General features: G+C 53.1%; 100 protein-coding genes and 2 other RNA genes (1 of these 102 running past the window's edge). 54 read left to right on the top strand and 48 right to left on the bottom strand.

What is annotated here, in order from left to right; genetic code table 11:
• Together RIC29_09885 and RIC29_09880 are read right to left on the bottom strand one after the other, a co-directional pair.
• On the bottom strand, nucleotides 1-315 hold the 5' end (the start) of the coding sequence (locus RIC29_09885) for a hypothetical protein (protein ID MEQ8735223.1). It extends 399 nt beyond the left edge of the window; only the first 315 of its 714 coding nucleotides appear in the window; it begins with the start codon at nucleotides 313-315; its stop codon lies beyond the left edge, outside the window.
• On the bottom strand, nucleotides 308-646 hold the full coding sequence (locus RIC29_09880) for a PadR family transcriptional regulator (protein MEQ8735222.1): 339 nt from the start codon (nucleotides 644-646) through the stop codon (nucleotides 308-310). Before RIC29_09880 ends, RIC29_09885 begins: the two co-directional genes overlap by 8 nt.
• A 129-nt stretch (nucleotides 647-775) precedes the next feature.
• On the opposite strand from RIC29_09880, the gene RIC29_09875 reads away from it, so the two are divergent.
• The 5 genes from RIC29_09875 (at nucleotide 776) to RIC29_09855 (ending at nucleotide 4,688) form a co-directional block, all read left to right on the top strand.
• Entirely contained in the window at nucleotides 776-1,432 is a 657-nt protein-coding gene (locus RIC29_09875; protein MEQ8735221.1) for a DUF1330 domain-containing protein, read from the top strand.
• 58 nt (nucleotides 1,433-1,490) lie between these two features.
• Nucleotides 1,491-2,555 carry a chromophore lyase CpcT/CpeT gene (locus RIC29_09870; protein MEQ8735220.1) on the top strand — a complete coding sequence of 355 codons (1,065 nt, stop codon included), beginning with the start codon at nucleotides 1,491-1,493 and terminating at the stop codon, nucleotides 2,553-2,555.
• A 5-nt stretch (nucleotides 2,556-2,560) separates the two neighbouring features.
• Nucleotides 2,561-3,466, top strand: a complete 906-nt coding sequence (locus tag RIC29_09865; protein MEQ8735219.1) for a PhzF family phenazine biosynthesis protein — start codon at nucleotides 2,561-2,563, stop codon at nucleotides 3,464-3,466.
• 84 nt (nucleotides 3,467-3,550) lie between these two features.
• On the top strand, nucleotides 3,551-4,054 hold the full coding sequence (locus RIC29_09860) for a tetratricopeptide repeat protein (GenBank protein MEQ8735218.1): 504 nt from the start codon (nucleotides 3,551-3,553) through the stop codon (nucleotides 4,052-4,054).
• 37 nt (nucleotides 4,055-4,091) lie between these two features.
• The gene (locus tag RIC29_09855; GenBank protein MEQ8735217.1) at nucleotides 4,092-4,688 is read left to right on the top strand and encodes an SOS response-associated peptidase; all 597 of its coding nucleotides are present in this window, start codon (nucleotides 4,092-4,094) and stop codon (nucleotides 4,686-4,688) included.
• On the opposite strand, the gene RIC29_09850 is transcribed toward RIC29_09855, so the two are convergent.
• The 3 genes from RIC29_09850 to pdxH form a co-directional block, all read right to left on the bottom strand.
• Nucleotides 4,685-5,560 carry a universal stress protein gene (locus RIC29_09850; GenBank protein MEQ8735216.1) on the bottom strand — a complete coding sequence of 292 codons (876 nt, stop codon included), beginning with the start codon at nucleotides 5,558-5,560 and terminating at the stop codon, nucleotides 4,685-4,687. The genes RIC29_09855 and RIC29_09850 overlap by 4 nt on opposite strands.
• A gap of 93 nt (nucleotides 5,561-5,653) precedes the next feature.
• Complete coding sequence (locus tag RIC29_09845) at nucleotides 5,654-6,673, bottom strand: cation diffusion facilitator family transporter (GenBank protein ID MEQ8735215.1); 1,020 nt, start codon at nucleotides 6,671-6,673, stop codon at nucleotides 5,654-5,656.
• Entirely contained in the window at nucleotides 6,612-7,214 is a 603-nt protein-coding gene (gene pdxH / locus RIC29_09840; protein MEQ8735214.1) for a pyridoxamine 5'-phosphate oxidase, read from the bottom strand. Before pdxH ends, RIC29_09845 begins: the two co-directional genes overlap by 62 nt.
• A 184-nt stretch (nucleotides 7,215-7,398) precedes the next feature.
• Between pdxH and RIC29_09835 the strand changes: the two genes are divergently transcribed.
• Nucleotides 7,399-7,890, top strand: coding sequence for an RT0821/Lpp0805 family surface protein (locus tag RIC29_09835; GenBank protein ID MEQ8735213.1), 492 nt, complete (start codon nucleotides 7,399-7,401; stop codon nucleotides 7,888-7,890).
• 52 nt (nucleotides 7,891-7,942) lie between these two features.
• Here the strand turns inward: RIC29_09835 and RIC29_09830 are convergent, their stop codons facing one another.
• On the bottom strand, nucleotides 7,943-9,250 hold the full coding sequence (locus RIC29_09830; GenBank protein ID MEQ8735212.1) for a YihY family inner membrane protein: 1,308 nt from the start codon (nucleotides 9,248-9,250) through the stop codon (nucleotides 7,943-7,945).
• Nucleotides 9,251-9,354: 104 nt separating this feature from the next.
• Between RIC29_09830 and fabI the strand changes: the two genes are divergently transcribed.
• From fabI to sppA, 3 genes are read left to right on the top strand one after another with little or no spacing between them, the layout of a single operon-like run.
• Nucleotides 9,355-10,194, top strand: coding sequence for an enoyl-ACP reductase FabI (fabI, locus tag RIC29_09825; GenBank protein ID MEQ8735211.1), 840 nt, complete (start codon nucleotides 9,355-9,357; stop codon nucleotides 10,192-10,194).
• 8 nt (nucleotides 10,195-10,202) lie between these two features.
• Complete coding sequence (aroC, locus tag RIC29_09820; GenBank protein ID MEQ8735210.1) at nucleotides 10,203-11,288, top strand: chorismate synthase; 1,086 nt, start codon at nucleotides 10,203-10,205, stop codon at nucleotides 11,286-11,288.
• Between the two features lie 32 nt (nucleotides 11,289-11,320).
• A complete protein-coding gene (gene sppA / locus RIC29_09815) occupies nucleotides 11,321-13,108 on the top strand; it encodes a signal peptide peptidase SppA (GenBank protein ID MEQ8735209.1) in 1,788 nt (595 codons plus the stop codon).
• Here the strand turns inward: sppA and RIC29_09810 are convergent.
• Genes RIC29_09810 through RIC29_09790 form a run of 5 tightly spaced genes read right to left on the bottom strand, consistent with a single transcriptional unit; the run spans nucleotide 13,105 to nucleotide 17,966 of the window.
• Nucleotides 13,105-13,863 carry a TlyA family RNA methyltransferase gene (locus tag RIC29_09810; protein ID MEQ8735208.1) on the bottom strand — a complete coding sequence of 253 codons (759 nt, stop codon included), beginning with the start codon at nucleotides 13,861-13,863 and terminating at the stop codon, nucleotides 13,105-13,107. The two genes, sppA and RIC29_09810, sit on opposite strands and share 4 nt — an antisense overlap.
• A gap of 15 nt (nucleotides 13,864-13,878) precedes the next feature.
• On the bottom strand, nucleotides 13,879-15,804 hold the full coding sequence (gene dxs, locus RIC29_09805; protein MEQ8735207.1) for a 1-deoxy-D-xylulose-5-phosphate synthase: 1,926 nt from the start codon (nucleotides 15,802-15,804) through the stop codon (nucleotides 13,879-13,881).
• Between the two features lie 36 nt (nucleotides 15,805-15,840).
• Nucleotides 15,841-16,764 (bottom strand): polyprenyl synthetase family protein, encoded by a 924-nt coding sequence (locus RIC29_09800; GenBank protein MEQ8735206.1) that lies wholly within the window; start codon nucleotides 16,762-16,764, stop codon nucleotides 15,841-15,843.
• Nucleotides 16,761-17,009 (bottom strand): exodeoxyribonuclease VII small subunit, encoded by a 249-nt coding sequence (locus tag RIC29_09795; GenBank protein ID MEQ8735205.1) that lies wholly within the window; start codon nucleotides 17,007-17,009, stop codon nucleotides 16,761-16,763. Before RIC29_09795 ends, RIC29_09800 begins: the two co-directional genes overlap by 4 nt.
• A gap of 27 nt (nucleotides 17,010-17,036) precedes the next feature.
• Nucleotides 17,037-17,966, bottom strand: a complete 930-nt coding sequence (locus tag RIC29_09790) for a histone deacetylase family protein (protein MEQ8735204.1) — start codon at nucleotides 17,964-17,966, stop codon at nucleotides 17,037-17,039.
• 123 nt (nucleotides 17,967-18,089) lie between these two features.
• On the opposite strand from RIC29_09790, the gene RIC29_09785 reads away from it, so the two are divergent.
• A complete protein-coding gene (locus RIC29_09785) occupies nucleotides 18,090-18,395 on the top strand; it encodes a metalloregulator ArsR/SmtB family transcription factor (GenBank protein ID MEQ8735203.1) in 306 nt (101 codons plus the stop codon).
• 52 nt (nucleotides 18,396-18,447) lie between these two features.
• Here the strand turns inward: RIC29_09785 and RIC29_09780 are convergent, their stop codons facing one another.
• On the bottom strand, nucleotides 18,448-19,320 hold the full coding sequence (locus tag RIC29_09780; GenBank protein ID MEQ8735202.1) for an MBL fold metallo-hydrolase: 873 nt from the start codon (nucleotides 19,318-19,320) through the stop codon (nucleotides 18,448-18,450).
• Nucleotides 19,321-19,429: 109 nt separating this feature from the next.
• Between RIC29_09780 and RIC29_09775 the strand changes: the two genes are divergently transcribed.
• Nucleotides 19,430-20,365 carry an ROK family protein gene (locus RIC29_09775; protein MEQ8735201.1) on the top strand — a complete coding sequence of 312 codons (936 nt, stop codon included), beginning with the start codon at nucleotides 19,430-19,432 and terminating at the stop codon, nucleotides 20,363-20,365.
• Between the two features lie 4 nt (nucleotides 20,366-20,369).
• Here RIC29_09775 and RIC29_09770 read toward each other — a convergent pair whose 3' ends face one another.
• Nucleotides 20,370-21,197: a DUF1849 family protein gene (locus tag RIC29_09770; protein MEQ8735200.1), complete on the bottom strand. Its 828-nt coding sequence runs from the start codon at nucleotides 21,195-21,197 to the stop codon at nucleotides 20,370-20,372.
• A gap of 322 nt (nucleotides 21,198-21,519) precedes the next feature.
• Here RIC29_09770 and RIC29_09765 point away from each other — a divergent pair, with 322 nt between their 5' ends.
• Together RIC29_09765 and RIC29_09760 are read left to right on the top strand one after the other, a co-directional pair.
• Nucleotides 21,520-22,242 (top strand): GGDEF domain-containing protein, encoded by a 723-nt coding sequence (locus RIC29_09765; GenBank protein MEQ8735199.1) that lies wholly within the window; start codon nucleotides 21,520-21,522, stop codon nucleotides 22,240-22,242.
• 100 nt (nucleotides 22,243-22,342) lie between these two features.
• On the top strand, nucleotides 22,343-22,951 hold the full coding sequence (locus RIC29_09760) for a hypothetical protein (GenBank protein ID MEQ8735198.1): 609 nt from the start codon (nucleotides 22,343-22,345) through the stop codon (nucleotides 22,949-22,951).
• Nucleotides 22,952-22,973: 22 nt separating this feature from the next.
• Here the strand turns inward: RIC29_09760 and aspS are convergent, their stop codons facing one another.
• A complete protein-coding gene (gene aspS, locus RIC29_09755) occupies nucleotides 22,974-24,785 on the bottom strand; it encodes an aspartate--tRNA ligase (GenBank protein MEQ8735197.1) in 1,812 nt (603 codons plus the stop codon).
• A gap of 172 nt (nucleotides 24,786-24,957) precedes the next feature.
• Between aspS and rnd the strand changes: the two genes are divergently transcribed.
• Nucleotides 24,958-26,109 carry a ribonuclease D gene (gene rnd, locus RIC29_09750; GenBank protein ID MEQ8735196.1) on the top strand — a complete coding sequence of 384 codons (1,152 nt, stop codon included), beginning with the start codon at nucleotides 24,958-24,960 and terminating at the stop codon, nucleotides 26,107-26,109.
• A 5-nt stretch (nucleotides 26,110-26,114) separates the two neighbouring features.
• Here the strand turns inward: rnd and RIC29_09745 are convergent, their stop codons facing one another.
• The gene (locus tag RIC29_09745) at nucleotides 26,115-27,623 is read right to left on the bottom strand and encodes a Ppx/GppA family phosphatase (GenBank protein MEQ8735195.1); all 1,509 of its coding nucleotides are present in this window, start codon (nucleotides 27,621-27,623) and stop codon (nucleotides 26,115-26,117) included.
• Between the two features lie 31 nt (nucleotides 27,624-27,654).
• Entirely contained in the window at nucleotides 27,655-29,793 is a 2,139-nt protein-coding gene (locus RIC29_09740; protein MEQ8735194.1) for an RNA degradosome polyphosphate kinase, read from the bottom strand.
• Nucleotides 29,794-29,992: 199 nt separating this feature from the next.
• Between RIC29_09740 and RIC29_09735 the strand changes: the two genes are divergently transcribed.
• Entirely contained in the window at nucleotides 29,993-30,529 is a 537-nt protein-coding gene (locus RIC29_09735) for a histidine phosphatase family protein (GenBank protein ID MEQ8735193.1), read from the top strand.
• 10 nt (nucleotides 30,530-30,539) lie between these two features.
• Here the strand turns inward: RIC29_09735 and RIC29_09730 are convergent, their stop codons facing one another.
• Together RIC29_09730 and RIC29_09725 are read right to left on the bottom strand one after the other, a co-directional pair.
• Nucleotides 30,540-31,226 (bottom strand): DnaA/Hda family protein, encoded by a 687-nt coding sequence (locus RIC29_09730; GenBank protein MEQ8735192.1) that lies wholly within the window; start codon nucleotides 31,224-31,226, stop codon nucleotides 30,540-30,542.
• A 23-nt stretch (nucleotides 31,227-31,249) separates the two neighbouring features.
• Nucleotides 31,250-32,575 (bottom strand): DUF2066 domain-containing protein, encoded by a 1,326-nt coding sequence (locus RIC29_09725; GenBank protein MEQ8735191.1) that lies wholly within the window; start codon nucleotides 32,573-32,575, stop codon nucleotides 31,250-31,252.
• On the opposite strand from RIC29_09725, the gene purM reads away from it, so the two are divergent.
• Nucleotides 32,535-33,668: a phosphoribosylformylglycinamidine cyclo-ligase gene (gene purM, locus RIC29_09720; GenBank protein MEQ8735190.1), complete on the top strand. Its 1,134-nt coding sequence runs from the start codon at nucleotides 32,535-32,537 to the stop codon at nucleotides 33,666-33,668. The genes RIC29_09725 and purM overlap by 41 nt on opposite strands.
• Before the next feature lie 56 nt (nucleotides 33,669-33,724).
• Here purM and purN read toward each other — a convergent pair whose 3' ends face one another.
• The 6 genes from purN to hflK form a co-directional block, all read right to left on the bottom strand.
• On the bottom strand, nucleotides 33,725-34,348 hold the full coding sequence (gene purN, locus RIC29_09715; GenBank protein ID MEQ8735189.1) for a phosphoribosylglycinamide formyltransferase: 624 nt from the start codon (nucleotides 34,346-34,348) through the stop codon (nucleotides 33,725-33,727).
• 32 nt (nucleotides 34,349-34,380) lie between these two features.
• The gene (ndk, locus tag RIC29_09710; protein ID MEQ8735188.1) at nucleotides 34,381-34,803 is read right to left on the bottom strand and encodes a nucleoside-diphosphate kinase; all 423 of its coding nucleotides are present in this window, start codon (nucleotides 34,801-34,803) and stop codon (nucleotides 34,381-34,383) included.
• Nucleotides 34,804-34,941: 138 nt separating this feature from the next.
• The gene (locus tag RIC29_09705) at nucleotides 34,942-35,394 is read right to left on the bottom strand and encodes a DNA polymerase III subunit chi (protein MEQ8735187.1); all 453 of its coding nucleotides are present in this window, start codon (nucleotides 35,392-35,394) and stop codon (nucleotides 34,942-34,944) included.
• 30 nt (nucleotides 35,395-35,424) lie between these two features.
• On the bottom strand, nucleotides 35,425-36,975 hold the full coding sequence (locus RIC29_09700) for a DegQ family serine endoprotease (GenBank protein MEQ8735186.1): 1,551 nt from the start codon (nucleotides 36,973-36,975) through the stop codon (nucleotides 35,425-35,427).
• Between the two features lie 191 nt (nucleotides 36,976-37,166).
• Nucleotides 37,167-38,039, bottom strand: a complete 873-nt coding sequence (locus RIC29_09695; protein ID MEQ8735185.1) for a protease modulator HflC — start codon at nucleotides 38,037-38,039, stop codon at nucleotides 37,167-37,169.
• Nucleotides 38,039-39,184 carry an FtsH protease activity modulator HflK gene (gene hflK, locus RIC29_09690; protein MEQ8735184.1) on the bottom strand — a complete coding sequence of 382 codons (1,146 nt, stop codon included), beginning with the start codon at nucleotides 39,182-39,184 and terminating at the stop codon, nucleotides 38,039-38,041. Before hflK ends, RIC29_09695 begins: the two co-directional genes overlap by 1 nt.
• A gap of 168 nt (nucleotides 39,185-39,352) precedes the next feature.
• Here hflK and RIC29_09685 point away from each other — a divergent pair, with 168 nt between their 5' ends.
• The gene (locus tag RIC29_09685) at nucleotides 39,353-40,450 is read left to right on the top strand and encodes an Mrp/NBP35 family ATP-binding protein (GenBank protein ID MEQ8735183.1); all 1,098 of its coding nucleotides are present in this window, start codon (nucleotides 39,353-39,355) and stop codon (nucleotides 40,448-40,450) included.
• A 15-nt stretch (nucleotides 40,451-40,465) separates the two neighbouring features.
• On the opposite strand, the gene RIC29_09680 is transcribed toward RIC29_09685, so the two are convergent.
• Both RIC29_09680 and RIC29_09675 read right to left on the bottom strand, forming a co-directional pair.
• Complete coding sequence (locus RIC29_09680; GenBank protein ID MEQ8735182.1) at nucleotides 40,466-40,993, bottom strand: dihydrofolate reductase; 528 nt, start codon at nucleotides 40,991-40,993, stop codon at nucleotides 40,466-40,468.
• An 11-nt stretch (nucleotides 40,994-41,004) separates the two neighbouring features.
• Nucleotides 41,005-41,799 (bottom strand): thymidylate synthase, encoded by a 795-nt coding sequence (locus RIC29_09675; GenBank protein ID MEQ8735181.1) that lies wholly within the window; start codon nucleotides 41,797-41,799, stop codon nucleotides 41,005-41,007.
• A gap of 58 nt (nucleotides 41,800-41,857) precedes the next feature.
• Here RIC29_09675 and ssrA point away from each other — a divergent pair.
• The 6 genes from ssrA to RIC29_09645 all read left to right on the top strand — a co-directional run bounded on the left by ssrA (nucleotide 41,858) and on the right by RIC29_09645 (nucleotide 46,861).
• Nucleotides 41,858-42,181: a transfer-messenger RNA gene (ssrA, locus tag RIC29_09670) on the top strand.
• A gap of 130 nt (nucleotides 42,182-42,311) precedes the next feature.
• Entirely contained in the window at nucleotides 42,312-42,899 is a 588-nt protein-coding gene (locus tag RIC29_09665) for a ClpXP protease specificity-enhancing factor SspB (GenBank protein MEQ8735180.1), read from the top strand.
• A gap of 57 nt (nucleotides 42,900-42,956) precedes the next feature.
• The gene (locus RIC29_09660) at nucleotides 42,957-44,567 is read left to right on the top strand and encodes a fumarate hydratase (GenBank protein ID MEQ8735179.1); all 1,611 of its coding nucleotides are present in this window, start codon (nucleotides 42,957-42,959) and stop codon (nucleotides 44,565-44,567) included.
• Nucleotides 44,568-44,570: 3 nt separating this feature from the next.
• Nucleotides 44,571-45,194: an alpha/beta hydrolase gene (locus RIC29_09655; protein MEQ8735178.1), complete on the top strand. Its 624-nt coding sequence runs from the start codon at nucleotides 44,571-44,573 to the stop codon at nucleotides 45,192-45,194.
• A gap of 15 nt (nucleotides 45,195-45,209) precedes the next feature.
• On the top strand, nucleotides 45,210-46,613 hold the full coding sequence (fumC, locus tag RIC29_09650; protein MEQ8735177.1) for a class II fumarate hydratase: 1,404 nt from the start codon (nucleotides 45,210-45,212) through the stop codon (nucleotides 46,611-46,613).
• Nucleotides 46,610-46,861, top strand: a complete 252-nt coding sequence (locus tag RIC29_09645; protein MEQ8735176.1) for a ribbon-helix-helix domain-containing protein — start codon at nucleotides 46,610-46,612, stop codon at nucleotides 46,859-46,861. The genes fumC and RIC29_09645 overlap by 4 nt, the downstream gene beginning before the upstream one ends.
• Here RIC29_09645 and RIC29_09640 read toward each other — a convergent pair.
• Complete coding sequence (locus RIC29_09640; protein ID MEQ8735175.1) at nucleotides 46,847-50,083, bottom strand: AsmA family protein; 3,237 nt, start codon at nucleotides 50,081-50,083, stop codon at nucleotides 46,847-46,849. The genes RIC29_09645 and RIC29_09640 overlap by 15 nt on opposite strands.
• 18 nt (nucleotides 50,084-50,101) lie before the next feature.
• Nucleotides 50,102-51,886 carry an acyl-CoA dehydrogenase C-terminal domain-containing protein gene (locus RIC29_09635; GenBank protein MEQ8735174.1) on the bottom strand — a complete coding sequence of 595 codons (1,785 nt, stop codon included), beginning with the start codon at nucleotides 51,884-51,886 and terminating at the stop codon, nucleotides 50,102-50,104.
• Between the two features lie 293 nt (nucleotides 51,887-52,179).
• Here RIC29_09635 and RIC29_09630 point away from each other — a divergent pair, with 293 nt between their 5' ends.
• From RIC29_09630 to ligA, 24 genes are all read left to right on the top strand, one after another.
• Nucleotides 52,180-53,082: an RNA polymerase factor sigma-32 gene (locus RIC29_09630; GenBank protein ID MEQ8735173.1), complete on the top strand. Its 903-nt coding sequence runs from the start codon at nucleotides 52,180-52,182 to the stop codon at nucleotides 53,080-53,082.
• Nucleotides 53,083-53,198: 116 nt separating this feature from the next.
• A complete protein-coding gene (locus RIC29_09625) occupies nucleotides 53,199-54,077 on the top strand; it encodes an EamA family transporter (GenBank protein MEQ8735172.1) in 879 nt (292 codons plus the stop codon).
• On the top strand, nucleotides 54,067-54,798 hold the full coding sequence (locus RIC29_09620) for an N-acetylmuramoyl-L-alanine amidase (protein MEQ8735171.1): 732 nt from the start codon (nucleotides 54,067-54,069) through the stop codon (nucleotides 54,796-54,798). Before RIC29_09625 ends, RIC29_09620 begins: the two co-directional genes overlap by 11 nt.
• Before the next feature lie 40 nt (nucleotides 54,799-54,838).
• Nucleotides 54,839-55,223, top strand: an RNA gene (gene rnpB, locus RIC29_09615) — RNase P RNA component class A.
• Between the two features lie 218 nt (nucleotides 55,224-55,441).
• The gene (locus RIC29_09610; GenBank protein ID MEQ8735170.1) at nucleotides 55,442-55,924 is read left to right on the top strand and encodes a division/cell wall cluster transcriptional repressor MraZ; all 483 of its coding nucleotides are present in this window, start codon (nucleotides 55,442-55,444) and stop codon (nucleotides 55,922-55,924) included.
• The gene (gene rsmH / locus RIC29_09605; GenBank protein ID MEQ8735169.1) at nucleotides 55,921-56,925 is read left to right on the top strand and encodes a 16S rRNA (cytosine(1402)-N(4))-methyltransferase RsmH; all 1,005 of its coding nucleotides are present in this window, start codon (nucleotides 55,921-55,923) and stop codon (nucleotides 56,923-56,925) included. The genes RIC29_09610 and rsmH overlap by 4 nt, the downstream gene beginning before the upstream one ends.
• Nucleotides 56,922-57,245, top strand: coding sequence for a hypothetical protein (locus tag RIC29_09600; protein MEQ8735168.1), 324 nt, complete (start codon nucleotides 56,922-56,924; stop codon nucleotides 57,243-57,245). Before rsmH ends, RIC29_09600 begins: the two co-directional genes overlap by 4 nt.
• Nucleotides 57,245-59,047 carry a penicillin-binding protein 2 gene (locus RIC29_09595; GenBank protein ID MEQ8735167.1) on the top strand — a complete coding sequence of 601 codons (1,803 nt, stop codon included), beginning with the start codon at nucleotides 57,245-57,247 and terminating at the stop codon, nucleotides 59,045-59,047. Before RIC29_09600 ends, RIC29_09595 begins: the two co-directional genes overlap by 1 nt.
• Before the next feature lie 25 nt (nucleotides 59,048-59,072).
• The gene (locus tag RIC29_09590) at nucleotides 59,073-60,494 is read left to right on the top strand and encodes a UDP-N-acetylmuramoyl-L-alanyl-D-glutamate--2,6-diaminopimelate ligase (protein MEQ8735166.1); all 1,422 of its coding nucleotides are present in this window, start codon (nucleotides 59,073-59,075) and stop codon (nucleotides 60,492-60,494) included.
• Nucleotides 60,491-61,918 (top strand): UDP-N-acetylmuramoylalanyl-D-glutamyl-2,6-diaminopimelate--D-alanyl-D-alanine ligase, encoded by a 1,428-nt coding sequence (locus RIC29_09585; GenBank protein ID MEQ8735165.1) that lies wholly within the window; start codon nucleotides 60,491-60,493, stop codon nucleotides 61,916-61,918. The genes RIC29_09590 and RIC29_09585 overlap by 4 nt, the downstream gene beginning before the upstream one ends.
• A 16-nt stretch (nucleotides 61,919-61,934) precedes the next feature.
• The gene (gene mraY / locus RIC29_09580; protein ID MEQ8735164.1) at nucleotides 61,935-63,020 is read left to right on the top strand and encodes a phospho-N-acetylmuramoyl-pentapeptide-transferase; all 1,086 of its coding nucleotides are present in this window, start codon (nucleotides 61,935-61,937) and stop codon (nucleotides 63,018-63,020) included.
• A gap of 7 nt (nucleotides 63,021-63,027) precedes the next feature.
• Nucleotides 63,028-64,416, top strand: a complete 1,389-nt coding sequence (gene murD / locus RIC29_09575) for a UDP-N-acetylmuramoyl-L-alanine--D-glutamate ligase (protein MEQ8735163.1) — start codon at nucleotides 63,028-63,030, stop codon at nucleotides 64,414-64,416.
• Nucleotides 64,413-65,543: a putative peptidoglycan glycosyltransferase FtsW gene (locus RIC29_09570; GenBank protein ID MEQ8735162.1), complete on the top strand. Its 1,131-nt coding sequence runs from the start codon at nucleotides 64,413-64,415 to the stop codon at nucleotides 65,541-65,543. Before murD ends, RIC29_09570 begins: the two co-directional genes overlap by 4 nt.
• Nucleotides 65,540-66,697 (top strand): undecaprenyldiphospho-muramoylpentapeptide beta-N-acetylglucosaminyltransferase, encoded by a 1,158-nt coding sequence (murG, locus tag RIC29_09565; protein MEQ8735161.1) that lies wholly within the window; start codon nucleotides 65,540-65,542, stop codon nucleotides 66,695-66,697. The genes RIC29_09570 and murG overlap by 4 nt, the downstream gene beginning before the upstream one ends.
• Nucleotides 66,697-68,130, top strand: coding sequence for a UDP-N-acetylmuramate--L-alanine ligase (gene murC / locus RIC29_09560; protein ID MEQ8735160.1), 1,434 nt, complete (start codon nucleotides 66,697-66,699; stop codon nucleotides 68,128-68,130). The genes murG and murC overlap by 1 nt, the downstream gene beginning before the upstream one ends.
• Entirely contained in the window at nucleotides 68,127-69,089 is a 963-nt protein-coding gene (murB, locus tag RIC29_09555; protein ID MEQ8735159.1) for a UDP-N-acetylmuramate dehydrogenase, read from the top strand. Before murC ends, murB begins: the two co-directional genes overlap by 4 nt.
• Nucleotides 69,086-70,015: a D-alanine--D-alanine ligase gene (locus RIC29_09550; GenBank protein ID MEQ8735158.1), complete on the top strand. Its 930-nt coding sequence runs from the start codon at nucleotides 69,086-69,088 to the stop codon at nucleotides 70,013-70,015. Before murB ends, RIC29_09550 begins: the two co-directional genes overlap by 4 nt.
• Nucleotides 70,003-70,869 carry an FtsQ-type POTRA domain-containing protein gene (locus RIC29_09545; GenBank protein MEQ8735157.1) on the top strand — a complete coding sequence of 289 codons (867 nt, stop codon included), beginning with the start codon at nucleotides 70,003-70,005 and terminating at the stop codon, nucleotides 70,867-70,869. Before RIC29_09550 ends, RIC29_09545 begins: the two co-directional genes overlap by 13 nt.
• Nucleotides 70,862-72,112, top strand: a complete 1,251-nt coding sequence (gene ftsA, locus RIC29_09540; GenBank protein ID MEQ8735156.1) for a cell division protein FtsA — start codon at nucleotides 70,862-70,864, stop codon at nucleotides 72,110-72,112. The genes RIC29_09545 and ftsA overlap by 8 nt, the downstream gene beginning before the upstream one ends.
• A gap of 127 nt (nucleotides 72,113-72,239) precedes the next feature.
• Complete coding sequence (ftsZ, locus tag RIC29_09535) at nucleotides 72,240-74,033, top strand: cell division protein FtsZ (GenBank protein MEQ8735155.1); 1,794 nt, start codon at nucleotides 72,240-72,242, stop codon at nucleotides 74,031-74,033.
• A 325-nt stretch (nucleotides 74,034-74,358) separates the two neighbouring features.
• Nucleotides 74,359-75,369 carry a UDP-3-O-acyl-N-acetylglucosamine deacetylase gene (gene lpxC, locus RIC29_09530; GenBank protein MEQ8735154.1) on the top strand — a complete coding sequence of 337 codons (1,011 nt, stop codon included), beginning with the start codon at nucleotides 74,359-74,361 and terminating at the stop codon, nucleotides 75,367-75,369.
• Nucleotides 75,370-75,479: 110 nt separating this feature from the next.
• Nucleotides 75,480-76,319 carry an outer membrane protein assembly factor BamD gene (locus RIC29_09525; protein ID MEQ8735153.1) on the top strand — a complete coding sequence of 280 codons (840 nt, stop codon included), beginning with the start codon at nucleotides 75,480-75,482 and terminating at the stop codon, nucleotides 76,317-76,319.
• A 12-nt stretch (nucleotides 76,320-76,331) separates the two neighbouring features.
• Nucleotides 76,332-78,008, top strand: coding sequence for a DNA repair protein RecN (gene recN, locus RIC29_09520; protein MEQ8735152.1), 1,677 nt, complete (start codon nucleotides 76,332-76,334; stop codon nucleotides 78,006-78,008).
• 22 nt (nucleotides 78,009-78,030) lie between these two features.
• Complete coding sequence (ligA, locus tag RIC29_09515) at nucleotides 78,031-80,130, top strand: NAD-dependent DNA ligase LigA (protein ID MEQ8735151.1); 2,100 nt, start codon at nucleotides 78,031-78,033, stop codon at nucleotides 80,128-80,130.
• Between the two features lie 174 nt (nucleotides 80,131-80,304).
• Here the strand turns inward: ligA and RIC29_09510 are convergent, their stop codons facing one another.
• A complete protein-coding gene (locus tag RIC29_09510) occupies nucleotides 80,305-81,198 on the bottom strand; it encodes a LysR family transcriptional regulator (protein ID MEQ8735150.1) in 894 nt (297 codons plus the stop codon).
• A 137-nt stretch (nucleotides 81,199-81,335) separates the two neighbouring features.
• Here RIC29_09510 and RIC29_09505 point away from each other — a divergent pair, with 137 nt between their 5' ends.
• The 3 genes from RIC29_09505 to RIC29_09495 all read left to right on the top strand — a co-directional run bounded on the left by RIC29_09505 (nucleotide 81,336) and on the right by RIC29_09495 (nucleotide 83,547).
• A complete protein-coding gene (locus RIC29_09505; protein ID MEQ8735149.1) occupies nucleotides 81,336-81,950 on the top strand; it encodes a glutathione S-transferase in 615 nt (204 codons plus the stop codon).
• A gap of 69 nt (nucleotides 81,951-82,019) precedes the next feature.
• Nucleotides 82,020-82,628, top strand: coding sequence for a pyridoxamine 5'-phosphate oxidase family protein (locus tag RIC29_09500; GenBank protein ID MEQ8735148.1), 609 nt, complete (start codon nucleotides 82,020-82,022; stop codon nucleotides 82,626-82,628).
• 259 nt (nucleotides 82,629-82,887) lie between these two features.
• Nucleotides 82,888-83,547 (top strand): response regulator, encoded by a 660-nt coding sequence (locus RIC29_09495; GenBank protein MEQ8735147.1) that lies wholly within the window; start codon nucleotides 82,888-82,890, stop codon nucleotides 83,545-83,547.
• A 39-nt stretch (nucleotides 83,548-83,586) separates the two neighbouring features.
• Here the strand turns inward: RIC29_09495 and RIC29_09490 are convergent, their stop codons facing one another.
• The 12 genes from RIC29_09490 to metF form a co-directional block, all read right to left on the bottom strand.
• On the bottom strand, nucleotides 83,587-85,026 hold the full coding sequence (locus RIC29_09490; protein ID MEQ8735146.1) for a M24 family metallopeptidase: 1,440 nt from the start codon (nucleotides 85,024-85,026) through the stop codon (nucleotides 83,587-83,589).
• A 23-nt stretch (nucleotides 85,027-85,049) separates the two neighbouring features.
• The gene (locus tag RIC29_09485) at nucleotides 85,050-85,583 is read right to left on the bottom strand and encodes a VOC family protein (GenBank protein ID MEQ8735145.1); all 534 of its coding nucleotides are present in this window, start codon (nucleotides 85,581-85,583) and stop codon (nucleotides 85,050-85,052) included.
• Between the two features lie 59 nt (nucleotides 85,584-85,642).
• Nucleotides 85,643-86,314, bottom strand: coding sequence for a VOC family protein (locus RIC29_09480; protein MEQ8735144.1), 672 nt, complete (start codon nucleotides 86,312-86,314; stop codon nucleotides 85,643-85,645).
• A 3-nt stretch (nucleotides 86,315-86,317) separates the two neighbouring features.
• A complete protein-coding gene (locus RIC29_09475; GenBank protein MEQ8735143.1) occupies nucleotides 86,318-88,696 on the bottom strand; it encodes a TonB-dependent receptor in 2,379 nt (792 codons plus the stop codon).
• Nucleotides 88,697-88,925: 229 nt separating this feature from the next.
• Nucleotides 88,926-89,069: a hypothetical protein gene (locus RIC29_09470; protein ID MEQ8735142.1), complete on the bottom strand. Its 144-nt coding sequence runs from the start codon at nucleotides 89,067-89,069 to the stop codon at nucleotides 88,926-88,928.
• 130 nt (nucleotides 89,070-89,199) lie between these two features.
• A complete protein-coding gene (locus tag RIC29_09465; protein ID MEQ8735141.1) occupies nucleotides 89,200-90,288 on the bottom strand; it encodes a M48 family metallopeptidase in 1,089 nt (362 codons plus the stop codon).
• Nucleotides 90,289-90,290: 2 nt separating this feature from the next.
• Entirely contained in the window at nucleotides 90,291-91,289 is a 999-nt protein-coding gene (locus tag RIC29_09460) for a DUF898 family protein (protein MEQ8735140.1), read from the bottom strand.
• 243 nt (nucleotides 91,290-91,532) lie between these two features.
• On the bottom strand, nucleotides 91,533-93,338 hold the full coding sequence (locus RIC29_09455) for an aminopeptidase P family protein (GenBank protein ID MEQ8735139.1): 1,806 nt from the start codon (nucleotides 93,336-93,338) through the stop codon (nucleotides 91,533-91,535).
• A gap of 121 nt (nucleotides 93,339-93,459) precedes the next feature.
• Nucleotides 93,460-94,398, bottom strand: coding sequence for a 50S ribosomal protein L11 methyltransferase (locus tag RIC29_09450; protein ID MEQ8735138.1), 939 nt, complete (start codon nucleotides 94,396-94,398; stop codon nucleotides 93,460-93,462).
• 486 nt (nucleotides 94,399-94,884) lie between these two features.
• Nucleotides 94,885-97,227 (bottom strand): UvrD-helicase domain-containing protein, encoded by a 2,343-nt coding sequence (locus RIC29_09445; GenBank protein MEQ8735137.1) that lies wholly within the window; start codon nucleotides 97,225-97,227, stop codon nucleotides 94,885-94,887.
• 79 nt (nucleotides 97,228-97,306) lie between these two features.
• Nucleotides 97,307-99,076, bottom strand: a complete 1,770-nt coding sequence (locus RIC29_09440; protein MEQ8735136.1) for a chloride channel protein — start codon at nucleotides 99,074-99,076, stop codon at nucleotides 97,307-97,309.
• Nucleotides 99,077-99,096: 20 nt separating this feature from the next.
• Nucleotides 99,097-99,987, bottom strand: a complete 891-nt coding sequence (gene metF / locus RIC29_09435; protein ID MEQ8735135.1) for a methylenetetrahydrofolate reductase — start codon at nucleotides 99,985-99,987, stop codon at nucleotides 99,097-99,099.
• 281 nt (nucleotides 99,988-100,268) lie between these two features.
• Here metF and RIC29_09430 point away from each other — a divergent pair, with 281 nt between their 5' ends.
• Together RIC29_09430 and RIC29_09425 are read left to right on the top strand one after the other, a co-directional pair.
• Nucleotides 100,269-101,129, top strand: a complete 861-nt coding sequence (locus RIC29_09430; GenBank protein ID MEQ8735134.1) for a VacJ family lipoprotein — start codon at nucleotides 100,269-100,271, stop codon at nucleotides 101,127-101,129.
• Entirely contained in the window at nucleotides 101,129-101,728 is a 600-nt protein-coding gene (locus tag RIC29_09425) for an ABC transporter substrate-binding protein (GenBank protein MEQ8735133.1), read from the top strand. Before RIC29_09430 ends, RIC29_09425 begins: the two co-directional genes overlap by 1 nt.
• Nucleotides 101,729-101,763: 35 nt before the next feature.
• On the opposite strand, the gene RIC29_09420 is transcribed toward RIC29_09425, so the two are convergent.
• From RIC29_09420 to RIC29_09395, 6 genes are all read right to left on the bottom strand, one after another.
• Nucleotides 101,764-103,947, bottom strand: coding sequence for a TonB-dependent receptor (locus RIC29_09420; protein ID MEQ8735132.1), 2,184 nt, complete (start codon nucleotides 103,945-103,947; stop codon nucleotides 101,764-101,766).
• Between the two features lie 143 nt (nucleotides 103,948-104,090).
• Nucleotides 104,091-106,556: a TonB-dependent receptor gene (locus RIC29_09415; GenBank protein ID MEQ8735131.1), complete on the bottom strand. Its 2,466-nt coding sequence runs from the start codon at nucleotides 106,554-106,556 to the stop codon at nucleotides 104,091-104,093.
• Between the two features lie 370 nt (nucleotides 106,557-106,926).
• The gene (gene ettA, locus RIC29_09410; GenBank protein ID MEQ8735130.1) at nucleotides 106,927-108,606 is read right to left on the bottom strand and encodes an energy-dependent translational throttle protein EttA; all 1,680 of its coding nucleotides are present in this window, start codon (nucleotides 108,604-108,606) and stop codon (nucleotides 106,927-106,929) included.
• Between the two features lie 225 nt (nucleotides 108,607-108,831).
• Nucleotides 108,832-109,725, bottom strand: a complete 894-nt coding sequence (locus tag RIC29_09405; GenBank protein MEQ8735129.1) for a DUF1838 family protein — start codon at nucleotides 109,723-109,725, stop codon at nucleotides 108,832-108,834.
• Between the two features lie 142 nt (nucleotides 109,726-109,867).
• A complete protein-coding gene (locus tag RIC29_09400) occupies nucleotides 109,868-110,647 on the bottom strand; it encodes a hypothetical protein (GenBank protein ID MEQ8735128.1) in 780 nt (259 codons plus the stop codon).
• A gap of 79 nt (nucleotides 110,648-110,726) precedes the next feature.
• On the bottom strand, nucleotides 110,727-110,990 hold the full coding sequence (locus tag RIC29_09395) for a hypothetical protein (protein ID MEQ8735127.1): 264 nt from the start codon (nucleotides 110,988-110,990) through the stop codon (nucleotides 110,727-110,729).
• A 156-nt stretch (nucleotides 110,991-111,146) separates the two neighbouring features.
• Here RIC29_09395 and cysD point away from each other — a divergent pair, with 156 nt between their 5' ends.
• A complete protein-coding gene (cysD, locus tag RIC29_09390; protein MEQ8735126.1) occupies nucleotides 111,147-111,941 on the top strand; it encodes a sulfate adenylyltransferase subunit CysD in 795 nt (264 codons plus the stop codon).
• An 11-nt stretch (nucleotides 111,942-111,952) separates the two neighbouring features.
• Nucleotides 111,953-113,797, top strand: coding sequence for an adenylyl-sulfate kinase (gene cysC, locus RIC29_09385; protein ID MEQ8735125.1), 1,845 nt, complete (start codon nucleotides 111,953-111,955; stop codon nucleotides 113,795-113,797).
• A gap of 15 nt (nucleotides 113,798-113,812) precedes the next feature.
• Here cysC and RIC29_09380 read toward each other — a convergent pair whose 3' ends face one another.
• Complete coding sequence (locus RIC29_09380; GenBank protein MEQ8735124.1) at nucleotides 113,813-115,330, bottom strand: tannase/feruloyl esterase family alpha/beta hydrolase; 1,518 nt, start codon at nucleotides 115,328-115,330, stop codon at nucleotides 113,813-113,815.
• Nucleotides 115,331-115,343: the final 13 nt, after the last annotated feature.

Here is a 115,343-nt window from a genome sequence, read left to right as displayed (position 1 = left end):
TGACGAGACCACAGCCACACTCATCACAAGCATCGGCCCGAATCCATAGATCAACCATGGCCAGCGTGACGCCCAAGACCTGAGTTCAGGTTTATTCAAAACCTCTTGCACCAGATCATCTTCTTTGCCCAATCGAGACCGCGCATCAGCTTCAGCTTCCACAGCACTTAAACCGCGTCCCATGGCTTCCGTATGTAGATCAACAAAGTGGTCTTGCAACTCAGCGATGGTCCGCCTCACATGACGCGGGGCAACGCCGCCGCGAAGGAGACGGTCTGTCATCGCCGAAAAACTAATTAAGCTAGCATCAAGCATATGTTGTCTCCATTAAAGCAGATTCAATTCCGTTTCTGATGCGATGCCAGTTCTCGGTTAGAGTCTCAAGCCGACGGCGGCCTTTAGCCGTTACTGCGTAATACACACGCGTGCGGCCATTCACAGGACGCCGTGTCGATTTTAAAGCGCCGGATTTTTCAAGGCTGTGGAGCGCGGGGTAGACGACCCCTTCTCCCAAAGAAATTGTTTCACCTGTCACCGTGCGAATGGCTTTGACCAATTCGTATCCATACATGTCCTGACGCGCTAACTGCTGCAGTATAAGCAGTTCTGGCACACCACTCATAAACGGGGGATTTGACTGAGTCATGCCGAGTTAGTCCTTCACTTTATGTAATACATTGTAGTTCTAGGTAATAATGCATAGTGGTTCAAGGCATGTCAATGCACATCGCTTTCACCTGTTGAAAACTAAGCACAGCAAAGGCATTGTGCTGCCATGATAAGACGCCATGGTTACCTGCTTGTCCTCGGCACGCCGCTTGAACGTACTGGGATGGACAAATACCAAAGTTTGTTGCCGCCCATTTATAAGCAGCACAGCGGTTACCGCCTGGTCATGGGCGGGCAAACCGGTGGTGTGTCGTTTTTATCTGGCGGCCTCAAAAACCTGTCCGTGATGCTGGCCCGGTTCCCCTCGCCTGAGGACGTGTCAGGCTTTTGGTGGTCAGACGACTACCGTGACGCCTATACGGTGCGCAAAAAGGCTGGGCGCTTTGCTGCCGTTGGGCTCGCGGGGGTCGATAAAGTGGAAGACCCTATCCCCGGCGCACGTGGGTATCTGGTTGCCATGGCTGCAGCAAAAACACCAGGCTGCTGGCGACGGTTTGCCGACCCCTTCCTTGAGGGTATTGAGCGGCACAAGGGCACTGTACTTGCTGATTCTGGCCCGGAAGGCATTGAACGGCTCGAAAACCTGATGCCGGGCAGTCACATCATTGTCGCGATGTTTTCTGATGAACAGGCTGCGCAAGATGCCTGGGCAGCGCTTGCACCAACCTTGCAAATTGAGATGCAAGACTGCGAGCCGGTTACAATTATCGCCTTATCGGGCCTGGAAAACGATCATCCCTGGCGGCTGACAGATACGCTGTAACGTATTCCCCTACTCGGTTTGGGTGCTAAAGTGGACCCAGCAAGAAAGGGAGAACGCCATGAATCACAACCGCATAACCGCTACTGTATTCACGCTTGCTGTCATTGCGCTTACGCCATTGTGGGCTGTCTCAGCCCTGGCCCAGGGTCAGGACGGCACACCCGCAGAGCGGGATCTGACGATTATCGCAGAGATGTTGCCAGGAACTTACGACAACCGTGAGCAACAATACTTTGATGGCCGTTTGGGCGTTCGTGAAGAAGCGCGCCATGAAAGACTGACGTCGACATTCATGCGCGTGGATCTGCCGGCCTTTGGCGAATACGTGTTTTTTGTGCGGGACCATCGTGACAATGACTCGGACAACCCCTACCGCCTGCGCCTCTATTCTCTGAGCGCAGACAACGCAGAAGCTGCCGTGCGGATGAAGATATACTATCTCGAAGGCGAGGACATGATCGCCACCTATAAAGATGCTCATCTGGAACCAGACTTGCTTCAAGATCGTACACCGGAAAACACCATGATTCTGCCCGGATGTGACGTATTTTGGCGGCGTGAGGCCGGACAGTTTCATGGCGCCATGAAAGAGGGTGAATGCCGCTGGGACTGGCCCGGCAAGGGCATGGCCATTACCGATTATCACATGATGCTGGCAGAAAATGCCTTGTGGCTCCGCGACGGCACTTACCTGGAGGACGGAACACAAATCACCGGCAATCCGGACAAGGTGTATCATAAGCTGAACCGGGCCCGGAACTTCACCTGCTACGCCGATATGCCGGGTGTGTCGGGCGGCGCCGATATTCCGTTCACCCGTTACGGCGACCTTAAAATCACCGACCAAGGGGGCATGGCGCGGTTTACATCCAACGAAGATACCCCACGTACCATTGAGATCAATCTCAGAAATGTGGATTGGCCGATGAACAATGAGGTCGGTGCCTACACCCGGGACAGCCTGGTGATGTACATTTTTGAGCGCAATACGGACGGTACGCCGGGAGCGTTTTTCGGCTACACCTTCACCCAACCCGACGCCGAACGGCTTGGCCTGAATCTTGGCTTCATCCTGGTGAATTGCCATATGCTGTCTAACAGAGACGCCGCGCCAGAGTTTTAAAAAGTATGGAATGTGCGTTCGTCACGCTCGACGTGTTCACGGACAGAGTGTTTGGGGGGAACCCACTCGCTGTTGTGCTCGATGGGCAGTTGCTCAGCGATGCACAGATGCAGTCGGTCGCCCGCGAGTTTAACTTGTCTGAAACCACATTTGTACTGCCGCCAAAAGATGGGCGGAGCACGCACTGCGTTCGCATATTCACGCCGATGACAGAGCTGAAATTTGCAGGTCACCCAACATTAGGAACAGCCGTTGCCCTGGCCTTGAGGGATGAAGCCACCCAAGACCAATACCACTACACATTCGAGGAAGGTATTGGGGTCGTGCCGGTATCGGTTTTCAGGTCTGGTAGCGCTGCTCTATCGGCAAAGTTAAGTGTCGCGCAACTGCCAATCCAGCTGGAACAGCACATATCACAATCAGCTTGGGCTGAGATTTTGAGTTTGGATATAAGTTCTTTCGATCCAGACAACGATTCAAAAGGGCTCTGGAGTTGTGGGGCCCCCTTCTCGTTTATTGCCCTGAAGACCCTGACCGATTTGCGCCGCGCATCAGTCAACATGTCGGCTTGGCAGCACTACCTGTCTGATCGCCAAACAAGCGGCGTTTTTGTCTTCACCACCGAGACAGAGGAGCAAGGTATTGATGTCCGTGCGCGTATGTTTGCTCCAGCACATGGCATACCTGAAGACCCTGCAACGGGGTCTGCTGTCGCAGCGCTCGCAGGCTGGCTTGTTGATCAGGAGCCTGCGGCAGATGGGGAGAAGACCTGGACGGTTGCACAAGGCGTGGAAATGGGGCGGCCCAGTCTGCTCAGACTTGAAGCAGACATCAGGAGTGGCAGTATTGCTACGGTCCGCGTGGGTGGCTGTGCGGTGCCGGTCAGCCGAGGGATTATCACGGTTTCTTGACGGCCCCATCACGCCGGTTCCTTTTGAGGTCAACGTCCAGGCTGTGGTATAGTCGAGTTTCAGTATCGAACCTTAGGGAGACTGATGATGCGCTTTTTTATAACCGGTGCGGTGGCCTTTGGCTTAAGCGTTGCGTTTTTGGTGCCCGCATCTGATGCTCAAATGTTCAGCCGTGGCAACGGCCTGGTGAACGATTCCGCCTATGCCTTAGACCGGAGCAAGTGGGACAAAGGAGTCAGCCTGGCCCGGGAAGCTCTCAGATCTGGGGAACTCACACCGAACAATGTGCCAGCAGCCCTTAATAACTTGTGCATTGGCCTGACAGGACAAGGCAACTACGACGAAGCGATGGAGACCTGTGACAAAGCCATCAGCAAACGACCACGGGAATGGAGCTTTTATAACAATCGCGCCAACATTCATTTCTATCGCGAGCAATACGACCGGGCGTTATCTGATTACTATAAAGCCCTAACCTTTAGCCCGGGCGATGACGTGCTCATCACAAACATCAGCTTAACCTTGAGTGCACGCAAAAAGGCGGCGGAACGTATTGGGGCCGAAGGCACAGTTGAGCGTCAAAGCTAATACCAGTTCCATCAGAGTCTGATTGGACTGTTAGCACGTGTGTTCCCGCTATAGATTACTCGCTCCTCCGGAGGACATTCTCGCGCGCTTTGGTTTAAGCCTCACCGCGCATGAAGTCCTGACCCGTATCGCCGCCAACGATATTCGACCGACCGACCTCGCGTTGACTGTCGCTCAAGACAACACGCCCGCGATCCTGCCCTGGGGGTTGAAGGTGTCTTGGCAACCTGCTCCGGTGATCAATGCCCGATCTGAGACAGCGCCCAACAAGCCAACCTTCGCGCCCTTATTAAATCGCCGGGTACTTGTTCCGGCCAGCGGCTACTACGAGTGGCGCAAAACAGATCTTGCAAAGATAAAAACACATATTGGGTTTGCAGATCAGCCGCTGTTTGCGATGGCGGGGCTTCAGTCAGAAGACCGGTTTGTCATTTTGACCTGCGCGCCAGACACTGCGGTCGCGCATATTCACAATCGTATGCCCGTCATTTTGAACCCGGACAGCGAGGAAGAATGGCTAAACCCTGACCTTGATTTTCGACAACTAGCAGCTTTGCTTAAGCCCTATAAAGGCCCATTTAAAATTTCTGAACAACAGCCTCAACCACCCGCGCAACACAGCCTTTTTGATTAGTGACTCATAAGAACGGGCAAGATGGCTTCTTCCATCACGTAGCCGGTCACACTGCCGAGCATCAGTTGTCGCAATTTCGACCGGGTATACGCGCCCATCACCATCATGTCGGCCCCACAGTCTTTGGCCGCAAACAACAGAGACCGGCCTGTTCTGACTTCCCGCGGCAACACCTTAGAGATTACGGTTTTAACGCCATGACGGGTGAGATGGACGTCTAAGTCTTCGGTGCCCGCGTACCACTCTTCTTCTTCGACCCGCAATACCGTCACTTCTTTGGCTGAAGCGAGAAGCGGTACAGCCGCTTGCACCGCGCGCGTGGCTTCGGTGCTGCCATTCCAGAACACAGCAATGCGCTCGATCGGGCCAGACGGAGGCGCCCCCTCGTCCGGCAGCGGTGGAGCTGCAACCACGGCTCGCCCGCTCTGCATCAATGCCGCATTCAAGGTCATCAAGGCGGAGGTTTCATTATCTACTTTTGGCCGGTCCACAACAATCAGGTCAGCCCGGCATCCACGCAAAGCGACAACTTGCTCTTCGACACCCGCCTCTTGCATCCAACTGACGCCAAAGCGGTCGATTGGACCAATTGTATCGGTCACCGGCATGCCTTGAGTCATGTCATCAAACATCGCGCGGGTTTGTTTGGCACGGTGGCCAGCTTCACGCTCTGCAACGCCCATCATTTCATCCACCATGGCACCGGACATAGCTTCACCAACGAGGGGAAGAGCGGTTGTTGGATCAGCCAGCACGTGCAAAGCATCAACATGGCAGTTGAGTTGTTGCCCGAGACGCAAAGCTGTATGCAAACATGCACGCCCAGAGTCTGGGTCAGCAATGGCAGCAAGAATACTTTTGACAGCAGACATGAGACCTAATCCCCTTATCGGACTCAATTCAGATGCGAGAGGTTAGCAGTAGGCACGCTATCAGGCTACAGGCGTGATTGGTGTTTAAAGTGATCAAACCAGCGTAGAGCCAACGGGAGGATGGTACTCCTCAACCCCCTCAGGATCTTGGTGAATAATGATATCGGCGCCCGGGTAATCCGCCATCAATGCCATTTCAACTTCGTCGGCAATACGATGCGCTTCCAGCAATGACAGTTTTGGATCTAAAACCATATGCATCTGGATAAAGGTTTGCAAACCCGAGGAGCGCGTTCGCAATTCATGGACATCGCGCACTTTGGGATGCTTAAGCGCGATGGCTTTAATGGCTTGGCGTTTCTCTTCTGGCAGCTCGTGATCCATCAGAACAGCAATGGAACGGCGCGCAATCTTCGACGAATTCCAAAGCAGGAACATCGCAATGCCAATAGCGAACACGGGGTCAGCCCAAGTCATATCGCCGTACGTCGTTAGCACCAATGCGATGATGACACTCAGGTTCAAGAGAAGATCACCCGTATAGTGCATAGAGTCCGCTGAAATTGCGACCGAGCCTGTACGCTTAACAACATACTTTTGAAACATGACTAAAACCAGCGTGACGATGATGGTAAAGACCATCACGCCTATCCCTATTTCTCCCGCGACAACCTGATTGTCTTTGTTGATGCGGGAGGCCGCTTCGACCAATAGTAAAACGGCAGAGCCCGCGACAAAAGCAGATTGCGCCAAACCAGAAAGCGGCTCGGCTTTACCGTGTCCGAATCGGTGCTCTTTATCAGCCGGAGTCAGCGCATGTCCAACGGCCCATAAATTGACCAAAGACGCGATGAGATCAAGCAGAGAGTCCATCAGACTCGACAGCAGTGCGACGGAATTGGTCAGTAAGAAAGCCGCCGTTTTCACGACTATGAGCATGAGCGCCGTAGCAACAGCCGCATAGGTCGCGAAACGCATCAGCCTGGAGGGCGGCGTTATGAGGGCTGCAGCAGTCAGAGAGTCGTGTGGCATAGCTGTTGTGAGCAGAGCTTTACGGGTATTGGCGTTCCGTTCTCCACCCTTGTCCTTCTTTGAAATAAACAAGTCGGTCATGCATGCGATGTGGCTGATCGAGCCAGAATTCGATCATAACAGGACTGAGCTGAAATCCCGACCAATGAGGTGGCCTCGGAACGTCTATATTATTAAAACGTTGAGACTCACTCTCAACTCGATCCATAAACGTCTCGCGGTCTTCTAAGGGGCGAGACTGATCAGACGCCCAAGCCCCAATCTGGCTTTCACGGGAGCGACTGGCAAAATAGGCATCTGCTTTCCCGGCACTGACTTCGGTGAGCATGCCTTCAACCCTAACCTGACGGCGCAGCGACTTCCAGTGGAAGCAAAGCGCCGCGTTGGCGTTCACCGCGATTTGCTGCCCCTTACGGCTTTCCTTATTGGTATAAAAAGAAAACCCCTCAGGCTCCAACCCCTTCAAAAGAACCATGCGCAGGGATGGCACTCCATCCGGGGACGCCGTTGCCAAAGCCATTGCATCTGCGTCATTCAATTCAGTGCCTTGAGCCTCCTTAAACCATGCCTCAAACAAGGCTATGGGGTTATCAACCTTCGGGATAAGCGCTGCGTTTGGCATCTTTTCCAACCTATTATTTGAGCCAAATATGGGAAATCTGGTGTGGTCTGTGATCACGGAGATGTCAACTCCAACCAACGTGAATGCCCTTATTTTGCCACCTTTTCTCATTGAAATGCGTTTATAGAATGTGAGCCAATTATTGCACTCAATTGGAACTTATAGAAATTAACAGGATATCGCCATGACCAGAGCCACTCCTAAAACCTACATATCAGCAGCCATCATCGCCGCTTCACTTGCCGTGACCGGTTGCGCGGCAGATGGGAGCAATCAAAACGAAACCTTAGGCACTCTGCTTGGCGCAGCTGCGGGGGCCTGGGCTGGATCATCCATTGGATCCGGTGATGGGCAAATCATTGCAACAGCGGCTGGCACCATGCTTGGTGCAGCGGTTGGCAACAAGGTTGGGCGGAGCATGGATGAGCTTGACCGCATAAAGGCCGCCGATGCGCAACGGAATGCTTATAGCGCCCCGATTGGAGAAACCATCGTATGGAACAATGTGGACAGTGGCAATTATGGCAATGTGACACCTGTCCGGGATGGGTACACCGACTCAGGCCGGTATTGCCGGGAATTCCAAACTGAAGTGACTGTCGACGGCGAACAGCAAAAAGGTTACGGCACAGCTTGTCGTCAAGAAGATGGCAGTTGGCAAATCGTCAGCCAATAACCAAGCTCGATAAGTTTACTATTCACAACGGCGACATAACTGGGTCGACGTTTTAGGTTTCCGGCGCAGCTGAGTCATTAGACTCAGATGCGGCTGGCTCCTCAAACAAAGAGGCGATGGATTGACTGAGAATATCGTTTTCCGTCTTTTGCGCTTCAGCCATTAAAGTGCTCAAACGTGATACAGCCGCAGACTTACCGATAAGCTTTGGTGTCACAGGCACCCCATAACCAAGCAGATGCACCAGATCGGAAACTGCTGTGCGGTTGAGATCGCGGCCAAGACGCCAAACACTATCATCCCCGAACACAATGAAGCCGCCTGCGCGCAATTCTTCTAAGACCGGTATTAACGCTGCTTCTTTGACTTCCACATCGCCTCGCAGCGCACTTTGAACAACACCCGTTCCTGACCCGGCGATATCATACAACGCGGACAGCACATCAACAGCCAAGGCCAAACGACCGCCAGGACCGGTCGCGCGCGCGTGTTCGGCGCGGCGCCAATCAGGCAAAGCGGCAGATATAACGGCTCCAGCGAGAATGACGTTCCAGGACAGGAACAACCAAATCAGAAAAACCGGCACGGCAGCGACAGCGCCATAGATGGCCTGGTAAGTTGGCATACCTGCGACAAACGATGAAAAACCATACCGCAAAAGCGCAAATAGCAAAGCGGCCATAACACCGCCAATGACAGCATCGGCCAAACGAACCCGACGGTTGGGCACCATGGTATAAATCAGGGTAAATGCAACCGCAGACAACACCGTCGGCATCGCTGCTCCAAGAAGGACGGATACAGCGCCCGGTTCTTCCCCTCCAAACATCGTGCGTAAGGTTAAGAAATAACCGGACAAGGAAAAACTGAGGCCGACGAGCAACGGGCTAATCGTGATGAGCGTCCAAAATACAATAATCCGGGCCATAAATGGCCTTGGCCGTATCACCCGAAAGATACGGTTAAAAGCACTTTCAATTGTCAGGAGGAGGAGCACAGACGTGACAATCAGCCCTACAATACCAATGGTTGTTAGCTCTGCGGCAGCAGAGATAAACGTTTCTAAAGCCTCGTTCATCCGCATGCCGGTGTCCGGAATGAAGTTGCGCAACACCAAATCAAGGACTGAGTCTCGCAAGCCTTCAAAAGCCGGAAAGGCCGCTAAAATCGCCAGAGCCAAAGAGAGAGCCGGCACCAGAGCCAAAGTAGACGTATAGCTGAGTGACGCTGCAACGCGATTGACCTGATCCTCTTTCATGCGCCCAACAACGAAACGTGTGAAACGTACCACCCGACGAGCAGCATTAAGAAGATGTTCAGGAATCTGGCTTGGATCAGCAGAAATACGAGCCTCCCTCATAGCGTCAGTCTCTTGCCCTTGGTGGTCAGTGGTGTAGGATGCCCTAAACCTGCGCAAGTAGGCGAAATCTAACACGTTTTTGACTACGGAACATAGGACGTCATATGAGCGGGCAGGCCGGGATTCTCTCTGGTAAGCGCGGCTTGGTGATGGGAGTGGCCAACGAGCGATCCATTGCATGGGGGATCGCACGGCAAGCTTCAGAACAAGGCGCAGAACTAGCATTTACATTTCAAGGCGATGCGTTGGAAAAGCGCGTTAGACCGTTGGCGGACAGCGTTGATGCCAAACTCGTCGCACCCTGTGACGTCACCGACCCAAACTCTATGGACGCTCTGTTTGAGCAACTGGGTAACACCTGGGATAAAATCGACTTTGTTGTTCATGCGGTCGCGTTTTCAGACAAGTCACAGCTGCAAGGCCGTTATGCTGATACTACGCGTGAGAATTTCCTGCGAACAATGGATATATCCTGTTTTTCATTCACAGACGTCTCACGACGTGCGGCCGCTTTAATGCCCGATGGCGGGTCTTTGCTCACCCTTAGTTACTATGGTGCAGAGCGGGTCGTGCCTCATTACAACGTGATGGGCGTGGCCAAAGCGGCCTTGGAAGCGAGTGTGCGTTACCTGGCTACAGACCTGGGACGCGACAAAATACGTGTGAACGCGATGTCGGCTGGCCCAATGAAAACCCTTGCCGCGTCCGGCATTGGCGACTTCCGGTACATTCTGAAGTGGAACGAATTAAACGCGCCCATGCATCGCAATGTGACGATGGATGATGTTGGTGGCGCTGGTATTTACCTCCTCAGTGACCTCTCGAGCGGCGTAACTGGCGAAGTCCATCACGTGGACTGTGGATATCACGTGGTTGGCATGATGGCCCCAGAATCATCCCAAGACATAGCCGATCTGTTAGACGGCGCGAATCTCACTGATTAGCGCCGAAGATGTCAGCAAACACTTTTGGAACGCTGTTTCGCTTTACGACCTTTGGTGAAAGCCATGGCCCTGCCATTGGCTGTGTGATTGACGGGACGCCACCACGACTGCCTCTGACTGAAGATGACATTCAGGTCTGGCTGGAAAAGCGGAAACCCGGAACCTCGCGATTTACAACGCAACGTAAAGAACCGGATCAGGTGAAAATTCTGTCCGGTGTTTTTGATGGGGTCACCACGGGGACTTCAATTGGCCTGCTGATTGAAAATGTTGATGCCCGCTCTAAAGACTACGGTGATATTGCTGAGAAATTTCGGCCAGGCCACGCCGATTACACTTATTGGAAAAAGTATGGTATCCGCGATTATCGTGGCGGCGGCCGGTCATCCGCGCGGGAGACAGCCATGCGCGTTGCCGCAGGGGCTGTGGCCCGCAAAATCCTAAGCGCTGCGCTTGGAGATCAAGTCTCCATTCGTGGGGCACTCGTGCAAATCGGCCCCCACAAGATCAATCACGACAACTGGGATTGGGCGGAAGTCGATAACAATCCGTTTTTCTGCCCGGATGCTAAAGTGGTCAAAGCTTGGGAAGATTATCTGGACGGTGTGCGAAAAAGTGGCTCGTCGACCGGGGCTGTTATCGAAGTTATCGCAGACGGTATTCCCGCAGGGTTGGGTGCCCCCATATACGGTAAGCTCGATGCCGATTTAACATCCGCCCTTATGAGCATTAACGCCACCAAAGGCGTGGAGATCGGTGCCGGTTTCGAGTCTGCGGCCTTGTCTGGCGAAGAGAATGCTGATGAGATGCGCATGACAGATTCCGGTGATGTTGAATTCCTGAGCAACAAAGCCGGGGGCATCCTCGGCGGCATCTCCTCTGGTCAACCTATTGTGGCGCGTCTTGCGATTAAACCGACCAGTTCTATTTTATCGCCGCGTAAGACGGTCGATATTCATGGCAACAACGTCGACATTCAAACCAAGGGTCGGCATGACCCTTGTGTCGGCATACGGGGCGTGCCCGTGGCCGAAGCCATGATGGCTGTGGTTCTGGCGGATCATTGGCTCAGACATAAAGCCCAAAACGGGTAACGCACTCTGCCCCTCTAACGGACATATATTCTATGCGCACCATCGGTAAGTTTTTTGTAGGAATACTGGCCAGCCTTGGCTTCGTTGTCTTGTTGTCGATCGGCGTGCTGATTTATCTTTTTCTCAATGCAGATGGATTTTCGCAGAAAGCACAACAAGCGCCTGATAAAATTATCCTAAGCCTCAACTTGGACGCTGGATTTTCAGAAGGCCGGAGTGGTGCCGACTTCAGCACCTTTGGGGTCTCCACACAGACCTCTTTGCAAGACGCCGTTATCGCCCTGCGGCGCGCGGCGGATGATGACAGAGTAAAAGCTGTCGTCGCAACCATCAGCGGACAAAGCTTAGGACTCGCGCAGACGCAAGAGATCAGAGATGCACTGGCTAAGTTTCGAACCAGCGGCAAACAGACCTTGGTGTACTCCGACACGCTTGGAGAACTGAGTAATGCGACAGTCGCTTATTATCTGGCCAGCGCCTTTGATGAGATTTGGCTACAACCTTCTGGCGGTGTCGGCCTCACGGGTTTGGCTATTGAACAGCCCTACCTCAAAGATTTTTTAGATAACCTTGGTATTCGTGCCAATGCGTTACAGCGTTATGAATATAAATCCGCTGCTGAAAACCTGACCGACAACGAGATGTCTGCGCCAAACAAAGAAGCGCTTGACGCTTTGTTTGGCTCCATCTTCGAGCAACTGGTGACAGGAATTGCAACGTCGCGTGGCGTCACCCCAGATCAGATTGAACAACTGATGGCGAATGGACCGCTCACTGCGACAGAAGCACTGGGTGGGAATTTAGTGGACCGCCTCGCCTACCGGGATGAGTTCGAACAAAAACTTGAAGACGATTACGAAGACGGTAAACGCGTCTCAATAAGCAGCTACCTTAGTTTTGCCAACCCAAGCGACAGTCGCGTCGCAGAACGCAGCGTTGCTGTGATCCATGCGGTTGGAGCGATACAGCGCGGTAAAGCCGATGAAAATCCGTTCAGCGGAGCGTCTAGCGTTGGTGCGGAGACCTTAGCAAAAGCCATTCGTGATGCGGCAGAGGATGAGGACATCAATGCCATTCTTCTTCGTGTGGATAGCCCGGGTGGGTCTTACGTGGCGTCGGATACGATTTGGCGCGAAGTGATCCGTGCAAAAGAGCGGGGTAAACCCTTTATTGTCTCTATGGGCAATACGGCCGCGTCTGGCGGCTACTTCATCGCAATGGATGCAGACACCATTTTTGCCCAACCCGGAACGATTACCGGATCAATTGGCGTTATCGTCAACAAGCTGGTGTTTGAAGGCACGCTGGAAAAACTCGACATCAATTGGTCAACACTCACTTACGGCGAAAACGGAGATATTTTCACAATCGCACGGGACTTTAACGAAGCTGAATTGGACCGTATGAACCGGACCTTGGATGTCATCTATGACGACTTCACAACCAAGGCAGCGGCGGGGCGGGACATGCCTATTGAGGACATGCGGGCGATTGCCAAAGGCCGCGTTTGGAGTGGTGTTGATGCCCAACGTATTGGGCTTGTGGATCGTTTAGGGGGCCTGAGTGATGCCATTGATCACACAAAAGTGGCCATCGGACTGACCACAGATGACTTGGTGCGCCTGGTACCGTATCCAGCGCCGAAAGATCCGCTGCAAAGCTTATTAGAGGCACTAGAGAATGGGTCTCTTCCCTTCGGCCTGAGAAGCGCGATTGAGGGCCTACTGAAAATCTCAGCGACTTTAAACACCTGGTTAGGACCCTATACACGTGGTCCCGAAGCAAGCGTGCTGTACGCCGCCCCAATGATCATTCGCTAGTTACAAACCTCATGATTGCGCCGGGCACCGATGAGAAATTCTTTGTTGCCCTCCGGGCCGGTGATGGGACTTTCGGTTATGCCGCACACAGACCATCCTGGTTGCTGTGACATCCACTCAGAAATCGTGTCACAGACTTCATCGTGCAGCGCCGGATCGCGAACAACACCCTTCTTGCCGACTCTCTCTTTGCCGACTTCAAACTGCGGCTTGATCAAAGCGATCAAACTGGCGTGTGGCTGAGTGAGGCTCATAGCCGCCGGCAGAACCGTGCGTAGCCCAATAAAACTGGCATCACAGACCACAATATCAATAGGTTCAGGTATGTGCTCTTGGGTAAGATAGCGAGCATTGAGGCGCTCTAAGACGATGACGCGCTCATCTGAGCGTAACTTACTGTCAAGCTGTCCATAACCAACATCGATGGCATAAACCTTGGCTGTGCCATTGTGCAGAAGCACATCCGTAAACCCGCCTGTTGAAGCGCCAACATCTATGGCGGTGCGTCCCGCAGGGTCAAAACCAAAGTGCTCTAGCCCGTGCTCCAACTTCAGTCCGCCGCGTGAAACCCACGGATGGTCTTTGGCCCGCACCGTCAATGGGATATCAGCAGACACTTGATGCCCGGGTTTATCTAACTTCTTTTGATCTGAATAGACGGCCCCAGCCATAATCAAAGCTTGGGCTTTTGAGCGACTCTCTACCAAGCCTCTATCAACCAGCAATTGATCGATTCGCGTTTTAGGAGTGGCCATCAAACTGAGGTGATTTTAGCCACATGCGGGATGCTTAGCAGCATCCTGACCCAGCCCGGCGAGAACCGCTTGAACAATTCCGTTCGCATCTAAGCCAGCTGCCTGAACCTGATCTTCGGGCTTAGCATGATCGAGAAAGGCATCCGGCATGGTCAAGGTGCGAATTTTAAGGCCACGGTCCAATCTTCCGGTTTCTGCCAACGCACTTAGAACCTGAGCTCCAAAGCCGCCCTGAGACCCTTCTTCAACAGTGATTAATATCTCATGGTTGTCAGCCAGTTGAGTTACCAAATCGATATCCAAGGGTTTCACAAAACGCGCGTCTGCAACCGTGGTCGATAAACCACGTGCCGCCAGTTCATCGGCAGCTGTCAAACATGCACCAAGACGCGTGCCAATACTCAGCAAGGCAATCGTCGTTCCCTCCCTCACAACACGGCCTTTTCCAATCGGCAGCACTTCTCCCCTTTCCGGGAGGTCAACACCAACGCCCTCACCTCTTGGATATCTGAGTGCAATCGGCCCACTTTGATGTGCCGTTGCCGTGGCGACCATATGCATCAACTCAGCCTCATCCGCCGCAGCCATAACCGTAAAGTTGGGCAGGCAACTCAAATACGCCAAATCGAATGAGCCCTGGTGGGTGCAGCCATCGGCTCCGACATACCCAGCCCTATCAATTGCAAAACGAACCGGAAGATTCTGCACGGCAACATCGTGAACAACCTGATCATAAGCCCGTTGCAAGAACGTGGAATAGATCGTCGCAAAAGGTTTGTAACCCTCAGTTGCCATACCAGCCGCAAACGTCACCGCATGCTGTTCTGCGATGCCGACGTCAAAGGTGCGGTCAGGGAATCGTTCACCAAACTTATCCAGCCCTGTGCCACCTGGCATCGCTGCTGTTATAGCAACAACACGCTCGTCCTTTTCGGCCTCAGCGATTAAGGCCTTCGCGAAGACTGACGTATAGCTCGGCGCATTCGGTTTCGATTTTGCCTGGTCACCCGAGACGACATCGAACTTCGCAACACCATGGTATTTGTCAGCGGACTCTTCAGCCGGGGCATAGCCCTTGCCTTTTTGGGTAACCGCATGGATCAAGAACGGACCAGGGGTTTTAGAATCACGTATGTTTTTCAAAACAGGCACAAGATGCTCAACTTTATGCCCGTCGATTGGTCCAACGTAGTAAAAACCAAGTTCTTCAAACAACGTGCCGCCAGCAACCATACCCCGCGTATATTCTTCCGCTTTACGCGCTGCGGTCTTGAGCGGCTTTGGGAAATAGGAGGCGATTTGCTTCATGGCCTCGCGAATGCTCAGGTAGGATTGAGAAGACAGTAGACGCGAGAGGTAGGCACTCATGGCCCCAACAGCTGGGGCGATAGACATGTCGTTATCATTAAGAATAACGATCAAGCGGCGATCCATGCTACCCGCGTTGTTCATCGCTTCGTAGGCCATACCCGCGCTCATCGCGCCATCACCGATTACGGCAATAACTTGGTTATCATCACCGGACAAATCTCGCGCCACGGCCATACCGAGCCCAGCAGAAATCGATGTCGAACTATGACCGGCTCCGAAGGGATCAAATTCGCTTTCTGGACGACAGGTAAACCCTGAAATGCCATCCTTCTGACGGATGGACTTCATACGATCACGCCGGCCTGTGAGAATCTTATGAGGATAGCATTGGTGACCAACATCCCAGATCAATCGATCTTTTGGTGTGTCAAAAACATGATGAAGCGCAACGGTCAACTCGACCACACCTAAACCAGCCCCGAGATGCCCACCGGTGCGGGAAACCGAGTCGATTAAATCCGCACGCAGTTCATTGGCAAGTTGAGTTAGCTCATCAATGGACAAGCCCTTCATATCTTTAGGACTGCCAATCCGGTCGAGAAGCGGCGTTTCTGGAGTCGGAGAAACCATCTTTGAGTCCGTTTCCACCCGTCGATATTCCTTTACCTAAGACCGCCGCGCGACGGTAAATGCTGCTGCGGCCCTCAAAGAGGCTGCGGCTTCACCAAATGTGTGAAGAGTTGCAACCGCTTGATCAACCAAGGTTTTCCCATGATCCCTAGCACGTTCAACACCATACAGGGAAACAAAAGTGGCCTTACCGGCGGCACGATCCTTGCCTGTCGCCTTCCCCATGTCGGCCTCAGAGGCTTCTAAATCAAGTAGATCATCTGCAATCTGGAAAGCCGCACCAAGCAACTGACCAAACCCTAACAGAGCCTCTATTTGATGGGAGTCAGCGTGCCCCAATAGCCCGCCCATCTGACAACCAACCGCGAGCAACCGGCCTGTCTTCATAGCTTGAAGATGCTTCACCTCATCTTCAGTGAGGTCTGTGGTTTCAGCAATCAAATCGAGCATTTGCCCACCGACCATGCCGCGTGCCCCCGCCGCTTGGGCTAATGCTGCAATTGTGGCCGCACGGACCGTATCATCAGGATGTGTCTTAGGGTCACTCAACACGGCAAATGCCTCCGTCAACAAGGCGTCACCCGCCAAGATTGCGGTCGCCTCATCAAAAGCCCGATGGCAGGTTGGCTGACCTCGTCGCAAGTCGTCATCGTCCATCGCAGGAAGGTCGTCGTGGATCAGCGAATAGCAATGCACCATCTCAAGCGCTGCCCCCACCCGCACACTTTGTGCGCGTGGCACGGAAAATAAATCTGCACTGGAAACGACCAAAAAAGGGCGTAGACGTTTGCCGCCATTCAGAGTGCTGTAGCGCATGGCTTCAACAACACGCCGCTCTTTTCCCTCGGGTAAAGTCAAAATGTCATCAAGGCAGTCGTTTGTGGCATCAGCGATTGCGGACAGCTGCTCTGGAAAAGAACAGGTGGGCTCAATCGTTGCAGAAGCACCAGACGGAATCATTCGGACTCCATGCTTTCCAATTTGATGGCGTCATCAAGACCGGTGATTTTTTCAATTTTCATGCGAGCATCGGACAACTTATTTTCACAATGCCGCTTCAACAGGGCTCCCCGCTCATAATGCTTAACGGCTTCATCGAGTTTCACTTGCCCGGCCTCAAGGTCACGCACGATTTTCTCCAACTGACTCAAGGCGTCTTCAAAATTAAGGTCCGCGATCTCTTTAGGAATTTTAGTTTCAGCCATACTAGAATCTCTCTTGTGAAGTACTCATCAGCCAGACATTAGCGCCAAAACATGCGCCGCTGCGCTGGAGCCAAGGGCAGACAAGTTATAGCCGCCCTCTAATGTAGAGACCACCCGTCCGTCAGCATGTTGTGCCGCAACAGACAAAATTCTTTCGGTTACCCAGGTAAAGTCATCTTCGATGAGCCCCATATGAGACAGAGGATCGTCTTTATGGGCATCAAAGCCGGCAGAAATAAGCACCAAATCAGGCGCGAAGGCGTCCAATGCTGGCAAAATATGCTTTTCGTATGCAGCTCGAAACGCAGCCCCCTCCGTCCCTGGCGGTAGGGGCGCATTAACCACATTGTTATACCCACCCTTTTCATCTGACGCCCCAGTTCCCGGGAAATGAGGGTATTGATGGGAAGATGCAAAAAACAGATCAGGATCATCCCAGAAAATGTCTTGCGTGCCATTGCCGTGATGTACATCAAAATCAACCACAGCTATTTTAGCCACCGCGTAAGCCTCTCTGGCGTATAGAGCTGCAACAGCGATATTGTTCACAAAACAAAAGCCCATTGGGCGCTCTCGTTCGGCATGATGCCCAGGAGGGCGAACAGCACAAAACACGTTCTGGGCCTCACCGGTCATGACTGCGTCAACAGCAGTCACCAACGCCCCGGCTCCCATGCGAATGGCTTTCCCTGTCCCAGGTGACATCACGGTGTCACCATCTATATGACGAAAGCCTTCATCCGGTGCAGCAGCGAGGATCGCATCAACGATTTTTGCCGTGTGGGGAGCCGCCATCTGAGCCTCTGTTGCGGGTCGAGCTGGCAGACGGCGCAGGTTAGTAAAGGCTTCGCCCTCTAACGCAGCCGTAACACTGCGCAGCCTGTTAGCGCTCTCCGGATGCCCCGGACCAGTATCGTGATCAAGAAAACTGACGTCTGTTATGAGGGTTGTTGTCATTAATAAGCACCTTAAATCAAGGTCTTAGTTTACCTTGACGCTCATGGGTCGCAAGTCGTGTCCGACCGTTTTCATATGCGGATAAGAGCGCTATTGTTAAATTGGAAACGGGGAGCTCCAAAGTTGGCCGAAGACTTTAGTCCACTCGAACAAGACGCGGAAGATACCTGTGCGGTGCTGCGGGCCATCGGCAACCCCCATAGACTGATGATCCTCTGTCGGTTGAGTCAGCGAGAGCACACGGTGAGAGAGCTTGAAGCCGTCGTCGGCCTCGGGCAATCAGCCGTATCCCAACATCTCGCCCGTTTAAGACGTGACAACCTCGTGATCACCCGGCGAGATGCCCAAACAATCTTTTACTCTATAGAAAGCAGACGGATTACAGGCCTTCTGAGCGCGCTCACGGCGGTCATGTGCGACAAGACTTAAGCTCTATGGATTAAAGACGAAAATTTAGTGCTAGCCTTAAGCAGCGGTATACTTAAACCACGTTAAGCGGCAGCTTGAGATAAGATACCCCGTTTGATTCAGGCTTTGGCATTTCCCCCGCTTGAATATTGACTTGAACGGAGGGCAACAAAAGCACGGGCATAGCAAGGTTGGCATCACGCTCTGTGCGCATCTTCACAAACTGCTGCTCAGTAACACCCTCTTTCACATGCTTATTGTTTGCTGTCTGCTCTGCGACTGTAGTTTCCCAGGCATAAGGCCGGCCATCAGGACCATAATCGTGACAGACAAACAGTCTTGTCTGTGGCGGCAAAGATAAGATGCGCTGAATCGACTGATACATGACAGCCGCGTCTCCGCCAGGAAAGTCGCACCGCGCCGTGCCATAATCGGGCATGAACAACGTATCACCGACAAAGGCGGCATCGCCAACCAAGTATGTCATACAAGCTGGCGTATGACCGGGGGTGTGCCAGGCTGTGACCTTAAGGCTTCCAGCCTCAAGCTTTTCGCCGTCCTTCAGCAGTCGATCAAACTGAGACCCATCGGTTTCGAAGTCGGACGACAGATTATAAATTTTACCGAATTCGCCTTGAATCTCTGTGATCTCGGAGCCGATCGCAACCCCCGCACCCAACTTGGCTTTTAGGTAAGACCCAGCGGACAGGTGATCTGCATGGGCATGGGTTTCGAGCACCCATGCAACGTCTAAATTCTCCTCGGACACGACCTGCATAATACGGTCGGCATTTTCGGTCGTGGTACGGCCTGCGCTCACCTCGAAATCGAGTACCGGATCGATGATAATAGCCTTCTGCCCATCAGGCTCGCGAACCAAATACGTGACCGTAAACGTCTTTTCATCAAAAAACGCCGTGACATGCGGGGATGAGTCAGTCTTCATTGAACTGCCTAGAAATTTAATCTTTATACAATGCTAGCTGAGCCAGGCGTTTGAAGCCATCTATAAAGGTCGTGTCTAGAAGAATTGAGGAGACGTACGAGGCAAGGTTATGACCATAAGACTAGGCATTGATTTAGGTGGCACGAAGATCGAGCTGATCGCACTTGATCACAAAGGAACCGTGCGTCACAAGCACCGCGTTCCAACACCGGCAGGCGATTATCACGGCACAATTGCCGCAATAAGGGGCTTGGTTGCGGAAGCAGAATCCAGATTATTACTACCCTCCGAAGAAAAACTCAGGGTCGGGATCGGCATTCCCGGCACGCTATCAAAGTCCACAGGGGTAATTAAGAATGCAAACTCAACCTGCCTGATTGGGCACCCTCTGGATCGCGACTTACAAGCGGCTCTAGGTCGTCCTGTTCGTCTCGCCAACGACGCCGACTGCTTTGCGTTATCGGAAGCCACAGACGGCGCTGGGGCAACTTACGCAAACATATTCGGTGTCATTTTAGGAACGGGTGTTGGCGGTGGCTTAGTGATTAACAAGCGTGTGGTCAGCGGCCCTAATGGCATCACCGGCGAGTGGGGGCACAATTCACTGCCATGGCCCGACCCAATTCTGGACGAAACACCGGGGCGTGATTGCTACTGTGGCCGTGCAGGCTGCATTGAAACATTTTTATCTGGACCAGGGTTTGCCTTAGATGCTGACCATGGCCGTGGCATATTTACGGATTGGTCAGCAGAGCAAATTGCACAGGCGGCAGAAACCGGAAATATTCAGGCGCTTAAGGCTTTAGACCGATACATACACCGCTTAGCCAAAAGCTTGGCCTTGGTCATCAACATTATAGATCCGGACGCCATTGTTCTTGGCGGAGGGCTCTCTAAAATTCAGCCGTTATACGAGCGCGTTCCAGAATCTTGGATAGAGTTTGTGTTCTCCGACACAGTGGCGACACGTCTGCTCCCACCGCAGCACGGAGACGCAAGCGGTGTGAGAGGCGCAGCGTGGCTTTGGCCCCTCAATGAGGGATAGAGGACTAATCCTCGCACGCACCCGCCCTTTGCAAATCAATCAGGCGGGTCAGAACCGTATAATCTCCCAAGTTCTGGTCGATAAAGCCAACAATTCCACCCTCATAGATTTCTACACGGAGTTCTTGAGAGGGCAACTCATTCGAGCTGGCTGTAGGATAATATGCAAGTTGGGCCGGCCACGGCGGACTTGAAAGCAGTCCATCTGGATCACGGACATTCCCTATTTCTGAGCCTCTGCGACCGATAACAGCAGAGATTCGGTTTGGTCCATCTTCAAGCAGGCCATCGGCAACAACACGGCTGACAAAAGAGCCACCCGCCTGTGCTTGTTCAAGCACTTCAGCGATGAACGTTAGAGATAGCTGTGCATCCTGCTTGATATTAAAAACTTGATTTTGATCAGCCTTTTCTCGCGCTTCGGGGCGAACGTAGGTCATTGTGCCGTCCTGTGCCCTAATATCAACGCCACCGTTGTAGGAATCTACAATTCGGTCATCCGAAGTAATCTGCATTTCAAACGTGGACGACGTGCCGTCTTTCGCTTCGTAAGAGGCAAAGGACTGGCGAAGCGTTGACTGCCGACCATTGCGGTTCAAAATCGCGACATCAAGAGAGGAGTCCTGCTCAAAACCATCGCAGACATCTTTCACCACATAGACCATGGTGCCAGACAACCCAGCAGGCGCATTTTGGCCGGTCGCCCTGCCCAGGCTGACTTCGTAAATGGCTGCATGCGGCGTAACCTGAGCCCCGAAGACCTCAACAATGCCGAACCCAAATACAACGCACACGGTCGTGAGTCGTACAATTATAGTTTTGAGGATATACAATTTTTCAATCCAAACGGTGAAATGGGATAACTCGTTTTACTGACTCTTCCGCCTGCAGCCAATCTATTAGGCCACTTTCACCAAAACCGGCCCTCTCCACAACAAAATTATAACATATTGATTTATATTGATTTTTTAGACTAAAATAGAATATGTTTAATGTTCAGCTCGAGCTTTTCAGAGTCCCCAAACCATAAGCAACTCGGCCTAAGCTTCGTATTATTCTACACCACCCACACGAACGGTTGACTGGAGCAGCGGCTGCGAAGACGATACAGCTTGTAGCGAGGCAGGCCCGCTGCACTTTTGGATATTAATACGCATGTCAGAAAGTCAAAAAGCACAATTGGAACTGGTAAAAAATATGCCAGACCATCACAGCTTAGAGGACAAATTGTCAAAATTTGTGCGGTTTGCGGAAACCGTCGAGCCTGCCGCGGTGGAGTCAGCCGCAGTCGAAAAAATAACCAAACTTGCTCAGTCCCTCGTGGCAGAAATCTCTGACGCGCTTAAGGCACAGGATAAACGTATTGCTGAACTTGAAGCTTTGGCAACCACAGACGAACTCACGCAGCTTCTAAATCGCCGTGGTTTTGAGCAACAGCTTGAGCATGAACTCTCTATTGCACGTCGTCATGGTGTTGGTGGCGTTATGATCTTTGTCGATCTTGATGAATTCAAGCCAATCAACGACACTTATGGTCATGCTGCAGGCGATGAAGTGTTGAAAGCCGCGTCGACGATTTTACAGGCACAGATTCGCGACACGGATTATGTCGGGCGACTTGGCGGCGATGAGTTTGCCATTCTGCTTCCCCGTTCAAATAAGCGAAATGGTGTTAGACGCGCAGAAGAGTTAGATAAAAAACTCAACAACGCCTACGCCTCTTGGAATGACATGCAGATTCCAATTAAAGCAAGTTGTGGCATTCACATGTACACGTCTCGCGCTGAAATTGGTGAATTGCTCGCTAGCGCAGACAAAGCCATGTATAAAATTAAGATGGAGCGCAAAGCGAAAAAGGGCATTATCCCTCGCACCTAGCTCGATCTGCGACCGCGTTTTCAGTTCTTTTTGTTAACACTTCGTTTTTGTGTTGCCCCTAAACTAATTCGGCCATTACACCAGATTTGGATACCTCGCCATGAGCAGAGGATTGTTTGCTTTTATATTGTCCGGTGCCATCGCAGCCCTCATCGCAGCGGTCGTTTTTGGACCCAACTGGACGGGCTTACTAAGCACGTCTGATACAGCTGTTGAAGACTCTAGCTTTACTCCTGCAGAAATCGAGAAAATGATAGCGGATTGGCCAATCGCGCTTGCAGAAGTCGACACAGCTCTTGTTGAGTACCGCAAAATAGGCGGCAGTCGTGCTGGAGAAAGAGCCATACGACGAGGCGTGCAGGCAAATGTATTCCAGAGACAGCAATGGCCGAACGGCAGAGGTGAATACCTAATCAGCTACTTTTTTATGCTACGCAACTCGATCTTGAAATATTCCGATCAGCACAGCGCTTTGGGGTATTTTATGGAACACTACGAGCAGAACGATGCGGTAAGTCCCGAACTCAGAGAGCTACAGATTTCACAAATCCAAACCATGCTCAATCAGATTGATGATGCTCCAGACCTTCTAGAATACCCCCCTGGAGATGTAGAACTGATGGTGCGGTACTTTGATCGGTTTCACGAAATGCTGGTCAGCTATGGTCGCCCGTCTGGCTATACGACATCCTCACAAACCAGCCGCTAATTTCATCAATCTCTCCAACAACTTAGCCTGAGACCTTCTCTGAACTGCCTTTCTCGATCTCCTTCGGGAGATCAATCTTGATGTGCAATTCTTTAAGCTGTTTATCACTCACCACGTTTGGCGCCTGCATCATCAAGTCTTCAGCCTGGTTGTTCATGGGGAACAGGGTGACTTCACGAATATTCGGCGTGTCAGCCAACAGCATTACGATACGGTCAATACCAGGTGCTGCACCACCGTGCGGCGGTGCGCCATATTTAAACGCATTGAACATGCCACCGAAGCGCTCTTCAATTACGCTTTCTTCATAGCCGGCAATAGAGAAGGCTTTAACCATAATGTCAGGCCGATGGTTCCGGATCGCTCCCGAGCAGAGTTCAACTCCGTTACACACAATGTCGTACTGGTAAGCTAAGACATCAAGAGGATCAGAGGCTTGTAATCCTTCAAGGCCACCTTGCGGCATTGAAAACGGGTTGTGGCTAAAGTCAATCTGGCCCGTGGCTTCATCCCGCTCGTACATGGGATAATCGACGATCCAGCAAAGATCGAAACGATCCTTGGCTAAGAGATCCAGTTCATCACAAACCTTGGTGCGCACTAGCCCAGCGAATTTTTCAGCAACGGAAGGTTTATCGCAAACGAAGAACACACTGTCGCCAAGCCCGACACCAACGGCATCGCGAATTGCAGCCACGCGGCTTTCATCCAAGTTCTTTGCAATTGGTCCCTTCGCGCCACCGTCGGCTTCGTAGACGATGTAACCAAGACCACCTGCGCCCTCGCTTCTCGCCCAGTCATTCAACTTGTCGAAATAGCTGCGTGGCTGGCCAGCAGAGCCGGGGGCAGGAATCGCCCGCACAATCGCGCCCTTCTCAATATTCTTTGCAAACAAACCAAATGTCGATCCAGCGAAGTGTTCTGTGACATCCGTAATCAACAAAGGATTGCGCAGATCAGGTTTGTCACTGCCGTACTTAAGCATAGCTTCTGCGTAGGGAATACGTGGCCATTCGTCAGACGTGACGGCGCGACCATTGGCAAACTCATGAAAAATACCACCAATGACGGGCTCAATCGCCGCAAACACATCATCTTGCGTGACAAAAGCCATTTCAAGATCAAGTTGATAAAACTCACCGGGGGAGCGATCAGCCCGACCGTCTTCATCACGAAAGCATGGCGCGATTTGGAAGTAACGGTCAAATCCGGAAACCATGACCAGTTGCTTAAAAATCTGTGGGGCCTGGGGAAGCGCATAGAAACGTCCTGGATGGAGACGCGATGGCACCAAGAAGTCACGCGCGCCCTCGGGCGAAGATGCCGTCAGGATGGGAGTCTGAAATTCAATAAAGCCAGACTCCGTCATGCGGCGCCTGATGCTGGAAATGACTTGGGACCGCAAGATAATGTTATCGCGCATTTGTTCGCGACGCAGGTCCAGATAGCGGTATTTGAGCCTTAACTCCTCGGGGTAATCGTTGTCCCCATAGACTTGAATAGGCAGAGTATCTGTTTGCGATAGAACTTCAACGGCCTCAACCTGAAGCTCTACCTTGCCGGTTGGCAAACGTTCGTTGACCGTATCTTCGGTGCGTTCAACAACTTTACCGGTAATACACAGCACTGTCTCTGAACGTGCGCCATCAATCAGCGCAAACACAGAGCTGGACGTATCCACAACGCATTGGGTCAGCCCAAATTGGTCTCTGAGATCAATAAACACCAAGTTTCCGTGGTCACGCTTGCGATGGACCCAACCGGAAATACGGGCCTCTTGACCAGCGTCTTCTAGGCGCAAAGCGCCACAATTGTGCGTTCTATAACGGTGCATGACCGGTTCCCCATGGCGGAATGAATGAGCCCCTGCATAAAGCGGAGGGAGCGGGTCGAGAAACCACACCGAACTAGCGCGTTTGTCAAGGTTTTGGGGCCTTTTAGGAAAAGAATAGGTGGAGTCACTCTGGTGGTTGCAGCGAGGGGGCAGAATCGATAAGAACGCTTGTATGGATTTAATCACAACGACTGCGGACCTTTCCGCCCTTTGTCAGCGCTTATCGTCTGAAGAGTTTGTGACCGTCGATACCGAGTTTCACCGGGAAACCACGTACTGGCCGCTATTGTGCCTGGTTCAGGTCGGAGGACCGGATGAAGCCCATTGCATTGATCCGTTGGCTGAAGGCATTGACCTCGGCCCCCTGTACGATCTTTTCCGCAACGAGAATGTGGTTAAGGTTTTTCATGCCGCACGCCAAGATTTAGAAATTTTCTACCACAAAGCAGATCTCATCCCGGCTCCCCTGTTCGACAGCCAAGTCGCTGCGATGGTCTGTGGTTTCGGCGACTCTGTTGGATACGAAACGCTCGTGTCCAAACTCACCAGTGCACGGATTGACAAAAGCCAGAGATTTACAGACTGGTCACGGCGCCCTCTCTCAGAAAAACAGGTGGAGTATGCCTTAGCCGATGTTGTGCATCTTCGAGACGTGTACGTGCATTTAAAAGCTCAGCTTGAGTCCAGCGAACGTTCAGCTTGGGTTTCTGAGGAAATGAAAATCCTGACCAATCCCGAAACTTACGATCTGACCCCCGAAGACTCATGGCGACGTCTAAAGTCTCGAGAAAAAAAGCCCCGCTTTCTAGCCATTTTGAAAGAGGTTGCCGCGTGGCGCGAGCGCACGGCGCAGGAGCAAAACACACCGCGACGTCGCGTCATTAAAGATGATGCCTTGATAGAACTCGCATCTCTCAAACCAAAAGATGAAAACGCTCTTGGTCAAACACGACTGTCAAAACATCTTGCGCGCAGCAAACACGCCCGCAGCGTCTTGGCAGCAATTAAGCGCGGCATAGAAATGCCGGACTCTGACTGCCCAAAGCTTCCGCGCGCTCCTGATAAACCCTCCGGTCTAGGTCCTGTAATCGATTTGTTAAAGGTCTTATTAAAAGCCCGCTGCGAAACCAATGACGTCGCATTAAAACTGGTCGCTACGGTTGACGATCTGGAAAAGATCGCCATTGATGATGATGCAGACGTGCCTGCCCTCAGAGGGTGGCGGAGACAGTTATTTGGCGAGGATGCCATTAAGTTGAAGCATGGCCAATTGGCCTTATCACTCTCAAAAAGTGGTAAAACAGTAGACGTTGTTGAACGTTAGACGTTTTACAGCAGCTCAATATTATCGTTGAGACCGAGATGATTGGCCAGCCGCGACAGGCGCTTCGGGTAAGAACCGCTGCCAAATGAAGGATCGTCGGCTGGCAGCGTCAGAACTATTGTCGTCTCACCAACATCAAGTTTTGTTTTTGGCAATATGCCTGGCATTCCTCCGGATAGAGAATACGCTAGGCGCAAACCCAGACCAATGGTCCTCACCCGATGTATGCGACTATCATCCAGCATGGCATGGGCCTGCTCAATGGCCTCCGAGGTATCATCGCTGCGATAACGGTAAAACATGGCAAGTGCCAAACCAGCGCGGTCTTCGTGCTCCAGGCCCATAAACGGCAATCTCAACACGCGCAGGAATGCCTGTTCTGCGCGGTAGTCCGGATGTTCAGCCCAACAAACATCTCGCAGCAAACAGGCTGCCAAACGTAGCTTGGACTGTGCCGGTGTTTCGCCTGGGAAAAGAGAGTCGAGCCACGTGAAAGCCTCATGCCCCGTCTTCGGGTCTCGGCCGGCGCCGCGGCTCAGTTCCTCAGCTGCGCTAATCAGAGGGTCAGTCACTTTTATTTTCTCGGGCAGATCTTTGTAAAACTGACCTTCACGCATGCCATATATGGAAAAAACCAACTTCTCTGGTCGGCTAATTTCCAGGAGTCTTTGCAGAACCATTGCGGCTAACGGCAAGGTAACAAGGCGGGCCTTATCAATGCTACGAATCTTATCAAGCGTTTGGGGGCTGAGGTTCGAAATGAGTTCGAAAACCGAAATGGCCTGCTGCCGGGTCAAGGTGAAATTATCCAGGACATGCAGCGGATAATTCATGTGGGCTATACAGACCCGCGCCAAAGCACGCCAAGCGCCACCAACGGCATAGAGCGATCTACCTTTGGTACTGGAAATCCAGGACTCTGCAGCAAAATAATGGTTAGCGATCTCTTCGGCTTTATCAATATTTTGATTTGAGGACGCAGACAATCTCAGAGTGCCAAGAGGCAGCGTCGCATGGTTGGAAAACTCGCCATTGTGAACGTCGACCAATTCCAAGCTACCGCCGCCAAGATCAGCCACAATGCCATCAGCATCAGGAATTCCACACAGGACGCCTAAACCGGCACGCTTGGCTTCCTGCTTTCCAGAAAGAACTTTAATGACAAGACCTATCTCTTTTTTAACCGTATCGACAAAGTCTTGCCCGTCTTCAGCATCCCGCAACGCTGCCGTCCCAAGAGCATCTAGCTGAACCAGGCCCATTTCTGTCGCAAGAACTTTGAATCGCCTTAAAGCGCGGAATGCTTTATCGATACCTTCCGGATGTAATCGACCGGTCGCTTCAATATCTCGACCTAAACCACAGGTAGATTTTTCGTTGTAGATAGGAACGGGCGTTCTCATAACGCCGCTATACACCACCAGTCGAACCGAGTTCGACCCGATATCGATGACGCCAATAGGCCGATGTCGTAACGCTAATGTCGTGCTGTCGGTTGGCACACGATCTCTCACACCAAAATCTTAAGGTGCGCTGATAGCAGGTTTAACGCCGGCTTGGAACCAGTTTGGGCACCAAAGCCTTCGCTTGATCTATTGAAGTCCCCTGGCCGGACAAACTCGGATTGTTCATGAAGTACTCATGAGCCCCAAACGGCGAAGATTCTGGCTGATCACGACAGAATCTGCCATCCGATAAAAGAGTCCAGCTTTGAACATTGTCATTAATGTTCGCAACCATAATCTGATCCAGAACCTGCTGATGTACAGTATGGTTTTCAATTGGGACGAAGGTCTCCACGCGATTTATCAAGTTGCGTGTCATCCAATCGGCAGAGGAAATGAAAACCTTTGCCTTACGAGAGGGAACTGGATGGCCATTACCGAAGACAAAAATGCGCGAGTGCTCAAGAAAGCGACCGACAATACTTTTGACATGAATATTTTCTGAGAGACCGCGAACACCAGGGCGCAAACAACAAATACCGCGAACAATCAGTTCTATCTGCACGCCAGCCTGAGAGGCCAAGTACAGTTGATCGATTATTGCAGGATCAACCAGCGAATTCATCTTCGCCCATATAGTTGCGGGGCGTCCCGCCTGCGCATGCTCAATTTCTTTTGCGATGAGGTTTTCAATTTTTTCTTTAAGACCAATTGGGGCAATTGAAAGCTTTTCCAAGGAGTCTGGTCGCGCATAGCCGGTCATAAAATTGAACGCCCGGTTAGCGTCGCGGCACAAGGCCGGATCACATGTGAAGAATGACAGATCCGTGTAAATCTTGGCGGTAACCGGGTGATAATTACCCGTGCCAAAGTGAACATAGGAATTTAGTGCGTTGCCTTCGCGCCGCGTAACCAAAGATATCTTGGCATGTGTTTTTAGATCAACAAACCCATAAACGACGTTTGCTCCAGAGCGCTCAAGGTCACGCGCCCAGCGGATATTGGCTTCTTCATCAAACCGCGCCTTGAGTTCAACCATAGCTGTGACCGATTTCCCCGCCTCAGCGGCTTCAATCAGCGCCTGAACAATCGGAGAGTCCTTGCTGGTACGATACAACGTTTGCTTGATGGAGACCACATTTGGGTCTCTGGCCGCCTGACGCAAGAACTGAACAACCGCATCAAAAGATTCGTAAGGATGATGGACAAGAATGTCTTTTTTACGGATAGCGGCAAAGCTATCTCCGCCAAAATCGCGAATACGTTCTGGAAAACGCGCATTGTAAGGTGTGAATTCCAGATCAGAGCGCTCACCCGTAATCAACTGACTGATATCCGCCAAGCCAATCATGCCATCAATGCGAAACATATCATTCGCTGAGGTTTCCAGTTCATCACAAATCAGTTGAACCTGATCTTCTGGCATAGACGCACTGACCTTGAGGCGAATGCAACTGCCTTTGCGGCGGCGCTTGAGAGCCGTCTCAAAGCTCTGAACAAGGTCTTGCGCTTCCTCATCAATTTCCATCTCGCTGTCACGAATAACCCTAAACACGCCAGATTGAATCACCTTGTACCCCGGGAAAAGCCGATCAACGAACAGCATGATAGCGTCTTCAAGTGTGATAAACCGCATCCGCCGCCCACGTAGACGAATAAGACGGTTAACTTGTGAGGGCATGGGAACCAGCGCACGCATGGCTTCACCATTGTCAATGCGAACCAGCTGCAGAATGAGAGATAAGCCAAGATTAGGAATAAATGGAAACGGATGTGCCGGATCAATCGCCAACGGTGTGAGAACCGGAAAAATGTGATCCATGAAGCGCCCACGCAGCCATGTCTTATCCGTTTCATTCAGTTCATTTGAGGTAACAACGTGGATATCCTCTTTATCCAAATCAGCCTGTAAACTCTCCCAGCACTCATCCTGACGTTTAAGCACTTCTCTAACCGCGGCATTGATGCGGGTGAGTTGTTCGTCTGGCGTTAAGCCATCAGCACTGCGTTGGGTAATCCCTGCGCGCACTTGCCCTTTAAGGCCAGCCACACGAACCATATAGAATTCGTCCAGGTTGGACGCTGATATAGAGAGAAACCGAACACGCTCTAAAAGCGGATGGTTTTTGTTCTGGGCTTCTTCCAGCACACGCGTGTTAAATGATAACCATGACAGCTCTCGATTAATAAAACGGTCACTACTGCTCATAGTGATTTCTGTAGCCTTCGGATTATCCATAGCTGGTGCTGTGTCTTGCGAACTCACGCATAGCTTCCTTAAAATTTGGGAATTGGGTTGATTGCAAACCCTGCATTAGGGAAACGCAAATTATCGGAAAACCCAATATGACCAGAGCGAATTTCACGAAACTGCAATCAAATCTAACACAATAATTGTATCATGGTGCATATCTTCATGTCGAATAATAGGCTGATACATGCCCTTAACTCTATTACTTTTGCGCCATGCTAAATCAGATTGGTCAGAAAATACCAGTACAGACCATGAGCGACCGTTATCTGATCGTGGTGTGCGCAATGCAATGACAATAGCCAATTACCTAGAGTCCAAAAGCCTCAAGCCTGACATAATTTTATGCTCAACAGCGCTTCGGACCCGCCAAACGGCTGATGCCGTATTATCTATCTGGCCTGAAGTAGAGATCAAATATCACAAGCAGCTCTACCTCGCTTCTACACAGGATGCACTTGACCTATTGCGCCAACAAGACCCAGCCCAACGCGTGTTGATGGTGGGGCATAACCCAACAACTGAGGATCTCTTGCGTATGCTGGTGGACTCTTCATTGCCGCAACACAAAAGCCTCAAAGACGCTTACGCGAAATATCCAACAGGAGGGCTTTCACAGTTGGCGTTTACAGCCGCGGATTGGAGCCGTTTGAAATCGTCCTCCGCCCAACTGATACGTTTCGTCAAACCTAAGAATCTGGAGCGCGACGAAGAGACTCAGTAAAGCTTTAGCTTTACTCCTGGTCAAAATCTATTGCTTTGGTGTTAAGCACTTCGCGCACAAAGGGAACGCTGATTTTTCGATTTTTCGCCAGAGATTCTCGGTCAATAAAATCTACAAAAGTCAGAATGGCAGAGAACGTCCGGGGAATGCGCTTGTGTACGAACTCGATCACGTCTGGACCGACGTCGACCTGACGATCTCTAAACACTTTGATTAAGACTGCTGACATCGTTGCATCGTCCGGTGCCTGCATGGCAACAAGAGGCATTCCAGCCAAGCGTGACTTTAAGTCAGGCAACTTAACAGGCCATCTAGAGGGTGGTGTCAGCCCTACAATCAGAAAATGCTTACCGAGCTCTCGGACCGCATTAAACAAATGAAACAATGAGGGCTCGTTCACAATTGCCTCAGCCCCATCCCAGACCAGAGCAGCGTGAGCCTTGACCAAACTAAGCGGATTCGCGTTTTCAATTTCGTCGACATTTAAAAAATAAGCGTTCGCTTTAGCCGAAAAAACGGCTGCCAGATGAGACTTACCACAGCCTGACGGGCCATGAAGACCAACGACAGGGGCTGGCCAATTCGGCCAGCTATCAATCCAGCTTACAGCTTCACGATTAGCCTCGGTGATCAGAAAATCGGCACGACCGAGCGCTGGTCTATGACCAAGTTCTAGGGGTATTTGTTGTGGCGCCACTAGATTTACCTAGAAAGCTATAGTCAGGGTGATCGGGAGGGCTGACTATTACTGAACAGCCCAGACGGATATGGCTCAGGGGGTGCACTTAATACCTGGCTCTCATTCACAAGACCAGTCGAACCACCAGCTGGCACAGGCGTTAGAGGCGATGCCGGTAAAGCACCGATCGTTTGAATGGTATCTAACACAGCGGATCGGTCTTCGATAACCCAAGCTCCGTCTTGCCATAAAAACCTGAGATCACTTTGCGCCATCGCCAACTTGAGCTGGTTTTCATCTCCCAAGTAATACAAAGTAACCTGTGCGCGATCCCTCGTTATGGCCTGTAAATCATATCGGTCAATAGACGGCACGCGCTCAAGACGTTCGCGCACAGTTAACCAATCTTCAAGCCGTTTAAGTGGAACAAGCGCCGTAATCTGACCGGTGACATCGAATTGAAGCATCGTGTCGAGTTTCCATTCGTCTTCAATCAGAACGCTCGCTCGAATGGCCGCCGCTTTGAACAACTCGCTCCACGTTTGACCTCCCGAGGCCGCAATATCAAACTGTCTCTCGGCCCCAGACCGAGAAAAATAAAGGCTAACGCGAACTGATTCAGCCCCAAGAGTTCCAATCAAAGAGGCTTTGGCGATCACTGCATTATCCGCGTCATATCTAGCAGCCCATGTCACTAAGCGGTCTGTATCCCGAGCAACAACATCTTCGGGTCGAAGCCCTGTCAGATCCTCCAAATCACCATACGGCAATTGCAGCGGCGCAAGCCCCTCAAGTTGAGGTACCTGCGACCAAGCATCTAACCATGGATTTTCAGACCAAATGACCGGCTCAGATACGATTGATTCTTGATAAAGCGGCACAACCACGATGGGCTTGCTTACGGTCTCTGCGAATGGCACTGAGTTAGTTCTTAAAACTGTTCGCACGCTATCTGGCTTAAACCGAACCAGTATAGTTGCGATATACTTTCGCGCCGTCGTTTTCTCGTTAGCGACCGAAAAATCTTGAACTAAATCGATTATATCTCGCTCTGATAAACTGGGTATATTGGCTTGATAACGCAGCGGAACCAGGCGCTTAAATAGGCGGCTGAGGGCCTCAACTTGGCCTCGCTGCAAACCTTCGGTCCGAGCTTCTGTTGTTGTTCGAGCCGTCACATCTACAGCAACATCACTAATAGTAAACACATCAGATTGAGCGTTTGCGGGCCCAGCCGTGAACGGAACAGCAAAACACGCTGCGAAAACTGCAAAACACCACAACCAAAAAGTAACGCAGCCCGTTGCAACGGTGCCGACTTTAGCTATGGTACGACTTCTTTTAACCCGTAGATGTGAGGCTGACATTTCTAAGTCCTCTCAGGCCGATGACCGCCAGACAAATGGTTTAACCTACAAAGACGCCGGGGTCGATATTGACGCGGGCAATGCCTTGGTTGAAGCCATTAAACCCCTTGCTAAATCGACCATGCGCAGCGGTGCTGATTCGGCATTGGGCGGCTTTGGTGGCCTTTTCGATCTTAAAGCAAGTGGCTACAAAGATCCTGTTCTTGTCGCAGGTAATGACGGAGTCGGCACAAAACTGCTGATTGCTATAGACGCTGGCCAGCACAACACCGTTGGAATCGATTTGGTTGCCATGTGTGTAAACGATTTGGTGGTACAAGGCGCGGAACCTCTGTTCTTTCTTGACTACTTTGCGACCGGAAAGCTCTCCGTCGAAGATGCCACCGCCATAATTGCTGGTATCGCCACCGGCTGCCGAGAAGCAGGATGTGCCTTGATTGGCGGTGAAACAGCAGAAATGCCTGGTCTATATGGCGAAAATGAGTATGACTTGGCTGGATTTTCCGTTGGTGCTGTCGAACGGGATCAAATCTTACCCCGTAATATTGCCGAAGGTGATGCCGTTATCGGCCTGCCTTCAAGCGGTTTCCATTCCAATGGATATTCCCTGATTCGCAAAATCGTTTCAGTGGCCGGGTTTTCATACAGCAGTACGGCACCTTTCGACGTCTCCATAACGCTCGGAGAAGCGCTGCTGACCCCGACCCGTATTTATATCAAGCCCTGCCTTGCTTTGGTTCGGAATGAATTAGTAAACGGATTCGCTCATATTACCGGTGGCGGCCTGACAGAAAATATACCACGCGTGCTGCCAGATGACCTAGCCGTGACAATTGATACTTCGGCCTTTGAGCTTCCGCCTATGATGAGGTGGCTTGCTGACACTGGTGGCTTATCGACCATGGAGATGGCCCGTACATTTAACTGCGGGATTGGAATGGTTGTATTGGTCTCAGCTAAAAATGAGAACGCTGCTCTTGAAACCCTGCAACAAAATGGGGAAAAGCCCATAAAACTGGGACACGTCATAGCCCGCGAAGGTAGCGAACAGGTTCAACTGAAAAATGTTGAAGCCACATGGGGTCTAAAGTAGCTCGGGTCTAAAGTAGCGCCCGCATAGAATTACGGCTGGCAATTAGTAAAAAAGCCCTAACTTAAGGCGTCTAAGTCGATTTCTCCGGCGACAATCCGCACCAAGGTCTCTGAAAGAAACTTATGTTCTTTCGCAAGAACCCGTGCCGCCAAGTCCTCTGCCGTATCATCCGAGAAAACTGGGACTTTAGTCTGATCAACGATAGCACCCGTATCATACGCACCATCAACCAGATGCACGGTAATACCAGATTCGCGCTCTCCGGCAGCGATCACAGCCTCGTGGACTTTACCGCCATACATGCCCTGCCCACCATATTTTGGCAGAAGGGACGGATGAATATTAACGATACGATTGTGATACGCCGAGAGAACCTTGGGTCCAATTTTACGCATATACCCAGCCAGAATGATAAGGTCGACACGCGCCTCTTTCAGGGCTGAGAGGTGAGCGTTGTCTAAGGCGTCTTCAGACCCTTCCGTCTTTGGGCTAAGATGGATGTGAGGCAAAGCCTTTTCTGCAGCCCAAGCCAGAGCAGGGCTATTTCGGTTGTTGCTGATCAATAGAACAGGATCAGCCTGTAACGTTCCGTGAACACATGCAGAAACTACCGCGCGCATGTTGCTCCCGCGGTGAGAAACGAAAAAACCGAGGCGCGGGCGATTAGGTAGCGGCGCCATCGGTTTCTCCTGCAACAGGTTTGATAAATTAACTAACCGACGATTTCGTCAGCTTCAAAGAAGTAAGCGATTTCAATCGCTGCATTCTCAGGTGAGTCTGATCCATGTACAGAATTGGCTTCAATGCTCTCTGCCAAAGTTTTTCGAATTGTGCCCTCCGCAGCGTCAGCCGGGTTGGTGGCGCCCATAATTTCTCTGTTGCGGGCAACGGCGTTTTCACCCTCAAGAACCTGAACGACAACAGGTCCAGAGGTCATGAAGTCGCAAAGATCGTTGAAGAAAGGGCGTTCTTTATGAACGGCATAAAAACCTTCAGCAGCAGCACGATCAAGTTTGACCCGCTTTTGGGCGATAACGCGCAAGCCACCCTCTTCCAGCATGGAAACAACCTTGCCGGTCAGATTGCGGCGGGTGGCGTCGGGTTTAATAATCGAAAAAGTGCGTTCTAGAGCCATTATATAATCATCCGTTTGAATTAGTGGTTGTGGGTAATGATGCCTCTGAGCCTATCCAGGCTGAATACGTTATCAAAGTCGGGCGGTTTATAGACAACGGGTGACCCAGAGGCAACAGAAGTACTGCGATTCGAGACCCTAGGCTTGGGCCTTCTCTTCCCAGCCCCCTTGCTCGGTTTGTTGCCAATAATGAAGCTCATACCCGCTGCCACGCGCCTCTTGCCAGCGGTTACGGGCAAGGCTTACGGCGTCTTCGTCGTTCCCATCAAACATATCGAGGCACCGCTCATAACTGTTCAAGGTCTCCGCTGACATACTATCTGTGAGCACCAAAATGGACGCACGGTTTGGATTTTCAGGATGCTCTGTCACCCAAATCGGCTGATCTTGTGGTTGTCCATCCTTGACCGTGCCGTTCGCCAACCAGGAATTAGGATCAAAGGTCCATAACGCGTTGCTGAGACTCTCGACCCTTTCCTCAGAGCCCGCCAGGACCACAGCACGGTGGCCGTTCTGGCGGACTTTTTGGAGTATTTTGGGTAAGGCCTTCTCTAAGGGCCATTTTTGCAGGTGATAGAAGTCAATTCTCATACTTCGGGCACCACAGTGTTTATAGGTCTATTAGCTCTCGCCGATCCTAACCGGTATCAGCCGGAAATCTTGGCCGGACTGAATACGAAGCAATACGACAGAGCGGTCTTTACTCTTTGCTTCCGCAATCACTTTTTCAGCTTGATCCGCCGTTTCAACCGGGGTCTGCTGGACTTCTGCAATGATATCTCCTCTGCGAAGGCCCTTTTTAGCAGCATCACTGTCACCATCGACATCAACAATCACCAGACCGTTGATCTCATCCGGCAGCTCGTATTGCGATCTTACAGCTGATGTCAGTTCTGCAACTGTAACCCCAAGCTCACGAATTTGCTTGCTATCGGGGCGACCATCTGACGACCCGCGATCACCGCGTGAGGCAACCTGAACCGCTTCTTCTTCGAGTTCACCAATAAGCACATTGAGTGTTCGCTCTTTACCACCACGCCAAACAGTCATTTTTACGCGCTTGTCGATATCGGTTTCGGCAACAATCAAAGGCAACTGGCGCATTTCTTCAACGGGTTTGCCATCAAAGGTTAGAATAACATCGCTGGGTTCAACCCCTGCTTTGGCTGCTGGACTATCTTCAACAGCTTCTGCAACCAACGCACCACGGGCTTTGTCGAGACCAAGGCTCTCAGCAATTTCCGGCGTCACAGTTTGAATTTTCACGCCCAACCAGCCCCGACGTGTCCGCCCGAACTCATTGAGGTCGCCAATGACTGATTTGGCAAGATTGGAGGGGGATGCAAAACCGATCCCGACACTGGCACCGGTCGGCGAAAAGATCGCTGTATTGATGCCGATAACTTCGCCCTTCATATTGATCAGAGGGCCACCAGAGTTGCCGCGGTTAATCGCTGCATCGGTTTGAATATAATCATCGTAGGCGTTGCCGTTGCTGAGTTGGCGAGACCGCGCAGAGATGATCCCTGCTGTCACAGTTACGCCAATACCGAACGGGTTACCAATGGCAACGGACCAATCACCTACACGCATATCATCTGAGTCGCCCCACTTAATTGTCGGCAACGGCTTATCTGCTTCAACTTTAAGTAAAGCCAAATCAACTTTTGGGTCACGGCCAATCAACTCAGCTTTCAGGATAGTGTTATCCGCAAGAATAACCGTGATTTCGTCTGCGTCTTCGATGACGTGATTATTCGTCACGATTAGGCCGTCAGCCTCAATGATAAAACCAGAGCCTAATGACGACGCGCGCCGCGTCGGACGATCACTATCGCCCTGGCCATCTTGGTTTGGCTGAAGCTGGTCTCCGAACTGTTCAAGAAAATCCTTAAACATGTCTTCCAGCGGCCCGCCTCGTGGCATTTGCGGCAAGCTACGGGAGTTTCCACGACGCTGTTCAATAAGCTGTGTTGTAGAAATATTAACAACCGCTGGGATGATGTCCTCAACAACGTCGGCAAAAGAGTCTGGTGTCGATGCTGACTGAGCAGGTGCTGAAAAAACAAACAGCGTGAGGGCCAACAAGGCCAACAACAACGAACCACCGAGCGGGGACATATGTTGTTTTTTTACATTTAAAGTTTTGGAAATACTGGTCGTCCGGGCCATTCCGGGCCTCCTTTAGTTCTAGGTGACTGTCCCCACCGTCAATGGAATACATCTTTGGCCGAAATGGTAACGATCAACAACTCCGTCAACAGGTTTGTGTCGCTTTCTATCAGCTTCGTAATCTTTATGGACCTGGTAGATTTGAGGCTTCCCTATGCCAGACGCCTGCTGCGCCCAGCATAGGTTTCAGTTTAATCGCGAGCAGCTGGCAGTTGGTCAAAAAAGCGGAAAAACTCGGAGTCAGGACTTAAGATCATTGTTGTCCCCTCAACGAGTGAGCCCCTGTAAGCTTCCATGGACCGCATAAACCCATAAAATTCAGGGTCCTTGCCATGGGCCTCATTGAGTACACGACGACTTTCCGCTTCGCCTTGACCGAGTTGAATTTGAGCTTCTCGTTCAGCATCAGCTAGAATAATGGTCCGCTCACGGTCAGCTTCAGCTTCAATACGAGCTTTGGTCTCCTGCCCCTGGCCTCTTAAGAGAGCGGCCTGCGCAATACGATCTGAGCGCATCCGGTTGTAAACTGACTGGCTGGTTTCAGGCGGAAGATCAGTGCGCCCAATGCGGACGTCAACCACTTCGACCCCAAACTCGGGCGCACGGCGACTAACACCGCGCGTAATCTCTTGCATGACCTCAACACGTTTATCCGTCAGCAAGTCAGACAATTGCGCCTGACCTAGCGCATCGCGAACGCTACCGTTTAAAATTGTACCAAAGCGGTCACGAAACCCAATTTCCGTTCTGACTGCTTGATAGAATTTAAGGGGGTCAACAATTTTATACCGCGCAAACGCATCAACGATAACACGCAGTTGATTCACCAGCGGCATTTCTTGGCTCGGCGGATCAAGATCGAGAACACGATTATCGTAGTAAACGACGTTCTGCACGAGCGGTATTTTGAAATGTAACCCTGGCTCGACAATCACACGTTTGGTTTCACCCAATTGTAGTACAATGGCCTGTTGTGTTTGATGAACCGTAAACAGAGTGCCCGTCAGTGCGATGGCACCAACCAGAACAATGACACCAAGTGCGAGAAGTTTTCCTGACTTCATTAGTTTGTTCCTCCGTCACGAGCACGCTGCAATTGATTCAACGGGAGGTAAGGCACGACACCGTTACCCTGACCGTTATCATCCATGATGACCTTTTCTGACTTACTGAACACCTCTTGCATCGCTTCCAGATACAGACGGCGTGACGTCACATCCTTATTGTTACGATAAGTCTCATAGAAGGCATCAAAGCGTTGCGCGGCGCCCTGGGCCTCACGAATCAGCTTTTCTTTTTCAGCTGATGCGTTTTCAATCATGCGGGAGGCTTCACCCTTGGCGCGCGGTACGATATCGTTCCGATAGGCAGTAGCCTCATTACGCAAACGTTCTTGGTCCTGATTGGCACGCTGAACGTCGTTAAACGCGTCGATCACTTCTGGAGGAGGGTTGGCACCCTGCACTCTGATTTCAAGAATGCTGATACCAGAACCATAGCTATCAAGAATTTCCTGTAAAACCGTCTGTGCGGTTTGGCCAACAACTTCACGACCGCCAGTAGTGACAAAGTCCAAAGTATTTTGACCAACCACTTCTCTCATTGCGCTCTCGGCAGCGAGCTTAACAGTTTGCTCTGGCGCACGAATGTTAAACAGAAAATCTCCTGCATCTCGAATGCGCCACTGCACCACAAAGTCAACATCAACGATGTTCTCATCACCTGTAAGCATGAGGCTCTCGGCTGGCACATCGCGCAGGTTGGTTGTGTTAGGAACACCTCTAAACCCAATGGTGATTTGGTTGGTCAAAGTCACTTTCGGCGTCTGCACCTCACCGACTGGGCCTGGAAACCAATAATTTAAGCCGGGTTGAGTGGTTTTGACATAACTGCCGAATAAAAGTTCAACACCTTGTTCATCTGGTTGCACCCGATAGAAACCGCTTGCACCCCAGATAACCAGGACAGCAGCAATCACGATCAATATACCGCGTGATGAGCCCATACCGCCCGGTATGAATTGCTTTACCCGATCTTGGCTGCGCTTGAGTAGCTCTTCCAAATCCGGTGGCGGTTGACCGCCGCCCCAGGAACTTCCCCCGTCACCGCCGCCATTTCCTCCGCGACCGCCTTTGCCGCCCTTGCCGCCCCAGGGGCCGCCTGATCCGCCACCGCCCCATGGGCCGCTACCTTGTTGTTTCCAGAACACTGGAGTATCCCTTCCTGTCATTGGTCTGCCATATCATTGGCGACCGAAAATCAAGTGCTACGGCCTTATATGACATGTGCCGGGGAGGCGCAACGCGAGCCCCGGACTGGTCTTGATGAGTCTAGACCACAAAAGTACATATCGGTTGATAAATTGGAGGTTTCAAGGGTGCCAGACGTGACAAAAGATCAAATTATTGAAGCCCTTAGCGCTGTGGACTCAGGTACAGGCGGTTTGGATGTAGTTGCGCGGGGCTGGGTTCAAGACATTGTGATTAAAGAAGGACACGTGGCCTTTAGCCTGCAGGTACCTCCAGATCTTGGTCCCAAACTGGAACCTGTAAGGGCTAACGCAGAAAAAGCCGTTCACGATTTACCAGGCGTTATTTCTGCAACAGTCGTGTTAACAGCGGAAAAACCGGCCAGCAAAACTCCTCAAGCCAAGAGCGGAAGTGGTCGGGATCGTTTGGAACTGCCTGGCATCGCCGCCATTGTGGCGGTAGCGTCCGGAAAAGGCGGTGTTGGCAAATCAACAACAGCAGCCAATCTAGCTGTGGCGCTAGTCAAATTAGGTAAACGCGTCGCCTTGTTTGATGCGGATATCTTTGGCCCCTCGATGCCACGCATGATGGGATTGTCTGGTAAAAAGCCGCATTCAGACGGACGCAAAGTCTACCCACTTGAGAATCATGGCGTGAAAGTCATGTCGATTGGCTTCATGGTCGCAGAGGATGATCCGATCATATGGCGCGGCCCTATGGTCATGGGTGCCCTGGAACAAATGCTTAAAGATGTGGAATGGGGTGACATCGACGTCATGATCATCGATATGCCGCCGGGCACCGGCGACACCCAACTGACAATGTCCCAGCGCGTGCCTTTGTCAGGAGCCGTTATTGTATCAACGCCCCAGGATATAGCACTGTTAGATGCCCGCAAGGGCCTCAACATGTTTAAACGCGTCGAGGTCCCGATCCTTGGCGTTATCGAAAACATGAGCCATTACATCTGCCCCTCGTGTGGGCATCGTGACGATATTTTCAGTTCTGGCGGCGCAAAAAAGGCAGCAGCTGAGCTGAATGCAGATGTGCTTGGCGAAATTCCTCTAGATATTCGCATCCGGGAAACTTCCGATGAAGGCACCCCTATTGTCGTTTCTGAGCCAGAAAGCGCTTACAGCAAAGCTTACCTCGATATTGCTGTAAAACTATCGGAAAAGCTAACAAAGAACCCCAACAGAGCAGCCCCAAATATCTCAATGGGATAGCTAACAGCAACGTATTTAAGTGTTGGCCCGGCGGTCTAGCACTACAAAACTATATGATGGGCCACCCTCGTCATCAGGTGCAAAACGCTCACGGGAAATTTCTTTCCACTGGGTTTTGTCGGGTGCCATAAACCACGCATCCCCATCGAACTGTCGATGCACTTCTGTGAGATAAAGGCGATCGGCTTCGTTTATGAGGCGCGCATAAATTTCAGCGCCGCCGATGACCATGACTTCATCAACGCTATCCGTTGCCGCCTGCGTTTTGGCTTTTTGCACTGCTTCTTTAATTTCATTGCAAACAATGACCCCGGTCGCAGACCATCCAGCTTGACGGGTGATCACGATATTGGGGCGGCCCTTCAAGGGTTTACCAATGGACTCAAAAGTCTTGCGCCCCATAACGACAGGTTTGCCCATCGTCAGCTGTTTGAAGTTCTTCAAATCCGCTGAAATATGCCAGGGCAATGCGTTGTCCGCACCGATTGTCCCATTCTCGGCGCGGGCCATAATGAGGCACAGTTTAATCTTTGACGCGACCATCGTTCTGCCCTTTAAACCGCGACCGGTGCAGAAATGTGTGGATGTGGGTCATAGCCAACAAGCTCAAAATCTTTGAAGTCAAAGGCGAACAAATCGGTCACATCTGGATTCAGTCGCATAACAGGCAGTGGCCGAGGCGTTCTTCCAAGTTGGGTCTTGGCCTGCTCCATGTGATTTGAATACAAGTGAGCATCCCCGAACGTATGAACAAAATCACCGGGCTCGTATCCTGTGACTTGAGCAACCATAAGAGTTAACAGGGCGTACGAGGCAATATTAAACGGAACGCCCAGAAATATGTCTGCACTGCGCTGATATAACTGGCACGACAGACGCCCGTTTGCGACATAGAACTGAAATAAACAATGGCACGGCGGCAGGGCCATTGAGTCTACATCTGCTGGATTCCACGCCGTCACTATATGGCGGCGAGAGTCAGGATTATTTTTGAGGCTGGTTAGAAGTTTGTCGATCTGATCAATGGTGCCCCCTTTTGGGTCTGGCCAGGAGCGCCATTGATATCCGTAGACAGGTCCAAGGTCGCCTTTTTCATCAGCCCACTCATCCCAAATCGAAACTTTGTGATCTTTGAGATAGCCAATATTGGTATCGCCGCGCAGAAACCACAGCAGTTCGTAAATAATTGAGCGCAGGTGTAGTTTTTTCGTCGTCACCGCTGGGAAGCCCTGGGACAGATCGAATCGCATCTGATAGCCGAACACAGAATGCGTACCCGTCCCGGTTCGGTCTTCTTTTTTTTCGCCGTGTTCAAGAACATGGCGCATGAGATCAAGGTATTGTTGCATCAGCGAATTTATAGCCGTGCTGGAGCGGAGAACAAGCTTTGGCTGTCGAATAAGTCAAAGCATAGCAAAAACGCCCAAGACGCATTATATTAGAAATGTCGCTTCGGCGACTATGGCGCTAAACCTGCTATGAAATAATCGCTGCGGACCCGGGGGCAGTACCCGGCGCCTCCACCATACCTAGCCATTTTGATAAGGTTTTGGCTGATTTTGGGGGCGAAACAGGATCGACGCGCGTGGTAAAGATAGTAGCTGTTCTCGGCATGGTACCACCGACATCGGGCCATTTTGAAAAGTGCCAACGATAACGTTGCGTACGCCGCTGCCGCTTAATTGAGGCAAGCGCGGTTCGGGGGGCACCGGGCAACAGAAGCCCCCCACTTCTTGCGACTCGTCGTCGCAGCACGCTACTGCCAAAAGAACGTCAAAAAAACTGAACCAGCCATTGAACCAAGTCCGCTTGCCCGCCAAAATAGGGTTCGATTCGTTTTCACCTCTTCTTTAGATTCGAAATGACTGTGACTGAACCAACCGTAACAACGCTGATCTACGAACGGATGGTGGAAGACGCCCTGCGTGGTGTCCTCCGTCAGGCCCTCGAAATTACCAAGGCACAAGGACTGCCGGGGGCGCACCATTTTTATATTACATTCGACACCACGCACCCCGGTGTCAGGATTGCGGATTCCTTGCGCGCCATGCATCCCAGTGAAATGACCATTGTGCTGCAGCATCAATTTTGGGATCTGACCGTAGAGGAAGACTTTTTTAGTATTACCCTCAGTTTCAGTGGTGTTAGTCAGAATCTGTTCGTGCCTTTCGCTGCCGTCACGGCTTTTGCTGACCCACACGCTAAATTTGGTTTGCAATTCCATGTCGAGTTTGAAGATGACGACGACACCTCAGACATGGATGAAGACGACTATGATGAAGATGACGATTTTGACGTGGCCCCGATGGACAGCGCTGCTGTGACACAAAAACTCAAAGCCAATCGCAAAGCGCGCAATGAAACTGCTGATTCTGAGGACCAAGAGACAGCAACCGACGAGGACGAGTCGGGCAAGGTGGTCACATTAGACGCATTCCGAAAGAAATAGGCTCATCACTAAAACCATTAAGTACGTGATGACCATAACCGATGAGGACGCTGGGCCATGCTTGACGCTGCCTTCTCCGACATATTTCCGCTTTCAACGGATTCAACACCCTATCGAAAACTGACCGAGAACGGACTCTCCACAGATACATTCCGTGGCGAAAAAATTCTGGTGGTTGACCCTTCTGCTCTGACCCGCCTCACGGCTGAAGCGTTTAGAGATGTGTCTCATCTCCTTCGCCCGGGGCATCTGGCTCAACTCCGCGCCATTATGGACGACCCGGAAGCGTCTCCGAATGACCGGTTCGTCGCCCTCGAACTCCTAAAGAACGCCAACATTGCCGCAGGAATGATTCTGCCGATGTGTCAGGATACGGGCACGGCAATCATCATGGGCAAAAAAGGTCAGCGCATATGGACCGTAGGTAATGATGCAGAAGCCTTATCGGCTGGTGTTGTCGACGCCTACACCAAACTGAACCTGCGGTACTCCCAACTTTCTCCCGTATCGTTATTTGAGGAAAAAAATACTGGCAATAATTTACCCGCACAGATCGACTTATACGCAACTGCTGGCGGCGCTTACAAATTTCTGTTCATGGCGAAGGGCGGTGGCTCTGCCAACAAAACATTCCTTTATCAGAAGACAAAAGCCCTTCTGAACCCTAACGGTCTTCGTAAGTTTTTCGAAGAAGAAATTAAAACGTTAGGAACGGCAGCTTGCCCGCCCTATCACCTCGCAATCGTGATTGGCGGAACCTCTGCAGAAGCCAACTTGAAAACTGTAAAACTGGCTTCCGCCCGGTACTTGGATGACCTCCCGACGGAGGGTGGTGAGCACGGCCAAGCGTTCCGCGACATAGAAGTCGAAGCACAAGTGTTGGAAATCACACGCGGTCTTGGCATTGGCGCGCAATTCGGCGGAAAGTATTTCTGTCATGATGTACGGGTCATCCGTCTGCCCCGCCACGGGGCCTCTTGCCCGGTTGGGATAGGTGTGTCGTGTTCTGCAGACCGCCAGATCAAAGGGAAGATAACACCTGAGGGTGTTTTCCTTGAGCAACTTGAGGCAGACCCGGCACAGTACATGCCGGACGTTAAGGATGAGAAGCTTCCTGGCGATGTGGTCAACATTGATTTGACTAAACCGATGTCGGAAATTCGCGCCGAACTTTCAAAATACCCAATCAAAACACGCGTGTCGCTGACCGGGCCGATGATCGTTGCGCGGGACATCGCTCATGCAAAGTTGAAAGAACGTTTGGATGAAGGTCGTGGCCTGCCCGACTACATGAAGAATCATCCTGTATATTATGCAGGCCCTGCGAAAACGCCGGACGGCATGGCGTCCGGCTCTTTCGGACCGACAACAGCTGGACGTATGGATTCCTACGTTGATTTGTTACAAGCCAACGGTGGCTCAATGGTCATGCTGGCCAAAGGAAACCGGTCCAAGCAAGTGACTGAAGCCTGCAAAACACATGGGGGCTTCTATCTCGGCTCTATCGGTGGCGCTGCGGCCAGATTGGCGCAAGAATCAATCAAAAAAGTGGAAGTGCTTGAATACCCAGAACTTGGCATGGAAGCCATATGGCGCATTGAAGTTGAGAACTTTCCAGCCTTTATCATTTGTGACGACAAAGGCAATGACTTCTTCGTTAACATCTGAGCTGTGACTCTCCCCGACCTTCTCGTTGATGGGCCAGGGTCAGCGCCGCTAACAATTGCACTCGCGCACGGCGCAGGTGCGCCCATGGACTCCGAGTTCATGAATGTGTTCGCGGAAAGTATTGCACAAAATGGTCACCGCTGCGTGCGTTTCGAATTTCCTTACATGGCTGACCGGCGTGCAACTGGAAAGAAACGCCCGCCAGATCGACAACCGAAACTCTTCGAGACATGGCAGATCGTTATTAATCATCTTGGAGCCGAGTCATTGATCATCGGAGGCAAGTCCATGGGAGGGCGTATGGCGACCATGATTGCTGACTCTGCTAATGTGCGCGGCGTCGTGGCGTTAGGCTATCCATTTTATGGCATGGGCCGGGCCGATAAGCCACGCATAGAACACCTTAAAACACTCCAAACGCCGACGCTCATATGCCAAGGTACCCGCGACGCCATGGGGGCATATGACACTGTCTCTGCTCTAGCTTTATCAAGCGCAATTACCTTTTACTGGTCGGAAGACGGTGATCATTCCTTAAAGCCGCGTAAGAAATCTGGGCGGACGCAGGAACAGTCGTGGAACGAAGCCGTTGATGCTGTAGAACGTTTTCTCAAAACCTTATCTTAATGAGGATTCGCAGACATGCTTGAGACCCGTACAGAAACCGACAGTCTCGGCGCTATTGAAGTTCCTGCTGACAGGCTGTGGGGGGCGCAAACACAGCGCAGCATAGAAAATTTCCCCATTGGCACAGATCGCATGCCACTCAGCATTATCCGTGCTTTCGGGATTCAAAAAAAATCTGCGGCAATAGCCAACAAAACCCTCTCTGAATTATCGGATGAGATTGCAGATGCCATCGCAAAGGCGGCCTCGGAAGTGGCAAATGGGGAACACGATGATGAATTTCCATTGGTGGTATGGCAAACGGGCTCAGGCACGCAAACAAATATGAATGCGAACGAGGTGATCGCCAATCGCGCCAATGAAATCCTTGGTCACGCACGCGGAAGTAAATCGCCGGTTCATCCGAATGACCATGTTAATAAAGGCCAATCCTCCAACGACACCTTTCCCACAGTCATGCATATTGCCGCTGTCATTGAGACACATGAACGACTACTCCCCGGACTGAAATGCCTTCAAGACTCACTCTCAATCAAAGCGGATGCCTTTGCAGACATCGTGAAAATCGGTCGCACTCATTTACAAGACGCAACACCACTCACTTTGGGCCAGGAATTTTCGGGGTATGCGACGCAGGTCAGCTTTGGCCTAGACCGTGTTCAAAACTCTTTGCCGCGCTTATACGCCATTGCTCAAGGCGGCACTGCAGTTGGAACGGGTTTAAATACCAGAGTGGGTTTCAGCAAGTCCTTCTGTGATGAGTTAAACCGATTGACGCAGCATCCGTTTAAATCTGCGGAAAACTTTTTTGAGGGACTAGCCGCCCATGATGCGCTGGTTGAAATGTCTGGAAGTCTTAACACGATTGCCGTGTCATTAATGAAAATTGCCAATGACATTCGGCTCTTGGCCTCCGGTCCACGCGCTGGCCTTAATGAATTGAACTTGCCCGCAAACGAGCCAGGGTCCTCAATTATGCCGGGCAAGGTCAACCCCACCCAATGCGAAGCCATAACTATGGTCTGTGCACAAGTGATGGGCAATCACACGACAATCACGGTCGCCGGTTCGCACGGTCATTTGGAATTGAATGTCTTTAAACCTGTAATGGCGTCTGCCCTGCTACAATCGATACGGCTATTGGGTGATGCCTGCAGCAGTTTTTCAGAACGATGCATTGAAGGACTTCAACCAAACTCAAAAGAGATCGCCGCCCACGTGGAGAACTCTTTGATGCTGGTGACTGCTCTGGCGCCGCATATTGGATATGATAGAGCAGCGGATATTGCGAAACAGGCGCATGCAGAAGGGCTTACTTTAAGGCAGGCCGCGACAAAGAGCGGATACATATCTAACGAAGATTTCGACAAATTTGTCGACCCTAAACTCATGCTAGGCCCCAAAGGTCCATCAGAATGAGTCTCATTCTGAAGCGCTCCATCAACATTGCAGGTCATCCCACCAGCATTTCTCTGGAAGAGGAATTTTGGGAAGCGTTAAAACAGGTTGCGCAGGGCGAGCGCTGCTCCCTCCCCGACTTAGTGGCCAAAATCGACAAAGAAAGAACAGGTGGTTTATCAAGCGCTTTAAGACTGCACGTCCTTAAAACTCTGCAAAACGGAACACAGACTGCTGCTAACGCTGTCTCAGATTCAGTTGGCGATTAAGCCACCACCCGCATTGAGCCTGACGTTTGGCGCGTCTAACGAACCAAAAACCTCAATTGGAATCAGGGCCGGTAATTGCACTCTATTATTAGTCAATTTTGCAAGCGTGTTAGATTGCAGTCTGATCCGGCCTTGGGCATCAATTGTCCATCTCGGCAGATCAATCGTGCCCGTAAATTCTCCAGCGTATGCATTGGACGTTAAACTTGCCTCATCAAGGGTTGCAACTCCTGTAGATACATTAAACGCTGAGTCCAGCGTTGCTGAACCATCGGGTCTATTACCTGTTAATAGCCCACCCAGTTGACTGAGCGCACGCACAGGCACCAGGGCCGCAGCAATGACAGCATTTTCACTAGTGGCTGTTGCATCAAGGCCACTCATCGTCAAAACGCCACCGCCTGAGAGATTCGAAACCAATTCTTGTTGGCTCTGACCCGAAGAAGAGAACTTACCACTAAAGCTCATAGACCCAGATGAAGCCGAGTCATCAGTGTTCTGATTTAACTCTGCATCAACAACATCCAAACGCGTTTGAATCTGATGTGTTTCACCCACTGTAATGGTCAAATCGCCATTTGAAGGCCCACCGAAAAGATCACCAGACCATTTTGTGATCGAGAGCGTACTGTCTTGAAGCGTGATGGGAGCCTCCAGATTTTCAATCAAAACTCCCCAGCCGCTCAGACTCTTTGCGGTGAGATTTAGTGAGCCATCAAACTTAGATATCAAGGATAGATCAATAGGTGCGGATGACCACCGCCCAGAAACATCACCCGAGTTACTTATGCCACGAGCCAAACTGGATCGCATCAAGCGCGCTGTAGAATCTTTTGGAATCACATCGTCAACGTTTAGGTCTAATACATGTAATGAGCCTGTCACCTGAGGCTGAACGCCAGACAGATCAACAATCGCGTTACCTTCAACGCCGTTTACGCCGACATTTAACAACAGTGAGTTCAGCGTGATGAGGGAGTCTCCTCCTTCAGCGTTCACCGACAAACTACTCGCCTCGGCTATGATTGAGTCATCGTTTCGGTCCAGGTTCAGACCGGACAGAAAACTCGAGTAACTTGGGTGATCAGCGCTGGCCTTGATCTCAAACGAAAGACCTTGATCAAAGCCGGAAAAAACATCTGAAAGAGTGCCGGATGCTTTGACAACCAAATCACCAGCTCTTCCCTCGGCGTTGAGCGACAAGGATGATGGCGTGCCCGTGATCTCGCCCTGCAAATCAATAGATGCACTCAACAGCGGAACAATAGGGACGTTGGCATTAAGCGCACGCACTAGGCGGTAGAAATCATTCGTTTTTGCTTGAACTTTAAAATCTTCAACGCTGAAAACCGGGGAAATGCTTTTTATGAGTCCCGCGCCTTGCAAAGAGGCACCCGCGAAATTTGACAGGCTAAAATTCTTAACGAGAACACCGTTTGAGGTTGTGTTGGCGCTCAACAACATGCCCTCAACACTTTTACCAGCGACAACAACCGAACCCAATGACGCCGTTATACTGACATCAATTGGAAACGTAGAAATTAGTGTTGATATCTTATCTTTAGGCTGAGTTGTTGAGACCAGCTCAATATCTTCTGCTCTATCAGCTTTACTGAAGAGCCGGTCAGAAAAGCCAGGCGCGTAAGAATCCAAGTCGAGCTGATTAACATTAATATCCAGCCCAAGCTGAACGCGTTCTGCACGCGCAAGATTGGCCGTTCCTGTAAGACGCATTGTATCCAGAACAGCTTGAATGTTTTTCAGCTTAATATCGCTCGGCGTACCAATGATTTGACTCTCAAACGACAGCGCATTCATTCTACCCGAAGAGGCAAGGCCCTCGGGCAAATCAAACTCAAGCCACGACAATAAACTGCGCGCGTTACGACTCTGCCCCACCGCTTTGAGGTCAAAGAACACGCCATCCTGATGGTTTCTTAGAGATCCTGAAAACGAAAGTTGCGAATTACCAGGCAAGTCCAACCTGGCATTTTTTATTGCAAGCTCGCCATCTTGCAACGATACAGAAATAAGGCCATTGCGCATGACCTGATCGTTCCATTCGATCAAGTCTACGCCAAAGTCGAGCCGTGCTGAAAGCGTCCGTGGAAGCACATAAGAGACCTCACCCTCGGCCAATGTGTTCGCGGTTGTGGCAGCGTCAAAGTCAAAGAAAGGTGTATCAACGATACGATCAAGACCACATGTCAGCCACGACTCGAGGTCCAAACGTGAAGCCTTCAAAGAGAGTTCGATATGATGAGATTCGTCCCATTTTGCTTCTCCAGCACCACTTAAACGAACTTCACCAGAGCGCAGCTCAATATTCGACACACGCGCAGATGACTCCGTAACGTCAACTTTCGCGGCGAGTTCATATGGCCGACTTAACGCTCGCGTCAAACTATCACCGACAGCAATGCCAAATGAAGCAAGACCTTCGGTTACGTTTGTTCCACTGAGTGCCAGCCTGCCGCTCACAGAAGACATTCCAGAGCTCGGCATCATCTGACCTGAAAATCGCGACTGGATGCTGCCTTTGGGTGTATCAAGGTCTACTGCAACTGATCTCAAACCGTTTGAGTTTACCGCGCCAACAGCGGCCTGAAAGCTCCAGTCGATACCAATAACTCTTGCCTCACCATTTGCGGCGTAAGGTCCAGTGATACTTTCAGCTGTTATGTCTGCATTGAATCCACTTACAGCGTAGATTGGATCATCAGTAGCATTATTATAAATCAGCTCTCCATCGATCACTGTCAAACTATCAATGCGCAAATTAAATGAAGTCTTGCTCTCGGAGAGATGCGCGCCGTCAATTGAGACAGATGACGATGCATTGAGTGTCCAGGTATTTCGTCCATCGGGCAGCACCTCTGCAAAAATCAGCGGTCGGACAAGCGCAACTGAAGTGAACTGAATGCCTCCGACAAGCAAAGGACGAAAAGCAAGATTTACATTTACAACCTCAGCAATTGCGAAATCAGAACTTGTTGCACCATCAATACTGCCAATACGCACCGCTTTCATGTTTAACGCCGGACGGGGCAAAAAAGAAAAACTTAAATCACCCTCGACAGTGACTTCACGGCCCGTGATGGCAGAGATACGAGATTCAAAGATTTTCCGATACGGCGTCCAATCAATAAAAGACGGCGTTATTAGCACGCCTACCAACAGCAAGATAACAACGCCAAATGTAATCGCGCCGAAGCGTTTCATGCAGGCGTCTCTCTCTAATTAAAACGCGGCCTCTGGAAGTGCCATCATCGCACGAGACCCTGACCGCATTGTCGCATCCAAAGAAGACGTTCCAGGTAAAACACGCGTCATGAAGTAACGACCGACAGCCAACTTAGTGTCGTAGAAGTCATCGCCACTCGCGCGCGCATCTAGAGCCTTCTCAGCCATTTTCAGCCACATCCAGCCATATAACGTAAGTGCGAATAGCTTTAGATAATCATTCGCTGCTGCACCAAGCGCATTGACGTCTTTTTGTGCTTCCTCTTTAAGCCACTCAGTCGCGGCTTTGAGACGGTCTAAAGACTCTTCAAACGGAACAACAAACTCAGACAAATCATTGCGCCCGGCTATCGCCTGAAGTGACTGATCAATTTCTTTGAGTAACCCCGCAAACAGGCGACCATCATGCAAGGAGAGCTTGCGGCCAACCAAATCCAAAGCCTGAATGGTATTCGTACCTTCGTAGATTTGAGTGATCCGGACATCACGCACCAATTGCTCCATGCCCCACTCCCGGATGTAACCATGACCGCCGAACACTTGAAGACAGGCGTTGGTGATTTCTGTTCCAAAGTCTGTGCATGCTGATTTTATAATCGGCGTCATCAGCGCTTCCATATCTCCAGCATGCTGACGCACGGCATCATCAGCGTGTGCATGCGCCATATCGACGTTGAGTTGCGTCCACACAGCTAAGGCCCGTTGAGCTTCTATGATCGATCGGGAGAACAGCAATTTATTGCGAATATCGGGATGCACGATAATAGGGTCAGCCGCCTTATCGGGCTGGATTGCCCCCTCGGCAGAGCGACCCTGAATACGATCTTTCGCATAAGCCACCGCATTTTGATAGGCAGTTTCGGCCTGAGAGATTCCTTGGGTACCGACAAAAAGCCGCTCTTTATTCATCATCGTGAACATGCCGGCCAAGCCCTTATGCTCTTTGCCCACAAGCCAGCCCTGTGCGGCATCAAAATTCATGACGCAGGTCACCGACGCCTTCATGCCCATCTTATGTTCGATCGAACCTGCAGAGACGGCGTTACGATCACCAAGTGAGCCGTCTTCTTGTGGGAGAAATTTAGGGACCAAAAACATGGAAATGCCGCGACTGCCTTCCGGCGCTCCCGGCAAACGAGCCAGCACCAGATGCACAAAATTCTCGGTCATGTCGTGCTCTCCGGCCGAGATGAAAATCTTCGTACCGGTAATGGCATAAGTCGCGTCATCGTTTGGTTCAGCCTTAGTGCGCAGCAACCCAAGATCAGACCCAGCATGTGGCTCCGTCAGGCACATGGTCCCCTGCCATTCACCGCTAATCAGTTTGGGCAGATAAGTCTGTTGCTGGTCTTCTGTGCCATGTGCCGTGAGGCACATGATGGTGCCCTGCGTTAGGCCGGGATAAAGCCCAAAGGATAAGTTGGCGGACCCCACCATTTCATCAACTAAGTATTGTAACGTTTCTGGCAAGCCTTGACCGCCAAACTCCGGGCTAGCGGTTAAACCACACCAGCCACCTTCAGCAAACTGCTTGTAAGCTGCTTTAAAGCCAGAAGGGGTTGTGACGGAACCGTTATCAAACTGACACCCTTCTTCATCACCAGATTGATTCAACGGTGCCAATACACCTTCACAGAGTTTTCCGCATTCCTCTAGAACCGCATCGATCAGGTCTTGAGAGGCTTCTTCGAAACCGGAAAGGGACGTCAGTTTATCAGCGGCAGAGAACACTTCATGGGTGACAAAACGCATATCGCGAAGAGGAGCTTTGTAAGCCGACATTGACGATCCTTTTTTGTGTTGGCCGATCCAGGTTAAAGCAGATGGGTGCCCAGTAAGTCGGCAGTGACAATTGATCGTAACTTAAAGTTTTCAGGCTCCCGGTCAACGGTGCGAACCTAGGGGGCATACCCCAGAAAAAGCATAAAAACCCCAGAAATCCTTTGGGAAATCCAAATCACGAACTTGTTACGTATATACAGTACCAAATTAGTCGGGTTTTTATTGTAAACAGGACCAAACTAGTCCTACTTTAATCATCCAGCCACTTAACCAAGGAAGGTAAAGGGTTCAAAATGTCCGAAAAGTCCGCCACACAGGCTCTCAAAGGTGCTGTCAGTCACTTGACAAATGTACCGAGCGCGCTGCATGCGCGCTCATTTCCGGTCTTGTCTGAAGAAGACGAGAAAGATCTCGTGCGCCGCTGGAAAGAAACCGGCGACCGCAAAGCCCTTGACCGCCTGATTGAAAGTCATCTTCGTCTTGTTCCCCGCATTGCACGTAAATTCAGCGGGTATGGCATTAATGTCGATGACCTGATCAGCGAGGGCCACATTGGCCTGATGCAATCCATTGAGCGCTTCAAGCCTGAGAAAGGCTTTCGCTTCTCAACCTACGCACGGTGGTGGATCAAAGCGGCAATCTTGAACTTTATTCTGCAAACTTGGTCGCTAATCAAGGTTGGCAACAGTGCCAGTAAGAAGAAGCTGTTCTTCAACTTGAAGCGCGCCAAGCGGGATATGTCATTAGAAGGTACGCGATACCTGACTGATGCAGACGTCACAGCCATCGCCGAGCGATTCAGCGTCTCACGAGAGGACGTTATTGCAATGGACACCAGATTGTCGGCGGTTGATCCATCATTGGAGCAGCCCGTATCAGAAGAAGATGGCAGCACGTTAACGATGCTGGACACCATCGCCTGTGACGACGAAACACCTGAGCAGTCCTATGAAGTACAAGAGATGGAACGCCTCAGAAAACAAGCTCTCAAACGTGGCTTAACCCGGTTGGACCCGCGCGAACGGGATATTGTCAGTAAAAGATATTTAACGGACCGCCCTAAGACGCTGTCCGCTCTGGCCAACATTTATGGTGTTACAGCAGAACGCATTCGCCAGATTGAGTCGGGTGCAATTGCAAAACTCAAATCCACTCTCGCGCCAGACGTTCCCAACTTAGCCCTTGGAGCCGCCTGAGAAGATAGAAAATTCTAAGTAAATTGAGTTCTGAACCGGCGGCAGCATTGCCGCCGGTTCACCAGTCCTGCTAAGTCTGTCTTCTCGCGTTTCACTTTGGGGGCTGGTCTGGTCTTATGTCACGCCGCGACACAGCCCTTGCGACGTTGGCCGCCGTCTTATGGGGCTTTAATCTTATCGCCGGAAAAATCGGCGTTGAGGCTGCACCACCTCTTCTCTTCACCGCCTTACGCTTCATAATTGTAGCCGCGTTGGTTGTCCCGCTTTGTCCTGTAGACCGCAAACACTGGCGTGGTCTCATCATCTTATCCGTATGCTTTGGTACAGGACATTTTGGCCTCTTGTTTGTTGGGCTATCTGGTGTTGATGCCGCAACGGCGGCAATCACACTGCAACTCGGTGTTCCCTTCTCGATTCTGATCTCGTGGCTAGTCTTCAAGGAAAATTTTGGGTGGCGAAGATCTATCGGACTGGGCTTTGCTTTTATCGGTGTCGCTTTTCTTGCCGGTGAGCCAGGCAACACGTCTGCGGTACCATTCTTTATGCTGGTTGTGTGTACTGTATTCTGGGCATGGTCGAATGTCCTCGTTAAGCGCATGCCTGACGTTCGGCCTCTGGCAATTACCGGGTGGCTGTCATTGTTCGCGGCCCCTCAACTGCTCGCCCTCTCAATGGTGTTTGAAACGGGTCAACTCAGCGCAATATCGAACGCAGGCTGGCCGCTCATCGGAGCTCTCGCCTATACCGCGATTGCCGCGTCCATCATGGCGCATGCGACATGGTATGGCTTGGTCCAGAGATATCCGATGAATACTGTCGTTCCCTTCAACATGCTGATTCCGATTGTCGGTGTTGCTGCTGGAATACTTGTTCTAGGTGAGCCGCTGACATGGCAAAAAGTTATGGGGGGAGTGTTAACTCTGGCCGGCGTAGCTGTGATACAGTTGCGGCTGGCACGAAAAACAGTTGAGGAAGGCACGAAAGATGCTTCCTAAGGTCAAACAAAGACTGTCTCAAAACTTCGACCACCGCCGAGACGTCACAGGTCAAGCAAAAATCTCAATGCTGGTGCTTCACTACACTGGAATGCAATCTTGTGAAGAAGCTTTAGAACGTCTGTGCAATAGAGATGCCAAGGTAAGCGCTCACCTGCTCATTGACGAAGATGGATCGGTCTACAGACTTGTAGAAGAAGACCAGCGGGCTTGGCATGCCGGGCGGTCCTATTGGCGTGGTGTTTCGGACATCAATAGCGTCTCGGTTGGTATAGAGCTTGTGAATCCAGGCCATGAATTTGGTTATCAAGATTTCCCAGGCGCTCAGATCAAATCTCTCACTGCCATCGCCCGGGACATCACAGAGCGGCACAATATCCCACCAACCGGTATTGTCGGCCATGCTGATATTGCCCCTGGACGTAAGGCCGACCCCGGCGAGCGGTTTCCATGGGAGCTCTTAGCATCTGAAGGCATTGGCCTATGGCCAGAAGAGTCGGAAGAAAAACTGAGTACTGGTGCTCCTTGGGATAACTTGGCGTCAATTGGCTACCCTATGCCAGGTAACTCTGACTGCGGCGGGGATATCTTAGACCCACTCACAGGCGAAAAAGATGTCATTTTAGCCTTTCAACAGCGGTTTCTGGCCCATCACCTCACAGGTTCACTCGACGACTTAACAAAAGGCAGGATCACCGCTGTCGCCGCGACTTACTCCTAAATGATTGTTCTTTATAGATTTGTCATCTATTGACGTTTGGCCAGATGGTCGGACGGTCGCTGCCAGTTTCGGCTGGGAGAGGAAAGTCCGGGCTCCATGGAAACAGGGTGCCGGGTAACGCCCGGCGGGGGCAACCCTAGGGAAAGTGCCACAGAAAGCAAACCGCCCACACGGCTTTGGCCTGAATGGGTAAGGGTGAAAGGGTGCGGTAAGAGCGCACCGCGCGTCCGGTAACGGAGGCGGCACGGTAAACCCCACCCGGAGCAAGACCAAATAGGGGCAGCAGCATCGTTTCGGCGATGCAAGTGGGTTTCCAGCCTGCTGCCCGGGTCGGTCGCATGAGGTGTTCGGTAACGAACATCCTAGATGAATGGCCGTCTCCTGATTTTCAGGAACAGAACCCGGCTTACAGACCATCTGGCGCTTTTTTCTCCACAAATTCCGTTGCAAACCTAAAACCCCACATCAAGACACTTAACCTCTTGACAACAAGAACAGATGAGGAACATATGGCTGAAATGGAACCTTAGTACCATTGACGCCCATAAATTCCCATGCCATACCAGAAAGGTTGAGAATTTAGGTGCACGACGTGCGCCTCGGTTCTGACATTTTTTTGGCGGGATTGAGGGGTGGTCCAGCGATGAAGTCATTCATCGGGACCTTTGTGAATAAGATTGATGCGAAGGGGCGAATTTCCGTTCCGGCGCCGTTTCGTGCTGTTCTCCAGACCAAATCTCTGAGCGGCGTGACCTGTTACCCTGCGCTAACGGGACCCTGCATTGAAGGGTGTGGTCTCGACCGGATCGAGGCCATGGTTGAAACGCTCCCAGACGATCCCATCCCTAGCGTTGATGAAGACGCCATAGCCCATCTGATATTCGCCTCTGCGCGCGATCTGCCCTTTGATGGCGGCGGGCGTATCGTTTTACCGGCTGATTTTCTCAAAAAAGCAGACCTAACAGATCAAGGTGCATTCGTCGGTAAGGGGCGTACTTTTCAAATATGGAACCCCACTGCCTTAGAAGCAGTTCAAGCAGAGATGTTTAGTCGCGCTATGGAAGAGCGTGCCGCTCAAGTGAAGGAGAAGGCCATAGGGTCGAAAGCAAGGACGGAGGCTGTATGATGGCATCCGTGGCGCCCCCCCCCTCCGCCCCGATTACTGATCCAGACCACATTCCTGTTCTCCTCTCCGAAGTCATCGAAGGTCTCACACCTAAGGATGGGGGACTTTATGTCGACGGCACCTTTGGTGCTGGCGGTTACACGTCGGCCCTGTTGCGGGCCGCTGACTGCACCGTGTGGGCCATTGACCGTGACCCAGAAACATTGGACCGAGGCAAAGCAATCGCTGATGCCTACCCTGGGCGTCTCAACCTACTTCATGGCCGCTTCGGAAGCCTTGCAGAATTACTCATAGAAAACGGCGTCACTGCTGTTGACGGCATTGCGCTCGATCTTGGTATCAGTTCCATGCAGATCGGCGACCGCAGTCGAGGCTTTTCTTTCCTGAGAGATGGCCCGTTAGACATGCGGATGGAAAAAACCGGCATGAGTGCCGCGGATGCTGTTAACTCGCTGCCAGAATCAGAACTAGCCGACATCATATATAAATACGGCGAAGAAAGGTTTTCTCGTCGCGTTGCCCATGCCATCGTAAATGCACGCAAAGAACGGCCATTTTCACGCACAATACATTTAGCTGACGCCATTCGTGCAGAGGTCCGTCGTTCTCAAGACGGAATTGATCCGGCCACACGAACGTTTCAGGCTCTGCGCATATATGTAAATGACGAACTTGGTGAGTTAGAGCGTGGTCTTGCCGGTGCAGAACGCATATTAGGCGAAAATGGACGTCTGGCTGTCGTCAGTTTTCACTCCCTAGAAGATCGCATTGTCAAAACGTTCATTAGAGATCGCAGTGGCCGAGGCCCTAACCCGTCGCGACATCAACCGGCACCAAATCAAGGGCGAGTCACAGCGACTTTCAACACCGTAAATTCACGTGCTATCACGCCCTCCAAGCGTGAAATAGGAGACAATCCACGCTCACGATCTGCGCGGCTTCGCATTGCAGAGCGCACTTCAGTGCCCGTTCTCTCGACCATTGACGGCGGTGTCGCATGAGATTAATGGATGTCATGTGGGTCGGCTTGGTGCTTATCGTCGCCATCGCTTTGTTTATTCTCAAATATGAAGTGCAGAGCCTAGAAGAAACGCTAGCCAGCCGCCAAACCGAAATAGACGAACACGCCCAGGCCATCCAAGTTCTTGAGGCCGAATGGACGTTCTTGAACGATCCTTCCCGTTTACGTCGCCTCGGGTTGGAACACCTTGAACTAGCTCCCGTTGAGCCCGCCCGAATAGTTTCTATCGATGTATTGCCGTTCCTGCGCGTTGAGAACGAAGACGAAAAAACGTCCAGCGCCGAAGTGGGAGCGCGCTGATGGCTGTTTGGAACCGGAATACGCGCAAAGCAAGCTTCACCTACCCTGGCGAAGATATTCAAGCGACATCAAAAACACGTGTCACGCTTGTTGGAGATAACCAACGGGCCGTGGAGACTGGTCGTGCACGCCTTCTCGTCACTGCGGGGTTATTTACGTTCGCTTTCCTATCGATTTCGGTCCGTCTTATTGATCTTATGGTACTGAATGGCGCGCTCGATACTGGGCCATCATACGCGACGAATGCTGAGGGCAGCTTACAAAAATTCCGCTCGAATATCACAGATCGCAACGACAGGGTTGTCGCAACAACATTACCGACCGCTAATCTTTATGCAGACGCAACAGAAGTCATTGATGCTACTGCCGCTGCAAACGCTCTGACGCAACTGTTTCCCGAGCTTACCGCCGACACCCTCAAAACGCGTCTCAACTCTAACCAGCGTTTCGTATACCTACGGCGACATTTAACGCCGAATGAGCAATTCACAGTCAATGGGTTGGGTATTCCAGGTCTGTATTTTGAAGACTCCGAACGCCGTATCTACCCATACGGCAATCTGTTCTCGCATGTTCTTGGCGTTACCGATCCAGATAACAAAGGTAAGGCTGGAGTTGAGTTGACGTTCGAGAGCGCTCTTTCAAAGCGTCCTGAACCGTTGCAGTTATCTTTAGATACCGGCGTTCAAAATGCAGTGCGGGAAACACTCTCTGCAGCAATGAAACGCTTTCGTGCTGTCGGTGCTGCTGGTGTTGTGATGAATGCCCATACGGGTGAAATAATCTCCTTGGTTTCACTGCCCGACTTTGATCCGAAAGAAAACGATTGGTCGAATGCAGACACACAGTTTAATCGGGCAACATTGGGCGTCTATGAAATGGGCTCAACGTTCAAACTGTTCACCGCAGCGATGGCTTTGGAGATGGGGGTTATCGGCATGGACAGTGTGTATGATGCTCGGACGCCGCTGACCGTCGCGCGCTACAAAATTGATGATTATCACGCTGAGAAACGCTGGCTCACCGTCCCTGAAATTTTAATTCATTCCTCTAACATCGGCGCGGCAAAGATTGCCTTAGATGCTGGCACACCAGCGCAACAAGCCTTTTTGCAGCAACTTGGTATGCTGTCTCCGCTCGAGCTTGAATTGCCTGAAGTTGGCCGCCCGATGTATCCCGCCGTTTGGCGCGAGATTAACACGGTCACGATCTCGTACGGCCATGGCATCGCCGTAACGCCAGTACATGTTGCCTCAGCAATCACAGCGATGGTCAACGGAGGCATCCTTCACAGACCCACATTGATTAAGCGAGACACCGTGCCCAGCGAAGAGAGCACGAGGGTCATCTCCGAAGCCACGTCGAAACAAATGCGTATGCTTATGCGCCTGGTCGTAACAGAAGGGTCCGGCAAGCAGGCTGAGGTGCCCGGGTATCTCGTCGGTGGCAAAACAGGGTCTGCAGAGAAAACTTCTAATACTGGCGGGTACAGCGAACACAGCGTCCGCACCTCATTTGTTGGGGCCTTCCCAATGCATGACCCAAAATATGTGGTCTTGGTTTTGCTGGATGAACCTAAAGGACTCAAAGAAACCTTCAACTTCGCCACTGCGGGTTGGAATGCCGCGCCCACAGTTGGCCGCATTATTGCCGAAATTGCGCCCATGCTCGGGGTGTATCCCACGACAGAGAAACCCATGGCACCTGAACTTGGTGTCTTAATCGAAGCAAACGCCCGGATTTCCGATATGGCCTTAGCCCCAGCCGGTACCGGCTTTGGGGGTAACCGTGCGGCTGAGTGAATTATTGGAGGATACAGGTAAAGACATGCACCGCCTGACCGACCTCAATATTGCGGGACTGACTGCAAATTCGAAAGCAGTCGAGCCAGGCTACTTGTTCGCAGCCCTTCCAGGCAGCGCAGTAGACGGGCGTGCCTTCATTGCGGAGGCACTGGCGCGTGGCGCAACGGCAATTTTAGCACCTGACGGAACTGATTTAGACGTCACAGATATTCAATTGATTACAGATGAAAATCCAAGACGCGTATTCGCTCAGTTGGCTGCCAAATATTTCAAAAGTCAGCCAGAGACCACCGTTGCAATCACGGGCACCAACGGCAAAACATCCGTCGCACAATTCGTCCGTCAAATTTGGCAACAGGCCGGTCATGAAGCAGCATCGCTGGGCACGTTAGGCGTGACGTCAAATGTTCTCAAAGATAAGGGCAGCTTAACAACACCGGACCCAGTTTCGCTGCACAGGCTTTTGTCCGATCTCTCAGATCATGGTGTGGACCATTTAGCCATGGAGGCATCAAGCCATGGTCTGGATCAATATCGCCTCGACGGCGTTAAGGTCTGCGCCGCAGCCTTCACCAATTTAAGCCGCGACCACCTCGATTATCATGGGTCTATGGAGGTCTATCTCGCCGCTAAAATGCGTTTGTTCGCGGATGTATTGGTTCCAGGCGGTGTTGCAGTCATCAACGCAGATGCGCCAGAGTGCGCGAACATAAAAGCGGTCTGTGCCGCCAAAGGGCACTCGGTCATCACCTACGGTTATGCTGGTGACGCGATTAAAATTTTACGGTTGACGCCATCGAACAAGGGACAGGAGCTTGAGCTTATCATACTCGATAAGGTAGAGCGCTTAACCCTGCCGTTGGCCGGAGCCTTTCAAGCCATGAATGCGCTCTGCGCAGCAGGTTTAGCTTTGGCAACAGGCATATCAGTCAGCGACGTTGTCAAAGCTTTGGCTACGCTAGAAGTCGTGCCGGGACGCTTGGAGCATGTTGGCACGAAAGCGAATGGGGGGCGTATTTTTGTCGATTATGCCCACACTCCCGATGCTCTAACCACGTCTCTGAATGCTTTGCGTCCGCATGCTGAGGGCAATCTCTGTGTTGTGTTTGGTGCCGGAGGGGACCGGGACACCGGCAAGCGCCAGCTCATGGGACAAGCTGCGGGAAATAGCGCAGACAAAGTTTATGTCACTGACGACAACCCAAGGTCAGAAGATGCCGCGTTAATTCGGCAAGCTGTTCTATCCGGATGCCCCAGCGCGACAGAGATCGGTGATCGTGGTGATGCCATTGAAGCCGCAATTGCGTCACTCGGCCACGGTGATGTTCTGTTGATCGCTGGTAAAGGACACGAAACCGGCCAGATTATCGGTCATAACGTTCTGCCATTTGATGATCGGGAAATCGCCCGCGCAATCATTGAAAAACTGGGGGGCGTATCATGACGGCGCTCTGGACAAGTGAGGACATCGTTGCAGCGACGGGCGGAAAGACATCAGGCACATGGGATGTCGATGGCATCGCTATAGATAGTCGTGCGGTCGAGGTTGGCGACCTTTTCATTGCGGTGGTGGGCCCGAAGTTCAACGGCCATGATTTTGTTGTCGAAGCGCTGGAACGCGGTGCCTCTGCCGCTATCGTCAGCGAAGCACCGGACGGAGGCAAACAAACCATTAATGAAGACCGTTTGTTGATCGTCGGTGACACGACAGAAGCTCTCACCGCGTTGGCTGTAGCCGCACGCAAACGCATGATTGGTAAAGTTGTTGCCATCACTGGCAGTGTTGGCAAGACAACAACTAAAGAAGCTCTGGCGCTTACACTGAGCCGCCAAGGTCGCACGCATGCCACAACAGGAAACCTGAATAATCATTGGGGCGTTCCCCTTAGCTTGGCGAGAATGCCTGCCGACACCGAATTCGGTGTGTTTGAACTTGGCATGAACCACGCTGGCGAAATTACTCCACTAACAAAACTTGTGCGCCCACATGTGGCTGTCATTACGACCGTCGAAGCGGTCCATTTAGAGTTCTTTGACTCGGTTGCCGGGATTGCGGATGCAAAAGCCGAGATTTTCCTTGGATTGGAACCCGGTGGCATTGCGGTTATTCCCTCAGATAATCCCCATAACGAGCGGCTGGCGCGTGCAGCTGAAGCAGCGGGTGTTGCATCAATTGTTTCTTTCGGTACCGATAACAAAGCGGCATACGGGTTGATCGCCTGGTCGGTCAGCGAAGCTGGCACGCGTGTTGCCGCAGACATCGATGGACGGCGGTTGGTTTACGATATCGGTATGGTTGGTAAACATATGGCGCTGAATAGCCTCGCTGTTCTTGCCGCTGTTGAAGCCTTAGGCGGAGATATCGCGCAGGCAGCCGGTGACCTCAATGATGTCACTCCACCGCCTGGTCGCGGTGCGCGGTCAATCATCAAAACCCAAAAAGGTGCGATTGACCTTATTGATGAGAGCTACAATGCTAGCCCCGCCTCCGTCGCGGCGCTTGTCGAAGCTCTCAATGCGACGCGTAAACGTAGCCGCGTTGTGTTGGTGCTGGGGGACATGCTTGAGCTAGGCGTGAAAACGCCAGAACTCCACGCAGATCTTGCAACTCCAATTATTGCAGCTGGAATAGACAGTGTCTTTACTGCAGGCCCTGCAATGAAACACTTGTACGATGCTCTGCCAAAACATCAGGCTTCAGGTCATGCAAAGACGTCCGCAGAAATAGCACCTTTAGTTGTTTCAGCGGTGCAATCCGGTGATGTAATCGCGGTCAAAGGTTCGCTCGGCAGTAAAATGTCGGTTGTTGTTAATGCCCTTAAAGACCTTGGTCAGGCGCCTGCGCCAACCATGGCCAACGGCGCTTAAGGAGATTTAACGACCCATGTTGTTTTGGCTCTCAAACTTCTCAGGCGATATCGCAATTCTGAACCTTTTTCGATATCTCACGTTCCGAACCGGCGGTGCTGTTTTAACGGCGATGCTGATTGCCTTCGTGTTTGGTCCTGCCATCATCCGGTGGTTAAAAAGTCGCCAAGCGCATGGGCAACCGATCCGTCAAGATGGCCCGCAAAGCCACCTGCTCACCAAGCAAGGAACGCCAACCATGGGCGGCATGATGATGCTGCTTGGCATTGCTGTCGCAACATTGCTTTGGGCTGACTTGTCTAACCAATACGTCTGGGCCGTGCTTGCCGTTACGCTTGGGTTTGGCGGCATTGGTTTCGCCGATGATTATTTGAAAGTGACAAAGAAACACTCTGGCGGGCTACCGGGGCGTGTAAAACTGGGACTTGAAGCAGCGATCGCTCTTGCTGTGGCTGTTTGGGTTGTAAGCATTACAACCGATATTAATCCGACTGGGTTGGCGCTCCCCTTCTTCAAAGACCTTCTGATCGACCTTGGCTGGTTCTACATCCCATTCGCAGCCTTCATTATTGTTGGCGCGTCAAACTCGGTGAACCTAACCGATGGTTTAGATGGTCTGGCCATTGTTCCGGTGATGATCTGCGCGGGCGTGTTTCTGATCATCTCCTATCTCATCGGTAACGCATTTTTTGCCGATTACCTTCAGGTTCATTTCGTGAAGGGAACGGGGGAGCTAGCCGTGTTTTGCGGCGCGATTATCGGAGCCGGTCTTGGGTTCCTGTGGTTCAACGCCCCACCGGCCATGGTATTTATGGGCGATACAGGGTCGCTGGCCATGGGTGGCGCGCTTGGTGCTGTCGCCGTCGTCACGAAACACGAAATTGTGTTGGGTATTACGGGTGGATTGTTTGTCTTAGAAACAGTCTCCGTGATTGTTCAGGTTATCTCTTTCAAGCTCACTGGCCGGCGTGTTTTCCGCATGGCGCCCTTGCACCATCACTTTGAACAAAAGGGATGGGCTGAACCAACCATCGTGATCCGCTTTTGGATCATCGCCTGCATCCTGGCAATCGTCGGCCTCAGCACATTGAAGTTGAGGTAAGGCACGCATGATCCCTCTCACCTCTCATCGTGACGACGCCATCTTAGTGGTCGGACTGGGCAAGTCCGGGCGGTCCGCCGCGCGCACCCTGTCCGCTGCCGGTGCTCATGTCTCGGTTTGGGATGATTCAGCCGATCAACGGACGAAAGCCGCCGCTGAAGGCTTTACGGTGTTTGATGCCGACACCGCAGACATATCAGCCCTTGATGACATCATGTGGAGCCCAGGTGTGCCGCACACGCACCCGGCCCCTCACCCCCTGGCGACAAAAGCCCATGCAGCAGGTTTGAAATTGCGTTGCGATGTGGATTACCTGGCAACAGCGCAACCTGATGCCACGTACATCGGCATCACAGGAACCAATGGAAAATCAACAACCACGGCTCTCACCGCACATATTTTTGCGGAAGCCGGGAAAGAGGTAGAGGTCGGCGGCAATCTCGGTTTTGCTGCTCTGGATCTTGTCCCGCTCTCAGCAAACGGTATTTATGTTCTTGAGTTATCGTCTTATCAGACGGAACTGACCCCCAACCTGCACTGCGCTACAGCCGTCCTTCTAAACATCACGCCTGATCACCTAGATCGTCATGGCGGCTTTGAAGGATATGTGTCTGCCAAAACCGAATTGTTTAAACACCAGAAAGACGGTGCAACGGCTATCATCGGGCAGGATGATGCCACCTGCCGTGGTATTATGGAGCATCTTTCTTCAGCTGGCCGGCACACGCTTATTTCCGTGTCAGCAGAAACACCGGTTAAGAACGGTGTTTACGTTCAAAACGGTATACTGACAGATACAGCGTTTGGTCGAGACGACACCATTGACCTCACTGGCTTCAAAACTTTGCCAGGCCAACATAATTGGCAGAACGCGGCAGCAGCCTACACAATCGCACGCAATCACGGCCTTGACCGAGGCCAAATCGTAGAGGCTTTTGCCACTTTTCCTGGTCTCGCCCATCGCCAAGAGTTTGTTGGATCTGCTGGGCATGTCTCTTTTATTAACGATAGCAAGGCGACCAATGCAGATGCGGCTGAGAAAGCCCTCGCCTGCTATGACAGTGTGTATTGGATCGCGGGCGGCGTCGCAAAAGCAGGCGGCATTACCTCGCTCGGGCCGCTGTTCGGACGTATTCGCCACGCTTTTCTGATTGGCGAAGCTGCCAAAGACTTTAGCGCCGACCTAACGGCGTCTCAGGTCAATACTTCAACGTACACGTCCCTTGAAGCGGCCACATTAGCCGCAGGTCGTATGGCGATTGCGGACGGACTTAAGGACGCAGTCGTACTGTTGTCGCCAGCCTGCGCGTCTTTCGATATGTTTAATAACTTTGAAGAGCGCGGCGACGCATTTCGTACGGCTGTGCAAAACAACTGGTCAGAGGTGGTCGCATGAGCACCGCCTTTACCCGATCAGATACGAGCGTCGTAGGACGTTGGTGGTGGACCGTAGACCGCTGGCTGTTGGTGGCGGCGGGCACCCTCATCATCATCGGCATGATCCTCACTCTGGCCGCAGGTCCGCCGGCAGCGGGCCGTATTGGTGCTGACACCTATCACTTTGTCCGCAAGCAATCCGTGTTCTTACCCGTAGCGATTGCCGTGATGCTTGGCATTTCTCTAATGCCAGCGCTTTGGATCAGACGCTTTGCTGCCTTTGGCCTGTTGTCGGGCTTCCTGCTCATGCTTGGTACGCTGCTGATCGGAGAGGAAATCAATGGTGCCCAACGCTGGTTGCGGCTTGGTGCGTTTTCTATTCAGCCCTCAGAGTTCATCAAACCCTTCCTCGTTGTTGTATCCGCCTGGATGTTTGCCTTGAACCGTAATCAAGATGGCATTCCTGGAAATCTCATCGCATTCGCTTGCCTTTTGGCGGTCTGCGCCGTGCTTCTGTCCCAACCCGATGTTGGGATGACGTTAGTGGTTGTATCGGTTTGGTGCGCGCAATTCTTTATGGCGGGCCTGCCAATCTTCTGGGTCGTGCTGATTGCCTTTGCCGGCCTCGGCTTATTGGTTAGCGCATACTTCATGTTCCCACACGTCGCCAGCCGTGTTGACCGTTTTCTTGATCCAGCCTCCGGTGACACTTATCAGATCAGCCAAGCCATCCGCGCGTTTCAAAACGGAGGATTGTTTGGACGTGGCCCTGGAGAAGGCCGAGTCAAAGAAACCCTGCCCGATGCACACACAGATTTCATATTTGCCGTGGCCGGGGAAGAGTTCGGCGTCTTGCTATGCCTCTTTGTCGTTGCCCTGTTTGGTTTTCTGGTGCTCCGCGCCATGATCAAAGTGCTACGCGAAGACAACTTGTTTATCTTGCTGGCCGTCGGCGGCCTCTCCGTGCAGTTTGGTTTGCAAGCCATCATTAACATGGCATCTAGCCTGCACATGATGCCGACCAAAGGCATGACACTTCCTTTCATCTCCTATGGCGGTTCATCCATGCTCGCCCTCGCCATTGGCATGGGTATGATCCTGGGCCTAACCCGCCGTCGCCGAGACACGGAGGGCCTACGCGCATGACTGACCTAGTGACTCCGATTGTTCTGGCTGCTGGTGGAACTGGCGGACATATGTTCCCGGCGGAAGCCTTAGCGAAAGTATTGATGAAGCGCGGACATCGTCTTGTTTGGATTACAGACGAACGCGGCTCTGCGCGCACTGGCCTACTTTCAGAATTACCGAAGCATATCATCAGCGCGCGTGGCCTTATGGGGTCAGGCACGCTCGGTCGACTGACCGGTGCCTTAAGCCTTGGGGTCGGTGTCTTTCAAGCAAGACGCGTGCTCAAAGAACTTAACCCCGCCGCTGTCATTGGTTTCGGGGGATATGCCGCAGCGCCAACGATGATGGCGGCGACGCATCTCAAATTACCGACAGCACTTCATGAGCAAAATGGGGTGATTGGCCGGGCAAACAAGCTGTTCGCCAAACGCGTCAATAAGGTGTGTACAAGCTTTGCAGCCACCCGAAACATACCAGAGGGCGTCACAACGATTCATACGGGTATGCCCGTGCGGAGTGCCTTCGGTGCGGTGCGAGCAAAACCTTATGTGGCTCCGGTTGAAGGCGAGAATATTCGCTTAGTTGTGATGGGCGGCAGCCAAGGCGCAGCAGTGTTCAGTCACCTCATCCCAAGCGCCTTGAAACGTTTACCCGAATCCCTACGCAAAAAAATTACTATCGATCAACAATGCCGTAGCGAGCTTATTGACCAAACACGCCGGGCGTTCTCGAATTGCGGAGTCCAAGCGCGGCTCATGCCGTTCTTTGACGATGTACCAGAACTCCTCGCTGGCGCACATTTGGTCATTGCCCGCTCGGGGTCGTCGACAACAAGTGAAGTCTCGTACTCCGGTCGGCCGGGAATTTATGTTCCCTATCCTTTCGCCGCTGACAATCATCAAACCGACAATGCGGAAGCTTTAGCCGAAGCCGGGGGCGGATGGTGTTATCAACAAGAAAGTCTCACGCCGAACCGTCTCGCCGAACAGATAGAGGCGCTGTTGTTAGAACCAGAAGCCCTGGCGACAGCCGCCGCAAATGCAAAAGCGTTCGCTGTTCCCAATGCAGCAGACCGGCTTGCGGATGTTGCTGAAGGATTGGTCAAGGGAAGCAACGGTCATCGTAATGGCCACAACAATGACACGACTCAAAATGTGCGGGGAGCCGCTTGATGCGCACGATGCCTTTAGACATTGGCACCATCCACTTCGTCGGGATCGGCGGCATTGGCATGAGCGGTATCGCCGAAGTTATGCATAATCTGGGCTACCAGGTGCAAGGCAGCGACATCGCCCAGAACGCCAATGTAGACCGGCTCCGAACGCTGGGAATTACAGTGGAGGTTGGCCACCGGGCCGAGAATCTCGGCGAAGCGCGCGTGGTCGTCATATCTTCAGCGGTCAAATCAGATAACCCAGAAGTGACCGCCGCCCGTAAAGCCATGATGCCGGTGGTCCGCCGAGCTGAAATGCTGGCCGAACTGATGCGTCTTAAATGGGCCATTGCCATTGGTGGCACCCATGGAAAGACGACAACAACATCTCTCATTGCGGCTGTGCTTGATGCCGCAGCGCTCGATCCCACCGTGATCAATGGCGGCATCATTAACGCCTATGGCACCAACGCCCGCCTGGGCGAAGGCGATTGGATGGTTGTCGAAGCCGATGAGTCTGACGGCACGTTCATTAGACTTCCGGCAACCATAGCGGTGGTCACCAACATTGACCCCGAACATCTGGATTTTTACGGCGATTTTGAAACGCTGAAAGCCGCCTTCCGCACATTTGTAGATGCGATCCCGTTCTACGGTTTTGCCACTCTATGCATCGACCACCCTGAAGTGCAGGCGTTGATTCCCCATTTGTCCGACCGCAAAATCATCACTTATGGCCTTGGTCCTCTTGCCAACATCCGTGGCGAGAATGTCAGCCTGGACATGAGCGGTGCCAAATTCGACGTTGCGATATCGGATCGCATCACCGGGGGCGCGCGTCGCATTGAAGGCATTCAGTTGCCTATGTTTGGCCACCACAACGTCTTGAACGCCCTCGCCGCCATTGCCGTCGGTGCAGAGCTGGGCGTCGACGATGCAACAATTCGCGACGGCCTAGCGCGCTTTACAGGCGTCAAACGCCGCTTCACCAAAACGGGAGAGGTCGACGGCATCACAATTATTGATGACTACGGACATCACCCGGTAGAAATTTCTGCGGTGCTTAAGGCTGCCCGCAGCGCCGCCTCTGGCCGGGTCATTGCCGTGGTACAACCCCACAGATACTCGCGACTCGCGTCTTTGTTTGAAGAATTCTGCACCTGTTTTAACGATGCCGATCATGTGGTCGTCGCTGATGTTTATCCGGCTGGCGAAACGCCCATCGAAGGCATGGATCGCGACGGTCTCGTCGAAGGGTTACATGCCCACGGACACACACAAGTGACTGGTCTTCTGTCCCCCAAACATCTTGCTGCTGTGATTGATGACATCGGCAATGCGGGTGACGTGGTGGTGTGCCTGGGTGCTGGCAACATTACGGCCTGGGCGCAGTCGCTCCCTGATGAACTTGCAGCAATCCGTTCCAAATCATCTCAGGACGCGGCTTCATGATGGCAGCAGAGCGCAAAACCCCGAACCTTATCGCGCAGTTGCCTTCAATCCGTGGCAGCTACGAGCCCTATGCTGTGCTCGCCCCTAAGACGTGGTTCCGTGTGGGTGGCCCTGCCGAAGTTCTCTATACGCCAGCGGACACGGAAGACCTCTGCACATTTCTGCGCGACAAGCCCAAGGGTGTTTCTGTCACGGTCATTGGTCTGGCCTCGAATTTATTAATCCGCGATGGCGGTATCCCAGGTGTCACGATTAAGCTGGGCCGCGCGTTTAACACCATCGACGTCAACGGCATGACCCTGCGGTGCGGTGGTAGTGCCGTCGATGCCTCAGTTGCGACCAACGCCCGTGATCATGGCATTGCAGGTCTTGAATTCTTGACAGGTATCCCGGGGACCATTGGTGGTGCGGTGCGCATGAACGCCGGTGCCTATGGACGCGAGATCCAAGATATCCTGATTAGTGCAACCGCCATTGATGAAGCAGGCACTGTCCGCAAACTCAGTCGCGAAGACATAGGTTTTAGCTATCGTCATTGCGCCACACCAAAGAACTGGGTGTTTATTGGCGCAGAGCTGAAGGGTGTCGCGGGCAACAAAGACGCTATCACCCAGCGCATACGAGACATTCGTACCGAACGGGAACAGGCGCAGCCCGTGCAAAGCCGCACCGGCGGCTCAACCTTTGCCAACCCCTCCGAAGCCAAAGCCTGGGAACTAATAGATCAAGCGGGCTGCCGTGGTTTGGTGCGTGGTGGCGCTATGGTGTCTGAAAAACATTGCAACTTCTTGGTCAACACAGGCTCAGCCACAGCCGCCGACTTGGAATGCCTGGGCGAAGACGTCCGCCGCCGTGTCCGCGATACGTCTGGTATCCCCCTCACCTGGGAAATTAGCCGTGTTGGTGTCTCGGCCGAAGATGCCACAGCACCACTCCACCAGATGGAGGCGCAGGCATGACCTCAGCGAAAGCAAAAGCGATTAAGCGCGTTGCTGTGTTGTACGGCGGGTTCTCGGCAGAACGTGAGGTTTCCTTGGTCACCGGGCGTGATGCTGCCGATGCGTTGGAGCAAGCAGGATACATTGTTGTGCGCATTGATGTGCCACGCGACATGCCCGCACTTACTGCAGTACTCGCAGAGGCCGCGCCTGACGTTGTTTTCAACGCGCTGCATGGACGCTACGGCGAGGATGGCTGCATCCAGGGCTTGTTGGATATGATGGGCCTTCCGTACACGAATTCTGGGCGCATTGCGTCTACCCTGGCCATGGACAAAGCCATTGCCAAGTGTCACTTCGCGGCAGCTGGACTGCCCATCGCCGAAGACGTGGTTGTCTCCCGCAAAGATGCGGAACGCAGCGATCCCATGCCCCGCCCCTATGTCATCAAGCCTTTGAACGAAGGGTCTGCGGTCGGCGTTCATATTGTTCGTGAGGGCGACACCAAGGCCCCTCTCGATGATATAGGCGGAACCGACGATAGCCCCGTGCTGGTCGAACGCTACATTCCTGGACGAGAATTAACAGTGACTGTTCTAGGTGACAAAGCCCTCGCCGTTACGGAGATTACCACCGACCGCGCCTTCTATGACTACGATGCCAAGTATGCAGAGGGCGGCTCAACACACACTCTCCCGGCAGACTTAAGCAAATCTGTCTACGACAGAGCGATGGCCATTTCCTTGGCCGCTCATGAGGCGCTGGGATGCAGAGGTGTGACACGTGCTGACCTCCGGCTTGATGGGGATGCGCTGTTCCTGTTGGAAGTTAATACTCAACCCGGGCTTACACCCACGTCCCTGGTTCCTGAGCAAGCCGCACATGCCGGTATGGCCTTTATCGATCTTGTCACTTGGATGGTGGAGAACGCGCAATGCGACGCATAAAAATCAGATACCTAACTCTGACTGGCGGCGCAGCATTGATTGTTGGCGGTCTCTGGGCCTTTCAGTTTGTTGTCACTCCTGCCGACTGGACAGACGTTCCCAATCAAGCCGCTGAGTCACTCTCCGCCGTGGGCATGAACGTAAAAGAAGTCTTGGTTACGGGTCGTACGAAAACTCTAGCTGCCGATATTCTCGATGCCTTGGGAGCTGTGCGCGGCACACCGATCCTGGAGATTGATGTCCCTGCGGCTAAGGCCAGGATTACAGCACTGCCTTGGGTGAGGTCTGCGGAAATCGTCCGCCATCTGCCCGGCAGCCTGCACATCAATATCGACGAGTATGACGCTTACGCGCTTTGGCAACATAACGGCGGATACACTCTTATTGACGGCGATGGCACATCCATCGTGAACGTGGACTCAGCCCCAGCCAACCTGATTGTGGTTGTCGGCGAGGATGCCCCTGGCCATACGCAAGCCTTGTTTGAAGCCCTAAAGCAGCACCCAGAACTCTTTGCACGCGTCAAAGCCGCTGTTCGGTTCGGCAATCGTCGCTGGAACATCACTCTGGATGATGTCGAGCACGGGGTCATGATCAAACTGCCCGAGCATGGCGTTGCCGATGCCTGGAGTGGATTGGCTTCCCTGGATGCCAAACATCAATTGTTGAGCCGGGCGCTAGCTGAAATCGATCTGCGCATTGAGGGACGTCTTACCGTCCAGTTGAAAGAGGGCTATGCGCCCCTGCCACAACAGAGCCAATACAACAGTCCCTTAAAACGGGATGTACGAACGGGTGCCCAAGATTTGGGCAACCAGAACGTGGGCCAAGAGGAGTTTTCAAAAGGTGTCTAAAGGTCCTTCACGCAACAGCGTCATTGCTGCCCTTGATGTAGGGACAACGAAAGTCTGTTGTTTCATTGCAACCACAGATGACCGCAGCCAATTACAAATCGCGGGCGTCGGTCATCATCGCGCCAACGGTATGCGCAACGGCCAAGTGGTCAACATGGATGCCGTTGAGGCTTCCGTGCGAGCGGCTGTTGATGCGGCTGAGCAAATGGCAAATGAACGCATCGACCGCGTTTTTGTCAATGTGACCTGCGGCAGCCCTCGGTCCTCTCAAGTTGAAGTGGAGCTTGCCATTTCCGGGCATGAAATCCGCGACACCGATGTACGGCGGATTATGGAGCATGCGGGCGGCCAGTTCGACGCCGGAGATCGTGACCTGATCCACTGCATCCCAACAGGCTATTCCATTGATGGCTCCAACGGCATCATTGATCCACGTGGCATGTATGGCGAACGACTGGGTGTGAATATTCATTTGGTTACAGCCGCCCTCGGACAAAGTCGCAACTTATCGACCGTTATTGAGCACTGCCATTTAGACATCGAAGACAAAGTGGTTTCGGCCTACGCGTCAGGATTAGCATGTCTGGTTGAAGATGAAAAAGATCTCGGTGTCACTGTGATTGACATGGGCGGCGGCACAACCTCGGTCGCCGTGTTCCAAGAAGGTCATATTGAATTTGTAGAGTCCGTTCCCATCGGCGGCAATCACGTCACCAGCGACATTGCGAAAGGACTCTCCACGCCCGTCGCCAAAGCGGAACGGCTTAAGACGGTCTACGGCAGCGTTGTGCAAACGCCATCAGACACGCGTGAACTGCTGAAAGTACCTTTGGTGGGTGAAGATGATGAAAACAGCGCCAACGAAGTCCCAAAATCGATGTTGGTGCAGATCATTCAGCCTCGTCTTGAAGAAACGTTTGAATTGGTGCGCGGTCTGCTGGACGCCAGCGGTTACAGCAAGATCGCTGGACGCCGCGTTGTCATTACCGGTGGCGCGAGCCAATTAGAAGGCGTGCGCGATTTAGCAGAGCTCGTGCTCGACAAACAGGTGCGCCTAGGTCGCCCAAAACAAATTAAAGGGCTGCCGGAATCTGTGTCCGGACCTGCTTTTGCAACCGCCGCAGGACTGCTGCGCTACGCCGTAAACGAACAAGTGATGTTACCCGACCTGATGGCCATGGAAGCCGTCAGTAAGGGACGGGGCTTTGGCCGTATCGGTCAATGGCTAAGGGAGAATTTCTAATGAGGAGAGGACGCCAAACTAGGATCATCAAAGCGGGAACATATCCGCATACACGTCCTAGAAAAGGATCGGGGAAACCGACCATCAACGTCCATTCGAGCTTAAGACTACAAACCTGGAGGAAGGTATGACTTTGAACATTAGTGTTCCGAAAACAGGGGCCGAACCGCTCCTGAGACCAAAGATAACTGTTGTCGGTGTTGGTGGCGGTGGCGGAAATGCCGTGAACAACATGATCGAGAGCGCCCTAGACGGCGTTGAATTCGTTGTCGCAAATACAGACGCGCAGTCTCTATCGCTGTCGCGGGCTGATCGTCGCATTCAATTGGGCCCAGACACTACGTCTGGCCTTGGTGCCGGGGCGCGCCCTGACATCGGTCGTCATGCGGCGGAAGACTGCATTGAGCAGATCGGCCAGTATCTCGAAGGCTCAAATATGGCCTTCGTGACCGCTGGTATGGGTGGCGGCACCGGCACAGGTGCAGCGCCTGTGGTGGCCCGCATCGCCCGCGAGCTTGGCATTCTGACCGTTGGCGTTGTGACCAAGCCGTTCCAGTTCGAAGGTGTGCACCGCATGCGCATCGCCGAAGCTGGCATTGAAGAACTCGCCCAATCCGTTGACACCCTGATCATTATTCCGAACCAAAACCTGTTCCGGGTGGCCAACGAAAAGACGACCTTCGCCGATGCCTTTAAGATGGCTGATGACGTTCTGTACTCGGGTGTGCGCAGCGTCACCGATCTCATGATGATGCCGGGTCTGATTAACTTGGACTTTGCGGATGTCAAAACGGTGATGATGGAAATGGGCCGAGCCATGATGGGCACCGGTGAAGCTGAAGGCGAAAAACGCGCCATTGAAGCAGCAGAAGCCGCCATCGCGAATCCCCTTCTGGAAGACACGTCCATGCGCGGTGCCAAAGGTGTGTTGATCAACATCACCGGCGGGTCTGATGTGACATTGTTTGAAGTCGATGAAGCCGCCAATCGCATCAGAGACGAAGTCGAAACAGAAGCCCATATCATTTTCGGGTCCTGCTTCGATGAAAGCCTCGAAGGCCGTATCCGCGTATCTGTTGTGGCCACCGGCATCGAAGCGATGTCAGGACACATGCCTAAGCCCGTGTTGATCCGCGATGAAACCAAAGCGGTATCTGATCGGACCGTGCACTCTCGAACGGAAACGCCGGCGCACAGGCCAGCAGCCATGGCCAATGCGATCTTTGGTGGTGGTCAGATAGCGTCCGCTGGCGAAACCGCACACGGATCTGCGACCGCACCTGCTGCGACCCCGGCAGCAAACTACGCAGCCGCCCCGAGCGCAACACTTGCCCCCGCCAGTTCAACCACCCATCCCCCAGCTGAAGAATTGGACCTGGCCGCTCGGGTTGCACAATCGACCCGCCAAAGCGCGCCCCAAGGTGCAACGCCTAGCGCTCCGGTCGCTCAGACAGATGAGATTGCCGAAGCCATGGCAAGTGCCCCAGCGGTCAAGCCGAAACCAACGTCAACACAGCCTCGTTTGCCGACTGATACCTTCATTCCGAAGGCACCGGTTATGCCAAAGGCAATGCCCGCTGTTGAACCTGCTCCAGTGCCTGCGCCACTCGCGGCTTCAAAAGCTGAAGCACCCGTTACAGCAGCAAAACCTTTGACGTCAGGCACTCCAAAGCAGGACGGTGGCAAATTGAGCTTGTTCAGCCGCTATCGCAGCCTCGCCAAAGGCAAGCCAGAATCTGAGGTACAAGCGACTGCTCCAGCAGCGCCTGAGCCAAAACCGCTGGCAAAAACGATTGCCCGGCCAGAGCCAGCACCTCAGTCGAACTTGGCGATTTCGGTTAATCCGGCAGATCGGCCTGTCACCTCACATGATGAAGAAGAGCTGGAAATCCCTGCTTTTCTCCGTCGGCAGGCCAACTGAGACAAAACCGGCACGATCCGTGGGGGTGGCCCTCTGAGGGGGACGGGCCACCAACGGGAGGGGAAAAGGCCCGCTGAAAGGCGGGCCTTTTCTTATGATTATTAAGGCTTTAGCCCCTTGCCTGGCACCCGCTAAATATATCCATACAAATGCCACATTTTTTTGAAGCCTAAAGCCAAAAAGTTTTTACTTGTCAAAGCATTACAATCTGCAACAATGATTGAGTTGCAGGGACTAATTGGGGTTGCTACTACATTATATAGTGGATGTACGGGCGCAGACGTGTGCCTCAATATCGTTTTGTTGCAATTAATACCGGTGATCTATGTCCCCTGACGTCCGCGCACTTCGCACCGTTTCTGGTGCCTTTGGCAACGCGACGCCCAATGACCTCCCGAAAGCCACCAATCTCCAACGCACGTTGAAATCACCTATTGGGTGTAGTGGAATTGGCTTGCATTCTGGAGCACGGGTCGCGATGAAGTTACACCCGGCTCCCATCAATACAGGCATTGTCTTCAAACGCATTGATCTCGTCGGCGGCGGTGCAGAGATTCCAGCGCGCTGGGATCGGATCGCAGACAGCCGCATGTGCACAGTGCTGGCCAATGAAAATGGTATCAGCGTTGCCACCGTCGAACATCTTATGGCCGCGTTTTATGGGATGGGAGTCGATAATGCCCTGGTCGAATTAAACGGACCTGAAGTTCCCGCGATGGACGGCAGCGCCGCACCGTTTATTTTTCTGATCGAATGCGCCGGCGTGGCCGACCAAGATGTACCGCGGCAAGTACTGCGTATCCTTGAGCCCATCGTTTATCGCAATGGCAACAAAGAAGTTTCGCTGGCACCCTCAGAAGATGGACTCACGCTAGAGTTCCAAATTGACTTCGCTGCTGAAGCTGTTGGACGGCAGTCGTGCACCTTTGATATCGACACGGATGTCTTCAAAACCGAAATCAGCAAGGCCCGCACTTTCGGGTTTCTCTCCGATGTGACCGCCTTGCGTGAAGCCGGCTTAGCCCGCGGCGGCAGCCTTGAGAATGCAATCGTGGTTGATGGCGAGCGCGTGCTCAATGAAGATGGCCTGCGCCATAATGATGAATTTGTGCGCCATAAGATGCTGGATGCCATCGGTGACCTGTATCTCACTGGGCACCGAATTATCGGTCATTTCCACGGCACCTGCTCGAGCCATGCGGACACGGCAAATCTGCTGCGTCAATTGTTTGCCAAAGACAGCAACTGGGATCTGGTGGATATGCCGGAAAACGGGCGCATTAATCGCCCAAAAACGTGGAACCAAGCCCTAGAGCGCCAGGCCGCAGCCCAATAATCCTAATCTGGTGGCTGGGACCCTAACCGACTGACATGGACTCTTAAGCTGCTGACATGGTCAGTGGCGATGATATACTCACCTCCCTTTTACGAGCGCGTTTGAAGACTATGGCCCTTTGTGACACACCATTCAGACTAAAGCAGATTGCGGCGGCTGTTGCCGTCTTAGCCCTGGCAGCTTGCGCCTCAGATGACGAGCTTGAGTACCAGGAACTGACGGTCTACGAAATTTACAGTCAGGCCACAGAATATCTGGAAGATGGCCGCTACCGGGATGCGTCTCTGTATTTCGATGAAGTCGAGCGTCAGCACCCCTATTCAGTCTGGGCCACAAAATCCAAGTTGATGGCAGCCTACGCCCATTACATGAACAACAAATACGACGACGCCACGGCGTCTTTAGACCGCTTTATTCAAGTGCACCCTGGCAACCGTGATGTCGTCTATGCCTATTATCTCAAAGCGCTCTGCTACTACGAGCAAATCTCCGACGTGCAGCGGGACCAGGACATGACGCAACAGGCACTGGTCGCCTTGGAAGATGTTATTACCCGCTTCCCTGACACCGCCTATGCGCGCGATGCGCGGCTGAAGATCGATCTCACACGCGATCACCTGGCCGGTAAAGAGATGGCGGTGGGACGGTTTTATTTAAACCGCCAGCACTATTTGGCCGCCATCAACCGTTTCAAGAACGTGGTTGAGTCCTATGGCAACACCACGCATGCCCCAGAAGCTCTGTACCGTTTAACAGAGACCTACACAGCCTTGGGGCTGCGGGCTGAAGCCAAGCGGACGGCCGCCATCCTCGGCTACAATTACCCGGGCAGTGACTGGTACGAAGATGCCTTCGCTCTGGCTGGTGTTGAGCGGGAACTGCGTCAGGCTCGCCGAGCTGCAGAGGTTCAGGCCGCTGAAGACGAAAAACCCTGGTGGAGTATCTGGTAAGACGCCTGGATCATGCTTGCCTCGCTGACCATTCGCGATGTTGTACTTATAGATAAGCTCGATCTTGAGTTTTCCGAAGGTCTTGGTGTGCTTACCGGGGAAACTGGCGCTGGCAAATCGATTCTACTGGACTCGCTCGGCTTGGCCTTAGGCGAACGCGGCGATGCCGGACTGGTCAGACCCGGAGCCGAGAAACTCACAGTCACCGCAGTTTTCGATATTCCTGCAAACCACCCGGCGCGCAAGGTGCTCGGGGAACACGACATCAGCCTCGACGACGACCTGATTGTCCTGCGCCGCAGTGTGGGCAAAGACGGTCGCAGCAGAGCCTATATTAATGATCAATCCGTGAGTGTCGGTCTGTTGCGTCAGGCCGGAAATGTCCTGGTTGAAGTCCATGGCCAGTTCGATGCCCACGGACTGATGGATCAAGCGACCCATATCAGTGTTCTAGACCGCTTCAGGCGCGCTACGAGCGGCGCTGAGCACGATAATGCCTGCCGCAGCTACTGGGAGACCTGGCGCGCAGCTCATAAAGCCTGGCAGGCCGCTGAGCGGCTGATGCGAGAGGCCAAGGCAGAAGAAGAAGACCTGAGAGCCGCTGTAAATACACTTAGCAAACTGGCTCCCATCGCAGGCGAAGAAGCAGACCTGGCTGCCAAGCGTGCATTGCTCAGGCATGGCGAACAGATCCTGACGGCCATCGAAACAGCCCGCCAGGCCCTCACCGAACACGCCGATGTGGATGGCGCGGTGCGCACGGCCCAAGGTGAGTTGGAACGCGCGGCGACCAAAGCTGAAGGGCGCCTGGATGCGGTTTGTGCCACCTTAGAACGTGCCTCGATTGAATTGGCGGAAGCACAAACCGGATTGGACGCGGCCGCAGCCGCCTTTGACATCGACCCCGGCGAATTGGAAGCAGCAGAAGAACGCTTGTTCGCCCTCAAAGCCGAGGCCCGCAAGCACAAGGTCAGCGTCGATGATCTGGCAGATCATCTGGCCGCATTGGAAGAGAAACTGGCTGCGGTTGAAGGCGGAGAAGACAACCTCATTCGTTTGGCCAAAGCAGACCAAACTGCCCGCAATGCCTTTGAAACCGCTGCCAAAGCTATGTCTAAGGCGCGGGCGAAGGCTGGATCAGCGCTGGCCAAAGCGGTGTCGAAGGAACTGGCCCCAGTCAAACTGGACCAAGCCTCATTCCGAGTCGCCCTGGAAACCTTGCCGGACACCGAGTGGTCGGCCCTCGGCTGTGATCACGCCGTGTTTGAAGTGGCCACCAATCCGGGCCTGCCCCCTGGCCCGCTGAACAAAATTGCCTCGGGCGGGGAACTAGCGCGCTTCCTGTTGGCCTTGAAAGTTGTGCTGGCGGATAGTCAACCGCCAGCCGTGATGGTGTTCGATGAAGTGGACTCCGGCATCGGCGGTGCGACGGCCAGCGCGGTTGGCGAGCGGCTGGCGCGGCTGGCCGAAGACGTTCAAGTGCTGGTGGTCACACACTCGCCGCAAGTGGCGGCACGGGGACGGAACCACTGGCGTGTGGCAAAAGTTACGGACGGCAAAATTACAGCCACCCGCGTGGTGCAACTGACCGCCGACGAGCGCCGCGAAGAAATCGCGCGCATGCTGGCCGGCTCAAACGTCACCGACGAAGCGCGGGCCGCAGCCTCAATTCTGATGACGGGGAGTTAGGCGCGTGGCGCACGACTCATCGCTGCCGGATGTCGCAGACTTATCCGAAAAAGATGCCAAAGCTGAACTGGCCCGGTTGGCCGCTGAGATGACCGCGCATGACAAGCATTATCATCAGAACGATGCCCCTGTTATTTCCGATGCTGCTTATGATGCCTTGAAGGCGCGCAACGCGGCCATCGAGGCACGCTTCCCGGCCTTGGTGCGCGAGGATAGCCCCAGCCTCAAAGTCGGTGCATCACCGTCGTCCGGCTTCAAGAAAGTCAAACACGCGGTGCCGATGCTCTCGCTCGGCAACGTCTTTAATGAATCCGATGTTGCCGATTTCTTTGCCCGGATCCGCCGCTTCTTGGGCCTCAGCGACACCGCGCCGGTCGAGGTGATCGCAGAACCAAAAATCGACGGCCTGGGCTTCTCGGCCCGGTATGAAAACGGACGCTTTGTGGTGGGGGCAACCCGAGGCGATGGTCAGGTGGGCGAAGACATCACCGCTAACTTACGCACCATTCCTGACCTGCCCGATATGCTCATGGGGCCTGCGAAAGACGTGCCCAAGGTCATTGAAGTGCGCGGTGAGGTCTTTATGACCAAGCCGAACTTCCAAGCCCTGAACGCAGCCCAAGCAGAAAAAGGCGCGAAGGTTTTTGCCAATCCGCGCAACGCAGCCGCGGGCTCCCTGCGCCAACTGGATTCCAGCATTACGAAGTCCCGCCCCCTCACCCTGTTTGCCTATGCCTGGGGCGAGGCAGAACCGCTGACCTGGGACAGCCAGCAGGTGTTTCTGGAGCGTCTCAACGCCTGGGGCTTCTCAACCAACCCGTTGACGCAGTTGTGTACCTCTGTGGAAGAAGCCTTGGCCGCCTATGCCAAAATCGGTGAACAGCGGGCGTCCTTGCCCTACGACATCGACGGTGTGGTCTACAAGGTGAACCGCCTGGACTATCAGCAACGCTTGGGCTTTGTCAGCCGCGCCCCACGCTGGGCGACAGCGCATAAGTTCCCCGCCGAACAGGCCCAGACAATCGTTGAAAAGATCGAAATTCAGGTCGGGCGCACGGGCTCTTTGACCCCCGTAGCCCGCCTGACACCGGTCAACGTGGGCGGTGTGGTGGTGTCAAACGCCACATTGCACAACGAAGATGAGATCAAACGCAAAGACATCAGAGTTGGGGACACGGTCGTGATTCAACGCGCGGGCGATGTAATTCCGCAAGTGGTTAAAGTGCTGACTGAAAAACGACAAGAAAACAGTGAACGCTACGATTTCAAAGACAAATGCCCTATCTGTAAAAGCCACGCTATCCGCGAAGAGGGCGAAGTAGTGCGCCGCTGCACCGGCGGGCTGATTTGCCCGGCACAAGCGGTGGAACGCCTCAAGCATTTTGTCTCACGCACTGCCTTCGACATTGAGGGTCTGGGCGCAAAAAATATCGAAGGGTTTTACGAAGACGGCACAATCAAAAGCCCGGTGGATATTTTCACGCTCGAAAAACGCGATAGCGCAACCGATAATCTGACGCCCCTGCGGAGCCGGGAAGGTTGGGGCAAAACATCGGCCGAAAATCTGTTCGCGGCGATTAACGACAAACGCACAATTGGCCTGGACCGCTTTCTCTATGCCTTGGGGATCCGCCAAATTGGGCAGGCGACCTCTCGCTTGTTATCACAACACTATGGCTCACTGGACGCCCTGCAAACGGCCATGGCCGCAGCACAAAACCGCGACAGCGAAGCCTATGCGGACCTGCTGAACATCGAAAGCGTTGGTGCCGCCGTGGCCGATGATCTGCTGGGCTTTTTTGCAGAACCACACAACCAGGATGTCCTGGCAGGTCTTCTAGCAGCGAAACTGACCATCGAAGACTTCAAGGCCCCGGAGACGGGCAGCTCGCCGATTGCTGGCAAAACCATCGTGTTTACGGGCAATCTGGAGACCATGAGCCGCAACGAAGCCAAAGCGGGAGCACAGGCCCTGGGCGCGAAGGTGGCGGGCTCTGTGTCCGCTAAAACCGACCTGGTGGTGGCCGGTCCGGGAGCAGGGTCGAAGCTCAAAAAAGCCGAAGAACTGGGTATCAAGATCAAGACCGAAGACGCGTATTTGGCCCTCATCGGCAAAGCTTAATAGTCTCTGATTTCTGCGGTTTTTAAGGTCGGCAAAAAAAGCGAGCCCCCTTGACCTTGGAACGAGCCCATGCACGAGTTATCTTTTTCAATAAAAACAATGACTTAATACAATGCGAAACGAGCCCATGCACAACATTGTGACTCAACAGCGACAGAATGTTCCAAGGCATGCTTAAGGTCGCGGTTTTCCAAAGATTTCGACAAGATGATCCACAAACACGCGGACCTTAGCAGAGAGATGCTGGCTGTGCGGATAGACAGCATAAACAGTGCGGTCGTAAGCTTCGAAGTTGCGCAATAGACGAACCAATTTGCCCGTCGCGAGATCGTCTTCCACCGTTGAATACAAGCAGAGCCCAATACCGCGCCCCGCTTTGACCAGGGTTGCAGTTGCCCGGGCCGTATTAACGCGGGCCGTGGTGGGCACCGTCACCTGACTCGTGAGACCATTAATAGAAAATTGCCATTGATTGGCCGGGGAAATGCCAGTGTTGATAATGCAGCGATGGGAAAGCAAATCCTGCGGTGTCGTGGGCGTGCCGTGGACAGCGAGATAGTCTGACGACGCACAGATGAAATAGGGATATGGCATCAGGCGCCGCGCGATCAGCGACGAATCCGCAAGATCGGCGACCCGAATAGCCACATCAAACCCTTCGGACACGATATCGATCATCCGTTCGTCCAGGGTCAAATCGAGGGATATCTCTGGATATGAGGTCATAAAGCGGCCAATGGCTGGAACCAAAAGGTCTTCACCGAATGCCCGCGAGCCCGCTACCCGCAGAACACCGCGCGGCTGTCCGTGTTGCTCTCCAACAGACTCTTCCAACTCTTCAAAGTCTTTCAGAAGAGACGCACAGCGTTCCCAGTAAGCGCGCCCGACTTCTGTTGGGCTAACGCTGCGCGTCGTGCGGTTGAGCAGTTGCACTCCGAGGCGGGACTCCAACTGGCGGACATATTTACTTGCCAAAGCCGTGGAAATGCCCAGGCGGGAGGCGGCCTCGGTAAAGCTGCCCGTATCAACAACCCGGGCAAATGTTCGCATACCATTAATGGTGTCCATGATTATATTCTACGTTTTATTGATAATATTGTCTAATTAATATGGATAATACATAAAATAGAAATTGTGTACTCCATTTCCCCAGGAGATCGCAGTGATCGCCGGACACGCTCAAACCAAGGAAAAGGACTTCCACAATGATCACCCTTTACCGTCACCCTCTCTCTGGACACGCCCATCGTGTTGAACTGTTTCTATCCCTCATTGGACAGGACTTTGAACGCATTGACATTGACCTGCTCACTGGCGCTCATAAAACGCCTGACTTTCTATCACTGAACCCCGCAGGCCAAGTTCCGGTGCTGGATGACAACGGACTGATCCTCACTGACTCAAATGCAATCCTTGTTTACCTGGCCCGCCGCTACGCCGACAAAAGCTGGTATCCGGATGATGCGATCCTCGGGGCCGAGATTCAAAAATGGCTATCGACGGCTGCGGGAGACATCAAAACTGGCCCCTGTGATGCGCGGTTAGTGACCGTGTTTGGCGCCGGGCTCGATCATGACAAAGCCAAGGCCACGACATCGGCTCTGTTTGAAAGACTCAACGCCCATCTCGAGGACCGCTCCTGGCTGGCAGATACAAAACCAACCCTCGCGGATGTTGCCGCCTACACCTACATCGCCCATGCGCCTGAAGGGGGAGTCGCCCTCACCCCCTACCCCAACATTCAGACCTGGTTGAGGCGCGTTGAAAACCTGCCTGGCTTCCTAGCCATGCAACGAACCGCAACCGCCGAAGCCGCTTAAAGAGAGCGGGCGGCTCTGGCGTTTGTCATCCGCCGCCCCTCTTCTCTGGCCGCATATCAGGAGTACATCATGACCCACATTGTCAGCGACATCGCCTTCACCCCAACAGTGAAGAACATTCAAACCCGAAATGGCTCACGCGACTCTTACGCCAAGATGGAACAGAAAGGCGGGTGGCAAGATGCCATTACGGATGATCTAGCCCAGTTTATTGGCGCGCGGGACTCTCTTTATCTGGGGACAGCGAGCGCCGAGGGGCAGCCTTATATTCAGCATCGGGGCGGCAAACCCGGGTTCTTAAAAGTGCTGGATGAACACACGTTGGCCTTTGCCGATTTCAAAGGCAATCGGCAGTACATCAGCACCGGCAATTTGGAAGACAACGACAAGGCTTATATTTTTTTAATGGACTATCCTAACCGTCGCCGCATAAAGATTTGGGGGACAGCGCAGGTGGTTGAGGACGACCCGGCACTGACGGAGCGGCTGACCGACCCGGATTACAAGGGCAACCCCGAGCAAGTGATTGTTTTTTCGGTCAAGGCGTGGGACGTGAACTGCCCGCAGCACATCACGCGGCGGTATTCGGAACCGGAGGTCAGCGCCCTTATTGAACCGTTACAGGCGCGTATTGCACAGCTTGAAGCACGGTTAACAGAATCGCAGGGTGTGGAGTGAATTCCAAGACCATTTCGTTAGAGCGCCAAACTTGAGACACGGGCCGGAGTCTGAGTAGCTTTAGGGGCACCCAGGGTAAGCGTAAAAGGATCACCCTCCCTCTACAAATCAGATTTACACCGGGATCAAATCTGGCATCCATTTAGGGGTGAACGATTTTGTCAGGTCGAGTAAACTGTCTCTTTACAGGCTTGATATGCGCCCAAATGGCGACTTAAAGCGTTATATATGAACACGTTAACAACACGAAATAATATAAATGCCGTCTGAATTCTCTCCCACTGACACCCCCTCAACTGACGAGATCGACATCGACCTCAAACGCATCACCGTGCTGGTGGTCGAAGACGAAGAGGTCATCAGCGACGTCATCTGCGCCCTGCTGCAAAAAATTGGCATCCGGCGCGCCGTGGCCGTGGGCAATGCGGAAGACGCTATGTATCAATTGGAAGATGATGAAGAAACCAAGGTCGACCTCGTTCTGGTCGACCTGATGCTGCCCGGCGCCAGCGGTCTGTCGTTGATTAAAACCATGCGCGAACACAAGCGCGAACGCTTAAAAAAATTGCCGGTGGTGGTGGTCACGTCCTACACCAGCATGAAGGTTTATAAAAAGGCGGCGGAATTCGACATCAACGGGTTTCTGCGTAAGCCGGTCGCCCCCGGGTCCTTGGAAACCGCCATTGTGAAAGCGCTCGGTGGTAAAGTGTCGGCCAAGGCGATGCAGAACTACCGCTCGGAGGCCAATGCCCTGCACAAGGCAGGCGGTGACACAAAGAAACCCGGCTTCTTTGCCATGCTGTTTGGCTTGGATGGATCGTCTTCGTCACAGTCGACCGCGACAAACGCGGCACGCCCGAACTCACCTGCCGGAGCCGCAACTAGTAAGCCGAAGCCGAAAATCAATCGCAGCGCTTGAACGCTGCATACCTAATGGAACCCCCTACAAAATAATCACCTATAAAATGATTAAGGGATCATCCATCGTGCCCAACGGCTCAAAACCGTCTTTGGTGACCATGATCAGATCTTCCAGATGGGTCGCGCCCCAGCCAATTTCGACCTGCGGTAAATCAATGGTCAGGGTCATGTTTTCCTGGAACGTGAGATCGTCGCCCACCACGAAGGGTAAGCCATCGCGATAAGGCTGATCTGTGTGTTGCAGGCCCACGGAGTGCGGCCCGACGCCCATGCTCCAGCCTGACGGACTGGCCTTCTTCACAGCATCAGTCACCGTGCTCTGCAATTCAGAGTACTTCACACCGGGGCGCACGGCCTCGTGGGCGACCTCACGGGCCAGGCTGGTGAGACGGATGCGTTCTTGCAGCTCTTTCGGCGGCTCACCCACACACCAGGTGCGACCGAAGTCGCCGTGGTAAAAGTTAATCTGGCTGACCGCATCCACCATCATGGCCTGGCCTTCAACCACTTCACCATGACGGAAACCGCCAATGGTGCCCGAAGCAATCCACATCGCCTTGGCGCCACGCTTCGCGGCCTCAACCAGAAAAATATTATCGAAATCGTTTTTGGTCATGCCGAGTTCAATTTGCGACAGCATGGCTTTGCATGCCTCTTCGTTGGCTTTGGCGGCACGCTTCATGTGACCCAATTCGACCTCGGATTTGATCATGCGGATTTTTCGGAATGTATTGTCGCCCGGCACACAGGTGACCGTGTCTTGGCCCAGAGTGTTGAGAATATCTGCGATGCGCATATCGTCGACGGCGATTTTGCCGTTCATCAGACCCGCTTCCCGCAGCGCATGGACCAAGCCCCATTCGGGCGTGGCCGCCTTGCCGCTTTCCCAGCGCTTCTCCATCTCGTACCAGCCCTTCTCGATATCCGTAAGGGCTTCGATGTTTTCCGGCATCCGCATGTAATTGCGGGATTCCGGCTCGGTACTCCATAGGTCTGGATTGCGATAGTTTTCCCAGCCACCAGGAAATCCGTAAGGGATGATCTCGGGATGCTCGCGCGCGGCATTGGCGATGAACCACAGGTCTGATGAGGACACGACCAGGAAGGACGGCTTGTTAGGATCGCGTGGCATCACCGCGAAACTGGGAATGGCGCGCAGCTTTTGTAACTCGTAGGAAAAGTAGTTGCCGAGATAAAACACGTTGACCGGATTGAGGGCAACGATGCCATCTATGTTTTCGCGTTCCATAATCTCGTAGGCGCGGGCCTTGTTGACCAACGAGCGGCCATCGAAATCTTCACCAGGAACCGGACCCGGCGCCACCAGACCCCAGTTGGCATGGGCTTCTTTACCACCGAGCATGGTCGCCCCGAGCAGACCTGCCGCACCGGCGCCTATTGTTCCGGCGCCGAATGCCTGCGCCATACCGGCAAAAAAATCGCGGCGGTCGATGATGGGATCAAATGGATCAGTCATGCCCTGTGTCCTTTTTAGCGACCCTACCAGGGTCGCGGAGTTCCAAGTTCAATAAGATTAACCAATACACCGTCGTTGTCACGGAACATCATTTCCCGCGTTTGCACTTCAGCCTCGGGGTTAGGAAACAAAACCATTGGCGGCGAAACAAGCGGATAGCCTGCTGCGACGACCTTCTCCGTAATGCCGTCGATGTCATCCGTAATGAAAACCACGGCAAAATCGCCGGTGACCGTATCAGCACGGCTTGAGGCCGGCGGCAATGGCGCACGGTCATCACCGATAATTTCATAAATTCCTATGTTACCGATGATGCTATCGCCCGCTTGAAGAATGACAGCCTTTAGACTGTAATCCTCAGTGCCCATGATTTCATTTATGCGCGGGCCTTCCACAACGGTATCAACACGCGTGGTGAGGCCAAGCAGATCTCTGTAAAGCTTGAGCGATTCATCCAAATCACGCACGAAGATGGTGGCGCGGGTCATCGACGACACCGCATACCCCTCGGGGACCTCTTGTGCCGCAGAGAGGACCGGATACAGGAGCAGACTCACACACAAGAATGTTACCTTGAACATTCTTGTGTGTATGGGGCGGACCTTCATCGCTACACCTATTTCAGCACGCCAGCCTGAACGAGATTCACCAAAACACCATCGGGATCACGGAACATCATTTCCACCGGCTGGACCGCGTACTCTTCGCGAATAATCAATGGGACGGGCGGTGACACGATGGGATAGCCCGCCGCTGTAATCTCGGCCGTGAGGCGATGAATGTCATTGGTGGGAAACACCAAAGCAAAATCACCGGTGCGGGTGTCGGTTGTTTGTTGCGGCGCTGGCGGCTCTGTTGGGTCTTTGTGCAACTGATAAATCCCGAGATTACCCTGAACAGACTCCCCCGCCATGAGTACGGTGGCGCGCAGTTCCACCCCTTCGGTGCCCATGATGGCGTTGATGCCTGTGCCGCTCCAATAGTTATCAAACATGGGCTTGAGGCCCAGAATATCGCGGTAGAGCTTGAGGGATTCGTCCATATCCCGCACGAAAATCGTGGCCCGCGCGAGCGGGGCAAGGTTCATGCCCTCTTGAAAAACCGTAGGATTGGAGGTGGGGACCACCCGCTCCATGAGCGGGACGACCTTAGAGTCATCCTGGGAGTCATCTTGCGCGGTGCCGGGGGCCACAAAAAGAAACTGGGTGGCAGCCAAAAGGCCACCACCCAGGATCAGTCTTGCGGTCCGATTGAGACGGACGATCTTTCCTGTCCGTTGACGGACCATCGTTTAGTACCGTGCCGTTAGGGTAATACCGAAGGTGGCCCGCTCGCCGAGGTAAGCGTTATAGGCCACGTTAGGCTGTTGAACGACAGCGTTAGAGACATACTTCTCATCAAAGATGTTCTTGGCCCACAGCTGAACGCTGTAGCCGTCGCCTTCTATACCCGCACTTGCATTGACGATGGTGCGGCTTGGCACGATAGAGAGGTTGACCGCCTCGCCGTACATTTTAGATTGGTGAGCAAGGTCAGCGCGGATGAAATAGTCCAAGCCCATATCGGCGGACAACTCATCAGACCATTCGCCACCAAGCGTGGTTTGGAATTTGGATTGGCGTTCCATCTGATTGCCACCAATATCACCGTTGCTGTTACACACAACATCATCACAGACGGCTGGGTCGCGGCCCCAGCGGCCATCAATGGTCCCGTCCTTGTATTTGGCATCACCATAGTACAGCGTGCCGTATAAGCTGAGGTTTTCTGTGGCCGCAATGGCCCCATCCAATTCAAAGCCTTTGGAACTGACGTCCCCAACGTTGCGAATAATACTGCGGGACAGCGGGTTCACGTTGCCTTCATCGGCGGCCAGAATTTGCACGTTGGTCCAATCTACATAGAACAGCGTGGCGTTCAGCTGGACTTTGCCATCGTTGAATGTGTTTTTGGAGCCGATTTCATAGGTCCAGTTCTGATCGTCGTCATAGGTACGGTTTTCAGGCAAGGTTGCCGCCGCACTGAAGCCACCAGACTTGACCCCTTTAGCAGCCGAGACAAACAGCAAGCTGTCGTCGTTCACATCGTACTCAAACGTGACGCGGGGGGTGAAGCTCGTGAAGGTGTCTGAGAAGATCGCACCGGCAAAAGCCCCCAAACCACCAGTGCCACCGCCAGAAGCGGCTTCCCCTTCTTCCTTTTTGTCTCGGGAATAGCGGGCCTCAACACCAATGCGGGCGCGGTCTTCCATGAAGGAGTAGTTGAGTTCCCCGAAGACGGACTCTGTCTTGGTGATGGTCGTGATGTTGAGCAACTGGACCTGGAAAACGAATTCGCTTGGATCGTTCACATCAACAGGTGCCGTAGGGGCTGCGGTTAAAAGAGGCAGCGCTGCAAAGTTAGACGTTCTGAAGTCCGTGCTTTTGGAATAGTACGCACCAAAGGCACCGTCGATATTGCTGTCGTTATCAAACACAAACCGGACTTCATGGGAGTCTGTTTTGAAATCTCCAATCGGGCCGCTTTCAAACACACAGAACGGCACGAAGAAGGTGCAACCGGGCAGCGTGTCTTTATAGCCAAAGGTTTTGGTATCAGCTTTGATCTGGCCGAATTGATACTCCATGGTGAAATCATCGGTCAGTTCCCAGCTGAGGGAGGCCCGGATGAAATCTGTATCCAGCTGTTGAGCATAACCACGCGGGTCAATCGGGATGGACCGGACAGGCAACTCACCGCAAAAGAGGCGGAACCAGTCGCCACCGCCGCCCAGACCAGAGCCGGCCGGACGAACATCCGGGTTGTACTGACCACAGTTCATCAACTGACTGTCGGCGTTGAGTTCACCAAACCAATTCTGAGCGCTATGTTCACGGTTCTTGTCGACATTCATATAAGACACGTCAATTTGTATGTCTTCGGTGGGCAAGAACTGAAGCGCAGCACTATACGTCATGTCTTCCCAGCCGCCGAGGCGGCGGTTGGTGCCCGGATCAAGATCAACATCTGCGAATGGATGACTGTTTTTCCAACTGCCATCGAACTCGGTGTAATCAACAGACGCCCGCATACGCAGTACGTCTGGGACGATCGCCCCAGAGACACCAGCCGCGGCGTCAAACCGTCCGAAGCTACCCGCCGTCAATTGACCTTCGGCCATCCACTCTTCTGTCGGCTTCTTGGAAATGTAGTTGACCGCCCCCATGAAGGCATTACGGCCATAGCGCGAGCTTTGTGGGCCTTTCACGACCTCGACCCGCTCAATGTTGCCAAACCCAAGATCGGTCACGTAGTTCCGTGGCAGATAAATGCCATCGAAAAAGAACGACACATTCTGCTCAATGCTTCCCGCCACCTGAGTGGCACCGCGAATGACAGGCGCTGTGGCTCCGGAGTTGCCAAAGTTCTCGAAGTTGAAACCGGGGGTGGATAAGGCCACATCTGTCATCGAGACGATGCCGCGCTTATCCATATCAGCAGCGGTAAAGGCCGTGATGGAAATGGGAATGTCTTGAATCGACTCACTGCGTTGACGCGCGGTGACGACGATTTCTTCTAAGGCAAGCTGTTGGGCTTTGGCAGACGCGATAAAGCCCTCAGGTGATGCGGCGATCGCCGATACGGCAAACAGCACGCCTGTGGTTTTGAGAATTCTCTTACGTGACAGCATTTCTTTGGCCCTCCCAAGCCTGCCATTATCGTAAATATGGCAGTAACCGTTTCTGAGTTTGATATAATCTTGTTAATGGTACAAATTTTTATAGTTAACGATACAAATTTTTTTAATAGTACAAATAGATATATTTGGTCGCATAGTTATATTTTCAGGCAGGATCACTATCGCGCGGACAATTTGCATCCTGATTTTCACTGGCAGTAAGTAAAAATATGTTATTTTTTCATGAATGGTCATTCATGAGGCATGAACAGCATACCGCACCGGCGCCTATTGTTCCGGCGCCGAATGCCTGCGCCATACCGGCAAAAAAATCGCGGCGGTCGATTTCCGGGCCATCCAAAAAGTCGTCAGAATTATTGCTCATGTTGCGTGCCCCTCAACTGATCATCTGTTAGCCTAACAATGCGCCGTCTATCGTCCTTTGACCAGGGCGCGACCCATACAATGCTCAGCCAGAGAACAAAAGACTTGCAGCAGAGAATGCATGCATCAAACTAGGTTTCTTCGCCCTCAGGCGTACCGCAAATCGCACGAAGAGACCGCCACTGATCATCTGTTAATGCCGGAGCCTTCTTTTGCTGCGTTTCTGATGAAAGGCGATCGACGCGATCGCCCAGAGCAGGATGGCTAGAAAAGTATTTGAAAAAACCCTCGTCACCGCCACTTCGCCCTTCTGCCTGAAGCCGTTCAAAAAAAGTGATCAAACCATGCGGAGACATGCCCGCACGGCGTAGCATTTCAGCAGCTGTGAGGTCAGCCTCAGTCTCGGCTTCGCGATTATATGTCAGCGCGTAGATTTGGGCTGCTGCAGCAATGTTATCAGACCCAATACCAGAAAACATAAACTGCACCAGCGTTGCTAAACCGATACCACGGATCACACCCGCCGTTGGATGACGATGCACAACGTGACCAATTTCATGAGCCAGAATACCAGCCACTTCGTCAGGCCCTTCGGCTTGCAAGATCAGCGCTTCGAACAGAACAACTTCTCCGCCGGGCGCAGCAAACGCATTCACGGGCTTTCCCGAAATCACTCTGACCTTCAGGCGCTCTCTGCTCGGTGCTGCCGCCACAAGCCGGGCGGTCAAATCATCCAGAGCCGTTCGACCTGGCTGCGCATAACACACCTTTCTGTCCGCCGTCATCGCCTTAATCACCTGCGCGCCCAAGGCTGCGCGCCAGGTATCCGGTACAAAAAAGGCAGCAGGCTCGGCCAAACGGGGATAACCCCAGGCCACGATGCCAACCACGGCAATAGCAGCAATGGTCCAGCCGATCAAAGCCTGCCATGCGGTGCTGAGGAAGACTCGGCCCGGTGCGGACAACGGTGCATAAGCAGCAATCGCGCGATACAACTTGGCGTCTGTAAAGGTTAGGCGCGCGCCCTCTACGGTCTCATTGGTAATCACAGCCGGTCGGTTTTCTTCCGGGGCTTCAAGCAAGCGCACATCTACGAAACGCCAGGTGGTTTTAAGATCGCAGTCAACGCCGCGAATTTCAACACCCAGCCCCGCGACCTGGATATCGACCACATAGGGCCGCGCAGTCTGGCCATCGAAATATCGACCAGTCGGCGTCACGCTCAGAACAATCCGCTATCCACGCCCAGCGCCCCATCAAGCCCTTCACCAGAGTTCTTGAGATCCTCCTGAGACTGGTAAATTTTCTCAGCCGCAGCATTGATGTCACCGCTCAGGCTAACAAAGCGAACCATATATTTCATGTTGCGTTGGATAACGATGGGCGTGCCAAAGCCGAGCGTAAAGATAACGATCAGAAAGTTTCCTAGGAACAGGCCAAAGAGATCCCAACCTTGGGCATCCGCATTGAACTTTATGCCACCCACACTAAAGTTATTAAGCTGAAATCTGAAGACGGTCGCAGCGTACCACACACGCGAAAGCCCCAATGTTGGGAGCGCCAGCACTAAGGTGATGAGGTGCGATTTCCAAAGCTGTCCCGTTGTGCCAATAAATACACCTTGCGTATTACCAAACCAGACGTTGCTCATTTTGTAGCGCATCAAAATTTGATCGCCTTTGGCAATAAAAATGCCAAGTGTAAGAACATTAAGAATACCAACGCCCATGCCAATGGCACCATACTTAAAGGCAGAGCCAGTCAGCCTGCCACGGATGCCACGCCAAGTGGTGCGAGACAGACGGTAGCGCAGAGCCGCATAAATGGCGACTAAGAATAGGAAGTAGTACACGACAAAGAGTAAGTTCGTTATGGGGTAAACCTCAGGCGAGTAAAGAACCAGCGGCGCGTATAAGACGATTATGAATGGCATCACCTTTAAAAACCCGAGGAACAGCTCTTTGCCGGTGCCGGTATAGGCGAAGCGATCTCCCAACAACTTAAACCCGCCAGCAACATAACGGCGCATGCGGGTCTTCCCCCAAAAAATATAAATACCGAGGGTGACGATTGTCAGGATCAGGTTGAGTAGCCAAATTCCATAGACGCGCCCGAGAGAGCCGTCATAGGACAAAGGAATAATCGATCCATTGTTTTCAACAGAGTTCTTCGTCCCAACAGGTGCGGCAACCGCGCCGTCGTTACTCGGCTCATATTGCATTTTAATCTCCCCCAAAAGTACATATTTTAGGGTAAATACAACCTGGCCCAGACTCAACTAAAATATGAGAAAAAGCCGGAAATCTAACTTTGTGATATTACCCAGCCATAGACATGCCTTTGCTCTGATTTCCGCAAAGGGCCCTACAGACCAACACGATCACTTCATGTTCGACGCTTAAAGCGCGCGGGTGTCCCTCCTAAATCGTCCGAGTGGCCGCGCTAAATCGTCCGCGTGGCCGCGCTAAATCGTCCGCGTGGCCGCGGTGAGCCACGGGCCAATCTCATCGCCTACCCCATTGTCCTTCAGGAGCGGCATCAGCGTCTCACGGACACGGGCGTGATAGCTGTTGAGCCACGCGATCTCGTCGCCGGTCATGAGGTTCGGGTCAACCAGCCGGAGATCAATGGGGGCAAGTGTAATGGTTTCAAACTCATACAGCGCCCGTTCGGCCCCAGCGGGTTTGTCGCCTTCGTGGACGACAACCAGGTTTTCGATGCGGATACCGAACTCACCGGTTTTGTAATAACCGGGCTCGTTGGAAATCACCATGCCGGGTTTGAGCGGCGGCCCAAGGCTCGCCTTGCTGATGCGTTGCGGGCCTTCATGCACCCCAAGATAGGCGCCGACGCCATGGCCGGTGCCGTGATCATAATCGACGCCATCGGCCCAGAGCGCCTCGCGCGCGAAACCATCCAATTGGCCACCTGCGGTGCCTTCTGGAAAACGCGCCATGGCGAGCCGAATGTGGCCTTTCAGGACCTGGGTAAACCGGCGTTTTTGTTCCGCCGTCGGTGTGCCAATCGCAATCGTCCGGGTGACGTCTGTCGTGCCGTCGAGATACTGTCCGCCGCTGTCGACCAGGAACAACATATCGCCTTTGATCGGCGCATCGGTGGCCTCGGTCGCACGGTAGTGCACAATAGCGCCGTTAGCACCCGCGCCAGAGATGGTCGGGAAGCTGAGACCGCGTAACATATCATCGCGGCGGCGAACCTGTTCCAGTTGATCGGCGGCGGACATCTCGGTGAGGTGGCCCGACGGGGCTTCCTGATCAAGCCACGCCAAAAACTGTGTCAGGGCCGCGCCATCGCGCACATGGGCCGCGCGGATGCCGTTGACCTCGGTGTCGTTTTTGCAAGCCTTGGGCAGGGAACACGGGTCTTCAATGACATGAACCTTCAAGCCTGCCGCTTCCAGACGATCGACAGCCCATTGCGACACCGTTGCTTTGTCGACGGCCACCGAGGAGAGAGATCCACCCAAGCCGTCCACGGCTGCGCCCAATCCATCTGCCGGCTCGATTGAAACGTCTGCGCCCAGATGCGTAACAACCTTGTCAGACATCTTGGCGGGATCGATAAACAAAGACGCCCGCCCATCGGCGAACACCAAAGCGGTCGCCAACACCAACGGCGTATGTTCGACATCTGAACCACGGATATTGAGCAGCCAACACAGAGAGTCGGGCGCAGTCACCAAATAGGCGTCATAGCCGTCTTCTTTAAGACCTTTGCCAAGGGTGGATCGTTTCTCAGTGTGTGGCTGGCCAGCCAGAGAGAGCGGATGCACCGCCACAGGGGCTTGTGGCCGAACGGGTTGATCTTGCCACACTTCGTCGATCGGATTCGCGGCCAAGGGCACCAGTTCGGCCTTGTTTTTGGTGCAGGCGTCACGGAATTTTTTAATCTGCTCGGGCGTATGCAGATGCGGATCAAAGCCGAGGCGTTGGCCTGCGTGCAGCACGTCTTTCAGCCACTTCACCGAAGACTGGTCTGGGATTTGCTTGAAGGCATACAAGCTGGCGTCAGCCTGATCTTTCACCTGAAGGGTGTAGCGGCCATCAATAAACAAGGCGGCCTGCTCTGGCAGAATAATCGCAAGACCGGCGGAGCCGGTAAAATCTGTCAGCCAGGCCAGACGTTCCGCGTAGGGCGCAACAAACTCGCCCTGGAACTCGTCGCCGCGCGGGACGATGAAGCCATCAACGCCTTGGGTTGTGAGCTGTGTACGAAGCGCCGTCAGGCGTTCGGCGGGAGTCATGTGCATAGGAAAAACCTGGATCTGTGAGTGTCAGGAGAAGCTAAGGGGCTGCGCCTGAACTTGCAACCGAACGCAGAGACGGACTCGCAGGTGACCTCACAGGCCGCCTCACAGGCAAGGCAGGCCCCTAGCGCAGCACCAGCGTCGACCACGCGCCAATGTTAAACTGCTGCGACATCACCAGACCCTGTGCCCGGTAGGCGTTCGCCACCATTGGAATCTGCGTGACCAACAAGCCGGACAAAATGAGCGCGCCGCCAGGGCTGAGCAGCTTCGGAATACCCTTGGCGAGATGGCACAATGGCCGGGCCAGAATATTTGCCGTGATGATGGCATAGGGCGCGGACGCTGTGATGGATCTGGCGTTGATGCCGTCGGCAACCACAAATCGGACACGGGTGTGCAGATGATTCAGCCGCGCCGTATGGGTGGCAAACCTCACCGCTTCCGGATCTATGTCGGACCCTAAAACATGACCGGGCCACAACCGCGCCGCGCCGAGGGCCAGAATGCCCGTACCGCAGCCAATGTCCAGAACACCGGTCGCGCCAGATGCGGCCAGCTTGCTGCGCCAATGTGTCTGCCGCGCCAAAGCCGCCAAAGCCATCAAACAGCCCGCCGTGGTGGCGTGCTCGCCGGTGCCGAACGCCGTCGCTGCGTCGATACACAAGGGTAACCGTCCCGATGGCGTGGTCGATATATCGTGACTGCCGTGGACCCAAAACCGGTCGATGGAAATGGGAGGAAACGCCGACAATGTTTCAGCAACCCAATCGGTCTGGGGGATTGCGGCTATGGTGATCTCCGGAGCCTCAATAGAAACCGAGGCCGCAATAAGAGCGATGCGCGCAGAAACCCCGGCAGGGGCTGGTTCCTCCGCGTAGATCAGATCAATTGTCCACAGATCATCAATCTGGCGTCCGTCCTCATCCACCAGTTCAAAACTGGAAAGGGCAAGTGCGTCAGGCTCCAACGCTTTGGCGAACGCATCCACAGCGTGGGCGGAGACTTGGAACCTTACCGCCCACATCAACTCATCACCAAGCGAACACCACCAGCGCCACACGTACCACCTGTGCCACCTGTGCCACCGGCGCTATGCACGCTGGTCATCTCAGCTATGCACTGACACGCCCTCGTATTGAAAAAAAATGGAACCATTTGACACACCAAACGTAAATACTATGAGCATGTTAAGCGACAAAGGATCAGAGAGATATGGCGAAGCCTTTATGACTAAACCATTGAATTTGCAAAGGCCCCGCGCCTTCTCCTCCAGTGCGGAAGAGGAAACACCCCGCGCGGTTCCAACCCAGCGTCCGGCACTGATCCAAATGTGCGAAGACGGCGTAAATAATATAGTAAGTCATCACAATATGGTGACGATAGGAAAAATGCCCGGTTAATACTGACTCCCCCTCAGGCTAACCGGTTTCTCGGCGACGGAGACGCGACCCCTCCCCCAAACTCTTCCCCCAAGAGTGCGATTTCGTCGCCGAGTTTTCTTCTTCCGAGATTATCTCATTAACTTTAATTGATTCTGCAAAGCCGCTTATGCCGGTTCGACAAAGCTGTCGATGACCTTCTTTTGCCCCGCCTTATCAAACGCAATGTCCAGGCGCGTATCATCAATGTCTTGAATGATGCCGTAGCCAAACTTTTGGTGAAACACCCGCATGCCGATGGCATATCCGCCTGAGGATTCGCGGGCCTTCACCTGCCAACCTTCACCCTCAATAATCTGCGACTTACGTGCTTTTTGCGTCTGCCAACTGGAGGTGCTGCCCCAGCCGTCGGAAAACCCGTCACCGCCGCCCCCAAATGACCCCATCAGGCCGCTGTCGGAAATATGTTCGATGTGTTTCTCGGGCAGTTCAGAAATGAAACGCGAGGGCAGACTGGCCTGCCATTGATTGTAAACGCGGCGATTGGCGGCATAGGAAATATTCACCTTCTGGCGCGCGCGGGTGAGACCAACATAGGCCAGGCGGCGCTCTTCCTCGACCGCCGCCCCGCCGCCATCGTCCAACGCACGCCGGTGCGGGAAGATCTCTTCTTCCCAACCGGGCAGAAACACGGTGTCGAATTCAAGACCCTTGGCCGCATGCAGGGTCATCACCGTGACCGCTTCCTCGCCCGCCTTGGCATCATTTTCCATGACCAAGCTGACGTGTTCCAAGAACGCCCCAATGGTGTCCCATTCTTCCAGACCACCGACAAATTCCTTGAGGTTTTCAAGACGTCCGGGGGCTTCCGGCGAGGTATCCCGCTGCCACATCTCGGTGTAACCGGATTCATCCAACACCTGGGCTGTCAGGTCTGCCGGAGACAATCCCTCCCTGAGCGAGCGCCAGCGGGACATATCTTCGACGAGTGTACGCAAGGCCGCGCGCGTCTGGGCCCGCAACTCATCGGTTTCACACAAGCGCAAGGCCGCTTCTATCAAACTGATGCCAGCCGACCTTGCATAGACATGCACTTTTTGCACTGTGGTTTCGCCGATGCCGCGCTTTGGTTTATTGACGATGCGCTCAAACGCAAGGTCGTCTGTGGGCGTGGTGATGCAGCGGAGGTAGGCAATGGCGTCCCGGATTTCCATGCGCTCGTAAAAGCGCGGACCACCAACCACACGATACGACACGCCCGTGGTGATGAAGCGTTCTTCAAATTCCAGCATTTGAAAACCCGCACGCACCAAGATCGCCATAGACGACAGGCTATCGCCTTTGCTGTGCAGTGCTTCGATTTCATCGACCACCCAGCGGGCCTCTTCGGGGCCGTCCCAAACGCCCTTAACGGTGACGACCGCCCCCACATCTGCTTTCAATTCTTCTGCCGAACGTAGCGTTTTGCCCAAGCGGTCTTCGTTGTGATCAATCAGCGCAGAGGCCGCCGCCAGGATGGTTGGCGTAGACCGATAGTTGCGCTCAAGGCGCACCACCTTGGCATCTTTAAAGTCTTTTTCGAACTTCAGGATGTTGCCCACTTCTGCACCGCGCCAGGAGTAAATGGACTGGTCATCATCGCCGACACAACACAGGTTGCGATGCTTCTGAGACATCAAGCGCAGCCAGAGATACTGCGCAACGTTGGTGTCTTGATACTCGTCGACCAAAATATAGCGGAACTTATTTTGATATTCGCTGAGGACGTCCGGATGATCTTGAAACAAGGTCAGACAGTGCAGCAGAAGATCGCCAAAGTCAGCGGCATTGAGCGTAATCAGTCTGGCTTGATAAGCCTTGTAGAGGTCAACCGCGCGGCCCGCGGCCAAATCACCGGCCATGGACGAGGTGACTTTGTCAGCGGTGAGCCCTTTGTCTTTCCAGCGCTGAATCACGCCCAGCACCGCAGCAGCTGGCCATTTTTTGTGATCGACGCCTTCAGCCTCCATCACCTGCTTTAAGAGGCGCACTTGATCGTCGGAATCCAAAATCGTGAAATTGGACTTCAGACCGATAAGCTCGCCATGCTTACGCAGAATACGAACCCCAAGCGCGTGAAAGGTGCCAAGCCACAGAGACTCCGCCATCGGCCCGACCAAGCCGCCAACCCGCTCGCGCATTTCTTTGGCGGCACGGTTGGTGAAGGTCACCGCCAGAATTTGCCAGGGCTGAGCCAGACGCTTGCCCAGAATGTAGGCCAAGCGGGTGATCAGCACGCGGGTCTTGCCTGTGCCCGCCCCGGAGAGGACCAGAACCGGACCATCGGTGGTTTCGACCGCCTGGCGTTGTTCTGGATTAAGCCCTGACAGCCAAGGTGGATCTTGTGCGACAGGAGCTTCTGAAGAGGACGGTTCCGAAGAAGCCGGCGGCGGTGAATCGTCCAGCGCGAAGGGATCCGATGGAGTTGGAGAAGACGAATTTGAAGATGAGTGTGAAGAGGAGTGTGTCATGACCGCATCCTACGCAGTCTCACCCGGGATAAAAGCCCGAAGTTTGGTCGTGTTGGTGATTGGCGGAAATGCGCGCCTGTTATCGCCGAGGCGGCTTGCCACGCGCTTCCGCGTCGGCATCCAAAAGGGTCAGATTTACGGCCCTGAGCAGGGCTCTTGCTTCCACAGTTCCGATCAATGTGCGGTCTTCAAGGCTGCGGACCATGGGTAAGCGGTTCATGCCAGCAGCCAACAATGCCTGTACAGCATTCTCAACCGTGTCGGTGGAGGTCACCAGGGAGGCTGCGCTGTGAACCAAGGGCTTGACGGGTTTATCTGCGGCCTCGCCGCGTATTTCTGCAACATCGGACCCTGCGACGACGCCCAAAAACTGGTCAGAGTCGTCAACCACGTAGACTTCACCGATGTTGCGCGCGTGCAACATGGTCTGCACCTCGGCGATTGGCGTTTCCGGGATGCAGGTCGCCACCTTAGGGGCCAGAAAATCAGCGGCCGAAGTGCCCTTAAGGCCACTGACATCCTGCCCGCCCCCCAGGTGAATGCCCGCCTGCGACAATTGCCCGAGGAAAAACGATTTGTGACCGTACAACTGTGAACTGACCAAGGTGGAAATCACCACGCCGACCATGACCGCAATGGTGAGCGTGTAATCCCCTGTCATTTCAAAAATAATGAGTGTTGTAGAGATCGGCGCGCCGAGCACAGCGGCGGCCAAGGAGCCCATACCCACCAGGGCATAGGCCGCCGGCCCGGACGACAGCTCCTGGCCGACCAGAGTGGCCGCTGTTCCGACGGCGACACCGACCAGGGCCCCCAACGCCAAAGATGGGCTGAAGATACCACCGCCAAAGCCCCAACCTAAACATAAAGTGGTGGCGACCAGCTTGGCGGCAATCAACATCAAGACCGTGGTCAGTGGATACATATTTCTCAGAGCGCGGTCGGTTTGTTCGTAGCCAACGCCTAGAATATCCGGCAGTTGCAGGGCTATGAGGCCAATGGCAAGCCCGGCCAAGGCGGGACGGATCCAACATGGGATCGATAAGGAGTCCCCGCTTTTTTTGAGGACGGCAATCCCGCGCATCAGGATCACAGCCGCTAAACCGCACGCCACGCCGGTTAGTGCAAAAGCTGGGAATTCGATCCATTCAATGACGTCAAAGGCGGGAATGATGAAGGCAGGATAGTCGCCATAAATCGCGCGCGACACCATGGTTGCTGCGATGCTCGACAACACCACCGGCGTAAACGCATTCAAAGCGTAATGCCCGACAATCACTTCATGGGCGAACAAGGCCCCGGCGATGGGAGCGTTAAAAGACGCCGCCACGGCGGCTGCGCCGCCGCAGCCGAGCAGGGTCCGCACCACGGGCCGGCCCAGGTTCAGGCGCTGACCGAGCCAGGAACTGAGCGTCGCCCCCAACAACACGGCGGGACCTTCACGACCTGCCGATGCGCCCACGCCGAGAGACGCCGCACTGCCGATGGTCGCCGCAAACCCTGGCCACAACGGCAGTCGGCCAGACTTCAAAGCGCTGGCTTCGATCACCTGAGCAACCGCTTGCGGAGCCCCACCCGGCATCACAAAACGATAAAACAAACCGACCAGAAGACCGCCGATGCAGGGCGCCGCGATGATTTGCCAGGCCGGAAGACCATCCGCAATGGTGGCGAGGTTCTGACCGCCATCGCCATAAAACAGGGTTTGAATAAGCGAGATCGCCGTTCTAAAGCCAGAAACAGCCCAACCAACCGCAACGCCGACCACAAGCGCCAGCACGGCGAGAATGAGATTGTCGTGACGGACAACGGCGAGCACTTTCCCCTTCACTTTGCCGTATCCACTCACGTGCTTGACGCCTCCTTAGTCTAGGCCGCTGACGACGGTTCCTTTGACGGCTCCTGAGGCCGAATGCCGAGCACATGGCAAATGGCATAGCTCAGATCCGCGCGGTTAAGGGTATAGAAGTGAAACGCCGAGACACCCCCAGCGACAAGTCGCTTCACCTGCTCGACCGCCAAACTGGCGGAAACCAATTCCCGGGTGCCAGGATCATCGTCGAGCCCCGCAAAGAGATCATGCATCCAAGGCGGAACACTGGTGCCACACCGCTGCGCAAAATTGGCGTTTTGGGTGAAGTGTGTGACCGGCATTAACCCCGGCACGATGGGGACGGTGATGCCCGCCGCCGCCGCGCGATCGAGAAATCTGAAATAGATATCAGGATCAAAAAATAACTGTGTGATCGCGCGGGTCGCCCCGGCATCAATTTTCCGCTTCAGGTTATCTAAATCGATTTCGGCGCTTGTCGCCTCAACATGGGTTTCCGGATAGGCCGCGACACTGATTTCAAAGTCAGCAACTTTTTTAAGACCGGCCACCAGATCAGATGCGTAGTCATAGCCATCTGGATGGGGGGTATAACCGGTCTCGCCCCCCGGGGGATCGCCGCGCAATGCGACTATATGTTTCACGCCCGCATCCCAATACCGGCGGGCCACATCATCAACCTCGCCACGGGACGCACCGACGCAGGTCAGATGCGCGGCCGCCACCAAATCTGTTTCTTCTTGTATGCGGACCAGCGTGTCGTGAGTACGCTCCCGAGTCGAACCACCCGCCCCATAGGTGACAGACACAAAATTAGGCTTCAGCGGCGCCAGACGTTCAATGGCCGTCCATAACTTTTCCTGCATCTTTTCCGTTTTGGGCGGAAAAAACTCGAAAGAAACCTGAATATCTGTGGGCAAGAGATCGATGAGCGGCGACCCACGATCCGGTGATGTTTTAACCTTCGACACGAAACCCTCAACGACCTGTGTTCTGAATGTCACAATGTGACGCTGCTTTCTATCAGGCTTACCGTCATTCGCAAACGAAGACCGCAGGAATGCTTAAGATATGCCGTTGGCGCTCGGTATCTTCGCAGAAACGTGTCTGGCGTTTATGACACTGTTATGTTACCAAAATAACTGTCATTTCGCGCAGTTTTCTGCGGAACTCATAGATTTTCTTGCGAATATTTGGTTCAGGTTAGTTGATGTCACGTTCCTCTTTTTTCTCAGCTTATACCAAACATATTACTGGCGCGCTGCTCGCTGTTGTTGCGTTATCGGCGTGTGCCTCGAAACCCCCCGCATCGGACCCGGACGCGCTCAAAGCCTACACGCAATTGAATGATCCGTTAGAGCCCTGGAACCGCTCCATGCTGCAATTGGATCAGGGCCTGGACACGGTCCTCTTTAATCCGGCGATTTCGGCTTATCAGTTTGTGGTGCCCGAGCCAGGACAGCGCGGCGTAACCAACGCGTTTCGTAATTTCCGCACCCCCATCACTTTGGTCAATGATATCTTGCAAGGCGAAGGGGATCGCGCGGGCACCACCCTGGGGCGCTTTTTGATCAACTCTACCATGGGCCTGTTTGGCTTGTTTGATGTCGCCTCCCGCTGGGGATTGCCCTATCACTCTGAAGACTTCGGCCAAACCCTCGCCGTATGGGGCGTCAGCGATGGTCCGTATCTTTACGTTCCAATTCTAGGCCCGTCTGGGGTTCGTGATCTCGGCGGATATACAGTTGACAGTATGGGCTTTGATGCCATGGCCTGGATTGGCCGCGCCGATAACCCTTTCTGGTGGCAAGTGGCCTATTTCGGAGCACTCGCCGTCGATGCCAAAAGCAATGCGGAACCTGTGTTAAACGAACTGAAAGCGTCTTCGGTTGATTATTATGCCGCCTTGCGCTCGGCCTATCGTCAGAACCGCGGGAATGCCATTCGTAATGGAGCACCTGCCCCGACCCCAGACTATAACGACTATGATGATGACAACGATGGTGACCCGTTCTCAGGACTTGAAAACGAAGAGATCACCACAGAAACAGCGCAAGGGCTAACACAGTAATGGTACGCGCCTTTTTTCTTCTCGTTTTACTCTCCTTCAGTGGAACAGCAAGTGCCACTGAGGACGCCTGGCGCACGGACCCAACCGCCTTCATCAATCATTTCGCAACCGCTGGCATTGACGGCATTCTCACCGCTAAGATTGATGAAGAAGAGAAAGCAAAACGATTTCGCGCCCTGTTCAATGATGGCTTTGATATCCCTGCCATCAGCCGCTTTGTGCTCGCGCGCAATTGGCGCACGGCCAGCAACTCGGAGCAGCAAGAATTTATCAGTGTTTTCGAAAATGTGATCGTCGCCACATGGTCGCGTCGGTTTAGCGAATACAGTGGCCAAACGATTAAGATTCTTGGCACAACACCGGACGGAGACAGCGGCACCGTGGTGGACACCGTAATCGTTGACACCAATGGGCAAAACATTGCGGTGCAATGGCGCCTGCGGTTGCGTGAAGACGGCCTGCGCATTGTCGACGTGATTGTGGAAGGCGTCAGCATGGCAATTACTTATCGCCAGGATTACGCCTCGGCTATTCGTCAACAAGGTGGCCTGGAGGGACTGCTGACCCAACTGCGCAAGCAGGTGGCCAGCGCTTCTTAAAGCGTTCTTTTTAAGTTTATTGCCGCATCGGCTGCTTAGAAGGTACCACGAATAAAGACATTAAAAATACGCCCCCATTTGTGACGCTCTTTACGCTCGCCAATAAGCGTGCGCGTTCCGATGGTTCCGCCGGGCACGAACAATTGCCGGTCCCGCCTCTGAAGGCGGTTCAAAAAGTTATTGGTCGAGAAATTCAGACGGAAATAATCGTTCAGCCGGTGCTCGACACTGAGGGTGAGAGACCCGCCTTCCTTGATGCGTTCGATATAATCCAAGTCATAAATGTAGGTTGCGCCACTCTGAGAAAAATTAAAGCTGACATGTCCATCAATGATGAAATCAACATCGTGGCGGTATTCAACTTGGGTCTCCCAGTGGGGCGTTAGACCAAAGCGCCGGGTGCGGCCATCAAACGGATCGGTGACAGAAGTGTCACGCCGGAGATAACTGGCCGTCAGAACGCCGTCCCACCACCCAAGCCTTGTAAATTGCAAGCTGGCTTCGACTTCCACACCATATTCTGTGCCATCACCAATGTTTCCGGGCTGAGAGAGCAGTCCGTTGAAGGTGGTGCGGCCACTGACATCCTCAACGGCGCGATAGAATGCGGAGGCAGAGAGCACACCACCGCCGTCTGCGATGCGATGCTCGATACCAAGTTCCGTATCCCAGGATTTTTCTGGTCTGAGGTCAGGATTACCTGCTTCCAGTTCCTGATCGCGATCTGTGATGGTGGCAACAAACTCGAGGAAATTAAGTTGCTTGACGTCTCGGGCGACAGAGAAAATGATCTTATCACTCGGCGTGATATCCCAATAGGCATTGAAGGTTGGCTTTGCGAACACAAGCGTGCGGGCGTTATCCACATCACCACTGACCTGGGTAATCCGCGAAGCCTCAACAGCAAGACCGGTCTCGGTTTCCAGTTTATCAAAGGGCCGCCAACGCAGGGTCGAGAACGCCTCGGAACGATACTCAGTGACCTTGCCGTCGCTATTGAAAATTTGCAGAGGCGTCAGGACCCCATTGACCAAGGTCGACAAATCGAATTCGGTATCTTGTGTGTTCAAGGCACTTTCCAAGCCAATTTGCCCCCCGATGGTGGGACTGACTGTGCGGTCGTAGGTGCCGCGCACGATGGTCTCGGTTTTAATATCCTGACGCGCCTGACGCACCAGAACGGGCTCATCCTCCGGTGCCAAATCAAACACTTCGCGGTCGCGGTTTTCTTTTTCCCAGTTGACCAAACCGAGCAGCGTCACCGTGTCAGATTCGCCAACAGGAAAGCTGTAATCGGCACTCAATTCCGCCGTAAAGCGGTCCCGCTCGTCAACCTCTAGGATATCTGACAGTTGGTTGCTTTGGCGCGGGATCATGGGATCCCGCAGCACCTCACGACGCTCGCGATCAAGAATCCGCCATTGTGCCAAACCATTGAATTGCAGGCGCGAACCGGAGTCAAAACTCTGTTCATACCGACCGGTGGATTGCATCGTATAGTTGTTCGACTGCTCTGACTCGACGCTGGACAGCACCGGCTGACCGGTCAAGTCGGTTGTCAGTTTGGTCCGTTCCCAGGGGCGGTAAATCGGGTTGGTGTTAATAGACACCGTGTAGTTGCGGGTGGGTTCATTGACGCTGTAGGTCGCGCCAACGATGGGACGCACTGACCCGTCATTGGTATAGTACGGGCTCGCAAATGTGAGCGTTGTCGTCGCCCCGGCATCCGCCCGCAAGATCACGTTGATAATGCGCTGGGTTGTGCTCTGCACTTCACTGGAGGAGCCGCGCAGGATTTCAATGCGTTCCACTTGAGCGGCGGCGATGCGCTGCAGTTCGGAAGCCCCGCCGCTATCTTTTCCGGTGATCTGCTGCCCATTAATGAGAATGGCATCTTCGTTGCCACGCAGACCGCGGCGTTCTTCAGTGGCGACGGACTCTGTAATTGATGCGCCCGGAATGCGTTGCAGCATATCCTGCAGGGTTAAGGGGTCATACTGAACAAAGTAGGCGGCAGGATAGACCGTCTTTGAGCCATCCTCAGACACCTGCGGCTGCGTGTCTATCTGAGCGGCAGTTTGCGCCAGCGTAACGGACAGCGGAACGGCTGTAAAAGCGAGAGAAAGAGCCAGGGAAAGTGCAACAGGAAGGCGACTGTAGAAGGGCATGAACAAAACTTCACGTTGAAGGTCTTCAGGACATACAGCAGCCTGACCCATTTCGCAAAGATATCCCGACAATCGTTCAGCGGAATAAAACCAGGAAATGTCTTGTTAAAAAATCACGGCAAAAAATAGCGCTAAAAAAACAACGGCCGGGGAAAAACCCCGGCCGTTGCCAAACTGTTGATGTGAGCGAAAACTTAGAAGTTGTAGCTCGCCCGCACGCCAAAGCTGCGTGGCTTAGGTAATGACAAACGAATTTCACGTGCATTTGGGGCCGGACCCGTAATGAAGTTGAACACGTCTGTCCCCTGCAAGCCATGGATCATTTCGTCATGGTTAAACGCATTCACGACGAAGGCTTCTAAAGACATCGTGTCATTGCGAATACCAATGCGCGCATTCACGTTATCGATCTTGGCCGTTTGCGCCACGTTCGAGAAGTCAGTGTTCTTCGCACCGGTGTGGGTGTAGTCAACGCGAGTGAACCAATCAAATTCACTGGTCAGTTGGTCGGTATACTCACCTGAGAGTGCCCACGTATACTTTGGAACAGTTGGAAGTTCGTTTCCGACTGCATCAAAGCTGCCGTATGCGTTGTTACACTCAGAGCAGTTGAACGATTCGATCTCTGTATCGTTTAGACCGAAAGCTGCAGTCAACGTGAGATTTTCGGTCGCTTGGAATTGACCTTCAAACTCGATGCCCTTGAGCTTGGCTGCACCGTTGTTGACGGTTAAGCCGATCAGATTGGCAACGCCATTGGCGACGACAGGGATGCTGTTTTGAGCCTGTCCATTCAACCAGTCCATATAATACAGGGCGATGGTTGTACGGGCACGACCGTCGAGCAGCGTGGATTTTAAACCAAGCTCGTAGTTATCGATCTGCTCTTCCTGATAGGCAATACCGGCATCCGGCACAACCGCCCGCAAGGCTGCAAGCGTTTCAGGTGTGGAAGTCACGAGACCGGCGTTGAAGCCACCCGGACGATACCCGCGTGAGAACAAGGCGTAGGCAGTCGAGTTTTCCGCGTATTTGTAATCGATAGAAACACGGGGTGAGAAGCTCTTGTAGGTTTCTTTGAGCTTCTGCGCGGCGACGCCGGTGGTGGGGAGGCCATTTGTGCCAATGATCGGCTGTTGGCTGATCTTATCCCACTGGTAACGGCCTTCTACGCTGAGCGTCAGATCATCGGCGATGTCATAATAAACAGCCCCAAACACGGAAGGCGTTTCAGCCCATTGCTTGGTGATGGCCGCCGTAAAGAACGGACCCAGAATCAGGTTGCCGTAAACCGTGCCACCCGGCGAATGCGCCCAAAGGTAGTTCACCCCCGCTGTCCACCGCAGACGCTCGTCCTGCGGAGATGTGATGCGCAATTCCTGGCTAAAGTCCCGCGAGCGGGCTTGGCTAAGCAGGAGCGTATTCCGCCATGGCAGGCGTGTTGGGGTCACGGCTTCCGAAACAAAGAACGGGTTCGCGATATCTCTAGCATCGCGGTAGTTCAAGTCGATCAGGTTGGAAGATTTGTCCCGATGATAAGCCGTCAACGAACTGAACGTGTAACCACCATTGGTGTCGTAATCGGCCCGAACATTGGCCTGGAACGCGTTACGACGATGGGCATAGCCCTCAACAAAGGTCGGATCGAACGTCAGCCAATTTGGGTTCGGGTTAAACAGCGTCTCACGCAACACAGAATTGATTCCGTAATCACCCGAGATCAGGCTTGGGTCAATTTCACTGACGCTCGGCAACGTGCCGCAGTAGTACCCTTGGGCCGCAGTGCTTCCTGGCGTGATATCAGCAGGTAACGGCGTGCTCGGACGACACGTGCCGTCGCGGCCAGCAATCCCGTTAAAAGATTCTTGCTTCAATGCCGCTTGGGCCGGCGGACCGTCCTTGTTTTCGAAGTACTGGACGAAGGCTTTGACCTTCAGGTTGTCGCTGGGCGTGAACACAATCGATGTCGAGAGTGATGTCGTGTCCCGTTCGCCAAAACTCTGCGTCGGATCAGCGAAGTTCGTATAGTATCCACCTTCGTGGACACTTCGCGCACCAACACGAATGGCCAGCTTATCTTCTACAATAGGGCCTTCAAGACTGAGGGCCATATCATGTGAGCCAAACTGTGAGTACTCAGCATTGATTCTGCCAGCAAATTCATCGCCAGGATCGCGGGTTACAAAGTTGATCGCACCGGCAAAGGTTGAGCGACCGAAATAAGCACTCTGAGGGCCTTTCAGCACTTCAATACGCTCGACGTCGCTGATGCTCGGGGTCTGGGCCCCAATAACCGGCGCACCATCAATGAAAAGCTGACCGCCAGCGGACAAGCCGGCGTTATTGCCCAGGAACAAGCCACGGAACGTAAGGGAGTTCGTCGAACGGTCGTTACGACCTGAACCACCTTGCTGATTGGAGAAACTGAAGCTTGGCGTGAAGGCACTGATGTCATTCAGGTCCTTCATGTTGCGCGACTCAATATCTTGCGCTGAGAAGGCGGTAATGGCCAACGGCACTTCCATAAGGTTTTCTTCAACCTTACGGGCGGTCACCACGATTTCTTCGAGGGCCAAATTTTGGGCCATCGGTGCCACATGCGGCAAAAGTAGCGACGTGACCAAAGCTGTCGACGCGGCCAATACAGACGTACGTTTCATTTAGGTAGTTCTCCCCTGGGTGTAAATTAACTTGGATGATGCCTATATACACATGGCATAGCTTTCTCCGAGGCGATCATGGGAGAAAGTTCAGACTGCCCCAAACTGGGATCGTTCTAGCGTCCACAGAGTGGTAGTTTTATAGCGTTCAATTCGCGTTCATAACAAAGTCTCACTGCGGTCTAAAACTGAAGTCCATGCCATTGTGCGCTACTGTGCATCTAGGAAAACTGTCATTTTTCAACAATCACAAACGTGCCCCTAAGCTTCCTGCAGCGAAAAAGTGCAAAAATGTCACGGCTTTCTGGTTTCTCATCCGCCGCAGTGATCTGGAGACTGTTTAGAACCGTTTAGCCTGGCCGGCGTGGTTTTAACGCTCAATCTTTTTGTACTTGATACGATGTGGCTCGGTGGCATCTGTGCCCAGACGGCGACGTTTGTCTTCCTCGTAGTCTTCAAAGTTGCCCTCAAACCACTCCACATGGCTATCGCCTTCAAAAGCGAGGATATGTGTGGCGATCCGGTCTAAGAACCAGCGATCGTGGCTGATCACAATAGCGCAGCCGGCAAACTCAAGCAGAGCCAGTTCCAACGCCCGCAAGGTATCCACGTCCAGATCATTGGTGGGCTCATCGAGGAGGATGACGTTGGAGCCGGATTTTAACATTTTGGCCAGATGGACACGATTACGCTCCCCACCAGACAACTGTCCGACCTTTTTCTGCTGGTCGGAGCCCTTGAAGTTAAACCGCCCCACATAAGCCCGGCTTTGCACGGGGAACTTGCCCAACATGATTTCATCATTACCGTCTGAAATTTCCTCCCAGACGGTCTTATTCGCAGACAGAGCCTCACGATTTTGGTCGATATAACCTAGTTTAACGGTGTCTCCGATGCGCAGCTCGCCGGAATCAGGTTTTTCAATACCCGTGATCATTTTGAACAGGGTCGATTTTCCGGCCCCGTTGGGTCCGATCACACCGACAATACCGCCAGGTGGGAGATTAAAGTTCAAGTTGTCGATCAGGAGACGGTCGCCGTAGGCTTTAGAAACGCCCTTGGCCTCAATAACCAAGCCCCCCAAACGCTCGCCGGGCGGAATAACAATTTGCGCATGATCCGGTGCACGCTCGGCCGCCTGGGCCACCAAGTCATTGTAGGCTGAGATACGCGCCTTGCTCTTGGAGCGACGGGCCGATGGGCTTTGGCGTACCCATTCCAATTCGGTTTGCAGGGTCCGTTGACGGCCTGTTTCTTCGCGCTCTTCCTGCTTAAGCCGTTTTTGTTTTTGCTCAAGCCAAGACGAGTAATTGCCTTCGTAGGGAATACCGCGGCCACGGTCGAGTTCAAGAATCCAGCCGGTGACATTATCAAGGAAGTAACGGTCGTGGGTGACACCGACGACCGTGCCTGGATATTCTTCCAGAAAGTGTTCCAGCCAGCCGACCGATTCCGCATCCAGGTGGTTGGTCGGCTCATCAAGCAACAGCATATCGGGCTTAGAGAGCAAAAGGCGGCACAAAGCCACCCGGCGTTTTTCACCCCCCGAGAGCTTCTCGACGCCTGAGTCCCCTGGCGGGCAGCGCAAGGCATCCATGGCGATCTCGACGCCACGCTGGACATCCCAGCCGTCTGCCGCATCAATTTTTTCCTGCAAGTCAGCTTGCTCGGCGATGAGGTCATTCATCTCATCGTCGGTCATTTCCTCGGCGAACTTGCCGCTGACCTCTTCAAACCGTTGCAACAAAGAGTTGATTTCGCCAACCCCTTCCATGACGTTGCCCAGCACGTCTTTATCAGGATTGAGCTCGGGTTCCTGCTCCAGGTAGCCAATTTTAAGACCATCGGCCGCCCGGGCCTCGCCGGTATACTCGGTATCCAGACCAGCCATGATTTTGAGCAGCGTCGACTTACCTGAGCCGTTGTAGCCAAGCACACCAATTTTCGCCCCCGGGAGGAACGACAAGGAAACGTCTTTGACAACTTCTTTACCACCCGGATAGCTCTTGCCGAGTTTGTGCATGGTGTAGACGTATTGATAGCTTGCCATAAGTCTTTCGTTCCAATGTCGATGTGCATTGCCTGAGCGCGAAAGTGATAAAATCACTGCTCTCAGCAAATCTGTTCAAAAGCGCGATTGAGCGACGTCTATATCCCAGATTTAAGCCCTGAAACAAGCGCATCAATGTGAATGGGGCTCTCTCTTAAAAAGAGAACCCCATGTGCACCCAGAATACCGCCATTTTTAGAGACGGCTCTTAACCTTGGAGCAGGCTTATTTAGAGAGGCCGCGCAGTTGAAGGATGCGCTCGAAGAAGGACGGCCCCTCATCAAGCTCAGGTGAGACATCGAACCGATCGCTGTGGGCTCGCGCGCGGACCAGGTAATCGTCGTCCAGCTGATCGGCGTCATCGATTTTTACGGCGTCAAAATGCCAGTTCACGTTGCCTGGTGGAATTCCCAACTCGGTGTAAGGCGTGCGGGAACCGGCCATAATGTTCCAGCCGCTAGAGACACCGCTGGCCCGATCCAGGTCTGGATCAAAGACTTCCGAAGCCCACGCGAACATTGAAGCGTACTCGATAGAGGGTTGCGGGATGATCGGTGGAAAGTTGTCGCCTTCCTGGCGGCGGATGACATCGCCATCCAACGTCCAATCCATGTGCAATGGCTCATCTTTATATTTTTCAGGAAATGCCTTTTTCATGGAGCCATAGTAACTGCCCATTGGCGTAAAGAACTCCCCTTCCTTGTGGCGGATATAGCTTGCGGGCAGCGTGATGGTCTCGCCGTTAAACGGACTTGTGTAAGTGTCGATGAATTCATCGGTCTCGGGATCGGTGAAGAAAGACATGGTCGAGTTGTAGCGCACGTAGGTGGTATCATCGATTTGCCGCCACCACGTGCTCTCACTGCCCCGCATGCCATACAGCAGAACCACATCATCGGGCATGATCGCAAAAATCTTGCCTTTGGTTTTCCAAATCACACGCTCTTCGGCGCGCGTTCCCATCATCTTCACCATGGCGTGCAATTGCTCGACCGGGTCCGTTGGCAGAGCGGTGACCGCTGCCTGCCCGCGGGTGCTGGCACCAAGACCAGCCGCTGCAACACCCAAGCCTGCGGCCGTGGACGCAAGGCCTCGTCGTGAGATTTTATAATTGTCCATGCTGGCTTTCCCCATGCTGATGAATTGCAACCGCAACGTACTCCCATTGTGCATGGCCAGATGAGATCGGGCAATTGTTAAAGGAGCTGTCTGTTCAGCCGTTCGCAAGGGAACCAGGAACAGCACTTATTCGGGTATATTCTTAGCGGAGCTTTTGCCAGCGTTCGGCTGAGTCCTTATCTAGGGTGCGCGCATAGTATCCCTGCTGGGGCGCGACAAAAGCATGCTCGTTCTCAGGTTTTCGAAACACGGCAAACATCATGGCGTTGGCTCCGATTTCTCCACGTTCAACCATGCCGTGGATGGTTGAACGTTCAACCACAGCGATAATGTTCGGCGGTGACACTTCAGCGTAGAGTATAGAAACTGGCGCGTATTCGTTGGCGGCAGCCAAATCGAAATAGAAGGTCGGTTGAAAATTGTAAAAGCCGTGATCGACCCAACCTTGAAACGGCAGGCCATGCAGCATCAAACCACCGGGCTTGGTGCGCTCATGAACCGTCTTGAAGACTTGATAGACATTAAAAATGTGTTCTGCTGTTCCAAAATTACAAACAACATCAAACTGGTCTTCTATCGGCACCGGTTCATTCAGGTCAAACTTGTGAGCCCGCTCATCAACACCATGCAAATCAATCGCCATGTAAGTATGCGGCCCTAAAAAGGTTTCCCAGAACACGTCTGCAATTTTGAACAAGAGGTGTTTCGGTTTATCTTGAGATAGCTGCCGCAGGCGTTCGACAAGTGCCCCTGACTCTTCTGGAGACGCTGCAAATTGCTTGGCATCCTGGGCGAGTGTGTCGAGTGGAACATCGCCGTACCAATTGGATTGGCCGAGTTCGAGAATGGATGGCGTGCTCGGAAATAATTTTTCATCCGCCAGACGTTGGATGAGCGCATATTCGATATGAGTGATCGCCATGAAAAACCCTGTTGTAATCTACGGCGCTACTTAGGAGTTTTTTTGCGACAGGGCAATCAGAGGAGAACGGAGAAAGCTCTTATTCTTTGCCGATACGCGGTTCTGATCCATGAGGACCAAAAGCCTTGTCCAATGTCCGTGTCGAATCTTCGGCCAAAGCGATGGCCTCTGATAAGTAGTTCAATACTTTTATATTGTTATTCAACACATGCTGTGCCTCTGGGCGACCGTCATCCGCAATCTTTAAGCTGCGGGTAATAACGTCTTTGCGTATGGCGTGCAGAATATCCTCTAAACGAAATCCTTCTTTATTTTCGTCTGATATTAAAAATTTAGTCATCATGCCCCCGGCAGTTCATTGGTCTCATCTGGTGTATGATTGGGCCTGAGACGATGGTCCCCCGTCAAGCCCTCAAGCCACGACGACACGGAAAAGCTGATATACAAAGGAAATCTGGCACGCTAGAAAGCCGGTAATGTGATTGAAAGTTGAGATTTCATGGACGATTTGGACGCACTTGAGGCTCAGAGCATCTTTATATTGCGCGAAGCCTATAACAAGTTCGATCCCCTGGCCTTGCTGTGGTCCCTCGGTAAAGACTCGTGCGTCATGATCTGGCTGGCCAAAAAAGCTTTTCTGGGCCGCATGCCCTTCCCTGCTGTACACTTAGATACGGGTAAAGAATTCCCCGAGGCTTATGCCTTTCGCGACCAATACAGTGCCGCGTGGAATTTAAACTTAATCGCAGATGATTGCCCGCCCATCGAAGACGTTGATGCCAGCCTGCCACCCGCGTCCCGGTTTGCCGCACGTAAGTCGCTCGGCTTGCAGCAGGCTATTGAGCGTTATGGCTTTAAGGCGCTGATTACAGGCATTCGCCGGGATGAACAGGCGACGCGTGCCAAAGAACGCGTGTTCAGCCCGCGTGGTACAGATAATTCGTGGGATTTTCGCGAGCAGCCGCCCGAGTTCTGGGATCAGTACAACACCGACTTCCCACCCGGCACCCATGTGCGCGTGCACCCCTTGCTGCATTGGACCGAGGTGGACATCTGGCGTTACATTGAGCGGGAAGACATCCCCATGGTGCCCTTGTACTACGCCAAGAATGGTCAGCGCTATAGATCCTTGGGCGAGATTGGCATTACCGAGCCGATACAATCTGAAGCCACGACAATTGCAGAAATCATCATCGAACTTGAGGCCACGAAAGATCCGGAACGTGCCGGACGGACGATGGATCATGAATCGGAAGACAGCTTTGAGCGCCTGCGCACGATGGGGTATCTCTGATGGGGTTCCCTTTGGTTAGGGAACGCGCTTTTCCCATTGTTATTGTCGGGCATATTGATCACGGCAAGTCGACCTTGATCGGTCGCATGCTCCATGACACGAACGCATTGCCAACCGGGAAAGTCGAGGAGCTGCAAGCCAGTTCTGATCGACGCGGGGTACCCTTCGAATGGTCGTTTGTGTTGGATGCATTACAGCTTGAGCGTGACCAGGCGATTACCGTGGACTCCACACAAATCTGGTTTCATACCGAGACCCGCCGATATGTGATCATTGATGCACCCGGCCATCGGGAATTCTTACGCAACATGGTCACCGGTGCGGCCAGTGCGAACGCGGGCGTGATCGTGATTGATGCCAAGCAAGGTGTTTCAGAACAGACTCGACGCCATGCCTACCTGCTGCACCTGATCGGTATTCCGCAGGTGGTGGTCGCCGTCAATAAAATGGACTTGGTGGACCATTCAGAAGAACGCTTCAAAACTGTTGAAGCAGAGATGCGCATGTATCTCAAAGATATTGGTCTGAACGCTCAAGCGGTTATTCCGGTGGCCGCCATGCACGGCGATAATCTCGCCCGCCGTTCTTGCAGCATGCCCTGGTACGACGGGCCAACCCTTACCGATGCCTTGGATGCCTTTCCAAGAGTATCCGCACCGACGGAGCGCCCTTTTCGCATGCCTGTTCAGGATGTGTATCGACAGGACGGCAAACGCTTCATCGTTGGCCGGGTTGAAAGCGGAACCTTAAATCAAGGCGACGCCATTTCGGTTTGGCCGAGTGGCCGGTCAGCCAAAGTATTGGCATTTGGAAGCTGGAAAGCCGCAACCCCTATTCAATCTGTCCAGGCGGGCCAATCTGTTGCGCTGAACTTAGACGATGAGTTGTTTATTGAGAGAGGCCATGTCCTCACACTTCCAACAGCGAGTCCTAAACTTTCTAACGCGTTATCTGTGCGCCTGTTTTGGCTCAGCAAAGATCCGCTGCGTCAGGGCGAATCCCTGACACTTAAGCTCGCGACGGCCAGTTACGATGTGACTGTTGATTCCGTCGACACTGTGATTGATGTCGAGGACCTCAGCCGGCACCGTGGAACGGAAGTGACGCAAAATGGGGTCGCAGAAGTGACACTCCGGTCCCGCAGCGACATTACTTATGATCTGTTTCACGACCTGCCGACCATGGGGCGTGGTGTTTTGCTGGATGGATACGATGTCGTCGGTGGCTGCATCATTGAAGGCGGCAGCGATATAGAGGTGGTGTCACGCAACTTAACGGCTGTCCCACAATCCGTCACAGCAGAAGAACGCGCCAAAGCCAACGGGTATCCAGGCGCGGTATTGTGGATGTCTGGATTATCCGGTGCCGGAAAATCCACCTTGGCGATGGCGCTGCAACGGGAACTGTTCAGCCGTAAAATCCAGGTCTACACGCTGGACGGCGACAACGTGCGCAACGGCCTGAACCGGGACCTTGGGTTCAGCGAAGAAGAGCGCATTGAAAACATTCGCCGTGTGGCTGAAGTCGCAAAGCTGTTTGCCGATGCGGGAACGATTGTGATTTCAGCCTTTATTGCGCCGACCAAAGCTACACGTGCTGCAGCACGGGAGATCATCGGCGAACATTTCCACGAGGTTCACGTGAGCGCCAACATGGACGTGTGTGAATCTCGCGATGTTAAAGGTTTGTATGCAAAAGCGCGACGCGGCGAGATCGACGATTTCACCGGCGTCTCGTCACCTTGGGAACCACCGGAGTCTCCCGACTTGGACGTTAACACCGGAGAACTCTCGTTAGATGAGTCGTTGGCAAAGATGGTGGACTACTTAGAAAAGAACATTCTTAAGCCCGTCTAGTTATGCTCTCCGTGACTATGGATCGACGCGGATAAAACTGCTGTCTTGCGTTGGGTCACCGCTTCCATCGTATTGAACCCTCGCAGGATACGGAAAGACCGGCCGGCTGAACTCGACCTGGTCCGCGCTTAAGGGTAAATCGGTGCCCGCGCTATCAACGCTTATCTTTGGGTGAATACCGGTCAGTCTGTCTGGCGCTGTTCCCTGCTCAAGCCATGCTTCCATATAGGCGAGATAATCAATCGCATAAGCCCCGTCTCCCCCGGTGCAATGATTCATGCCTGGGATCATAAACAGGCGAAAGAACTCTTGCGTCGCAGCCTGACCACCCATGGTATTGGTAACGGTGTCGGTGTAGTCGATGATATTCAGTGGCACCACGGACTGATCACTCCAGCCTTGATAGACTAAAATTTTTCCGCCATTGGCTTTGAATTTGCGCAGGTCCGGGTTTGAGCCGCTGTAAAAGGTTTCCATCAACCCAAGCCGTTTGTAGTCGTAATCAAAGTCAAAATCGGTTTGCTGCCACGCAGGACCAGGGTCCGGCATGAAACCAAGATAGCGCCACAGATCACCCATGAAATTTTCATAGATCGACGGGCCCCCATCTTCGCTGATGTACGTGCCGATCCAGTTTAGTTCAGACCCACGCTGCGCACCGCCGGTATACAGCGCTTCCCCAGCCGCATTGACCGGGCCGTTATAAATCTTGTTCACCACCTCAACTTGGGCAGCGGTAAGACAGGAGGCCCGATCCCCACCACGACATTGCAACGCATTGGGTTCAAAATCACACACGCGGGCATCACCGATGAGACCATCTTCAAGGCCGTCATTCCTGTCGCATTTCTTGATCACCGCATCATGAATCATCTGGATTTTGCTGGCGGGCAATATCTGCTTGCCGTCGTCATCACGGTTGGCCACAACGTTCCACAACAGCTGCATGCCCGCACCGGTCTCATTGATCACCGGTGCGCCCGCAACAATGCCGTCAAAGTCGTAGGGGAAACGTTGGGCTTCGACCAATCCCTGACGGCCGCCGGTGGAGCAGCCCATGAAATAGGATCGCTGAGGGGCGGTGCCGTAGAAGGACTCCGTTATTGCCTTCCCGGCCACCGTGACCACATGGGTGGCACGATAGCCAAAATCGATTTCGGACTGGACATCGTTATAGGCCCATTTCGCGTCGGTGCCGGTGGAGGTATGGCCCATATCACTCGCAATGCAGGCATAGCCATCTTTCAAGTGATTGTTACACGCGGTGATAAAAACGCCACCACAGAAGCCACCGCAGCCGCGCTTCAGAAATTTGCTGTTCCAGTTATTCAGGGGCAGCCGGATCTCAAACTCGATGCTAGGCGCAACATAGCCACGCACCTGACAATGCGCAGGCACACCATCCGCTGATGCCGGAACAGCCTTGCTGCCCATAAGATGAGTGGGGGCATCAATGACCGTTGAAAAGTCCTGATTGAGGAGCGCTTGGCATTGGGCCTCTGTGGCTGACTGTGCATCAGATGCATTCGTCATCAGCACACCGATA

Source organism: Rhodospirillaceae bacterium (assembly GCA_040219235.1).
In the GTDB taxonomy this organism is placed as follows: domain Bacteria; phylum Pseudomonadota; class Alphaproteobacteria; order Rhodospirillales; family Rhodospirillaceae; genus WLXB01.
The sequence above is the reverse complement of the archived record's forward strand: the minus strand, read 5'-3'. Positions and strand labels throughout refer to the sequence as shown.

What these genes read in the sequence shown, in the direction of transcription:
- RIC29_09880 (MEQ8735222.1), bottom strand. Translation starts at nt 646, where the DNA reads ATGACTCAGTCAAATCCCCCGTTTATGAGTGGTGTGCCAGAACTGCTT.
- RIC29_09875 (MEQ8735221.1), top strand. Translation starts at nt 776, where the DNA reads ATGATAAGACGCCATGGTTACCTGCTTGTCCTCGGCACGCCGCTTGAA.
- RIC29_09870 (MEQ8735220.1), top strand. Translation starts at nt 1,491, where the DNA reads ATGAATCACAACCGCATAACCGCTACTGTATTCACGCTTGCTGTCATT.
- RIC29_09865 (MEQ8735219.1), top strand. Translation starts at nt 2,561, where the DNA reads ATGGAATGTGCGTTCGTCACGCTCGACGTGTTCACGGACAGAGTGTTT.
- RIC29_09860 (MEQ8735218.1), top strand. Translation starts at nt 3,551, where the DNA reads ATGATGCGCTTTTTTATAACCGGTGCGGTGGCCTTTGGCTTAAGCGTT.
- RIC29_09850 (MEQ8735216.1), bottom strand. Translation starts at nt 5,560, where the DNA reads ATGTCTGCTGTCAAAAGTATTCTTGCTGCCATTGCTGACCCAGACTCT.
- RIC29_09845 (MEQ8735215.1), bottom strand. Translation starts at nt 6,673, where the DNA reads ATGACCGACTTGTTTATTTCAAAGAAGGACAAGGGTGGAGAACGGAAC.
- pdxH (MEQ8735214.1), bottom strand. Translation starts at nt 7,214, where the DNA reads ATGCCAAACGCAGCGCTTATCCCGAAGGTTGATAACCCCATAGCCTTG.
- RIC29_09835 (MEQ8735213.1), top strand. Translation starts at nt 7,399, where the DNA reads ATGACCAGAGCCACTCCTAAAACCTACATATCAGCAGCCATCATCGCC.
- RIC29_09830 (MEQ8735212.1), bottom strand. Translation starts at nt 9,250, where the DNA reads ATGAGGGAGGCTCGTATTTCTGCTGATCCAAGCCAGATTCCTGAACAT.
- fabI (MEQ8735211.1), top strand. Translation starts at nt 9,355, where the DNA reads ATGAGCGGGCAGGCCGGGATTCTCTCTGGTAAGCGCGGCTTGGTGATG.
- aroC (MEQ8735210.1), top strand. Translation starts at nt 10,203, where the DNA reads ATGTCAGCAAACACTTTTGGAACGCTGTTTCGCTTTACGACCTTTGGT.
- sppA (MEQ8735209.1), top strand. Translation starts at nt 11,321, where the DNA reads ATGCGCACCATCGGTAAGTTTTTTGTAGGAATACTGGCCAGCCTTGGC.
- RIC29_09810 (MEQ8735208.1), bottom strand. Translation starts at nt 13,863, where the DNA reads ATGGCCACTCCTAAAACGCGAATCGATCAATTGCTGGTTGATAGAGGC.
- dxs (MEQ8735207.1), bottom strand. Translation starts at nt 15,804, where the DNA reads ATGGTTTCTCCGACTCCAGAAACGCCGCTTCTCGACCGGATTGGCAGT.
- RIC29_09800 (MEQ8735206.1), bottom strand. Translation starts at nt 16,764, where the DNA reads ATGATTCCGTCTGGTGCTTCTGCAACGATTGAGCCCACCTGTTCTTTT.
- RIC29_09795 (MEQ8735205.1), bottom strand. Translation starts at nt 17,009, where the DNA reads ATGGCTGAAACTAAAATTCCTAAAGAGATCGCGGACCTTAATTTTGAA.
- RIC29_09790 (MEQ8735204.1), bottom strand. Translation starts at nt 17,966, where the DNA reads ATGACAACAACCCTCATAACAGACGTCAGTTTTCTTGATCACGATACT.
- RIC29_09780 (MEQ8735202.1), bottom strand. Translation starts at nt 19,320, where the DNA reads ATGAAGACTGACTCATCCCCGCATGTCACGGCGTTTTTTGATGAAAAG.
- RIC29_09775 (MEQ8735201.1), top strand. Translation starts at nt 19,430, where the DNA reads ATGACCATAAGACTAGGCATTGATTTAGGTGGCACGAAGATCGAGCTG.
- RIC29_09765 (MEQ8735199.1), top strand. Translation starts at nt 21,520, where the DNA reads ATGTCAGAAAGTCAAAAAGCACAATTGGAACTGGTAAAAAATATGCCA.
- RIC29_09760 (MEQ8735198.1), top strand. Translation starts at nt 22,343, where the DNA reads ATGAGCAGAGGATTGTTTGCTTTTATATTGTCCGGTGCCATCGCAGCC.
- aspS (MEQ8735197.1), bottom strand. Translation starts at nt 24,785, where the DNA reads ATGCACCGTTATAGAACGCACAATTGTGGCGCTTTGCGCCTAGAAGAC.
- rnd (MEQ8735196.1), top strand. Translation starts at nt 24,958, where the DNA reads ATGGATTTAATCACAACGACTGCGGACCTTTCCGCCCTTTGTCAGCGC.
- RIC29_09740 (MEQ8735194.1), bottom strand. Translation starts at nt 29,793, where the DNA reads ATGGATAATCCGAAGGCTACAGAAATCACTATGAGCAGTAGTGACCGT.
- RIC29_09735 (MEQ8735193.1), top strand. Translation starts at nt 29,993, where the DNA reads ATGCCCTTAACTCTATTACTTTTGCGCCATGCTAAATCAGATTGGTCA.
- purM (MEQ8735190.1), top strand. Translation starts at nt 32,535, where the DNA reads ATGGTACGACTTCTTTTAACCCGTAGATGTGAGGCTGACATTTCTAAG.
- RIC29_09725 (MEQ8735191.1), bottom strand. Translation starts at nt 32,575, where the DNA reads ATGTCAGCCTCACATCTACGGGTTAAAAGAAGTCGTACCATAGCTAAA.
- purN (MEQ8735189.1), bottom strand. Translation starts at nt 34,348, where the DNA reads ATGGCGCCGCTACCTAATCGCCCGCGCCTCGGTTTTTTCGTTTCTCAC.
- ndk (MEQ8735188.1), bottom strand. Translation starts at nt 34,803, where the DNA reads ATGGCTCTAGAACGCACTTTTTCGATTATTAAACCCGACGCCACCCGC.
- RIC29_09705 (MEQ8735187.1), bottom strand. Translation starts at nt 35,394, where the DNA reads ATGAGAATTGACTTCTATCACCTGCAAAAATGGCCCTTAGAGAAGGCC.
- RIC29_09700 (MEQ8735186.1), bottom strand. Translation starts at nt 36,975, where the DNA reads ATGGCCCGGACGACCAGTATTTCCAAAACTTTAAATGTAAAAAAACAA.
- RIC29_09695 (MEQ8735185.1), bottom strand. Translation starts at nt 38,039, where the DNA reads ATGAAGTCAGGAAAACTTCTCGCACTTGGTGTCATTGTTCTGGTTGGT.
- RIC29_09680 (MEQ8735182.1), bottom strand. Translation starts at nt 40,993, where the DNA reads ATGGTCGCGTCAAAGATTAAACTGTGCCTCATTATGGCCCGCGCCGAG.
- RIC29_09675 (MEQ8735181.1), bottom strand. Translation starts at nt 41,799, where the DNA reads ATGCAACAATACCTTGATCTCATGCGCCATGTTCTTGAACACGGCGAA.
- RIC29_09665 (MEQ8735180.1), top strand. Translation starts at nt 42,312, where the DNA reads ATGACTGTGACTGAACCAACCGTAACAACGCTGATCTACGAACGGATG.
- RIC29_09660 (MEQ8735179.1), top strand. Translation starts at nt 42,957, where the DNA reads ATGCTTGACGCTGCCTTCTCCGACATATTTCCGCTTTCAACGGATTCA.
- fumC (MEQ8735177.1), top strand. Translation starts at nt 45,210, where the DNA reads ATGCTTGAGACCCGTACAGAAACCGACAGTCTCGGCGCTATTGAAGTT.
- RIC29_09645 (MEQ8735176.1), top strand. Translation starts at nt 46,610, where the DNA reads ATGAGTCTCATTCTGAAGCGCTCCATCAACATTGCAGGTCATCCCACC.
- RIC29_09640 (MEQ8735175.1), bottom strand. Translation starts at nt 50,083, where the DNA reads ATGAAACGCTTCGGCGCGATTACATTTGGCGTTGTTATCTTGCTGTTG.
- RIC29_09635 (MEQ8735174.1), bottom strand. Translation starts at nt 51,886, where the DNA reads ATGTCGGCTTACAAAGCTCCTCTTCGCGATATGCGTTTTGTCACCCAT.
- RIC29_09630 (MEQ8735173.1), top strand. Translation starts at nt 52,180, where the DNA reads ATGTCCGAAAAGTCCGCCACACAGGCTCTCAAAGGTGCTGTCAGTCAC.
- RIC29_09625 (MEQ8735172.1), top strand. Translation starts at nt 53,199, where the DNA reads ATGTCACGCCGCGACACAGCCCTTGCGACGTTGGCCGCCGTCTTATGG.
- RIC29_09620 (MEQ8735171.1), top strand. Translation starts at nt 54,067, where the DNA reads ATGCTTCCTAAGGTCAAACAAAGACTGTCTCAAAACTTCGACCACCGC.
- RIC29_09610 (MEQ8735170.1), top strand. Translation starts at nt 55,442, where the DNA reads ATGAAGTCATTCATCGGGACCTTTGTGAATAAGATTGATGCGAAGGGG.
- rsmH (MEQ8735169.1), top strand. Translation starts at nt 55,921, where the DNA reads ATGATGGCATCCGTGGCGCCCCCCCCCTCCGCCCCGATTACTGATCCA.
- RIC29_09600 (MEQ8735168.1), top strand. Translation starts at nt 56,922, where the DNA reads ATGAGATTAATGGATGTCATGTGGGTCGGCTTGGTGCTTATCGTCGCC.
- RIC29_09595 (MEQ8735167.1), top strand. Translation starts at nt 57,245, where the DNA reads ATGGCTGTTTGGAACCGGAATACGCGCAAAGCAAGCTTCACCTACCCT.
- RIC29_09590 (MEQ8735166.1), top strand. Translation starts at nt 59,073, where the DNA reads ATGCACCGCCTGACCGACCTCAATATTGCGGGACTGACTGCAAATTCG.
- RIC29_09585 (MEQ8735165.1), top strand. Translation starts at nt 60,491, where the DNA reads ATGACGGCGCTCTGGACAAGTGAGGACATCGTTGCAGCGACGGGCGGA.
- mraY (MEQ8735164.1), top strand. Translation starts at nt 61,935, where the DNA reads ATGTTGTTTTGGCTCTCAAACTTCTCAGGCGATATCGCAATTCTGAAC.
- murD (MEQ8735163.1), top strand. Translation starts at nt 63,028, where the DNA reads ATGATCCCTCTCACCTCTCATCGTGACGACGCCATCTTAGTGGTCGGA.
- RIC29_09570 (MEQ8735162.1), top strand. Translation starts at nt 64,413, where the DNA reads ATGAGCACCGCCTTTACCCGATCAGATACGAGCGTCGTAGGACGTTGG.
- murG (MEQ8735161.1), top strand. Translation starts at nt 65,540, where the DNA reads ATGACTGACCTAGTGACTCCGATTGTTCTGGCTGCTGGTGGAACTGGC.
- murC (MEQ8735160.1), top strand. Translation starts at nt 66,697, where the DNA reads ATGCGCACGATGCCTTTAGACATTGGCACCATCCACTTCGTCGGGATC.
- murB (MEQ8735159.1), top strand. Translation starts at nt 68,127, where the DNA reads ATGATGGCAGCAGAGCGCAAAACCCCGAACCTTATCGCGCAGTTGCCT.
- RIC29_09550 (MEQ8735158.1), top strand. Translation starts at nt 69,086, where the DNA reads ATGACCTCAGCGAAAGCAAAAGCGATTAAGCGCGTTGCTGTGTTGTAC.
- RIC29_09545 (MEQ8735157.1), top strand. Translation starts at nt 70,003, where the DNA reads ATGCGACGCATAAAAATCAGATACCTAACTCTGACTGGCGGCGCAGCA.
- ftsZ (MEQ8735155.1), top strand. Translation starts at nt 72,240, where the DNA reads ATGACTTTGAACATTAGTGTTCCGAAAACAGGGGCCGAACCGCTCCTG.
- lpxC (MEQ8735154.1), top strand. Translation starts at nt 74,359, where the DNA reads ATGTCCCCTGACGTCCGCGCACTTCGCACCGTTTCTGGTGCCTTTGGC.
- RIC29_09525 (MEQ8735153.1), top strand. Translation starts at nt 75,480, where the DNA reads ATGGCCCTTTGTGACACACCATTCAGACTAAAGCAGATTGCGGCGGCT.
- recN (MEQ8735152.1), top strand. Translation starts at nt 76,332, where the DNA reads ATGCTTGCCTCGCTGACCATTCGCGATGTTGTACTTATAGATAAGCTC.
- RIC29_09510 (MEQ8735150.1), bottom strand. Translation starts at nt 81,198, where the DNA reads ATGGACACCATTAATGGTATGCGAACATTTGCCCGGGTTGTTGATACG.
- RIC29_09505 (MEQ8735149.1), top strand. Translation starts at nt 81,336, where the DNA reads ATGATCACCCTTTACCGTCACCCTCTCTCTGGACACGCCCATCGTGTT.
- RIC29_09500 (MEQ8735148.1), top strand. Translation starts at nt 82,020, where the DNA reads ATGACCCACATTGTCAGCGACATCGCCTTCACCCCAACAGTGAAGAAC.
- RIC29_09495 (MEQ8735147.1), top strand. Translation starts at nt 82,888, where the DNA reads ATGCCGTCTGAATTCTCTCCCACTGACACCCCCTCAACTGACGAGATC.
- RIC29_09490 (MEQ8735146.1), bottom strand. Translation starts at nt 85,026, where the DNA reads ATGACTGATCCATTTGATCCCATCATCGACCGCCGCGATTTTTTTGCC.
- RIC29_09480 (MEQ8735144.1), bottom strand. Translation starts at nt 86,314, where the DNA reads ATGGTCCGTCAACGGACAGGAAAGATCGTCCGTCTCAATCGGACCGCA.
- RIC29_09475 (MEQ8735143.1), bottom strand. Translation starts at nt 88,696, where the DNA reads ATGCTGTCACGTAAGAGAATTCTCAAAACCACAGGCGTGCTGTTTGCC.
- RIC29_09470 (MEQ8735142.1), bottom strand. Translation starts at nt 89,069, where the DNA reads ATGAGCAATAATTCTGACGACTTTTTGGATGGCCCGGAAATCGACCGC.
- RIC29_09460 (MEQ8735140.1), bottom strand. Translation starts at nt 91,289, where the DNA reads ATGCAATATGAGCCGAGTAACGACGGCGCGGTTGCCGCACCTGTTGGG.
- RIC29_09455 (MEQ8735139.1), bottom strand. Translation starts at nt 93,338, where the DNA reads ATGCACATGACTCCCGCCGAACGCCTGACGGCGCTTCGTACACAGCTC.
- RIC29_09445 (MEQ8735137.1), bottom strand. Translation starts at nt 97,227, where the DNA reads ATGACACACTCCTCTTCACACTCATCTTCAAATTCGTCTTCTCCAACT.
- RIC29_09430 (MEQ8735134.1), top strand. Translation starts at nt 100,269, where the DNA reads ATGTCACGTTCCTCTTTTTTCTCAGCTTATACCAAACATATTACTGGC.
- RIC29_09425 (MEQ8735133.1), top strand. Translation starts at nt 101,129, where the DNA reads ATGGTACGCGCCTTTTTTCTTCTCGTTTTACTCTCCTTCAGTGGAACA.
- RIC29_09420 (MEQ8735132.1), bottom strand. Translation starts at nt 103,947, where the DNA reads ATGGGTCAGGCTGCTGTATGTCCTGAAGACCTTCAACGTGAAGTTTTG.
- RIC29_09415 (MEQ8735131.1), bottom strand. Translation starts at nt 106,556, where the DNA reads ATGAAACGTACGTCTGTATTGGCCGCGTCGACAGCTTTGGTCACGTCG.
- ettA (MEQ8735130.1), bottom strand. Translation starts at nt 108,606, where the DNA reads ATGGCAAGCTATCAATACGTCTACACCATGCACAAACTCGGCAAGAGC.
- RIC29_09405 (MEQ8735129.1), bottom strand. Translation starts at nt 109,725, where the DNA reads ATGGACAATTATAAAATCTCACGACGAGGCCTTGCGTCCACGGCCGCA.
- RIC29_09400 (MEQ8735128.1), bottom strand. Translation starts at nt 110,647, where the DNA reads ATGGCGATCACTCATATCGAATATGCGCTCATCCAACGTCTGGCGGAT.
- RIC29_09395 (MEQ8735127.1), bottom strand. Translation starts at nt 110,990, where the DNA reads ATGATGACTAAATTTTTAATATCAGACGAAAATAAAGAAGGATTTCGT.
- cysD (MEQ8735126.1), top strand. Translation starts at nt 111,147, where the DNA reads ATGGACGATTTGGACGCACTTGAGGCTCAGAGCATCTTTATATTGCGC.
- RIC29_09380 (MEQ8735124.1), bottom strand. Translation starts at nt 115,330, where the DNA reads ATGACGAATGCATCTGATGCACAGTCAGCCACAGAGGCCCAATGCCAA.